Origin of the sequence: Rhizobium leucaenae USDA 9039 (assembly GCF_000426285.1) — a bacterium.
GTDB classification, from domain to species: domain Bacteria; phylum Pseudomonadota; class Alphaproteobacteria; order Rhizobiales; family Rhizobiaceae; genus Rhizobium; species Rhizobium leucaenae.
Genome location: NZ_AUFB01000017.1, coordinates 1 through 115,343 on the forward strand (window position 1 = coordinate 1; position 115,343 = coordinate 115,343).

Annotated in this window: 106 protein-coding genes, 5 tRNA genes and 1 pseudogene (1 of these 112 running past the window's edge); 64 read left to right on the forward strand and 48 right to left on the reverse strand. The window is 59.4% G+C overall.

Going from position 1 to position 115,343, the window contains the following annotated elements:
- On the forward strand, positions 1-329 hold a 329-nt coding region (locus K290_RS34770; RefSeq protein WP_037136037.1), incomplete at its 5' end, for an ISAs1 family transposase.
- Positions 330-821: 492 nt separating this feature from the next.
- On the opposite strand, the gene rpsI is transcribed toward K290_RS34770, so the two are convergent.
- The 4 genes from rpsI to K290_RS0122675 all read right to left on the reverse strand — a co-directional run bounded on the left by rpsI (position 822) and on the right by K290_RS0122675 (position 3,632).
- A complete protein-coding gene (gene rpsI / locus K290_RS0122655) occupies positions 822-1,289 on the reverse strand; it encodes a 30S ribosomal protein S9 (protein ID WP_028753976.1) in 468 nt (155 codons plus the stop codon).
- Positions 1,290-1,291: 2 nt separating this feature from the next.
- Positions 1,292-1,756: a 50S ribosomal protein L13 gene (rplM, locus tag K290_RS0122660; RefSeq protein WP_028753977.1), complete on the reverse strand. Its 465-nt coding sequence runs from the start codon at positions 1,754-1,756 to the stop codon at positions 1,292-1,294.
- A 238-nt stretch (positions 1,757-1,994) separates the two neighbouring features.
- A complete protein-coding gene (locus tag K290_RS0122670) occupies positions 1,995-2,831 on the reverse strand; it encodes an EamA family transporter (protein WP_028753978.1) in 837 nt (278 codons plus the stop codon).
- 471 nt (positions 2,832-3,302) lie between these two features.
- The gene (locus tag K290_RS0122675) at positions 3,303-3,632 is read right to left on the reverse strand and encodes a hypothetical protein (RefSeq protein ID WP_028753979.1); all 330 of its coding nucleotides are present in this window, start codon (positions 3,630-3,632) and stop codon (positions 3,303-3,305) included.
- A 111-nt stretch (positions 3,633-3,743) separates the two neighbouring features.
- On the opposite strand from K290_RS0122675, the gene K290_RS0122680 reads away from it, so the two are divergent.
- The 7 genes from K290_RS0122680 (at position 3,744) to pstB (ending at position 10,074) form a co-directional block, all read left to right on the forward strand.
- Positions 3,744-4,172, forward strand: coding sequence for a CoA-binding protein (locus K290_RS0122680; RefSeq protein WP_028753980.1), 429 nt, complete (start codon positions 3,744-3,746; stop codon positions 4,170-4,172).
- A 160-nt stretch (positions 4,173-4,332) separates the two neighbouring features.
- The gene (locus K290_RS0122685; protein ID WP_028753981.1) at positions 4,333-5,616 is read left to right on the forward strand and encodes an O-acetylhomoserine aminocarboxypropyltransferase; all 1,284 of its coding nucleotides are present in this window, start codon (positions 4,333-4,335) and stop codon (positions 5,614-5,616) included.
- A 34-nt stretch (positions 5,617-5,650) separates the two neighbouring features.
- Complete coding sequence (locus tag K290_RS0122690) at positions 5,651-5,995, forward strand: cupin domain-containing protein (protein WP_028753982.1); 345 nt, start codon at positions 5,651-5,653, stop codon at positions 5,993-5,995.
- Between the two features lie 334 nt (positions 5,996-6,329).
- A complete protein-coding gene (gene pstS, locus K290_RS0122695) occupies positions 6,330-7,301 on the forward strand; it encodes a phosphate ABC transporter substrate-binding protein PstS (RefSeq protein WP_245276627.1) in 972 nt (323 codons plus the stop codon).
- A 75-nt stretch (positions 7,302-7,376) separates the two neighbouring features.
- A complete protein-coding gene (gene pstC, locus K290_RS0122700; RefSeq protein WP_028753984.1) occupies positions 7,377-8,348 on the forward strand; it encodes a phosphate ABC transporter permease subunit PstC in 972 nt (323 codons plus the stop codon).
- Positions 8,349-8,359: 11 nt separating this feature from the next.
- Positions 8,360-9,211, forward strand: coding sequence for a phosphate ABC transporter permease PstA (pstA, locus tag K290_RS0122705; RefSeq protein ID WP_051264182.1), 852 nt, complete (start codon positions 8,360-8,362; stop codon positions 9,209-9,211).
- A gap of 29 nt (positions 9,212-9,240) precedes the next feature.
- The gene (gene pstB / locus K290_RS0122710) at positions 9,241-10,074 is read left to right on the forward strand and encodes a phosphate ABC transporter ATP-binding protein PstB (RefSeq protein ID WP_028753986.1); all 834 of its coding nucleotides are present in this window, start codon (positions 9,241-9,243) and stop codon (positions 10,072-10,074) included.
- 118 nt (positions 10,075-10,192) lie between these two features.
- Here the strand turns inward: pstB and K290_RS0122715 are convergent, their stop codons facing one another.
- On the reverse strand, positions 10,193-11,437 hold the full coding sequence (locus K290_RS0122715; protein ID WP_028753987.1) for a cytochrome P450: 1,245 nt from the start codon (positions 11,435-11,437) through the stop codon (positions 10,193-10,195).
- Between the two features lie 41 nt (positions 11,438-11,478).
- Positions 11,479-12,732, reverse strand: a complete 1,254-nt coding sequence (locus tag K290_RS0122720; protein ID WP_028753988.1) for a GGDEF domain-containing protein — start codon at positions 12,730-12,732, stop codon at positions 11,479-11,481.
- Positions 12,733-13,143: 411 nt separating this feature from the next.
- On the opposite strand from K290_RS0122720, the gene clpP reads away from it, so the two are divergent.
- From clpP to hupB, 4 genes are all read left to right on the forward strand, one after another.
- On the forward strand, positions 13,144-13,776 hold the full coding sequence (gene clpP / locus K290_RS0122725; RefSeq protein WP_028753989.1) for an ATP-dependent Clp endopeptidase proteolytic subunit ClpP: 633 nt from the start codon (positions 13,144-13,146) through the stop codon (positions 13,774-13,776).
- Positions 13,777-14,078: 302 nt separating this feature from the next.
- Positions 14,079-15,356, forward strand: a complete 1,278-nt coding sequence (gene clpX, locus K290_RS0122730; protein ID WP_028753990.1) for an ATP-dependent Clp protease ATP-binding subunit ClpX — start codon at positions 14,079-14,081, stop codon at positions 15,354-15,356.
- Between the two features lie 419 nt (positions 15,357-15,775).
- Positions 15,776-18,196 (forward strand): endopeptidase La, encoded by a 2,421-nt coding sequence (lon, locus tag K290_RS0122735; protein WP_028753991.1) that lies wholly within the window; start codon positions 15,776-15,778, stop codon positions 18,194-18,196.
- 205 nt (positions 18,197-18,401) lie between these two features.
- Positions 18,402-18,677, forward strand: a complete 276-nt coding sequence (hupB, locus tag K290_RS0122745; RefSeq protein ID WP_028753992.1) for a DNA-binding protein HupB — start codon at positions 18,402-18,404, stop codon at positions 18,675-18,677.
- A gap of 105 nt (positions 18,678-18,782) precedes the next feature.
- Here hupB and K290_RS0122750 read toward each other — a convergent pair whose 3' ends face one another.
- Complete coding sequence (locus K290_RS0122750; protein ID WP_028753993.1) at positions 18,783-19,520, reverse strand: SDR family oxidoreductase; 738 nt, start codon at positions 19,518-19,520, stop codon at positions 18,783-18,785.
- A gap of 130 nt (positions 19,521-19,650) precedes the next feature.
- Entirely contained in the window at positions 19,651-20,637 is a 987-nt protein-coding gene (locus K290_RS0122755; protein WP_028753994.1) for an aldo/keto reductase, read from the reverse strand.
- 322 nt (positions 20,638-20,959) lie between these two features.
- On the opposite strand from K290_RS0122755, the gene K290_RS0122760 reads away from it, so the two are divergent.
- The 3 genes from K290_RS0122760 to K290_RS0122770 all read left to right on the forward strand — a co-directional run bounded on the left by K290_RS0122760 (position 20,960) and on the right by K290_RS0122770 (position 26,161).
- Positions 20,960-22,195 (forward strand): metallophosphoesterase family protein, encoded by a 1,236-nt coding sequence (locus K290_RS0122760; RefSeq protein WP_028753995.1) that lies wholly within the window; start codon positions 20,960-20,962, stop codon positions 22,193-22,195.
- 3 nt (positions 22,196-22,198) lie between these two features.
- The gene (locus K290_RS0122765; RefSeq protein ID WP_028753996.1) at positions 22,199-25,657 is read left to right on the forward strand and encodes an ATP-binding protein; all 3,459 of its coding nucleotides are present in this window, start codon (positions 22,199-22,201) and stop codon (positions 25,655-25,657) included.
- Positions 25,658-25,765: 108 nt separating this feature from the next.
- Positions 25,766-26,161 (forward strand): (R)-mandelonitrile lyase, encoded by a 396-nt coding sequence (locus K290_RS0122770; protein ID WP_028753997.1) that lies wholly within the window; start codon positions 25,766-25,768, stop codon positions 26,159-26,161.
- A gap of 41 nt (positions 26,162-26,202) precedes the next feature.
- On the opposite strand, the gene K290_RS0122775 is transcribed toward K290_RS0122770, so the two are convergent.
- The 7 genes from K290_RS0122775 to K290_RS0122805 all read right to left on the reverse strand — a co-directional run bounded on the left by K290_RS0122775 (position 26,203) and on the right by K290_RS0122805 (position 33,523).
- Positions 26,203-28,389, reverse strand: coding sequence for a glycosyltransferase family 2 protein (locus K290_RS0122775; protein WP_028753998.1), 2,187 nt, complete (start codon positions 28,387-28,389; stop codon positions 26,203-26,205).
- Between the two features lie 53 nt (positions 28,390-28,442).
- Positions 28,443-29,567, reverse strand: coding sequence for a hypothetical protein (locus K290_RS0122780; RefSeq protein ID WP_245276628.1), 1,125 nt, complete (start codon positions 29,565-29,567; stop codon positions 28,443-28,445).
- Between the two features lie 2 nt (positions 29,568-29,569).
- A complete protein-coding gene (locus K290_RS0122785; protein ID WP_028754000.1) occupies positions 29,570-30,835 on the reverse strand; it encodes a KpsE/RkpR family capsule polysaccharide export protein in 1,266 nt (421 codons plus the stop codon).
- 28 nt (positions 30,836-30,863) lie between these two features.
- Entirely contained in the window at positions 30,864-31,517 is a 654-nt protein-coding gene (locus K290_RS0122790) for an ABC transporter ATP-binding protein (protein ID WP_028754001.1), read from the reverse strand.
- Between the two features lie 14 nt (positions 31,518-31,531).
- Positions 31,532-32,827 carry a KpsE/RkpR family capsule polysaccharide export protein gene (locus tag K290_RS0122795; protein WP_028754002.1) on the reverse strand — a complete coding sequence of 432 codons (1,296 nt, stop codon included), beginning with the start codon at positions 32,825-32,827 and terminating at the stop codon, positions 31,532-31,534.
- Complete coding sequence (locus K290_RS36455; RefSeq protein WP_245276623.1) at positions 32,808-33,485, reverse strand: hypothetical protein; 678 nt, start codon at positions 33,483-33,485, stop codon at positions 32,808-32,810. The genes K290_RS0122795 and K290_RS36455 overlap by 20 nt, the downstream gene beginning before the upstream one ends.
- Positions 33,452-33,523: transfer RNA gene (locus K290_RS0122805), tRNA-Val, on the reverse strand. Before K290_RS0122805 ends, K290_RS36455 begins: the two co-directional genes overlap by 34 nt.
- 396 nt (positions 33,524-33,919) lie before the next feature.
- Here K290_RS0122805 and K290_RS0122810 point away from each other — a divergent pair.
- The 25 genes and pseudogenes from K290_RS0122810 to K290_RS0122935 all read left to right on the forward strand — a co-directional run bounded on the left by K290_RS0122810 (position 33,920) and on the right by K290_RS0122935 (position 57,691).
- A tRNA-Asp gene (locus K290_RS0122810) sits at positions 33,920-33,996 on the forward strand.
- A gap of 50 nt (positions 33,997-34,046) precedes the next feature.
- A tRNA-Asp gene (locus tag K290_RS0122815) sits at positions 34,047-34,123 on the forward strand.
- A 260-nt stretch (positions 34,124-34,383) separates the two neighbouring features.
- Positions 34,384-34,749, forward strand: a complete 366-nt coding sequence (locus K290_RS0122820) for an NADH-quinone oxidoreductase subunit A (RefSeq protein WP_028754004.1) — start codon at positions 34,384-34,386, stop codon at positions 34,747-34,749.
- Positions 34,740-35,321: a NuoB/complex I 20 kDa subunit family protein gene (locus K290_RS0122825; RefSeq protein WP_028754005.1), complete on the forward strand. Its 582-nt coding sequence runs from the start codon at positions 34,740-34,742 to the stop codon at positions 35,319-35,321. Before K290_RS0122820 ends, K290_RS0122825 begins: the two co-directional genes overlap by 10 nt.
- A gap of 17 nt (positions 35,322-35,338) precedes the next feature.
- Complete coding sequence (locus K290_RS0122830) at positions 35,339-35,941, forward strand: NADH-quinone oxidoreductase subunit C (protein WP_028754006.1); 603 nt, start codon at positions 35,339-35,341, stop codon at positions 35,939-35,941.
- Between the two features lie 67 nt (positions 35,942-36,008).
- Positions 36,009-37,199, forward strand: a complete 1,191-nt coding sequence (locus tag K290_RS0122835; RefSeq protein WP_028754007.1) for an NADH-quinone oxidoreductase subunit D — start codon at positions 36,009-36,011, stop codon at positions 37,197-37,199.
- Positions 37,199-37,516 carry a hypothetical protein gene (locus K290_RS0122840; RefSeq protein ID WP_028754008.1) on the forward strand — a complete coding sequence of 106 codons (318 nt, stop codon included), beginning with the start codon at positions 37,199-37,201 and terminating at the stop codon, positions 37,514-37,516. Before K290_RS0122835 ends, K290_RS0122840 begins: the two co-directional genes overlap by 1 nt.
- Positions 37,517-37,530: 14 nt before the next feature.
- Positions 37,531-38,310: pseudogene (gene nuoE, locus K290_RS34775) on the forward strand (NADH-quinone oxidoreductase subunit NuoE); the annotation flags it as partial.
- A gap of 55 nt (positions 38,311-38,365) precedes the next feature.
- Positions 38,366-39,670 carry an NADH-quinone oxidoreductase subunit NuoF gene (gene nuoF, locus K290_RS0122850; protein WP_028754009.1) on the forward strand — a complete coding sequence of 435 codons (1,305 nt, stop codon included), beginning with the start codon at positions 38,366-38,368 and terminating at the stop codon, positions 39,668-39,670.
- Between the two features lie 5 nt (positions 39,671-39,675).
- A complete protein-coding gene (locus K290_RS0122855; protein ID WP_028754010.1) occupies positions 39,676-40,413 on the forward strand; it encodes an NADH-quinone oxidoreductase subunit E in 738 nt (245 codons plus the stop codon).
- 244 nt (positions 40,414-40,657) lie between these two features.
- Positions 40,658-42,739, forward strand: coding sequence for an NADH-quinone oxidoreductase subunit NuoG (gene nuoG / locus K290_RS0122860; RefSeq protein ID WP_028754011.1), 2,082 nt, complete (start codon positions 40,658-40,660; stop codon positions 42,737-42,739).
- Positions 42,740-42,751: 12 nt separating this feature from the next.
- Positions 42,752-43,795 carry an NADH-quinone oxidoreductase subunit NuoH gene (nuoH, locus tag K290_RS0122865; protein WP_028754012.1) on the forward strand — a complete coding sequence of 348 codons (1,044 nt, stop codon included), beginning with the start codon at positions 42,752-42,754 and terminating at the stop codon, positions 43,793-43,795.
- Between the two features lie 40 nt (positions 43,796-43,835).
- The gene (gene nuoI, locus K290_RS0122870) at positions 43,836-44,327 is read left to right on the forward strand and encodes an NADH-quinone oxidoreductase subunit NuoI (RefSeq protein ID WP_028754013.1); all 492 of its coding nucleotides are present in this window, start codon (positions 43,836-43,838) and stop codon (positions 44,325-44,327) included.
- A 150-nt stretch (positions 44,328-44,477) separates the two neighbouring features.
- The gene (locus tag K290_RS0122875; protein ID WP_028754014.1) at positions 44,478-45,092 is read left to right on the forward strand and encodes an NADH-quinone oxidoreductase subunit J; all 615 of its coding nucleotides are present in this window, start codon (positions 44,478-44,480) and stop codon (positions 45,090-45,092) included.
- Positions 45,093-45,123: 31 nt separating this feature from the next.
- Entirely contained in the window at positions 45,124-45,432 is a 309-nt protein-coding gene (gene nuoK, locus K290_RS0122880) for an NADH-quinone oxidoreductase subunit NuoK (protein WP_004122490.1), read from the forward strand.
- Positions 45,433-45,439: 7 nt separating this feature from the next.
- Positions 45,440-47,434, forward strand: coding sequence for an NADH-quinone oxidoreductase subunit L (gene nuoL, locus K290_RS0122885; protein ID WP_028754015.1), 1,995 nt, complete (start codon positions 45,440-45,442; stop codon positions 47,432-47,434).
- Positions 47,434-48,945, forward strand: coding sequence for an NADH-quinone oxidoreductase subunit M (locus tag K290_RS0122890; protein ID WP_028754016.1), 1,512 nt, complete (start codon positions 47,434-47,436; stop codon positions 48,943-48,945). Before nuoL ends, K290_RS0122890 begins: the two co-directional genes overlap by 1 nt.
- Before the next feature lie 18 nt (positions 48,946-48,963).
- On the forward strand, positions 48,964-50,406 hold the full coding sequence (gene nuoN / locus K290_RS0122895; protein ID WP_028754017.1) for an NADH-quinone oxidoreductase subunit NuoN: 1,443 nt from the start codon (positions 48,964-48,966) through the stop codon (positions 50,404-50,406).
- On the forward strand, positions 50,406-51,170 hold the full coding sequence (locus K290_RS0122900; protein ID WP_028754018.1) for a biotin--[acetyl-CoA-carboxylase] ligase: 765 nt from the start codon (positions 50,406-50,408) through the stop codon (positions 51,168-51,170). The genes nuoN and K290_RS0122900 overlap by 1 nt, the downstream gene beginning before the upstream one ends.
- A 13-nt stretch (positions 51,171-51,183) precedes the next feature.
- On the forward strand, positions 51,184-52,857 hold the full coding sequence (locus K290_RS0122905) for a ribonuclease J (RefSeq protein WP_028754019.1): 1,674 nt from the start codon (positions 51,184-51,186) through the stop codon (positions 52,855-52,857).
- A 30-nt stretch (positions 52,858-52,887) separates the two neighbouring features.
- Entirely contained in the window at positions 52,888-53,313 is a 426-nt protein-coding gene (gene mce / locus K290_RS0122910; protein ID WP_028754020.1) for a methylmalonyl-CoA epimerase, read from the forward strand.
- A gap of 106 nt (positions 53,314-53,419) precedes the next feature.
- Positions 53,420-53,698: a DUF1467 family protein gene (locus tag K290_RS0122915; RefSeq protein WP_028754021.1), complete on the forward strand. Its 279-nt coding sequence runs from the start codon at positions 53,420-53,422 to the stop codon at positions 53,696-53,698.
- Between the two features lie 638 nt (positions 53,699-54,336).
- Positions 54,337-55,659 carry a proline--tRNA ligase gene (gene proS, locus K290_RS0122925; RefSeq protein WP_028754022.1) on the forward strand — a complete coding sequence of 441 codons (1,323 nt, stop codon included), beginning with the start codon at positions 54,337-54,339 and terminating at the stop codon, positions 55,657-55,659.
- 22 nt (positions 55,660-55,681) lie between these two features.
- Positions 55,682-56,992: a lipoprotein-releasing ABC transporter permease subunit gene (locus tag K290_RS0122930; protein WP_028754023.1), complete on the forward strand. Its 1,311-nt coding sequence runs from the start codon at positions 55,682-55,684 to the stop codon at positions 56,990-56,992.
- Positions 56,993-57,007: 15 nt separating this feature from the next.
- Positions 57,008-57,691, forward strand: coding sequence for an ABC transporter ATP-binding protein (locus K290_RS0122935; RefSeq protein ID WP_028754024.1), 684 nt, complete (start codon positions 57,008-57,010; stop codon positions 57,689-57,691).
- A gap of 7 nt (positions 57,692-57,698) precedes the next feature.
- Here the strand turns inward: K290_RS0122935 and K290_RS0122940 are convergent, their stop codons facing one another.
- The gene (locus K290_RS0122940; protein WP_028754025.1) at positions 57,699-58,166 is read right to left on the reverse strand and encodes a DUF5680 domain-containing protein; all 468 of its coding nucleotides are present in this window, start codon (positions 58,164-58,166) and stop codon (positions 57,699-57,701) included.
- 84 nt (positions 58,167-58,250) lie between these two features.
- A complete protein-coding gene (locus tag K290_RS0122945) occupies positions 58,251-58,838 on the reverse strand; it encodes a hypothetical protein (RefSeq protein ID WP_028754026.1) in 588 nt (195 codons plus the stop codon).
- A 358-nt stretch (positions 58,839-59,196) separates the two neighbouring features.
- Between K290_RS0122945 and dnaE the strand changes: the two genes are divergently transcribed.
- Entirely contained in the window at positions 59,197-62,697 is a 3,501-nt protein-coding gene (gene dnaE, locus K290_RS0122955) for a DNA polymerase III subunit alpha (protein ID WP_028754027.1), read from the forward strand.
- 95 nt (positions 62,698-62,792) lie between these two features.
- On the opposite strand, the gene K290_RS0122960 is transcribed toward dnaE, so the two are convergent.
- Positions 62,793-64,058 (reverse strand): L,D-transpeptidase family protein, encoded by a 1,266-nt coding sequence (locus tag K290_RS0122960; RefSeq protein WP_028754028.1) that lies wholly within the window; start codon positions 64,056-64,058, stop codon positions 62,793-62,795.
- Between the two features lie 180 nt (positions 64,059-64,238).
- On the opposite strand from K290_RS0122960, the gene K290_RS0122965 reads away from it, so the two are divergent.
- Entirely contained in the window at positions 64,239-66,017 is a 1,779-nt protein-coding gene (locus K290_RS0122965) for a GNAT family N-acetyltransferase (protein WP_245276624.1), read from the forward strand.
- Here the strand turns inward: K290_RS0122965 and K290_RS0122970 are convergent.
- A complete protein-coding gene (locus K290_RS0122970) occupies positions 65,987-67,279 on the reverse strand; it encodes a DNA polymerase IV (RefSeq protein WP_028754030.1) in 1,293 nt (430 codons plus the stop codon). The genes K290_RS0122965 and K290_RS0122970 overlap by 31 nt on opposite strands.
- Before the next feature lie 79 nt (positions 67,280-67,358).
- Between K290_RS0122970 and K290_RS0122975 the strand changes: the two genes are divergently transcribed.
- Positions 67,359-67,940 carry a hypothetical protein gene (locus K290_RS0122975; protein WP_028754031.1) on the forward strand — a complete coding sequence of 194 codons (582 nt, stop codon included), beginning with the start codon at positions 67,359-67,361 and terminating at the stop codon, positions 67,938-67,940.
- Between the two features lie 11 nt (positions 67,941-67,951).
- Here K290_RS0122975 and K290_RS0122980 read toward each other — a convergent pair whose 3' ends face one another.
- Positions 67,952-68,599 (reverse strand): hypothetical protein, encoded by a 648-nt coding sequence (locus K290_RS0122980; protein ID WP_028754032.1) that lies wholly within the window; start codon positions 68,597-68,599, stop codon positions 67,952-67,954.
- Between the two features lie 2 nt (positions 68,600-68,601).
- Positions 68,602-68,910: a DUF3572 domain-containing protein gene (locus K290_RS0122985; protein WP_028754033.1), complete on the reverse strand. Its 309-nt coding sequence runs from the start codon at positions 68,908-68,910 to the stop codon at positions 68,602-68,604.
- Positions 68,911-69,041: 131 nt separating this feature from the next.
- Here K290_RS0122985 and K290_RS0122990 point away from each other — a divergent pair, with 131 nt between their 5' ends.
- Together K290_RS0122990 and K290_RS0122995 are read left to right on the forward strand one after the other, a co-directional pair.
- Entirely contained in the window at positions 69,042-69,413 is a 372-nt protein-coding gene (locus K290_RS0122990) for a response regulator (RefSeq protein ID WP_028754034.1), read from the forward strand.
- A gap of 16 nt (positions 69,414-69,429) precedes the next feature.
- Positions 69,430-70,803, forward strand: coding sequence for a PleD family two-component system response regulator (locus K290_RS0122995; RefSeq protein ID WP_028754035.1), 1,374 nt, complete (start codon positions 69,430-69,432; stop codon positions 70,801-70,803).
- Between the two features lie 812 nt (positions 70,804-71,615).
- On the opposite strand, the gene rpmG is transcribed toward K290_RS0122995, so the two are convergent.
- The 10 genes from rpmG to K290_RS0123045 all read right to left on the reverse strand — a co-directional run bounded on the left by rpmG (position 71,616) and on the right by K290_RS0123045 (position 83,186).
- Positions 71,616-71,783, reverse strand: coding sequence for a 50S ribosomal protein L33 (gene rpmG, locus K290_RS0123000; RefSeq protein WP_003587245.1), 168 nt, complete (start codon positions 71,781-71,783; stop codon positions 71,616-71,618).
- A gap of 96 nt (positions 71,784-71,879) precedes the next feature.
- The gene (locus K290_RS0123005) at positions 71,880-73,064 is read right to left on the reverse strand and encodes an MFS transporter (RefSeq protein ID WP_028754036.1); all 1,185 of its coding nucleotides are present in this window, start codon (positions 73,062-73,064) and stop codon (positions 71,880-71,882) included.
- 10 nt (positions 73,065-73,074) lie between these two features.
- Positions 73,075-73,374, reverse strand: coding sequence for a hypothetical protein (locus K290_RS0123010; RefSeq protein ID WP_154668652.1), 300 nt, complete (start codon positions 73,372-73,374; stop codon positions 73,075-73,077).
- Positions 73,371-73,826 carry a DUF983 domain-containing protein gene (locus K290_RS0123015; RefSeq protein ID WP_028754038.1) on the reverse strand — a complete coding sequence of 152 codons (456 nt, stop codon included), beginning with the start codon at positions 73,824-73,826 and terminating at the stop codon, positions 73,371-73,373. The genes K290_RS0123010 and K290_RS0123015 overlap by 4 nt, the downstream gene beginning before the upstream one ends.
- 31 nt (positions 73,827-73,857) lie before the next feature.
- Positions 73,858-76,236 (reverse strand): ribonuclease R, encoded by a 2,379-nt coding sequence (rnr, locus tag K290_RS0123020; RefSeq protein WP_028754039.1) that lies wholly within the window; start codon positions 76,234-76,236, stop codon positions 73,858-73,860.
- Positions 76,233-78,902, reverse strand: a complete 2,670-nt coding sequence (gene topA, locus K290_RS0123025; protein ID WP_037136048.1) for a type I DNA topoisomerase — start codon at positions 78,900-78,902, stop codon at positions 76,233-76,235. Before topA ends, rnr begins: the two co-directional genes overlap by 4 nt.
- A gap of 240 nt (positions 78,903-79,142) precedes the next feature.
- Entirely contained in the window at positions 79,143-80,294 is a 1,152-nt protein-coding gene (gene dprA, locus K290_RS0123030; protein ID WP_028754041.1) for a DNA-processing protein DprA, read from the reverse strand.
- A complete protein-coding gene (gene plsY / locus K290_RS0123035; RefSeq protein ID WP_037136050.1) occupies positions 80,294-80,911 on the reverse strand; it encodes a glycerol-3-phosphate 1-O-acyltransferase PlsY in 618 nt (205 codons plus the stop codon). Before plsY ends, dprA begins: the two co-directional genes overlap by 1 nt.
- Positions 80,912-80,943: 32 nt before the next feature.
- Positions 80,944-82,233 carry a dihydroorotase gene (locus K290_RS0123040; protein ID WP_028754043.1) on the reverse strand — a complete coding sequence of 430 codons (1,290 nt, stop codon included), beginning with the start codon at positions 82,231-82,233 and terminating at the stop codon, positions 80,944-80,946.
- The gene (locus K290_RS0123045) at positions 82,230-83,186 is read right to left on the reverse strand and encodes an aspartate carbamoyltransferase catalytic subunit (RefSeq protein ID WP_028754044.1); all 957 of its coding nucleotides are present in this window, start codon (positions 83,184-83,186) and stop codon (positions 82,230-82,232) included. The genes K290_RS0123040 and K290_RS0123045 overlap by 4 nt, the downstream gene beginning before the upstream one ends.
- 184 nt (positions 83,187-83,370) lie before the next feature.
- Between K290_RS0123045 and K290_RS0123050 the strand changes: the two genes are divergently transcribed.
- A complete protein-coding gene (locus K290_RS0123050; protein WP_028754045.1) occupies positions 83,371-85,029 on the forward strand; it encodes an acyl-CoA dehydrogenase family protein in 1,659 nt (552 codons plus the stop codon).
- 17 nt (positions 85,030-85,046) lie between these two features.
- Here K290_RS0123050 and vapC read toward each other — a convergent pair whose 3' ends face one another.
- Together vapC and K290_RS0123060 are read right to left on the reverse strand one after the other, a co-directional pair.
- A complete protein-coding gene (gene vapC, locus K290_RS0123055) occupies positions 85,047-85,445 on the reverse strand; it encodes a type II toxin-antitoxin system VapC family toxin (protein ID WP_028754046.1) in 399 nt (132 codons plus the stop codon).
- Entirely contained in the window at positions 85,442-85,642 is a 201-nt protein-coding gene (locus K290_RS0123060; RefSeq protein ID WP_028754047.1) for a type II toxin-antitoxin system VapB family antitoxin, read from the reverse strand. Before K290_RS0123060 ends, vapC begins: the two co-directional genes overlap by 4 nt.
- Before the next feature lie 83 nt (positions 85,643-85,725).
- Here K290_RS0123060 and K290_RS0123065 point away from each other — a divergent pair, with 83 nt between their 5' ends.
- The 3 genes from K290_RS0123065 to K290_RS0123080 all read left to right on the forward strand — a co-directional run bounded on the left by K290_RS0123065 (position 85,726) and on the right by K290_RS0123080 (position 87,739).
- Complete coding sequence (locus K290_RS0123065; RefSeq protein WP_028754048.1) at positions 85,726-86,343, forward strand: GNAT family N-acetyltransferase; 618 nt, start codon at positions 85,726-85,728, stop codon at positions 86,341-86,343.
- A gap of 104 nt (positions 86,344-86,447) precedes the next feature.
- On the forward strand, positions 86,448-87,107 hold the full coding sequence (locus K290_RS0123070; RefSeq protein ID WP_028754049.1) for a TetR/AcrR family transcriptional regulator: 660 nt from the start codon (positions 86,448-86,450) through the stop codon (positions 87,105-87,107).
- Between the two features lie 299 nt (positions 87,108-87,406).
- Entirely contained in the window at positions 87,407-87,739 is a 333-nt protein-coding gene (locus K290_RS0123080; protein WP_028754050.1) for a DUF6105 family protein, read from the forward strand.
- On the opposite strand, the gene ruvX is transcribed toward K290_RS0123080, so the two are convergent.
- Positions 87,676-88,170, reverse strand: a complete 495-nt coding sequence (gene ruvX / locus K290_RS0123085; RefSeq protein ID WP_028754051.1) for a Holliday junction resolvase RuvX — start codon at positions 88,168-88,170, stop codon at positions 87,676-87,678. The two genes, K290_RS0123080 and ruvX, sit on opposite strands and share 64 nt — an antisense overlap.
- Positions 88,171-88,288: 118 nt before the next feature.
- Between ruvX and K290_RS0123090 the strand changes: the two genes are divergently transcribed.
- The 3 genes from K290_RS0123090 to gatA all read left to right on the forward strand — a co-directional run bounded on the left by K290_RS0123090 (position 88,289) and on the right by gatA (position 90,913).
- Complete coding sequence (locus K290_RS0123090; protein ID WP_028754052.1) at positions 88,289-88,999, forward strand: metal-dependent hydrolase; 711 nt, start codon at positions 88,289-88,291, stop codon at positions 88,997-88,999.
- Between the two features lie 87 nt (positions 89,000-89,086).
- Positions 89,087-89,374 carry an Asp-tRNA(Asn)/Glu-tRNA(Gln) amidotransferase subunit GatC gene (gene gatC / locus K290_RS0123095; RefSeq protein ID WP_028754053.1) on the forward strand — a complete coding sequence of 96 codons (288 nt, stop codon included), beginning with the start codon at positions 89,087-89,089 and terminating at the stop codon, positions 89,372-89,374.
- A 57-nt stretch (positions 89,375-89,431) separates the two neighbouring features.
- A complete protein-coding gene (gene gatA / locus K290_RS0123100; protein WP_028754054.1) occupies positions 89,432-90,913 on the forward strand; it encodes an Asp-tRNA(Asn)/Glu-tRNA(Gln) amidotransferase subunit GatA in 1,482 nt (493 codons plus the stop codon).
- 228 nt (positions 90,914-91,141) lie between these two features.
- On the opposite strand, the gene K290_RS0123105 is transcribed toward gatA, so the two are convergent.
- Positions 91,142-91,399 carry a YjhX family toxin gene (locus K290_RS0123105; protein ID WP_028754055.1) on the reverse strand — a complete coding sequence of 86 codons (258 nt, stop codon included), beginning with the start codon at positions 91,397-91,399 and terminating at the stop codon, positions 91,142-91,144.
- Positions 91,400-91,678: 279 nt separating this feature from the next.
- Between K290_RS0123105 and K290_RS0123110 the strand changes: the two genes are divergently transcribed.
- From K290_RS0123110 to K290_RS0123135, 6 genes are all read left to right on the forward strand, one after another.
- Positions 91,679-92,188, forward strand: a complete 510-nt coding sequence (locus K290_RS0123110; protein ID WP_028754056.1) for a GNAT family N-acetyltransferase — start codon at positions 91,679-91,681, stop codon at positions 92,186-92,188.
- Between the two features lie 87 nt (positions 92,189-92,275).
- A complete protein-coding gene (gene gatB, locus K290_RS0123115; RefSeq protein ID WP_028754057.1) occupies positions 92,276-93,781 on the forward strand; it encodes an Asp-tRNA(Asn)/Glu-tRNA(Gln) amidotransferase subunit GatB in 1,506 nt (501 codons plus the stop codon).
- Positions 93,782-93,786: 5 nt separating this feature from the next.
- A complete protein-coding gene (locus K290_RS0123120) occupies positions 93,787-94,290 on the forward strand; it encodes a GNAT family N-acetyltransferase (protein ID WP_028754058.1) in 504 nt (167 codons plus the stop codon).
- Positions 94,291-94,779 carry a GNAT family N-acetyltransferase gene (locus K290_RS0123125; RefSeq protein WP_245276625.1) on the forward strand — a complete coding sequence of 163 codons (489 nt, stop codon included), beginning with the start codon at positions 94,291-94,293 and terminating at the stop codon, positions 94,777-94,779.
- A 104-nt stretch (positions 94,780-94,883) separates the two neighbouring features.
- Positions 94,884-95,282, forward strand: a complete 399-nt coding sequence (locus K290_RS0123130) for an NADH:ubiquinone oxidoreductase subunit NDUFA12 (RefSeq protein WP_028754060.1) — start codon at positions 94,884-94,886, stop codon at positions 95,280-95,282.
- A 209-nt stretch (positions 95,283-95,491) separates the two neighbouring features.
- Positions 95,492-95,932, forward strand: coding sequence for a DUF2155 domain-containing protein (locus K290_RS0123135; protein WP_028754061.1), 441 nt, complete (start codon positions 95,492-95,494; stop codon positions 95,930-95,932).
- A gap of 83 nt (positions 95,933-96,015) precedes the next feature.
- On the opposite strand, the gene K290_RS0123140 is transcribed toward K290_RS0123135, so the two are convergent.
- The 7 genes from K290_RS0123140 to K290_RS0123170 form a co-directional block, all read right to left on the reverse strand.
- On the reverse strand, positions 96,016-96,654 hold the full coding sequence (locus K290_RS0123140; protein ID WP_028754062.1) for a DUF1062 domain-containing protein: 639 nt from the start codon (positions 96,652-96,654) through the stop codon (positions 96,016-96,018).
- Positions 96,655-97,026: 372 nt separating this feature from the next.
- Complete coding sequence (locus tag K290_RS0123145) at positions 97,027-97,983, reverse strand: DUF2167 domain-containing protein (protein WP_028754063.1); 957 nt, start codon at positions 97,981-97,983, stop codon at positions 97,027-97,029.
- Positions 97,984-98,053: 70 nt separating this feature from the next.
- On the reverse strand, positions 98,054-98,677 hold the full coding sequence (gene aat, locus K290_RS0123150; RefSeq protein ID WP_028754064.1) for a leucyl/phenylalanyl-tRNA--protein transferase: 624 nt from the start codon (positions 98,675-98,677) through the stop codon (positions 98,054-98,056).
- A gap of 3 nt (positions 98,678-98,680) precedes the next feature.
- Positions 98,681-100,033, reverse strand: coding sequence for an acetyl-CoA carboxylase biotin carboxylase subunit (gene accC, locus K290_RS0123155; protein WP_028754065.1), 1,353 nt, complete (start codon positions 100,031-100,033; stop codon positions 98,681-98,683).
- 5 nt (positions 100,034-100,038) lie between these two features.
- Complete coding sequence (accB, locus tag K290_RS0123160) at positions 100,039-100,509, reverse strand: acetyl-CoA carboxylase biotin carboxyl carrier protein (RefSeq protein ID WP_028754066.1); 471 nt, start codon at positions 100,507-100,509, stop codon at positions 100,039-100,041.
- A gap of 23 nt (positions 100,510-100,532) precedes the next feature.
- The gene (gene aroQ / locus K290_RS0123165; protein WP_028754067.1) at positions 100,533-100,970 is read right to left on the reverse strand and encodes a type II 3-dehydroquinate dehydratase; all 438 of its coding nucleotides are present in this window, start codon (positions 100,968-100,970) and stop codon (positions 100,533-100,535) included.
- A gap of 225 nt (positions 100,971-101,195) precedes the next feature.
- Positions 101,196-101,963, reverse strand: a complete 768-nt coding sequence (locus K290_RS0123170; protein ID WP_028754068.1) for a DsbA family protein — start codon at positions 101,961-101,963, stop codon at positions 101,196-101,198.
- Between the two features lie 211 nt (positions 101,964-102,174).
- On the opposite strand from K290_RS0123170, the gene K290_RS0123175 reads away from it, so the two are divergent.
- A complete protein-coding gene (locus K290_RS0123175; protein ID WP_028754069.1) occupies positions 102,175-103,332 on the forward strand; it encodes a pyridoxal phosphate-dependent aminotransferase in 1,158 nt (385 codons plus the stop codon).
- 396 nt (positions 103,333-103,728) lie between these two features.
- Here K290_RS0123175 and K290_RS0123180 read toward each other — a convergent pair whose 3' ends face one another.
- Complete coding sequence (locus tag K290_RS0123180) at positions 103,729-106,617, reverse strand: Rne/Rng family ribonuclease (RefSeq protein ID WP_028754070.1); 2,889 nt, start codon at positions 106,615-106,617, stop codon at positions 103,729-103,731.
- 656 nt (positions 106,618-107,273) lie between these two features.
- Between K290_RS0123180 and K290_RS0123185 the strand changes: the two genes are divergently transcribed.
- The 3 genes from K290_RS0123185 to prfB all read left to right on the forward strand — a co-directional run bounded on the left by K290_RS0123185 (position 107,274) and on the right by prfB (position 112,507).
- Positions 107,274-108,524, forward strand: a complete 1,251-nt coding sequence (locus K290_RS0123185; RefSeq protein WP_425337602.1) for an N-acetylmuramoyl-L-alanine amidase — start codon at positions 107,274-107,276, stop codon at positions 108,522-108,524.
- 259 nt (positions 108,525-108,783) lie between these two features.
- Positions 108,784-111,249, forward strand: a complete 2,466-nt coding sequence (locus K290_RS0123195; protein ID WP_028754072.1) for a penicillin-binding protein 1A — start codon at positions 108,784-108,786, stop codon at positions 111,247-111,249.
- A 126-nt stretch (positions 111,250-111,375) separates the two neighbouring features.
- A protein-coding gene (prfB, locus tag K290_RS0123200; RefSeq protein ID WP_161631247.1) for a peptide chain release factor 2 occupies positions 111,376-112,507 on the forward strand; the annotation gives its coding sequence in 2 pieces (ribosomal slippage) (positions 111,376-111,444 and positions 111,446-112,507; 1,131 coding nt in all).
- Between the two features lie 120 nt (positions 112,508-112,627).
- Here prfB and K290_RS0123205 read toward each other — a convergent pair.
- The 3 genes from K290_RS0123205 to K290_RS0123215 are packed head-to-tail and all read right to left on the reverse strand — an operon-like array spanning position 112,628 to position 114,110.
- Positions 112,628-113,032: a type II toxin-antitoxin system VapC family toxin gene (locus tag K290_RS0123205; RefSeq protein ID WP_028754074.1), complete on the reverse strand. Its 405-nt coding sequence runs from the start codon at positions 113,030-113,032 to the stop codon at positions 112,628-112,630.
- Positions 113,032-113,286 carry a type II toxin-antitoxin system VapB family antitoxin gene (locus K290_RS34785; RefSeq protein ID WP_037136060.1) on the reverse strand — a complete coding sequence of 85 codons (255 nt, stop codon included), beginning with the start codon at positions 113,284-113,286 and terminating at the stop codon, positions 113,032-113,034. Before K290_RS34785 ends, K290_RS0123205 begins: the two co-directional genes overlap by 1 nt.
- Positions 113,287-113,336: 50 nt before the next feature.
- Complete coding sequence (locus K290_RS0123215; protein ID WP_028754075.1) at positions 113,337-114,110, reverse strand: NAD kinase; 774 nt, start codon at positions 114,108-114,110, stop codon at positions 113,337-113,339.
- Positions 114,111-114,276: 166 nt separating this feature from the next.
- Between K290_RS0123215 and K290_RS0123220 the strand changes: the two genes are divergently transcribed.
- Positions 114,277-114,352 (forward strand) — tRNA-Thr (locus tag K290_RS0123220).
- 245 nt (positions 114,353-114,597) lie between these two features.
- The gene (locus K290_RS34790; RefSeq protein WP_037136062.1) at positions 114,598-114,804 is read left to right on the forward strand and encodes a hypothetical protein; all 207 of its coding nucleotides are present in this window, start codon (positions 114,598-114,600) and stop codon (positions 114,802-114,804) included.
- A gap of 183 nt (positions 114,805-114,987) precedes the next feature.
- Here the strand turns inward: K290_RS34790 and K290_RS0123230 are convergent.
- Positions 114,988-115,064: transfer RNA gene (locus K290_RS0123230), tRNA-Arg, on the reverse strand.
- A gap of 7 nt (positions 115,065-115,071) precedes the next feature.
- Positions 115,072-115,343 carry the 3' portion of a hypothetical protein gene (locus K290_RS0123235; protein WP_028754076.1) on the reverse strand. The gene runs 118 nt beyond the window's last position, so 272 of the gene's 390 nt are visible here — the last part of the coding sequence; the start codon falls outside the window, past its right edge; the stop codon is at positions 115,072-115,074.

Below are 115,343 nucleotides of genomic sequence, written 5' to 3' on the forward strand. Positions count from 1 at the left end.
AGTCCCGCACCGAGTTGAAGGATCGCTGCCGGTTCGATACCCGCTACTTCATCTCCTCGGCCAGTCTCGACGCAAAGACCGCCGCCCAGGCCGTCCGCGGTCACTGGCTCATCGAAAATGCGCTGCACTGGACGCTCGACGTCGTCTTCCGCGACGACCAATCCCGACTGCGCAAGGGCCATGGTGCCCACAACATGGCCATCGTCAGACACTTCGCCATCAATCTCGTGCGTGCCGTCGCCGACAAGAAATCCATCAAGCTCCGCAGAAAACGCGCCGGATGGAATACCGAATATCTACAAACAATCCTCGGAGCGCTCACCCGTTAACCCGGATTCGGTGCCCTGGCTACAAACGTCTATTTGCTTGCTGGCACCGTGCATCGATACGCTTGCTTTATGCAGGCGATTTGCGGCGTCGAACATTGCGCTTTGCCGTCGGCAACAGCACAGATCGAACATTGATCGGTAAATTGCTGACAGTGTGGATTGGCTTGCAGGAACTCCCGCATGCTTTCCATGGGGACCGGTGCCGCCTCGATCCTCGTTACGGCATCCGCTGAAAGAGCCGCGGTTGCGCAGAAGGCTGAGAATGCCAGCGAAGAGACCAAACCCAATCCCGTAGATCTCATGTCTGCCCCTGTAGGTTCCCTGTCTCACTAATTGACCATACGATAACAGAGAAAAAAGCGCTGACACATCTCGATATCGAAGATACGCAAAAGGAGAGCTGACCCAAGCGAGTGCAGTTCTGAAAACTGCCCACAAACAGAAAAAGGCCGGGCGAACCCGGCCTTCCAAAATCCGATCTCGGATAAGCGATTAACGCTTGGAGAACTGGAACGAACGACGTGCCTTTGCACGGCCGTACTTCTTACGTTCGACAACGCGGCTGTCGCGGGTCAGGAAGCCGCCCTTCTTCAGGACCGAGCGCAGGCCCGGCTCGAAGTAGGTCAACGCCTTGGACAGGCCGTGGCGAACGGCACCGGCCTGGCCGGAAAGACCGCCGCCAGCGACGGTAGCAACGATGTCGAACTGGCCGTCACGGGCAGCAGCGACGATCGGCTGACGGAGGATCATCTGCAGAACCGGACGGGCGAAGTATGCCGTGTAGTCCTTGCCGTTGACGATGATCTTGCCGGAGCCGGCCTTGACCCAAACGCGGGCGACGGCGTCCTTACGCTTACCGGTCGCGTAGGAACGGCCAAGCGAGTCGACCTTGCGGACGTGAACCGGAGCAGCAGCTTCCGATGCCGTGCCGAGATCCTTCAGGGAAGAGAGATCAGCCATTATCAGGCGCTCCTTACGTTCTTCTTGTTCAGCTTGGCCACGTCGAGAACGACCGGCTGCTGGGCTTCATGGGGATGGTTGGAGCCGGCGTAGACGCGCAGGTTCTTCATCTGGCGACGGCCGAGCGGGCCGCGCGGAACCATGCGTTCGACAGCCTTCTCGAGAACGCGCTCCGGGAAGCGGCCTTCGATGATCTGGCGAGCGGTGCGCTCCTTGATGCCGCCGGCATAACCGGTGTGCCAGTAGTAAACCTTGTCTTCGTACTTCTTGCCGGTGAAGACGACCTTGTCGGCATTGATGACGATGACGTTGTCACCGTCGTCGACGTGCGGCGTGAAGGTAGCCTTATGCTTGCCGCGCAGACGCATTGCGATGATAGAAGCGAGACGGCCAACGACGAGCCCTTCGGCGTCGATGAGAACCCACTTCTTCTCCACCTCTGCAGGCTTCTGGGAGAAGGTAGCCATGTTGAATACTCTCTTTTGGATCCCCGAGCCCGAAGGCATCAGGGCGTTTCTTGTTGCTTGGTTTGGCGAGCGAAACGCCCACCAAAAAGAAAGCAGCCCAGAAAGGCTGCGATCTGGGGCGGCTTATAAAGGGAATGGGTGAGGAGGTCAATAAGAGCAGATTTTGCAGTCTGAAAAATTCATAATGAAAATCAATAGGTTAAATATGCGGTATTCTGATACCCCATATTTCTTGTCCCTAAGCCAGTCTCAGAACCAATACGCCCCCTGCAATAATGGCACCGGCCACATAGCGCCAGATGCTCGATCGCTCCTTCAGGATGACCACCGAAATCACCAGTGCGAACAGGATCGATGTTTCGCGCAACGCCGCCACCATGGCGACGGGTGCCTTCGTCATCGCCCACAATGCCAGGCCGTAGGATGTCAGCGAACCGCCGCCGCCGATCAGGCCACGCCACCAATTGTAGCGCACGTGGGCGGCGACAACGGAGACGCCGCGCCGCGAGATCGCCCAGGCAAACAACAGGACCGGCGGCAGGAGCGACATCCACAGCGTATAGGATATGGAATTGCCGGAAAGGCGGGCACCGATGCCATCGACATAGGTATAGGTGGCGATGACCACCGCATTCGACAAAGCAAGCATGATGGCCTGCCGGCCACCTTTTCGGGCTTCGAAGGCAAGCGTCAATATTCCGGCGCAGATCGTCATCGTGCCGAGCAGCGCGCCACCGGACAGCTCCTCCCGGAGGATGAAACCGCTGGTCGCCACGATGATCAGCGGCGCCACCCCGCGCATCAGCGGATAGACGAGACCGATGTCGCCGGCACGATAGGCCGCGGCCACCAATTGAAAATAAGCGAACTGCAGGATTGCCGACGCGCCGATGAACGGCCACGCGGCCGAAGCCGGCAATGGAAGAAACGACAAAAAGGGCAGGGCAGTTACCGCGCCCCCGGCCGCAACCATGGCAGCGTCCAGCGACTTGTCCTTTCCGGCCTTGATGATGGCGTTCCACGTTGCGTGCAACAGCGCGCCGAAGAGAACGAGAACGATAACGTCAGCGGACAAAGAGAACCTCGAGATTGCGCGGCAACCAGCAAAGATTTGACGATTTGTCGGTATGCAGGTGTCATTTGATCCTCAATGCATCAAAAAGCAACAAAATGTGTGGGTTTCTATGCTTCTGGCGGTCCTTTCCCTCAATAAATCCCATGGAAAAGCGCGGTTGTGCGTTCTTTGTTTGTTCTATTTATTCGCGCAACCATGAGATGTTTCTAATTTATAGGGGAATGAAGCGAGAACAAAAATTGCATGCCGGGTGAACGCATGCCTAAGGTTATTTCGATAACATCCAAAGCGCTGTGAGGGTGTTATCATAGTATCATTGACCAAGATGGAGATTGTCGCTGAAAGAATAGCGGATTTCCATTCGCCCAAAGCAGTTGCGGGCGCAAAAATTACTCTGTGTCGCAAATGGAGGGTTCTGACGGGCTGAGCCACATCTCGCTTGAAGGAAGGATAACTTGGCTTGCCGCGCTGCTATCGATGCGGGATAAGCAAATCGTCGTCATCGAAATCGGTCGATGGCCGGCAGGTATAGACGGGACAGTTGGGTCTGTCCTTGGTCGGCATATAATCCTGATAGGCATAATAGCCGGGATCGCAGGCATTGCTGTCGGAGACAACGCGATCGTAAAGTGTCATATTGCGCACCCTGGCGGACGGATAGCGCATGATGACAGCCCGCTCGCGGTCAATGATCGCCCTGGCCTGGCCACAGGTGAAGGACATGGAATTGTAGCGCGAGATCGCCAGCGCCGGGGTAGCGGCGGAGGCGATCAGCAGGCTCAGCAGGACGATTTTTTTCACCGGAGCAATCCTCGCTGAAATTGTTATAATGCTTATATATACGCGAAAGCCGCGGCCGTGGTTTCCGGATTTGTGGCAAAACGCAAGTGTGATCCAAGGGGAGGCTCCGTGATGAACCATGACCGTTATGAGGATTCTTATATCGCCGATATCCTTTTATCCGTGCGGACCATCGCGCTTGTCGGCGCATCGCCCAATCCCGCGCGTCCAAGCAACGGCGTCATGGCTTATCTGATGGCGCGAGGCTATCGCGTCATTCCCGTCAATCCCGGACAGGCCGGCAAGGAGATCCTCGGACAGTGGGTTTTTGGTCATCTGGCCGATATTCCCGAGCCGGTAGACATGGTCGACGTCTTCCGTGCGCCGGAATATCTGCGGTCGGTGGTCGAGGAGACGATCATGATCGAGCCGCGGCCCCCGGTGATCTGGGGCCAGCTCGGCGTGCGGGACGATGCCGCCGCTGCGAGAGCGGAAGCAGCCGGCGTCAAGGTCGTCATGGATCGCTGCCCGGCCATCGAATATCCGCGGCTGGTCGCCTGACGCCGGCAGGCGCCGTCGACTGCGAAAAACTTGACATGCGATATCGCTGAACGATGGCAGGTTTTTCCCTCCGGCGGAAAAGCTCGGCAAAGTTCGCGGTTAACTTTCAAGCCTGAGACGTTATGATCCTCCCGTTACAACAGGGGCGGGAGAAGAGAGTATGGCGACGAACAATCCGGGTTTCGACACGCTGGCGATCCATGCAGGCGCGCAGCCGGACCCGACGACGGGCGCCCGTGCGACGCCGATCTATCAGACGACCTCCTTCGTCTTTCAGGATGCGGACCACGCCGCCGCGCTCTTCGGGCTGCAGCAGTTCGGCAATATCTACACGCGCATCATGAACCCGACCCAGGCCGTCCTCGAGGAGCGGGTGGCCGCACTCGAAGGCGGCACGGCGGGCCTTGCCGTCGCTTCCGGCCACGCCGCCCAGATGATCGTTTTTCACACCATCATGCAGCCCGGCGACAATTTCGTCGCCGCCAGGCGGCTCTACGGCGGCTCGATCAACCAGTTCGGTCATTCCTTCCAGAATTTCGACTGGCATGTGCGCTGGGCCGATCCCGCCGATCCGGCTTCGTTCGAGGCTGAGATCGACAGCCGTACCCGCGGCATCTTCATCGAAAGCCTCGCCAATCCCGGCGGCACCTTCGTCGACATCGAGGCGATCGCCGCCGTTGCCCGCAGGCATGGCCTGCCGCTAATCGTCGATAACACCATGGCCACTCCCTATCTCATCCGGCCGCTCGAACATGGCGCTGACATCGTCGTGCATTCGCTGACCAAATTCATCGGCGGCCACGGCAATTCCATGGGCGGCATGATCGTCGACGGCGGCACCTTCGACTGGTCTGCTTCAGGCAATTATCCGATGCTGTCGACGCCGAGGCCGGAATATAACGGCATCGTGCTGCACGCGAGCTTCGGCAATTTCGCCTTCGCCATAGCCTGCCGTGTCCTCGGCCTGCGCGATCTCGGTCCCGCCATTTCCCCTTTCAATGCCTTCCTGCTTCTCACAGGCATCGAGACCCTGCCGCTGCGCATGCAGCGCCATTGCGACAATGCAATCGCCGTCGCCCGCTGGCTGAAACAGCAGGATAAAGTGGCCTGGGTGAACTATGCCGGTCTTGAGGACGACCCGAACCATGCGCTGCAACAGCGCTATTCGCCCAAAGGTGCGGGGTCCGTCTTCACATTCGGTTTGAAGGGCGGCTATGAAGCGGGCAAGGGCTTGGTGGAAGGCCTCGAGCTCTTTTCCCATCTTGCTAATATCGGCGATACGCGCTCGCTTGTCATCCACCCCGCCTCGACGACGCACAAACAGCTCAGCGACGAGCAGAAAATCGCCGCCGGCGCCGGTCCCGATGTCGTGCGCCTGTCGATCGGCATCGAGGATGTCAAGGACATCATCGCCGACCTAGAACAGGCGCTGGCGAAGGTATGACACGAGGGCGTTTCCGGATGGGGACGGGGGAATTATGACAATGTATTTACGATTGGACACCGAGGGGATCGAGCCGGAAGCCGGCGCTCCCGCTGACGATCGCATCCTTTCCGGCGCGCCGGAGTTCCGGACCTGGAATGTCGAGGAAGCCGATGGCGGCCTCTATGCCGGCATATGGGAGGCGACGCCTGGCAAATGGCAAATCGTCTATGACGAGTGGGAGTATTTCCATATCCTTTCGGGCTATTCGGTGGTAACCGCCGAAAACGGCGAGACTTTTCATCTGCGTGCCGGCGATCGGATGATTCTGAGACCCGGCTTCAAAGGGACGTGGGAAGTCATTGAAACGACTCGAAAGGATTATGTGATCCGCCTTTGAAGGCCGTGCGGATTCCACCGCAAAACCGATCGGTTCAAACCCGAAAGGTCGGCGCCATTGGATCCAGACAGGCATTCGCGGCAGAGCCAGCGCAATCAGCCATTCCCATTGCTGTAAGTTGTGTCACTGGCCTTTCACCAAACTGTCATCAAACTGAAACACTGCGAGATTAGAGCCATCACTGTCGCCAGGGGACTGAAGTGGGGTTGTGAACCGATGGGGCGCTCCACGCAATCTCCTGCTCGCCATTCATTCATCACTTGAGGAAGTGAGTTCAATCATGTTGAATCAGAAATTTCGTTCGCTTTGCCTGACTGCAGGCTTCATCGCGGCTATGGCCGTTTCGGCCTCGGCTGCCGACATCACGGGCGCCGGCTCGAGCTTCATCGCTCCGGTTCTGTCCAAGTGGGCCGAAGGCTACAAGGCTGCGACGAACAATGTCGTCAACTACCAGTCGGTTGGTTCGGGCGCTGGCATCAAGCAGCTCCTCGACAAGACCATCGTATTCGGCGCTTCGGACAAGCCGATGAGCGACGCTGACCTCGAGAAGAACGGCATTGCCCAGTTCCCGATGATCTCCGGCGGCATCGTCGTTTCCTATAACATTGAAGGCGTAAAGCCGGGCGAACTCGTTCTCGACGGCAAGACGCTGGCTGACATCTTCCTCGGCAAGGTCGCCAAGTGGGACGACGCGGCCATCAAGGCCCTCAATCCCGAACTGAAGCTGCCTTCCACGGCAATCTCCGTCGTTTATCGCGCCGATAGCTCGGGCACGACCTTCAACTTCACCGATTACCTGTCGAAGGTTTCGCCGGAGTGGAAGGAAAAGGTTGGTTCGAACACGGCAGTTGAATGGCCGGTCGGCTTCGGCGCCAAGGGTTCCGAAGGCGTTTCCACCACCGTCAACCAGACCGCTGGTTCGATCTCCTACGTTGAATATTCCTACGTCGTCGCCAACCACATCGGTTTCGCGAAGATGAAGAATGCTGCCGGCAAGGTTATCGAGCCGAGCCTCGACACCTTCAAGGCTGCTGCTTCCAACGCCGATTGGGCCCATGCCAAGAACTTCAACCTGATCATCACCAATCAGCCGGGCGAAAAGAGCTGGCCGATTGCAGCTTCGACCTGGGTTATGCTCTACAAGAAGCCGGCCGATGCTGCTAAGAACGAAGAAGCTCTGAAGTTCTTCAAGTGGGCCTATCAGAACGGTCAGAAGGACGCGACCGCTCTGTCCTATCTGGCGGTTCCGGAGACTGTTGCCGCTGTTGTCGAAGAGTCCTGGAAGAAGGACTTCGGCACGAAGTAATTTGTGCTGGCTGAGAAGTTGCGGCGGACAGGGTATGGCCCTGTCCGCCTTTCGTCACAGGACAAGGGGAAATCGATGGCTGACGCGACTCAGACGGCTGCCTTCCAGGCTATAGATACCACTGCCAGCACCAGAAAATTCCGAATCCAGGATCGGATTTTCTATTTTATGACGCTTGGCTCGGCTACGCTTGTCGTGCTTCTGCTGCTGGCAATCCTTGTGGTTCTTGTCATCGATGCCTTGCCAACCTTCCAGACCTTCGGATTTTCGTTCCTCTGGGGCACGAAGTGGAGCGCTCCCGTCGATATCTATGGTGCTGTTCCTGCCGTAGTCGGTACGCTGGTGAGTTCGCTCATCGCCATGCTGATTGCCATTCCGCTGGGCATCGGCATCGCCATCTTCCTCACGGAACTTTGCCCCGGCAGCCTGCGACGTCCGATCAGTACGGCCATCGAGCTTCTGGCCGGTGTTCCCTCCATTATCTACGGCATCGTCGGTCTGTTCATTCTCGTGCCGCTGATGCAGAACTATATCCTGCCCTTCCTTATGATGACGATCGGCCAGGTGCCGTTGATCGGCCTGCTGTTCCAGCCGCCGGCGCCGGGTGTCGGCCTGTTGACCGCAAGCCTCGTGCTGGCCGTCATGATCCTGCCGTTCATCACCGCGATCGCCCGCGACGTGTTCAGCACCGTGCCGCCGATGCTGCGCGAATCCGCTTACGGCATGGGCATGACCACATGGGAAGTGGCTCGCCACATCCTGATCCCCTATACGCGTCGCGGCCTCGTCGGTGGCATCATGCTCGGCCTCGGCCGCGCACTTGGCGAAACCATGGCCGTCACCTTCGTTGTCGGCTCGGTGAGCCGCCTGCAAACCTCGATCATCTCGCCGTCCACCACCATCTCCGCCCAGATCGCGAACAACTTCGGCGATGCCGACGGTCTGCAATTGTCAAGCCTGATAGCGCTGGGTCTGCTCCTGTTCATCCTTTCCTTCTGCGTGCTTGCAGTGGCGAGGTGGATGATCGGCCGCGGCGACTCGCTTTGAGGAAAAAACCCATGGAAAATGCAATTCGTCAGAATCTCGTGTCGAGGCGCTATGGGAAGAACCGGGTGATGATGGTCTTGTGCTTCATCGCGGCCATCCTCGGCATATTCTTTCTCAGCGTGATCCTTGCGACCCTGCTTTATCGCGGTATATCGGCGCTCAGCCTCGACGTGTTCACCATGTCGATTCCGGCCCAGGGCTCGCGCGGTGGCCTGATCAACGCAATCTACGGCACTGTGCTGGTCACGGGCTGCGCCATCCTGATCGCCGCGCCGATCGGCATTCTCGCCGGCACCTACCTGGTGGAATATGCCAACGGCACCAAGCTTGCCGAAGCTGCCAAGTTCATCAACGACATCCTGCTGTCCGCACCCTCGATCATTATCGGCGTGTTCGTCTATGGCCTCGTGGTCGTGCCCATGCACGGCAACTCTGCCATCGCCGGCATCCTCGCGCTGGCGCTGATCGCCCTTCCGGTCGTCAACCGCACGACGCAGGACATGCTGTTGCTGGTGCCAAATGCGCTTCGGGAGGCGACCGCCGCGCTCGGCGCGCCGCGCTGGAAGTCCATGATGATGGTGATTTACCGTTCCGCCTGGACGGGCATTCTCACCGGCATCCTACTGGCTGTCGCCCGCATCAGCGGCGAAACCGCGCCGCTTCTTTTCACGGCCGGCTACAGTAAATTCATGAATGCGGGCCTGACCGGTCCAATCGCCACGCTGCCGGTTGCCATCAACACGCTCGCGGCGGATGCAGGCGAGGATCTCAAACAATTGGCCTGGGCCGGCGCGCTGATCATCACCGTTGCCATCCTTGCCCTCAACATCCTTGCCCGTGTCTTGAGTGGGCGCCGCCAGTGACGCAGCCGCCGAACGATAGGAATGAAACCATGAACATGAGCGATAACAATTTCCAGAGCGTCAACACACAGCCGGGGAAGGACGCCGTTTCTCAGTCGGGTCTCGGCGTTTCGAAACTTGAGGTGAAGAACCTCGATTTCACCTATCAGAACGGCCATCGCGTTCTGAAGGGTGTGAATATGAACATCCGCAAGAATGCGGTCACCGCCTTCATCGGCCCTTCGGGTTGTGGTAAGTCCACGCTGCTGCGCACCTTCAACCGGATGTATGATCTCTATCCGGGCCAGACGGTTGGGGGCGAGATCCTGCTGGACGGCCGCAATATTCTTGCCAAGGACGTCGATCTGAACGATTTGCGTGCCAAGGTCGGCATGGTGTTCCAGAAGCCCACGCCATTCCCGATGTCGATCTATGAAAACGTCGCTTTCGGCATCCGGCTCTATGAGAAGATTTCCAAGGCGGAAATGGACGCCCGCGTCGAAGCGGCGCTGACGGAAACAGCGTTGTGGAGCGAAGTGAAGGAAAAGCTGCACCAGAGCGGACTTGGGCTTTCCGGCGGTCAGCAGCAGCGTCTCTGCATCGCTCGCGCCATCGCAGTCAAGCCGTCCGTGCTGCTGCTCGACGAGCCGACCTCGGCCCTCGATCCGATCTCGACCGCCAAGGTCGAGGAATTGGTATCGCAGTTGAAGAGCGAATTCACGGTCGTTATCGTGACGCACAACATGCAACAGGCAAGCCGCATCTCCGACAACACCGCCTTCATGTATCTTGGTGACCTGATCGAATACGGCCCGACCGAGCAGATTTTCCAGGCGCCGAAGGTCAAGCGCACGGAAGACTACATCACCGGCCGTTACGGCTGATATGATACGGCATAGGCGGGCGCCGTCCCGCATCCGTCGATTTTGCAATGGCGCGCCTGCCGGCGCGCCATTTTGCATTTGGAGCAATCCAGACGGCTGCGAAGAGGTCGAACTTAACTCACCAGCTTAGTTCAAGCTTGTCGAGGCCGTGGAATTGATAGAGGTCCTTGACCTCCGGCGTCTTCTTGAGTCTTAGGCCGCCCAGGCGCTCGAACAGGATCGGCAGCACCGCATTCAATTCCAGCCGCGCCAACGGCGCGCCGATGCAGAAATGGATGCCGGCTCCGAAGGAGAGGTTGGGCGCTTCATTGCGGTCGGGCTTGAAGGTGAGGGGATCGGAGAACTTCGTGGGGTCGAGATTGGCGGCGGCAAGAATCATCGCCACCTTGTCGCCGCGCTGGAAGGAAACGCCGTCGATCTCGGCCGGCTCCAGGCACCAGCGCTGGAACACATGCACGGGGGCGCAAATGCGCAGCGTTTCTTCCACCGTACGCTCCGTCGTCGCCTCATCCTTGAAAAGCTCGGCCGGCGCATAACCGCTCTCCAGGATGACGCGGACGGAATTGCCGATCTGGTGCACTGTCGCCTCGTGGCCGGCATTGAGCAGCACAATCGTCGTCGAGACCAGTTCGTCTTCCGTCAGATACTGGCCCTTGTGTTCGGTCGTAATCATGTGCGTGAGGAGGTCGTCGCGCGGCTGGGCGCGGCGCTCGCGAATGACCGTTTTTACGTAGTCGGCAAATTCCTCGGCTGCCTGATCGGCGGCAAGCTCATCTTCCGGCGTCCGGCCGAAAATGTACATGCGTACATAGGCATGCGACCACTTCAGCAATTGCGGCCCCATTTCTTCCGGAATGCCGATCATCCGCGCAATCATCGTGACCGGAATGATGTCGGCAAAGGCCGATAGCAATTCGACTTCACCTTTTTCCGCGAATGCATCGATCAGCCGGTTAGCGAGCTCGGCCAATTCCGGCTTCATCTTTTCGACGTGCCGGGAGACGAAGGCACGGTTGACGAGAGTTCTGAGCCGCGTGTGCTCCGGCGGCTCGATTTCCAGAAGTGAATGCCGCTCGGCAAGATCGAAGTTTTTCAGATGCGGCTGCGGTGCGGGCAGGCCGAGCTCTTCGCGGCTGGCGACATGCAGGATCTGCCGGCCGAAGCGGCGGTCGCGCAGCAGGCCGTTCACATGATCATAGCCGGTGAAATACCATTGCTGCTGCTGTTCCCAATAGAAGGTGGGACATTCGGCATGCAAGGCGGCGTAGACGGCGTTTGGATTGTTGTAGAAGGCGGGATCGCGGGCATTGAGGGACACGCGACGCGCCACGGGATCGATCGAGAAAAAGGAGGATGTGGTCATGACGAAAGGATTATCGGAATAAATCGGATGGGAAAAGGCCGTTACATCCGCGACAGCGTGCCGAGGCGGCGCAGCGCATGGATCTGATCGTCGAGCGTCGGCACAAGTTCACCGCCGTTCGGATCGGGCGGCGTATCCGCGGCCGTCGCCGCTTCCGCTTCACTGAAGACGATCGTGCAATTGCGGCCGGCACGCTTGGCGGCATAAAGCGCGCGATCGGCAGCGGAAACCAGCCGGTCCCAATTGGCGGTATCGCACGGCATGATCGCCAGACCGACACTGACGGTCGCCGGCACCAGTGAACGGCCGGCAAGCAGCGGCACCCTGCAGAAATTCGAGCGGATCGTCTCGGCGATCGCCTCGGCCTCCGCCTGGTCGTCGACGAGGACGAAGGCTGTGAATTCCTCGCCACCCATGCGGCCGAATGCCCCGCTGCGCGGCACGAACTGTCGTCCGATGCGCGCGAATTCGGCAAGGACGATGTCGCCCGTCTGGTGGCCGTAACGGTCGTTGATCGCCTTGAAGTGGTCGAGATCGAACAGCAGCGTGGCGATCTTCTGCGCGTCCTTGGTAGTCTTTCCGGCGACAAGCTCGAAATAATCCTGGAGGCCTCGCCGGTTCAGCACCCCCGTCAGCGTGTCGGTGATCGAGATCGCCCGCCAGCGTCGTTCGGATCGTTCCATCATCAGCCTGCCGCTGAGTGCGATCGTGGTGGTGATCAGCAGCGCGCTGCCAAGGGCAGAGTAGCTGCGATAGGTCAGCGCTTCCTCAAGGCTGGGCCGCAGGAGCGTCATCGACATGGCGGACGCAAAGCAAAGGCAGGCGAGCGCCATGAAAACGAAGCCGAGCTGACCGCGCACACCCTCGCGTCGGCCTTCCGCGGGACGAACCGCAGAGGCGAGCAGCGTCGCGCCGACAGCACCGGCGAGATCGTAAAGGATGACGCGATTGACGTAGCTCTCGTGAATCCAAGGTAGTTCGACGCCGGCAAACCAGATGAGCGGCGGGAACAGTGCCCGCCAGTCCAGCCTGCGATTGTCCAGCCAGTAAAAGCCGGCGATCCAGGCGCTTTCGCCGAGCAGGGCAATGCCGTTGCCGACCTCGATCGACAGGAAATCCGGAATGAAACCGCGCGCCGCCACAAGCGCGAACCCGACGCCGCTGACGGTGAAGCCCATCGCCCACATCAAATAGGCGGGCGTCTGGCGATCATGCCGCCAGGCAAAGAAAAGCACGGTTGCGAGCGTAAACGCTTCGGAACACCAGATGGTGAGGCCCGTGGTAATATTGAGCACGATATGCGTTTCTCCTTTACCGTGGCGCAGATATCATCGGCGCAAAGGACACGGTAACGCTGGCAATGGAGGCATCATCGCCGAATAAGATGGTGAGTTCCTTAAGTCGCTTGGTAAATTTTACCTGCGCATGCGATTGACGCTGTGCCAACCTCGTTAGCGCTTCATTCTTCCTTCACCCTGCGCTCGGGAAAAGCAGTGGACCGCGCACAGCGCGTCACCAGATCTATTGGCATCAGGAAATCAGCGGTTAGAAACGCTTCCTCAATATCCTCCGAGCCATTAGGCCTTTTTGACGTTATGCTTTCGCGCGTCTTGAAGTGCAGGGCAGTGACACTCTATGTAGGGTAAAAGGATCTTATTCGATTCCCGGCATTTTCGGTGGCGGGGCAAGCTTGGTAAAGGACGCACATGAGAAATCCAGTCGATACAGCTATGGCTCTGGTGCCGATGGTTGTTGAGCAGACCAACCGCGGGGAACGGTCTTACGACATCTATTCTCGCCTGCTGAAAGAGCGCATCATCTTCCTGACGGGCCCGGTCGAAGATCACATGGCGACGCTGGTCTGCGCCCAGCTTCTCTTCCTCGAGGCGGAAAACCCGAAGAAAGAGATCGCGCTTTACATCAATTCGCCTGGCGGCGTCGTGACGGCAGGCATGGCAATCTACGACACGATGCAGTTCATCAAGCCCGCGGTGTCGACGCTTTGCATTGGCCAGGCTGCGTCCATGGGCTCGCTGCTGCTGGCTGCAGGCGACAAGGACATGCGTTTCGCCACGCCGAATTCGCGCATCATGGTTCACCAGCCCTCAGGCGGTTTCCAGGGTCAGGCTTCGGACATCGAGCGTCACGCCCGCGACATCATCAAGATGAAGCGCCGCCTGAACGAAGTCTACGTCAAGCATTGCGGCCGCACCTACGAAGAAGTCGAGCAGACGCTCGATCGTGACCATTTCATGTCCTCCGACGAGGCCAAGGAGTGGGGTCTGATCGACAAGGTGCTGACGTCCCGTACTGAAATGGAAGGTGAAACTCCCGCCTGAGTTATCCAAGGGCGGTGTCTTCTACGCCACAGTTCTATCCCATTTGTGATCGAATAGGGGTTTAATGTGGTGTAGAACACGGTAATAGTAAGCGTTAATGCTATGTAGCGATTTTATGACATAGCATTCGGCATTCGAAGGGGGATTCGTTGCCACCGCAGTCCGGGCATGTTGTCTGGACTACGTTCAGTACCCCGAAGAGCGCGCGATCTGCTGATGTAACGAGGGGCAGGTCCGGCGGGCGCATTGAGTGGACCGCGATTTCAATCTGGAAATCAGCGGCGTGCTGGAAGGAAAATGATATGAGCAAAGTCAGCGGCAGCAACGGCGGCGACTCCAAGAATACCCTGTATTGTTCATTCTGCGGCAAGAGCCAGCATGAAGTCCGGAAGCTGATTGCCGGCCCGACCGTCTTCATCTGCGATGAATGCGTCGAGCTGTGCATGGACATCATCCGCGAGGAGAACAAATCCTCGATGGTGAAGTCCCGTGACGGCGTGCCGACACCGCAGGATATCATCAAGGTTCTTGACGAATACGTCATTGGTCAGAGGCAGGCGAAGAAAATCCTGTCGGTGGCGGTTCATAACCACTACAAGCGTCTCGCGCATGCCTCCAAGAACGGCGATGTCGAATTGGCGAAGTCGAACATCATGCTCGTCGGCCCGACTGGTTGCGGCAAGACCTATCTCGCCCAGACGCTGGCCCGCATCATCGACGTGCCCTTCACTATGGCCGACGCAACGACGCTGACCGAAGCCGGCTACGTCGGCGAAGACGTCGAAAATATCATCCTGAAGCTGCTGCAGGCCGCCGACTACAACGTCGAGCGCGCCCAGCGCGGCATCGTCTACATCGATGAAGTCGACAAGATCTCGCGCAAGTCGGACAATCCGTCGATCACCCGCGACGTTTCGGGCGAAGGCGTGCAGCAGGCGCTGCTGAAGATCATGGAAGGCACGGTTGCTTCGGTTCCTCCCCAGGGCGGCCGCAAGCATCCGCAGCAGGAATTCCTGCAGGTCGATACGACGAACATCCTGTTCATCTGCGGCGGTGCTTTCGCTGGTCTCGACAAGATCATCTCCGCCCGCGGCGAAAAGACCTCGATCGGCTTCAGTGCGGCTGTCAAGGCGCCTGATGACCGCCGCGTCGGCGAGGTGCTGCGCGAACTGGAGCCGGAAGACCTGGTCAAGTTCGGTCTGATCCCGGAATTCATTGGCCGTCTGCCTGTTCTGGCGACGCTGGAAGACTTGGACGAGGATGCATTGATCCAGATCCTGTCGGAGCCGAAGAACGCGCTCGTCAAGCAGTATCAGCGCCTGTTCGAGATGGAAGACGTCGAGCTGACCTTCCACGAGGATGCGCTGCGCGAAATCGCCCGCAAGGCGATCGTGCGCAAGACCGGCGCTCGTGGCCTGCGCTCGATCATGGAAAAGATCCTGCTGGACACCATGTTCGATCTGCCGGCGCTGGAAGGTGTTCGCGAAGTGGTTATTTCCGAAGAGGTCGTTCGCGGCTCCGCCCGTCCCCTATACATCTATGCCGACCGGCAGGAAGAAAAGGCCAACGCGACCGCGTGATCTTCAGATTCGCGGCTTAAATCAGGGGCTCGTCTTTGACGGGCCCCTTTCTATTTGAAAAACCGCATAGTTTCCTGATAAAGTCCGGGATAAGCTTATTGGAATGCCGATAAAATCGGTTGTGAAGAGCGCTCGCCGCGGCCATGATGGCGTGATTCTGGGGATCTCGGCGGATAAATGGATTTAGTTTGGCTTCGGTCCTTCGGGAACCGTATCGCCGGTAACGTTTGAGTAGCCGGGGCCCGGTGTTTGTTGTTGCGTTCCTCCTCGTGACATGCGCGTTTCGCGACCCTGCGGTGCGCCTTGCGCGACTTGAAATGAAAGATGTGAAGCTCCACTTCTAACCCAAGTGAGAGAGCCGGCTAATTCCCCCCATGCCGGCAGAGAGCCCGGGAACGGGACGACGGAAAGGAAATGACATGACTAAGAAAACGTCTGCGGCAACTGAGAGCATTGCCTATCCGGTATTGCCATTGCGCGACATCGTGGTTTTTCCCCACATGATCGTGCCGCTGTTCGTCGGACGGGAAAAGTCCATCCGCGCGCTGGAAGAGGTCATGGGGTCCGACAAGCAGATCATGCTCGTCACCCAGATCAACGCCAGCGACGATGATCCCGCCCCGGACGCAATCCACAAGGTCGGCACGGTAGCCAATGTGCTGCAGCTCCTGAAGCTCCCCGACGGCACGGTCAAGGTGCTGGTCGAAGGCAGGGCACGCGCAGAGATCGATTCCTACACGGCCCGCGAGGATTTTTACGAAGCGCTCGGCCATGTCTTGAGCGAGCCGAGTGAAGATCCGGTCGAATTGGAAGCGCTGAGCCGCTCGGTCGTTTCGGAATTCGAAAGCTACGTAAAGCTCAATAAGAAGATTTCGCCGGAAGTGGTTGGTGCGGCTAGCCAGATCGACGACTATTCGAAGCTCGCCGATACCGTCGCTTCGCATCTATCAATCAAGATCACCGAGAAGCAGGAGATGCTGGAAACCACCAGCGTCAAGGGCCGCCTCGAAAAGGCGCTCGGCTTCATGGAAGGCGAGATTTCGGTTCTTCAGGTTGAAAAGCGTATCCGCTCGCGCGTCAAGCGCCAGATGGAGAAGACCCAGCGCGAATACTACCTGAATGAGCAGATGAAGGCGATCCAGAAGGAACTCGGCGACGGCGAAGAAGGCCGCGACGAGATGGCCGAACTGGAAGAGCGCATCTCCAAGACGAAGCTCTCCAAGGAAGCCAAGGAAAAGGCCGATGCGGAACTGAAGAAGCTGCGTCAGATGAGCCCGATGTCGGCGGAAGCCACCGTCGTGCGCAACTATCTCGACTGGCTGCTGGGCATCCCCTGGCACAAGAAGTCGAAGATCAAGACCGATCTGAACAATGCCGAGAAGATCCTCGAAGCCGATCATTTCGGCTTGGATAAGGTCAAGGAGCGCATCGTCGAATATCTGGCCGTCCAGGCGCGCGCAACCAAGATCAAAGGCCCGATCCTGTGCCTCGTCGGCCCTCCGGGCGTCGGCAAGACCTCGCTCGCCCAGTCGATCGCCAAGGCGACCGGCCGTGAGTATGTCCGCATGGCGCTTGGCGGCGTTCGTGACGAAGCCGAAATACGCGGTCATCGCCGCACCTATATCGGCTCGATGCCTGGCAAGGTCATCCAGTCGATGAAGAAGGCCAAGAAGTCCAACCCGCTCTTCCTGCTCGACGAGATCGACAAGCTCGGCCAGGACTATCGCGGCGATCCGTCTTCGGCTTTGCTTGAGGTGCTGGACCCGGCGCAGAACTCGACTTTCATGGATCACTACCTGGAAGTCGAATACGATCTGTCCGACGTGATGTTCATCACGACGGCAAATACGCTGAACATCCCTGCGCCGCTGATGGACCGCATGGAGATCATCCGTATTGCCGGCTACACCGAAGACGAGAAGCGCGAAATCGCCAAGCGGCACCTGCTGCCGAAGGCCATCAAGGAACATGCGCTGCAGCCGAATGAGTTTTCGGTCAGCGACGACGCTCTGATGGCGATCAGCCAGCAATACACCCGCGAGGCCGGCGTACGTAACTTCGAGCGCGAATTGATGAAGCTCGCCCGCAAGGCGGTCACCGAGATCATCAAGGGCAAGACCAAGTCGGTTGCGATCACCGCTGCGAATATCGACGAATATCTCGGTGTTCCGCGCTTCCGCCATGGCGAAGCCGAACGCGACGATCAGGTCGGTGTCGTGACCGGTCTCGCCTGGACGGAAGTCGGCGGCGAGCTGCTGACGATCGAAGGCGTGATGATGCCCGGCAAGGGCCGCATGACGGTCACCGGCAACCTGAAGGAAGTCATGAAGGAATCGATTTCCGCAGCGGCCTCCTATGTCCGCTCGCGCGCCGTCGATTTCGGCGTCCAACCGCCGCTCTTCGACAAGAGCGACATCCACGTGCACGTGCCGGAAGGTGCGACGCCGAAGGATGGCCCCTCGGCCGGTGTTGCCATGGCGACCGCCATCGTCTCGATCATGACCGGCATCCCGGTTTCCAAGGATGTGGCCATGACCGGTGAAATCACCCTGCGCGGCCGCGTACTGCCGATCGGCGGCCTGAAGGAAAAGCTACTTGCAGCGCTTCGCGGCGGCATCAAGAAGGTGCTGATTCCGGAGGAAAACGCCAAGGATCTGGCGGAGATTCCAGACAACGTGAAGAACAGCATGGAGATCGTCCCGGTATCCCGCATGGGCGAGGTCATCAAGCATGCGCTGGTGCGCAGGCCCGAGCCGATCGAGTGGGACGGCACCGTCGAAACACCGGTGATCGCAACGGTTGAAGGTGTCGACGATGTTGGAGCAACTATCGCACACTAAGCGTGGTTGCGCCTCATTTGCGCCGAATTGACATAAAACCAGAAAAGACCGGCATTTTTGCCGGTCTTTTTTTGTGAAAAGCTTTTGACAGCGCTTGCTTTTCCTTGATTTGCAGGGCTTTTGGGGTTTGCGGCGGGCTGGAGCATTCGTATTCTACGCCCCGCTTACAAGATGAGTCGTTTCATACCAAGAAAGGGGTGGAAACATGAATAAGAATGAGCTCGTGTCGGCAGTGGCCGAGAAGGCCGGTATTACGAAGGCTGACGCTGCTTCCGCTGTTGACGCTGTTTTCGATACCGTCCAGACTGAACTGAAGAAGGGCGGCGACATTCGTCTCGCAGGTTTCGGCAGCTTCACCGTTTCTCACCGTGCAGCCACGAAGGGTCGTAACCCGTCCACGGGCGCTGAGGTTGATATTGCGGCTCGCAACGTGCCGAAGTTCACGCCCGGCAAGGGCCTGAAGGACGCCGTCAACGGCTGATTCGTTTTTCACCCGCCTATCGGGCTTTTGCCCCATGGTGGAGGATATGAGGGGGTTCGAAGCATTTCGAACCCCTTTTTGTTGGCAGTCGGCGGTACAGGGCGATTAGAGAAGCGTCCGCCCACCATTGACCGCAAATTTCTGGCCCGTGAGGAAGTCCGCCTTGTTCGAGGCGAGGAATACCACCATGTGGGCCACGTCCTCCGGTGTTCCGAAATGTCTGAGCGGGGTTTGAGCGAGATATCCATCGATCGCCTGCTGTGACGCGCCGGCGTGGCGTTCAACGGGAATCCAGCCGGGTGCTATGAGATTGACGGTAATTCCCTCCCGCGCCAGTTCTCGCGCCCAGGAACGGGTCATGGAAAGCATGGCGCCCTTGGCGGAGGCATAGTTTCCGAAATAGGGATTGCCGAGTTCCGCGATTTCCGAGCCGATATTGATAATTCGGCCGGACTTGCGTACGCGCCAGTCCGGCAATACGGCTTGCAGCAGCTCGAGCGGCGCTTTGACGAAAAACTCGAGCTGGTCGAGATAGGTCTGCCAGGATTGCTCCATCAGCGGCATTTCCGGTTGCGGTCCCGTCGCATTGTTGACGATGAGGTCGACAGGCCCTAAGGCGTCCCTGATGGCGCCAAGGCCGTCGGTAAGCTGAACCTTGTCGATGACGCTGAATTTCGCGGCATAGGCTTGGCCGCCCCGCTGCCGGATCGAGTCGACCACGGTATCCGCCCCACCGGTATCATGCGCATAGTTGACCGCGACGGCCCAACCAGCGTCTGCAAGTTCCCGCGCGATCACCGCCCCAAGTCCGCGCGAAGCGCCGGTCACGAGAGCCACTTTCATTGAACGTCCTCCTTGAACCCATCGTTTCAAGACAGATAGGAAGTATGTCCAGTTTTCGCATGCCGATGGGCGCAAAAAATTCATGGCCGGATACGCACCCGGCCACGGATTTTCCCAGAAGCTCCCGCGGTTACCAGCGGTGGTGAACGTGTGGGGCGATCAGGCGTTCGTAGATTTCGCGCGTTGCCGACATGATATCGGCCGAAAGCGGAGCGAGATCGGCCGCGGCCGCGTTGGCCTTGGCCTGCTCGGCATTGCGGGCGCCGGGGATGACGACCGTGACAGCGTCGCTCATGAGGATCCAGCGTAGGGCAAAGGCCGCCATGCTGGCACCGGCCGGAACCAGCTTGCGCACTTCTTCCACGGCCTGGAGACCAACCTCGAAAGGCACGCCGGCAAAGGTCTCACCGACATCGAAGGCTTCGCCATGGCGGTTGAAGTTGCGATGGTCGTCGCTCGCGAACTGGGTATCACGGGTGATCTTGCCGGAAAGCAGGCCGGAGGCCAGCGGCACGCGGGCGATGACCGCAACATTCTTGCGTCTGGCTTCCTTGAAGAACAGATGGTCGGGACGCTGGCGGAAGATGTTGTAGATGATCTGGATACTGAGTACGCCCGGATATTCGATCGCTTTTAGCGCCTCCTCGACCAGCGCGACACTGACGCCGTATCCCTTGATCTTTCCGGCCTTCTGCAGCTCGTCGAGGCCGGCGAAGACTTCGGGGCGGTAGAGCACCTCGGTCGGCGGGCAATGCAACTGCACCAGGTCGAGGCTGTCGACGCCGAGGTTTTTCAGGCTACGGTCGATGAAGCCTTCGAGATTGGCCTTGGTGTAACCGTCAGCGACATGCGGGTTGAGCCGGCGACCGGCCTTGGTCGCGACCATCGGGCGCGTGCCGCTGCGAGCCTTCAGCACGTCCGCGATGATCTTCTCGGAGCGGCCGTCGCCATAAACGTCGGCCGTGTCGATGAACGTCATGCCGGCATCGAGCGCAGCATTCAAGGCGGCGCGGCCGTCGGCCTCGCTGACATCGCCCCAGGCGCCGCCGATCTGCCAGGCGCCGAAGCCGACATTCGTAACGATAAAGGATGTGCGGCCGAAAGCATCGTGTTTCATGGAATTGTCTCCGTTGGTAATGAAATGCTAAGGCGCTACCAGTCGCTCAGAGTGCGGATTAGCCTACAGCATGTCGCGCAAAACTGCGTATCGGTTTTGCGATAACGATATGCGCAAAATCAAGAGCCTAAAGCGCAAGTAGCGAATCCCACAGATCGCGATGCGCTTTACGACGAAGTTGCAGGATCGCAATCGCGTGACATAGGAGGATGTCAGGCCTCGACAATAGATGAAAGCGTTGGATGACCTCTCCCACATGGTGTTCATCGGCTCCGTATTTCCTTAAAAGAATAAGCCAGATATCTGACGATGACCGGAGCTTATGCCCTCTTTCAGTTTCATCCACGCCGCTGATCTGCATCTCGGCAGTCCCTTTCAGGGGCTGGCGTTGAAGGATGCTGCTATCGCCTCCATCTTCGTGGAAGCGAGCCGCAAGGCCTTTTCGACGCTGGTAGGCCTGGCGATCGAGAAAGCAGTCGATTTCTTCCTCATCGCCGGCGATGTCTATGACGGCGATTGGAAGGACAACAAGATCGGTCTGTTCTTCAATCGGGAAATGGCGCGGCTGGAGCGGGCCGGTATTCGGGTCTATCTGCTGCGCGGCAATCACGATGCGGCGAGCGTCATCACCAAAACCATTACGCTGCCGGCCAACGTCCACGAATTCCCGACCAACAAGCCCGGCTCCGTCAAGCTGGATGCGTTGCAGGTGGCGCTGCACGGGCAGGGCTTTGCCGAGCGCTCAGCCAACGACAATCTGGCGCTTGCCTATCCCGCGCCCGTATCCGGCTGGTTCAATATCGGCGTTCTCCATACCTCGCTGACCGGCCGCGAGCCGCATGCACCCTATGCGCCATGTTCGGTCGACGATTTGCGGTCCCGGGGTTACGATTATTGGGCGCTCGGGCATGTGCACGACTATGAGGTGGTGGCGAGCGACCCGCTGGTGGTTTTCCCCGGCAACCTGCAGGGCCGCAGCATTCGCGAGCGTGGAGCAAAGGGCGCCGTGCTGGTCACGGTCGACGAGGGCCGCGTCAGCCACGAGCGCTTGATTGTCGACGAGGCGCGATTCGCACAGGCCGATATCGTCGTTGATCCCGAGGATGATCAGGCCGCGATCCTGCGCCGCGTCGAGCAGGCGGTCCAGCCGCTTGCCGATGACATGGCCGGGCGCATGACGGCGCTGCGCGTCCGGCTTTCGGGCATCACGCCCTTGCAGGGCACTATTGCGGCCAATCGCCAGCAATGGCGCGACGAGGTCGAGGCGGCGTGTCATCGCGCGCATGAGGATATCTGGCTTGAGAAGCTGGAGCTGCGGCTGGAGCCGCTTGTCGAAAGGACTGTCGAAGCGAACGGCACGCTCGATCTCGGCCAATTGCTGACCAAACATGCCGGCGATGCGGATATCGTCGCAGAAGCGGAAAGGCTTGTCGGTGAGATCGCGATGCGCTTGCCGTCCGGTCTGGGCGCGGCGGAGTTACCGCTTGACGATAGCATCGACATGTTGATCGAGGAGGCGCGGCAATTGCTGCTGGCGCGCGGGCAGGGGGCAGGCTGACCCATGCGCTTCGATCGGCTTGACATTCTCCGCTACGGCGCGCTGACGGAGCGCACGCTCGATTTTCGCGCCGGCGCGAAGCTGCACGTCATTTATGGGCCGAACGAGGCGGGCAAATCGTCGGCGCTCAGCGCCATTTCCGATCTGCTGTTCGGCTTTCCTGTTGCGGCCGAACAAAGCTTCCTGCATGAGCCGACGAGCCTGCGTGTTGGCGCGGCGATCCGCACGCGGGACGGCGCGACGCTCGCCTTCCGCCGCCGCCGCGGGCGCAAGAACACGCTGCTCGCTCCCGACGACAAGGAGGCGCCGCTTGCGGAAGATGCCTTGGCGCCGTTCCTCGGCAATTTGAGCCGCGACGTCTTCGAGCGTGCTTTCGGCCTCGATTCTCTTCGGTTGCGGCAAGGCGCGACTGAGATGCTGCGCACCGGCGGCGAGATCGGCAGCCTGTTGTTTTCCGCCGCTTCCGGCCTCACGGGCCTCTCGCGGCTGCGGCAGGCGCTGGAAGGCGAGGCTGATGGCATCTATGCGCCGCGTCGTTCGAAGGATCGCGGTTTCTACCGGGCGCTGGACCGCCATGACGAAGCCCGCAGGGCGGAACGTGACAATGAGCTCAAATCCGGCGACTGGAAGAAACTGCTGGCGGAAGCTCTGGAACTGGAAACCGAACTGGAGCGCCTGCAGGAGCAACGCCGCGAGACGCGGCAGGCGCTCGACCGGCTGCAGAGATTGAAGACGTTGCAGCCGCTGCTCGCCGAGATCGATGGCGAGATCGCGGCTCTTGACCGCCTCGCCGATCTCTCGGCGACACCGGATAGTTTTGCGGATAGGCTGGAGCAGAGCCTGAACGACAAGCGCGCCGCCGAAGACGAGCTGCGCCGTGCCCAGCAACTGGCCGCGCGTACCGTTGAAGAGCTGTCGTCGATCGAGATAGACGAAACTCTGCTGCAGCTATCGAGCGACATTACGCAGCTCTTTGGCGATACCGGCAACTATCGCAGCCAGCGCCAGGATCTGCCGCGCGTCGATCAGGAATTGGCCAGCTATGACGCGGAGCTTGCACAGCTTGCCCGCCGCCTCGGTTTTTCCGATGTTGCGCAATTGGAAAAGCAACAGCCAAGCGATGCCGACTGCGCGCGCCTCTCCGAACTGGTGGAAGAGGGCAGGCGGTCGTTGCTCCTGGCCCAGGCAATCGCAGAGCAATTGGATAGCGAGCGCGGGCAGCTCACGGCGCTGGAGAAGGACGGCTCTGCGGGCCGTTTGGTCGACCCCCGGCCTCATATTGACCAACTGGAGTCACTGGTCGGTGATTTGGCCGCTCTTGCCCGTCTCGATGCGTTGGAGACACAGATCCGCCGTGCCGAGACGAACCTCTGCGAAGCCGCTGCTCGCCTGCGTCCTCCGGTTGCCGATGTCGAGGCGCTATTCACCGCGCCGCTGCCGGACCCCACTGAGATCGCTACCCATCGCGAGATCATCGACACCGCCCGCGGCAGTCTGCGCGAGGCATCCGACAAGGTGCGCGTCTACGATGAGCAGTTGGCCGAGATCGAGCGAGCGCTGGAGGATGCCGAGCGTAGAGGTCCAATCGTCACGCATGAACAGATCGCCAATGCGCGGAACGCTCGTGATGTCCTATGGCACTCGATCTGCGATGGATTTACGGACGGCCGGGTTCCTGAGGGCAAATCGATCACCAGTTTCAAGGCGAACCTTGCAGAGGCGGATCGCCTGGCTGATGCGGCGCTGAGCGATGCAGACCAGGTTTCGCGCCATGCGGACAACCTGTCGCGTCACGCACAGCTGCGGCAGGAACGCGAAGCCGCCGCAAGGCGATTGCAACAGCATGAAGAAACATCGGCCAAGGCGCTCGCCGCCTTTGCGGCGCTTTTCGAGCCCTGCGGCGTCGGAGCGCTCGATCCGGCTGCCATGCTGGAATGGCGGCGCGCGGTCGAAGGGCTGTTGCGGGAGCGGCGAGCCCTGCACGATCTGGTGGACGAGCGGGATGAAGCTGCTCTCGCCGAAGCGCGTGTTGCTCCGGCACTGAAAGATATCGCCGACGCCACCGGCTATAAAAGCGGCCGGCTGCCGCCAGGCGCCATGGCGGAAGGGTTGCGAAAACATCTTCGCCTGCTCTCGGAGCGCTGGAACGAAAGCCGGACGCGCGAAGGCGAGGTCGCCTCGGCACGTGACCGGCTGACGCGACTTGCTGAGCAGAGCCAAGATATCGAGCGGCGGCAGGTCGGTTGGCGTGACGCGTTCGCCAAATCCGTCCTGCCGTTTGGTCTCCCCGCCGATGCGACGCTGGAGATGGCTGCCGCTGCCCTGAGGGCATGGACGGAGCTGCCGGATGTCTTGACGGAACGTGACAACCGTCAGCGCCGTGTCAGTGGCATGCGTCGCGACATGGCCGATTTCGAGCGGCGGCTCGCGACACTTGCTGCGACTGCCGGCTACGAACTCGATCACCTGCCGCCGGACGCCGCAGCCGAAGCGTTGCACGCTCGCGCCAATGCGGCGCGCGGTGAACAGAAGAAGCGCGATCAGCTCGACGAGGAGCGCCGGCGCGCCGAGGCGCAGACCATCCGCTGCGGTGATGCGCTTGCGACGGTGATGGCGGATCTTGCAAGTCTGACCGCCGATTTGCCAGAGAATGGCGATCTGCCGGCATTGCTGTCGCGCCTGCGCGACCGTGCCCGGCTGAACACGAGGCTGATGGAAAGCCGCGACCGTTTCCGTCAGCAGGCAGACGGCGACGGCGAGAGAGAAACCCGGGCCCAGCTTGCCGGCTTCGAGCGAGTCGCCGCGGAACTGGAGATCGAACGCTTAACCGCCGAAGATCTCCGGCAATTCACCGCGCATGGCGAACTGATGGCGCGTTTATCGGAAAACCAGCGCCAGCGGCGCGCGCTGGAGACCGGTGCCAGCGCCGAACACGCCGTGTTCGAAAAGCTCTCCGCCGAACAGGAGGCCAAGGAGCTGGCGCGGCAATGGGTAGTGCTGAAACTCGCGGCACGGATGCTGGCAAGCTCAATGGAGGCCTATCGCGAGCAGCAGGCTGATCCCGTCATCAAGCGGGCAGGGGACTTGTTCTCATTGCTGACCGGCCAGCGCTTTGCGCGCCTCGTCGAGGAACATGACGAGAGGGATGCTCTGCAACTGATGGCGGAACGCTCAGGCGGCGAGCGAGTGCCGCTCGATGGCTTGAGCGAGGGTACCGGCGATCAGCTTTATCTCGCGCTGCGGCTCGCCTTCCTCGAAGATTATTCGTCCCGCAACGAGCCCGCGCCGTTGATCGTCGACGATATCTTCCAGACGTTCGACGATGACCGCGCCAGCGCTGGCCTGAAGGCGCTCGCCGGCACGGCGGAGCGTTTCCAGACCATTCTCTTCACTCATGAAAGAAGCCTCGTCGAGATTGCCAAACGGGAGATCGGCACGGACTTGGATCTGATCCAGTTGTAAAGCGCTGACATCGCTGTTGTCGCTTGGATGATGTCATCGAATGGCATAGGCTGACGGCAGAGAATGAGGCGCGGCAAGCGTTGCGCCGGCAGAAGCAGGAGAAACGCCGTGGAGATCAAGCCCAACGGATCGCGCCCGTCCTTCAATGCGCCGGCGGAATATTTCACCGGCGGCGTACGCCAGGAACCATTGATGCAGGCGCAGGCGCCGGCACGTGTCCAAGTGGTCAATGTCAGCTTCGATCCGGGCGCCCGCACGGCCTGGCACACGCATCCCTTCGGCCAGACATTGGTGGTGACCTCCGGCAAAGGACTTGCGCAAAGCTGGGGCGGCGAAATCCGGCAGATCAATACCGGCGATGTCCTCTGGTTTGCACCGGGCGAAAAGCATTGGCACGGCGCCGGGCCGGACACTCCATTGACGCATATCGCCATTCAGGAAATGCAGGACGGCAAGGCCGCCGACTGGATGGAATATGTAACCGACGAGCAGTATCGCGGATAAAGCAGCGCGGCGTTCCTTGAGGTGGGATAGCCGCCGAGATATCACATCAATGGAATCCGCAGCTTCGTTGGCATCACGATCTTCGGGTCCGATTTATCCCGGCTGTATGCGGGATTGATCGCACGGTCCTCAAAGGTCTGAGTCGCGTGCAGCCGGCGCAGATTGTCCTTTTCCTGCTCAAATCGCTTTTTCCGTTCTCCCGATTTGTCCGATCCCCGTGAAAGCGATTCATGGTGATAGAGGCAGGCAAATGGCGTCCATATGATGCGAAAGCCGGCCATGTGGGCGCGCAGGCAATAGTCGACGTCATTGTAGGCGACAGCGAAATTTTCCTCGTCGAACGTGCCGATCGCTCCGGCGCAGCCGCCGGAAATCAGCATGACCGCCCCCGTCACGCAGGTCACCGCATTGCGGACATGCAGCCTATTCATCGGACCGCCGAAATCCTTGGGCTTGTTCATATACCAATGCCCTGCCAATCCGCCGAAACCGACGATGACGCCGGCATGCTGGATCTTGTCGTTCGGATAGAGAAGCTTGGCGCCGACAATGCCGGTCCCCTCATAGGCGAGACAAGCCACCATCTCCTTCAGCCAGTCGGGCTCGATAATCTCGACGTCGTTATTGAGGATCAGATAGTGCTCACCTTTGGCGGCGCGCAGGCCGCGATTGATCGACCGGGAGAAGTTGAAGGGTTCGGGCGTGATCGAGGCCGAAAACGCTGGCCGCGTTTCGCGATAATGCTCGTAGAGATCCAACACGGCCTGGTCCGAAGAGCCGTTGTCGATGACAAGCACTTCGAAATTGGGATAATCCGTTCGCTCGAAGATATCCTTCAGCACCCGGGAGATCAGGTCGAAGCTATCCTTGCTGGGAATAATGATGGATATCTTCGGCCATGGCGTCTCCCGACGCTCGAATATCACGCGGTGCAAGGTATCCGTCAGCGCCCCCTCGATGCGGACAGGTTGCCGTTGGCGCTCAAATCGTTCGACCAGCGCCTTCCTGGCATTGGCGGTCGCGGCGTCCACGAATTTCCGCGAATATGTGCGGCCGTTGCGGCGCCACCAATAGGCGGGGTAGGGCAGGTGAAGGATGGTATTGTCGGGCAGTCCTTCCAGATAACGCAGCAGCAGATCATAGTCCTGCGATCCGTCATATCCGGTACGGATATAGCCGATCTCCTGAAGCCGGCTGCGGCGGTAGATGGAGAAATGGTTGATGTAGTTGACGCCCGTCAGAAGAACGGGGTCATAGGCCGGTTTCAACATCAGCCCTGTGGGCTTCAGCGTGTCGTCGACAACCAGTTCGTCGGTGTAAAGGAAGTTGGCATTGGCATTCTGCTCTAACGCATGTCGCACGACTTTGAAGGCATGAGGGGCGATTACGTCGTCGTGGTCCAGAAAAGCGATCCACAGGCCGCGCGCATGTAAAAGTCCGGCATTGGTGGCAGTCGCTATGCCGCCGTTCTTGTCGTTTAGAACGAAACGGATATTGTCTTTCGAGCCCTGCGTCTCAAACCATCGCCGTGTTTCCTGGAAGGTCGATCCGTCGTCGCTCAGAATGAGCTCCGTACCCTCTTCGTTTTGTGTTTCGAACGATCTTACGAGATCGGCGAGATAGCGCGCCGGAGCATTATAAACCGGAACGACAACGCTGAGCCACAGTCCCGCCGTTGATGAGACAGGGGAGGCCGCGAGATCGGCGGCAAGCCGATAGCTCGTCTCCGCATATTGTATCGCAGCGCTCTTCGAACGTTTTCCGAGGGGCAGCCTTGGAAACTTCGTCCAGTATTGTGCCAGTTTGCCGAGATCGACGCGTTCAGACTGCCCATGGGCGTCGAGCAGGGTTGAAATGTGCTTCTCGGCCGCTTCTGCAGAGGAAAATGCCGCCACATCGAAGCTGAACCTGGTCGGGAAACTTGCCGGGTCGGCGCGGAGCGAGCAGATCGTACCGACCGCTCCCACGTCCGCCGTAATAATGAACCTACGTCCCGCCAACAGCGTGACCGCATCCTTTTCCCGGAAACCGCGACCGCGATTGACATAGAATTTCGGATCGATCGGTTCGTCGGTCCCCGCAATGTGAACAACGACAAGCCTCTTTCTGACGGGCGCAAAACGGATTTCGAAAGCAGGATCGTCGCCAAGGGATTTCCACAAATTGGCGCCCGCGCCGGGGGGAATCTCGCGTTGAACATCGTTGTTAGGTAAAATCTTGAGTGTCATTGATTTCTTAATATCCAAATCCCAGCAATGGCGAGCGTCTCCACGGCTGGTTATCAAGCCATATCATCAAGCCCATCAAAACGTATGCCCGGAAATGCCAGCATCGCGCTCTGCCGCATTTTTTCTATGGATTGTAGTGTCGCATCGCGTGCGGCAAGTCGGCGGGCTTCATCTTCCGCAAGCTGATCGATCGCCATCAGCCATTCCTGCGGCCTGTTGCCGATGTGAAGCTCTCCATCGACGGCACAGCGTGCGAATGTCGTGCATCGGGAAAATATGGCGGCGGCGCCCATGCGGCTTATATCGATCCGCTTGGTGTCGGCGCGGCTGTCGTTGGTTCGTCCAGCAAGGAGCGGCACCAAGGCAATGTCGGCACCCTGATCCGTGGTTCTCGCGAGATACGACGACCACGGTAGTTGTGGGCTTATCGTTATCCGCCCCGGTTCGATACGCTGACGGCGCCACTGATCGGCAAGGCTACGGTCGGCAAAGACCTCGAAATGCAAATTCTCATGCTTGTTCATGGCAGATCTGACGATCGGCATCAGGAACTCGTGCTCACGACGGTGAATACCGGTCGCATGATAGATCATCTTCAGCGGTGCAGTCGTTTTGTCGGCGTTCTTGGCTGATTTCCAAGCCGATTTCGCCGGCATCGGCGCTAGGATGTCGATCTTATGAGCCGAGTTCGCCAATGTCCCCGCCAGGTGCTCCGTCGATGCCCATAGGTGGGTGAGCAATCGGCTGAGGCGCGGAAGCGGCCGGATGGCGGAATTGATCAGCCTGAATTTATAGAGCCAAGGGGCCTCGTCGCCGGCGATAATGGCGGGAATATCGTCGTCGACGAAATAGGCTACACCCGCCAGACTTTCACGCCTGCGCTCCAGCCAGCGTAGCTGCGGCTCCTTGATATAGCGGCAGATGATGACAAAAAGCCCTTCGCAATCGACGTCGCCCAATCCGTCATCGAGCCCCTTGAAGATGACGGGAATATCGGCAAGTGCTTTGATCCGCTCATCCAGATAGTAGCTGACGCTCGGATTGGGATATCGCGACAGGATGAGCAATCGTTTTGCGAGCGGGCGAATACTGTCAACAGACGTTGCGGAAGGCTGCGGCCTGGGTATCGATCCATAGATGACGTCGCGCAGACTTTGCATGGGTGACGGACGAAGCATGATCACGCTAAGCGATTTCGTAGGGTTGTCAGCAGACCGACAGCAATGCCCCAAATTGCCAAGGTCGCGGCCAGAATGCCACCGATCCAGAGCCCTCGTTTGGGATATTCTGCTTCGTCCGGCAGATCCGGCGCAAGAAACGTATCGAGATAAAGGAGCTGTTGTTTGCTGACAAACTGCACTTGCTCCAGCGTTCTCATGGCTGTGGCGAATTGCTGTTCGGCGAGGTTTTGTTCCAATTGTCGCTGAGACATGTCGACTGATACGTCGGCAAGGTTCTGCTCGGATTTATTCTGTCCGGCCACCTGGCTGTTCAGATCGTCCAGTTGCTTCTGCTTGCTGTCGATCTCGCGCTTCAGAACCTTCATCTGCGGCGCATTGGGCGCCACCGTCCCCAGCAAGGCATCGTATTTCTGCTGAAGATTGATCTTGTCTTTCTGAACGCTGGTTATCAGGTCCGTGAGAATTGCCGAGGATCCTTCGACACTCAGGACGCCCGTCTGGTTGCGGGCAAGCTGAAGCTGCTCCCGCGCTTTCTGCAGTTGATTCTTTGCATTGTCCAAATTGGTTTGGGCTGTCGTGATGACATCGCGCCAAATGCGGTTGTTGACGTCGTTGACCACGGCTTCGGAAGCGGCAACGACCCCCTGCAATATCTTCTGCGCATCGGCGGCCGAAAAAGCACGGACCTTGACCGTTACGATACCGCTGTTGGCATCGATTTTGACCGAGACCATGTCCTTCCAGTAATCGAGCATCTTCTCCGATGTCGCATCCTGCTTGAGCCTCGCCAACGGATCGATGGCCGGATTTCCATAAAGTGCTTGGAAGTCGACCTTGGTCTGGAGAGCAGCCACCATGTCCTTGCTCGAAATGAAATTGGTAACGATCAGTGTATTCTGGACGATTTGCGCCGAAGGCAGGCCGGTTACCTTGGCCAGTTGGTCTTTCCCGAGCGCCGGCGTCGACGAGCGGACGGTAAAGCGCGTTTCGGACTGATATTGATCCGAAGCCATACGGGTGAAGTAATAGATCGAAGCGGCATTCGGAATAACCAGAAACAACAGGGTGACGGCCAATATCGCCTTTCCGAGAATTTGCTCCAGCGGACGGGGACGCAAGCCAACGGCTTTGTAGAACTGGCTTCGCTTCGATGTCGAAAAGCGCAACTTGCGCGCGGTTACCGAGAGTTTTGCGGCAACATCGCGGCTGTGCTGGATCGCACTGAGCTGAACAGTTTCAGATGTCTTTCCGGTATCGTGAGCCATATGGGACCTTGTTGACACTCTGTCGCATCTATCTGTTCAATCTGTAGTAGGCTTCGATGGCCTGTTCGACCTGGTCGAAAAACATAAGTCTGCCGTCGACGAGCACCATTCCTTTGTCGCAATGCGATTTGATCATGCTCATGCTGTGCGAGATCATGATGATGTCGGAATATTTTCGCCGGCTGTCAAATGCGACGCGACAGCGTTCCTGGAAGCGAGCATCGCCCACGGCCAGAACCTCGTCGACGAGATAGCATTCGAATTCTATCGCCATGGAAAGCCCGAAGGCCAGCCGGGCGGCCATGCCGGAAGAATAGGTACGCACCGGCGCATTTATGTAGTCACCAAGTTCGGCGAACTCTTCGACAAAACGGGAGACGCGTCTGACATCCTCCCCATAGGCGCGGGCGACAAAATGAAGATTCGCGCGGCCGGTCATATAAGGGTTGAAACCGCTGGCAAGGCCCAGCGGCCACGATACCCGGACGTCCTTGGAGATCTTGCCTGAATTTGGCAGCATGGTGCCGGCGATCATCCGCATGGTCGTGGACTTTCCGGCGCCGTTCACGCCAAGCAGTCCGTAGGAATAGCCGGACATGAATTCGCAGGTTACGCGATCCAGGATTACCTTTTTGCTGTTCTGCGTCTTGAAGTGTTTCGATACGTTCTTGAAGCGGATCATCGCGCGTCTTTCGCCTATATCTGATGATCCTCAACCGACGCCCAGATCAACGACAGGGTTGTCCAGAGAACGGCCAAGCCAAGCAATATGATCAGCGGCGTGGTGATCCGGTGAGGAAATTCGGCTTCGTCCGGAAGCGCCGGCTTTACGAAAACGGCCAAATAAAGCGTCTTTCGAAGCGCTTCCGCCAGCACCGCGTCGTAATTCTTCTGGGAGGCCTCATAGAGCTTCTCCGCAATCATCCGGTCTGTGTCGAGCTTTGAATATTCCAGCAGCGCTTTGGCAAGGCTGGCGTTTTCAGGTCCGGTCAGCTCCGCCTTTTTCTTGTCGATCTGAGCCTCAAGGCTTTGCAGGGCGAGCGTGAGCTGCTGATAGGTCGGAGAACCCTCGGCATGTGACTGCTTCATCACGAAGAGGCGCGTTTCGAATTCGAGCTTCTGCGCGAGGAGTCCCGTCAGCAGGGCACTGCTATCCTTGGCTTGCGCCACCGGGCTAAGAAGTCCGGATTGATGTTGAAACTGATTGAGTGCCGCCAGGGTGTCGCTGTAGGCCTTGCCGCTTTTCTCGACATCCGCCCGCATGCTCTGCACGATATCGTTGCGGGCGCGTTGCGAGAGCTCGTTGATCAGTGCTTCGCTCTCTTGAATGATGGCGTCGGAGAGCTTTACGGACTCATCGGGCGTGAAAGCGCGCACCTTCAAAGTGATGATGCCGGAAGAGACGTCGATATACGCGCTGACGTGGTTTTCCCAATAGGTCAGAAATTCCTCATCGGATTGCGAGGAGCGGAATCGCGACAGGAAATCCGCGTCTTGCCGCGCAAACATCGACCGATAGTCGAGTTTCTCGCCGATCCGTTTGAGAATTTCGGTGGAGTGAATGAAGCTTGTGACGACATAAGCATCCTGTGACGCAGAACGCATGTTGAGAAGGCCTGCCGCGCCACCACCCTCGGAGCCGCCGCTGCCGTCGCCCTTGTCATCCGAACTGGTACCGGACAGCGCGCGGACGGCGAAGCGGGCTTCGGCAACATATTGATCCGAGGCAATGAAGACGTAGTAGATCAAGCTTGCCAGAAACGGCACGATGACGATCAACAGAAAACCGAGGAGCCGGAGCGGCGGTTTGCCGCCGGCCTGGGGTGCGGGTTCCTGCGCGCCAGGTGCCGGCAAATATTCGATATCTTCCAGATCATTATGCCGATGCCGTTCTGGCATCCTTCGCCGAAACAATGACGGCAAGATATGCCGTTCCGGTTTTACCCGCGGATATTGCTGATCGACCGGTTCTTCAGTGGCTGTTTTGGGCATGTCGGCTTGCATTCGCTTTGTGCAATTCCGGCGCGGTGGGTTTCATCGCCTCACGCACATAATGATCAAAAATCAAATCTTCTTCGAGTATGAGTTCGGCAATATGCAACGAGCGCAATCTCGCCGCAACGTCTTCCAGAGCGGAATGCCGCGAAGGCAGTGGAAGATCGCCGATGGAAATGCCGAGTAGCTCACCGATCGCGTCCTGAAAATGAAGGCCATCCGCATCGTGCCCGACAATGGTGAACCGTGACAGCAGGTCGATCGCCGCGGCGACGTCACTGCGCTTGACGAGTTGCTCCGGAGTGGTGGCGACCAGTTGACGGGTAACGGGGGACAGCAGAACGTTTCTGACATTCTCCGATGCTTTCTTGAGCGCCGATTTAAGCGACGCCTCGCTTTCGAGATCGATGTCAGCAAAGTGTTCGGCCGCCGGCGCCAGGATGATCTTGTCGCGGTCGCCAAAGAAGGAGATTTGCGTCTTTGCCATTCGTTTCAACAGGAATATGCGCAGCGCCAATTCGTAATAGGGGTCCGTGAGCAGAACGATGGCTTTGAATCCCTTATCGAGAAACTCCTCATAGTTCCGCAATAGCAGCCGCCCGCTGATGTAGATCGACTGGATGGCATTGAGATGAAAGGCCTGAACTCCCGACATCCTCGGTGTAAACGAGGCGCTCTACCAACTGAGCTAATCGCCCTTGCAGCAAGCGGTGCATTGGACCGCTGCGTTCGGTGGCCGTGATCTATGCGGAACGACAAAAAACCGCAAGAGTGTTTGTGAAGATTTTTTGATTTTTTTGATTGCGCGACATCGTTAGTGAACATCGGCCCCGTGCGCCTGCTGCCAAAGCGGGCTTGGCAAGGCCGGGCTTATGAGCCGTTTTTGAAATGCGTGAGGCGCGAAGCTGCCATGCCAAATCGATGGAGCCGAAACGTGTCGATGGCGGCCGCGAAAACAATTCGTACTCTGTCATGGATTTGTATTTAAACCTGCTTGACACCCAAACGCGAACCCCGTAGTTAGCCGCTCATCGAACGGCGAGGCCGCTTTGATGGATGCGAAAGCATCCGGTATGCTTGAAATGAAGTGCGGGTGTAGCTCAGTCGGTTAGAGTGCCGGCCTGTCACGCCGGAGGTCGCGGGTTCGAGCCCCGTCACTCGCGCCATTTTAAAGCATAATGCCGGATTTTCGCGTGACCGAAAGGTCAAACGATGCGCGGGTGTAGCTCAGTCGGTTAGAGTGCCGGCCTGTCACGCCGGAGGTCGCGGGTTCGAGCCCCGTCACTCGCGCCATTTCTTTCAAGTCATTACAATCAATCACCAATTTGCTGCGACTGCGAAAAAGCCGTTTTGCCTTTGCGCGGATTTGTCGCGATATCGTTACAGCCTGTTGGTAAGTCCGGTTCCGTAGTGCTTGAAACGACATATTCAAAAGGCTTGCGCCCGCGCTCCGGCTGCGCTAACCACGGCTCTGTTGCAACGCTCTTTCGCTTGGCTTGGGCATTTGCTCAGAGGCGCCGCCCCGGCGCACATGGCAAGCAGGGATGGACATGATGACTGGACTGCTCAGTTCCTATATTCCGATAGCTATTTTCATTGGTATTGCCGTGGTGATCGGCCTGGCGTTGTTGATTACGCCGTTTGCCGTCGCCTTCAAGGCGCCTGATTCGGAAAAGCTGTCGGCCTACGAGTGCGGCTTCAACGCATTCGACGACGCCCGCATGAAGTTCGACATCCGCTTCTATCTCGTGTCGATTCTCTTTATCATCTTTGACCTGGAAGTCGCCTTCCTTTTCCCCTGGGCCGTGTCCTTCGGTGCGATCGGCTGGTTCGGGTTCTGGTCGATGATGGTGTTCCTGGCGGTGCTGACCATCGGCTTCATTTATGAATGGAAGAAGGGAGCGCTCGAATGGGAGTAGCTCAAGGCAACACGACGCTCGTCGCGCCGCAGCCGAAGGGGATCATCGATCCCGCAACCGGCAAGCCCGTCGGCAGCAACGATCCGTTCTTTGGCGAGATCAACAATGAACTCGCCGACAAGGGTTTCCTCGTCACCTCGACCGACGAGCTGATCAACTGGGCCCGCACCGGCTCGCTGATGTGGATGACCTTCGGTCTTGCCTGCTGCGCCGTCGAAATGATGCAGGTTTCCATGCCGCGCTACGACGTCGAGCGCTTCGGTTTCGCACCGCGCGCCTCGCCGCGTCAGTCCGACGTCATGATCGTCGCCGGTACGCTGACCAACAAGATGGCTCCGGCTCTGCGCAAGGTCTACGACCAGATGCCGGAACCGCGTTACGTCATCTCGATGGGTTCCTGCGCCAACGGCGGCGGCTACTATCACTATTCCTATTCCGTCGTGCGCGGCTGCGACCGCATCGTGCCGATCGACATCTATATACCGGGCTGTCCTCCCACGGCCGAGGCGCTGCTTTATGGCGTGCTTCTGCTGCAGAAGAAGATCCGGCGCACCGGCACGATCGAACGGTAAGGCAGGGGACAAGCAATATGAGTGAAGCCCTGAACGAGCTCGCCACCTATCTCACCGAAGTTCGCGGCGCGCTGATTTCGTCGTTCGAGATCAAGTACGGCGAGCTGAACGTGACGACGACGGCTGCAAATATCGTCCCGCTGCTGACGTTCCTGCGTGATGATGCCCGTTGCGGCTTCGTCAACTTGATCGATATTTGCGGCGTGGACTGGCCGCAGCGTCCCGATCGTTTCGATGTCGTCTACCATCTGCTGTCGCCGAAGAAGAACCTGCGCATCCGCATCAAGGTTCCGGTCGCCGAAGATCAGCCTGTTCCGTCGGCCTGCAGCGTCTATCCCGGCGCCGATTGGTTCGAGCGCGAGACCTGGGACATGTACGGCGTTCTCTTCACCGGTCACCCGGATCTGCGCCGCCTTTTGACCGACTACGGCTTCGAAGGCCATCCGCTGCGCAAGGACTTTCCGACAACCGGTTTCGTCGAAGTTCGCTATGACGACGCCGCCAAGCGCGTCGTCTACGAACCCGTCGAGCTGAAGCAGGAATTCCGTAACTTTGACTTCTTGTCCCCATGGGAAGGCACGGATTACGTGCTGCCGGGTGACGAGAAGGCGAAGGCATAATTTGATGGCGTGTGGCGGGCGGAAGCCTGCCATTCTCTGAATATCTGAAAACGCGAGCATCGCCGCCATGACAGAACACAACGTTCGCAACTTCAACATCAATTTCGGTCCGCAGCATCCGGCTGCGCACGGCGTTTTGCGTCTTGTCCTCGAGTTGGACGGCGAAATTGTGGAACGCGTCGATCCGCATATCGGCCTGCTGCATCGCGGCACGGAAAAGCTGATCGAGACGAAGACCTACCTGCAGGCCGTTCCTTATTTCGACCGCCTCGATTACGTGGCGCCGATGAATCAGGAACACGCCTATGCGCTGGCCGTCGAAAAGCTGCTCGGCATCGACATTCCGATCCGTGGTCAGTTGATCCGAGTCCTCTATTCCGAAATTGGCCGTATCCTTTCGCATCTGCTGAACGTTACGACGCAGGCCATGGACGTCGGTGCGCTGACGCCGCCGCTCTGGGGCTTCGAAGAGCGCGAAAAGCTGATGGTTTTCTATGAGCGCGCCTCCGGCTCGCGCATGCATGCCGCCTATTTCCGTCCGGGCGGCGTTCATCAGGACCTGCCGGAAAAGCTGGTGCAGGACATTGGCGACTGGTGTGATCCTTTCCTGAAGGCACTCGACGATATCGACGAGCTGCTCACCGGCAACCGCATCTTCAAGCAGCGTAACGTTGATATCGGCGTCGTGTCGCTGGAAGACTGTTGGGCCTGGGGCTTCTCGGGCGTTATGGTCCGCGGCTCGGGTGCTGCCTGGGACCTGCGCCGCGCGCAGCCCTATGAATGCTATTCCGATCTCGAGTTCGATATTCCGATCGGCAAGAACGGCGACTGCTACGACCGTTACCTGATCCGCATGATTGAGATGCGCCAGTCCGTCCGCATCATGAAGCAGTGCATCAATCGCCTGCTCGGCGATGCCAAGACCGGTCCGGTCTCTTCGCTCGACGGCAAGGTCGTGCCGCCGAAGCGTGGTGAGATGAAGCGTTCGATGGAAGCGTTGATTCACCACTTCAAGCTCTACACCGAAGGTTACCACGTGCCGGCCGGTGAGGTTTATGCCGCCGTCGAAGCGCCGAAGGGCGAGTTCGGCGTCTATCTCGTCTCCGACGGTTCGAACAAGCCCTATCGCTGCAAGATCCGCGCTCCGGGCTATGCGCATCTGCAGGCCATGGATTTCATGTGCCGCGGCCACCTGCTTGCCGACGTCGCGGCCGTGCTCGGCTCGCTCGACATCGTGTTCGGTGAGGTGGATCGCTGATGCAGTTTTGGCCGGTCATCGCTACTGCGCTTCTCGTTGCTTCCGGAGCTTCGGCTCAGCAGGTCGGCAAGGCGCAGACGTTGCCCAGCATCTCCGTGCAAGGTTCGAATGCGAAAAGCTCGAACACTGCAAAGAGCGGAAATACGGCTTCGCAGAGCGCGGTATCGACCATGGGCGATCTGGTGTCGCGTGGCTATGAAATAAAGGCCGCCGTGCCGAACGGCGGCAAATTCGTTGTGTTTATGCAGAAAGACCAGTCGGCCTATGCCTGCGAATTTTCGTCTCTGACGGATACGCGGTGTGGGTCCTTAAACTGAGATAGGCGTGAAAGATGTCCGTTCGTCGACTAGCCGAAGATCAATTCCAGCCTGCCGCTTTCGCCTTTAACCAGGAGAACGCGGTCTGGGCTGAAAAGACGATCAAGAAATATCCCGAGGGCCGTCAGCAATCCGCGATCATCCCTTTGATGATGCGCGCGCAGGAGCAGGACGGCTGGGTCACCAAGGCGGCCATCGAAAAGATCGCCGATATGCTTGATATGGCTTATATCCGGGCGCTCGAAGTCGCCACCTTCTACACGCAGTTCCAACTGCATCCGGTCGGCAGCCGCGCCCATATTCAGGTCTGCGGCACGACCCCTTGCATGTTGCGCGGCGCCGAAGGTCTGGTGAAGGTCTGCAAGAGCAAGATCGCCGACTACGCGCTGGAACGGAATGCCGAAGGCACGCTTTCCTGGGAAGAGGTCGAATGTCAGGGCGCCTGCGTCAACGCACCGATGGTCGTTATCGGCAAGGATACCTATGAGGATCTGACGCCGGAACGTCTCGAAGAGATCATCGATGCATTTGTCGCAGGCAAGGGCAGCGAAGTCCCGACCGGCCCGCAGATTGATCGCATTTTCTCCGCACCGGAAGGTGGTTTGACATCGCTTCTGGATTCGCCGGCAACGAAGACGAAAAAGAAGACCGGCGCCAAGGCTGCCGCCGAAACGGTTGCTCTGCCGCCATCCGAGGCAGCCAAGCCCGTCAGCAGCGATGCTGAGACCAATCCGGCGCTGAAGAGCCCGGCCGACGGCAAGACCGCACTGCCCACCGAGCACCCGAAGGCGGCTCCGGCCAAAAAAGACAATACGGTTGTCGGCGACAAGGCTGAGTAAGAGGTAAGGTATGTTACAGGATCAGGATCGCATCTTTACCAATATCTACGGTCTCAAGGACAAGTCCCTGAAAGGCGCGATGAGCCGCGGCCACTGGGACGGCACCAAGCAGATCCTCGAAAAGGGCCGGGACTGGATCGTCAACGAGATGAAGGCATCGGGCCTGCGCGGCCGTGGCGGCGCAGGCTTCCCGACGGGCCTCAAGTGGTCCTTCATGCCGAAGGAAAGCGACGGCCGTCCGCATTACCTCGTCGTCAATGCCGACGAGTCCGAGCCTGGCACCTGCAAGGACCGCGACATCATGCGTCACGATCCGCATACGCTGATCGAAGGTTGCGTCATTGCCGGTTTCGCGATGGGTGCGAATACGGCCTATATCTACGTGCGCGGCGAATACATGCGCGAGCGCGAAGCCCTGCAGGCCGCGATCGACGAATGCTACGATGCCGGACTTCTCGGCAAAAACAACAAGCTCGGCTGGGATTTTGATGTTTTTGTTCATCATGGCGCCGGCGCCTATATCTGCGGCGAAGAAACCGCGCTGCTCGAAAGCCTGGAAGGCAAGAAGGGCCAACCGCGCCTGAAGCCGCCATTCCCGGCTAACATGGGTCTCTACGGCTGCCCGACCACCGTCAACAATGTCGAGTCGATCGCCGTTGCCCCGACGATCCTGCGCCGCGGTGCCGGCTGGTTCTCCTCCTTCGGCCGCCCGAACAATGTCGGCACCAAGCTGTTCATGCTTTCCGGCCACGTCAATCGTCCGTGCACGGTCGAAGAAACGATGGGCATTACCTTCCGCGAACTGGTCGAGAAGCACGGCGGCGGCATTCGTGGCGGCTGGGACAATCTGCTCGCCGTTATCCCCGGCGGCGCGTCGTGCCCGGTCGTCCCGGCGGCCGACATCATCGATTGTCCGATGGATTTTGACGGTCTGCGCGAAGTCAAGTCGTCCTTCGGTACGGCGGCTGCGATCGTCATGGACAAGTCGACCGACATCATCAAGGCGATCGCCCGGATCTCGGCCTTCTTCAAGCATGAAAGCTGCGGCCAGTGCACGCCGTGCCGTGAAGGCACCGGCTGGATGTGGCGCGTGCTGGAGCGCATGGCTCGCGGCAATGCGCAGAAGCGCGAAATCGACATGCTGTTCCAGGTGACGAAGCAGATCGAAGGCCATACCATCTGTGCGCTCGGCGACGCCGCCGCGTGGCCGGTACAGGGCCTCATCCGCAACTTCCGCCCGGAAATTGAAAAGCGCATTGACCAATATACGGCCAATGCAACGAGTCATGGAGCGGTGCTGGAAGCGGCCGAGTAAGGACGATGATGGCGAAGACCACGGATACCACGCAGAACAGCAGAGCCGCCGACGCATCGGCCGATCTCGGCCGTATTGCAGCGGATATGCTGCGGAATTCGCCCGTTTTGCCGATCCACCCATTGATGGGGCATCCGGCGGCTGCATTTGCCGCCGCGACCGCGATCGGGTTCGGCTTCTCGTCGCAGATGGCCGGCCCGTTCTTCGGCGCGCTGCAGGGCGCGGTCGAGGCGACCAATAAGCTCGCTGTCGCGTTTGGTGACAAAAACGATGCGGCTGTCGAGGAGAAGCCGGCGGCAAAGAGTGACGGGGCAGGGGAAGCGAAGCCGCTGAAGGCATCGCCCGCTGCCAAGCCGGTCGAAGCAACGCCGGTTAAGACCGCGCCGGCTGAGGTAAAGAAGGTCGAGCCGAAGCCGGTTGCGGCGAAGGCGGAGCCGGTAAAGACGCCTGCCCAAACCCGCGCCAAGGCCAAGATCGTCGTTGTCGAGCCGGTCGCGGCAAAGGCGCCTGCGCGCAGCCGCAAGGCCGCCGTGAAGACGGATGATCTGAAGCGGATTTCGGGTATCGGTCCGAAGCTGGAACAGGTTTTGAACGGACGCGGCATTCTGCGCTTTGCCGATATCGCCGCTTGGAACCAGACGGATGTCGAGCGGATCGATGCTGAACTCGGTTTCGACGGCCGCATCAGGCGCGACGATTGGGTTGGTCAGGCAAAAGGGCTCCTGCCGAAAGGCCGGAGTTGAGGTTTTCTTCGGGGGCGCCCAAGCGGCCGAAGAGTATGAATGAGGCGGTAGGCATGTTGCGGGCGAGGCCTGCGATGTTTCAGCCGGCATGCTGATCTTGTGGGGGCAAGTTTCGGCAAAGGTGATTGTGAGCAAACCGGTGCCATGCGGCTTAAATGCCGTGCAGGTGGCGAGACGGCGTTGCGATCATGAAATTGTCTGCGGCCAGGTTCGGCGGCAGACGTGACATAGGACTGAGTGGACGATGGCTAAACTGAAGATTGACGGTAAAGAGATCGAAGTTCCGGATCACTACACGCTTATCCAGGCGTGCGAGGAAGCCGGCGCCGAAGTCCCGCGCTTCTGCTTCCATGAACGACTGTCGGTGGCGGGCAATTGCCGCATGTGCCTCGTTGAGGTGAAGGGCGGTCCGCCGAAGCCGCAGGCTTCTTGCGCCATGGGCGTGCGCGATATTCGCGGCGGCCCGAACGGCGAGCTTCCGGAAGTCTTCACCAACACGCCGATGGTCAAGAAGGCCCGCGAAGGCGTGATGGAATTCCTGCTGATCAACCACCCGCTGGATTGCCCGATCTGCGACCAGGGCGGCGAATGCGACCTGCAGGACCAGGCGATGGCCTTCGGCATCGACTCGTCGCGCTATCAGGAAGACAAGCGCGCCGTCGAAGACAAATATATCGGCCCGCTCGTAAAGACCGTGATGAACCGCTGCATCCACTGCACGCGCTGCGTCCGCTTCACGACGGAAGTCGCCGGTATTTCCGAACTCGGCCTCATCGGCCGCGGTGAAGATGCCGAAATCACCACCTATCTCGAGCAGGCGATGACCTCCGAGTTGCAGGGCAATGTCGTTGATCTCTGCCCGGTCGGTGCGCTGACCTCGAAGCCCTTCGCCTTCACGGCCCGTCCATGGGAACTGAACAAGACCGAATCGATCGACGTCATGGACGCGCTCGGCTCGGCCATCCGCGTTGACACCCGCGGCCGCGAAGTCATGCGCGTTCTGCCGCGCGTCAACGAGCAGATCAACGAAGAGTGGATCTCCGACAAGACCCGCTTCATCTGGGACGGCCTGAAGACGCAGCGCCTGGACAAGCCTTATGTGCGCAAGGATGGCCGCCTGCAGGCTGCCACTTGGAGCGATGCCTTCGCCGCCATCAAGTCCGCGGTCGCCGCCACCAGCGGCGACAAGATCGGTGCGATCGCCGGCGATCTTGCGTCCGTCGAGGAAATGTATGCGCTCTCCGAGCTGCTGAAGTCGCTGGGATCGGAAAATCTCGATTGTCGCCAGGACGGGACGGCGCTTGATCCGTCGCTTGGCCGCGCCAGCTACATCTTCAATCCGACCATCGAGGGTATCGAAGCTGCCGATGCGTTGCTGATCATCGGCGCCACGCCGCGTTTCGAAGCGGCTGTGTTGAACTCGCGCATCCGCAAGCGCTGGCGTAGGGGCAAGTTCCCGATCGGCGTCATCGGCGAACATGCCGACCTGCGTTACTCCTACGACTATCTCGGCGCTGGTCCGGATACGCTGGCCGATGTCGTCAGCGGTTCGCACGCCTTCGCCGACGTTCTGAAGAACGCGCAAAAGCCGATGATCATCATCGGCCAGGGCGCGCTCATTCGCGAAGACGGTGCCGAAGTGCTGGCGAACGCCGCCAAGCTCGCCGCCGCTTTTGGCGTCGTGAAGGACGGCTGGAACGGCTTTGCCGTGCTGCATACGGCAGCTTCCCGCGTCGGCGGCCTGGATCTCGGCTTCGTGCCGGGCGCAAAGGGTGTCAACGCGGCAGCGATGCTGTCCTCGATGGACGTCCTCTTCCTGCTGGGCGCTGACGAACTCGATTTCACCCGCAAGGGTGCGAAGTTCACCGTCTACATCGGCTCGCACGGCGACAACGGCGCGCACAATGCCGACGTCATTCTGCCGGCTGCCACCTACACCGAAAAGTCGGGCACCTGGGTCAATACCGAGGGCCGTGTCCAGATGGGCAACCGCGCCGGCTTCGCACCGGGCGATGCCCGCGAGGACTGGGCTGTCATCCGCGCCCTTTCCGATGTACTCGGCAAGAAGCTTCCCTTTGATTCGCTGAGGGAATTGCGCTCCAAGCTCTATGCTGCGTTCCCGCATTTCGCAGGCATCGACGAGATCGCCGAAGCCGATAGCGCCCAAATTGTCGCACTTGCGAAAAAAGCCGGCGCGATGGGCAAATCCGGGTTTGCTTCGCCGATCAAAGACTTCTATTTGACGAACCCGATAGCGCGTGCCTCGGCCGTCATGGCCGAGTGCTCGGCATTGGCCCGCAACAATTTCCAGGCTGCGGCAGAGTAAGGGCAGAGGACTATGGATTCATTCGTTTCGACCTATCTTTGGCCGGCGCTGATTATCATCGGTCAGTCCCTGCTGCTCCTGGTCTGCCTGCTGATCTTCATCGCCTACATCCTTCTTGCCGACCGCAAGATCTGGGCGGCGGTTCAGTTGCGCCGTGGCCCGAACGTCGTCGGTCCCTTCGGTCTGTTCCAGTCCTTCGCCGACCTTCTGAAGTTCATGGTCAAGGAGCCGATCATTCCGGCCGGCGCCAACAAGACCGTCTTCCTTTTAGCGCCGCTCGTCTCAGTGGTCCTGGCGCTCTCCACCTGGGCCGTCGTGCCATTGGCGCATGGCTGGGTGATCGCCGATATCAATGTCGGCATCCTCTACATTCTGGCGATTTCGTCGCTCGAAGTGTACGGTATCATCATGGGCGGCTGGGCTTCCAACTCGAAGTATCCGTTCCTCGGCGCGCTGCGTTCCGCCGCGCAGATGGTGTCCTATGAAGTCTCGATCGGTTTCGTCATCGTTACCGTGCTGCTCTGCGTCGGCTCCCTGAACCTGACCGATATCGTCATGTCGCAGCAGACCGGCCTCGGCACCAAGTTCGGACTGCCTAACTCGTTCCTCGACTGGCACTGGCTGTCGCTGTTTCCGATGTTCATCGTGTTCTTCATTTCGGCGCTCGCTGAAACGAACCGTCCGCCATTCGACCTTCCGGAAGCGGAATCGGAGCTGGTCGCCGGCTTTATGGTCGAATATGGCTCCTCGCCTTACATGATGTTCATGCTCGGCGAATATGCTGCCGTCGTTCTGATGTGCTCGCTGACCACGATCCTTTTCCTCGGTGGCTGGTTGCCGCCGGTCGATATCTGGATCCTCAACTGGGTCCCGGGCATCATCTGGTTCCTGCTGAAGTCGTGCCTCGTCTTCTTCATGTTCGCGATGGTCAAGGCATTCGTGCCGCGCTACCGCTACGACCAGCTCATGCGCCTTGGCTGGAAGGTATTCCTGCCGCTGTCGCTTGCCATGGTCATTATCGTTGCATTCGTGCTGAAGCTGACGGGATGGGCATGATGATGTCGATCCTCGCTTCAAGCAGATTTGGAGGTTGAAGATGGCCGGAATTTCGAACGCCGTCAGCTCACTGTTCCTCAAGGAATTCGTCGGCGCATTCTTTTTGTCGATGCGGTATTTCTTCAAGCAGAAGGCGACGATCAATTATCCCTTCGAAAAGGGACCGGTCAGCCCGCGCTTCCGTGGAGAACATGCGCTGCGCCGTTATCCGAATGGTGAAGAGCGTTGCATCGCCTGCAAGCTTTGCGAAGCCATCTGTCCTGCTCAGGCGATCACCATCGAAGCCGGGCCGCGCCGCAATGACGGTACCCGCCGCACGGTGCGCTATGACATCGATATGGTGAAGTGCATCTATTGCGGCTTCTGCCAGGAGGCTTGCCCGGTCGACGCTATCGTCGAAGGGCCGAACTTCGAATTCGCCACCGAAACCCGCGAAGAGCTTTATTTCGATAAGGCGCGGCTTCTGGAAAATGGCGACCGCTGGGAACGTGAAATCGCGCGCAACATCGCAATGGATTCGCCGTACCGCTGAGCGGAATTTTGAATATGCCGTGACGGGCGGCTGAGATTGTCGCCGTCGCGGTGGAATAGAGACCGGGGCTTTGGCGGACGCATGTCCGGCCAAGTCCCATCGGGCAGGGGCACTCCCGGCTGCCCGGGGGAAGACGAAAAAGGCACCAACATGGGTCTGCAGGCTCTTTTTTTCTACATCTTCGCCTTTGTCGCGGTGGCGTCGGCGTTCATGGTTATCTCGGCGCGGAATCCGGTCCATTCGGTCCTGTTCCTCATCCTGGTCTTCTTTAATGCCGCCGGCCTCTTCCTCCTGATGGGGGCGGAATTCCTGGCGATGATCCTGCTGGTCGTCTATGTCGGCGCCGTCGCGGTTCTCTTCCTCTTCGTCGTCATGATGCTCGATATCGACTTCTCCGAGCTCAGGGCAGGCATTCTGGAATATGCACCGATCGGCGCGCTGATTGGCATCATCCTCGCCGCCGAATTGATCGTCGTCATCGGCGGCAGCGTGATTTCGCCTGTTATCGCCAAGTCGGTCGCCATGCCGATTCCGGCGGTAACGACCCGTACGAACACCGCCGCACTCGGCGACGTGCTCTATACCAACTACGTTTATTTCTTCGAGATCGCCGGTCTTGTGCTCCTGGTCGCGATGATCGGCGCGATCGTGCTGACGCTGAGGCATCGTACGCACGTCAGGCGCCAGAGCATTCCGCAACAGGTCGCCCGCACGCCCGCGACCGCCGTCGAGGTGGTCAAGGTCAAGCCGGGGCAGGGCGTCTAAGGCGCGGCACGAGGGTCAAAGGAACAAGAATATGGTCATCGGACTTTCCCACTACCTGACGGTCAGCGCCATCCTTTTCGTGCTCGGCGTTTTCGGTATCTTCCTGAACCGCAAGAACGTCATCATCATCCTGATGTCGATCGAGCTCATTCTGCTTGCGGTCAACATCAACATGGTCGCCTTCTCCTCGTTCCTCAACGATATCGTCGGCCAGGTCTTCGCTTTGTTCATTCTGACCGTTGCTGCTGCCGAAGCGGCCATCGGTCTTGCAATTCTCGTCGTCTTCTACCGTAACCGCGGTTCCATCGCGGTCGAAGACGTCAACGTGATGAAGGGCTGATACGGCTATGTTTTTATATAAGGCTATCGTCTTTCTTCCCCTGATTGGCGCGATCATTGCCGGCCTCTTCGGCCGTGGGATCGGTGCCAAGGCTTCGGAATACGTCACCACCGGCTTGATGATCATCGCCGCGGTTTTGTCCTGGATCGTCTTCTTCACCGTCGCGCTTGGTCACACCGATGGGCCGATCAAGGTCGAAGTGCTGCGCTGGATCCAGTCCGGCGGCATCGATGTCTCCTGGATGCTGCGCATCGATACGCTGACCTCGGTGATGCTGATCGTCGTGAACACGGTTTCGACCCTCGTTCACGTCTATTCGATCGGATATATGCATCACGATCCGCATCGTCCGCGTTTCTTCGCCTACCTTTCGCTCTTCACCTTCGCCATGCTGATGCTGGTGACATCAGACAACCTCGCCCAGATGTTCTTCGGCTGGGAAGGTGTCGGTCTGGCCTCCTATTTGCTCATCGGTTTCTGGTTCAAGAAGCCTTCGGCGTCCGCGGCTGCGATCAAAGCTTTCATCGTCAACCGTGTCGGCGACTTCGGTTTCGTGCTCGGCATTGCCGGTGTCTTCGTTCTCTTCGGCTCGATCAACTTCGACGTCATCTTCGGCAATGCCCAGAGCTTTGCCGCAGGGCAGGGCGGTCAGCCGGGCGATATCGTGCTCAATCTCTTCGGCATGCATCTTGACCGCGCGCACGCGCTGACCGGCGTCTGCCTGCTGCTCTTCATGGGCGCCATGGGTAAGTCGGCGCAGTTCCTGCTTCACACCTGGCTGCCGGACGCGATGGAAGGCCCGACCCCGGTGTCGGCGCTCATCCATGCCGCGACCATGGTCACCGCCGGCGTCTTCCTTGTTGCCCGCATGTCGCCGATCTTCGAACTTTCGCCCGATGCCCTGACCTTCGTCACCATCATCGGTGCGATCACCGCCTTCTTTGCGGCAACGGTCGGTCTGGTGCAGAACGATATCAAGCGTGTCATCGCCTATTCGACCTGTTCGCAGCTCGGCTACATGTTCGTCGCTCTCGGCGTCGGTGCTTACGGCGCGGCCATCTTCCACCTGTTCACGCACGCCTTCTTCAAGGCGCTGCTTTTCCTTGGTGCCGGTTCAGTAATCCACGCCGTCGACGGCGAGCAGGACATGCGCCACATGGGCGGTCTGCGTAAGCATATTCCGAACACTTTCTGGATGATGATCACCGGTACGGTGGCGATTACCGGCGTCGGCATTCCCTTCACGCATTTCGGCTTTGCCGGATTCATTTCGAAGGATGCGATCATCGAAGCTGCCTTTGCCGCGCAAGGTCCGGCCGCAGGCTTTGCCTTTACGCTGCTCGTTATCGCGGCCCTGTTCACGAGCTTCTACTCGTGGCGTCTGATTTTCATGACCTTCTACGGCAAGCCACGCGCTTCGCATGAGGTCATGCACCATGTGCATGAATCGCCGAACGTCATGCTGATCCCGCTCTATCTGCTGGGTCTCGGGGCTGTCGTCGCCGGTATGGTCTTCAGAAACGATTTCGTTGGCGAAGCCTATGGCGAGTTCTGGAAGACTGCGCTGTTCACACTGCCGACCAACCATATCTTCGAAGAAATGGAACATGTGCCGGCTTGGGTGAGCGTCAGCCCGTTCATCGCTATGTTGCTTGGCTTCGTGCTGGCCTGGTACATGTACATCAGGTCGCCGCAGACGCCGCGCATCCTCGCGCAGCAGCATCGCGTGCTCTACGAATTCCTGCTGAACAAATGGTACTTCGACGAGCTTTATGACTTTCTCTTCGTCCGTACCGCCAAGGCGCTTGGTCGCTTCCTTTGGCAGAAGGGCGATATCGGGGTCATCGATACGCTCGGCCCGAACGGTGTCGCTGCCCGTGTCGTCGATGTCACCAACCGCGTGGTTCGCCTGCAGACCGGTTACCTCTATCACTATGCCTTCGCAATGCTGCTCGGTATTGCAGCCCTCGTTACTTGGATGATGCTCGGGAGTTCCCTCTGATGACCGATTGGCCTATTCTTTCAACGGTCACCTTCCTGCCGCTGGTGGGCGTCCTTATCCTGCTGTTCATGCGGGATGACGGACCAAACGGCCGCCGCAACATCCTGAACGTATCGCTGCTGACCACGGTCTTCACGTTTGTCGTGTCGCTGTTCGTATGGATTGGCTTCGACAACGCCAATCCGGGCTTCCAGATGATCGAGAGGCATGACTGGCTGAGCTCCGGCATCAGCTATCACATGGGCGTCGACGGCATCTCCATGCTGTTCGTCATCCTGACGACCTTCCTGATGCCCTTCTGCGTGCTGGCAAGCTGGCTCTCGGTCGAGAAGCGCCTGAAGGACTACATGATTGCCTTCCTCGTCCTAGAGACGATGATGGTCGGCGTCTTCACGTCGCTGGATATCGTACTGTTTTACGTCTTCTTCGAAGCCGGTCTGATCCCGATGTTCCTGATCATCGGCGTCTGGGGCGGCAAGGATCGCGTCTACGCCAGCTACAAGTTCTTCCTTTATACGCTGCTTGGCTCGGTACTGATGCTGCTCGCTATCATGGCGATGTACTGGCAGGCCGGCACGACGGATATCCCGACGCTGCTCGCCTACAAGTTCCCGGCGCAGATGCAGACATGGCTATGGCTGGCTTTCTTCGCCTCCTTTGCGGTGAAGATGCCGATGTGGCCGGTGCATACCTGGTTGCCCGACGCGCACGTTCAGGCGCCGACGGCAGGTTCCGTCATCCTCGCCGGCATTCTTCTGAAGCTCGGCGGCTATGGTCTTATCCGCTTCTCGATCGGCATGTTCCCGAACGCGTCCGAATATTTCGCGCCGCTCGTCTATGCCCTGTCGGTGATCGCCATCATCTACACCTCGCTGGTGGCGATGATGCAGGAAGACATGAAGAAACTGATCGCCTACTCTTCGGTCGCCCATATGGGCTATGTCACCATGGGCATCTTCGCTGCCAACCAGCAGGGTGTTCAGGGTGCGATCTTCCAGATGCTGTCGCATGGCATTGTCTCCGGCGCGCTCTTCCTTTGCGTCGGCGTGATCTACGACCGCACCCATACCCGCGAGATCGCGGCATATGGCGGTCTGGTCAACAACATGCCGAAATATGCCGTCGCGATGATGGTCTTCACCATGGCCAATGTCGGTCTGCCCGGCACCTCCGGCTTCATCGGTGAATTCCTGACCCTGATCGGCGTCTTCCGCGCCAATACCTGGGTTGCGCTGTTTGCTGCCACCGGCGTCATTCTTTCAGCCGCTTACGCGCTTTGGCTCTACCGCCGCGTCATTTTCGGCGCGCTGGAAAAGGAAAACCTCAAGAAGCTGCTGGATCTGTCGCCTCGCGAACAGCTCATCCTTTATCCGCTGATCGCGCTGACCATCTTCTTCGGCGTCTATCCGGCTCCGATCTTCGATGCGACGGCCGCTTCGGTTGATCTGCTCGTGAACAACTACACCGCAGCCCTGCACGCCGCGCAGAATGTTGCGCTGTCGATGAATTGATGACGGGACTTATTCGACATGACTGCTGACACAATTCTTGCAAGCCTGCATCTTTCCATCCCGGAGCTCATCCTCGCGGTCGGTGCGCTTGTGCTGCTCATGATCGGCGTCTTTGCGGGCGAACGGTCGGGACCAACGGTCACCGGTCTCGCCATTGCGGTTCTCGCGGTGGCCGGTCTCTGGATCATCTTCGTGCCCGGCGAAGGCTTGGCTTATGGCGGCGCCTATCTCGCCGACGGCTTCTCGCGCTTCATGAAGATCGTCGCCCTGGTGGGCTCGATCGTCGCCATGTTCATGAGCATGGGACATGCGCGCGAGCAGCAGCTCGATCGTTTCGAATTCCCCGTGCTGCTGCTGCTGGCAACCCTCGGCATCCTGCTGATGATCTCGGCGCATGACCTGATCTCGCTCTACCTGTCGCTGGAACTGCAGTCCCTGGCGCTCTACGTCGTTGCTGCCATCAACCGTGACAGCGTCAAGTCGACGGAAGCCGGTCTGAAGTATTTCGTGCTCGGCGCACTGTCCTCAGGCATGCTGCTCTATGGCATGTCGCTGGTCTACGGCTTCACCGGTCACACGACCTTCGATGCCATCGCTACCGCGCTCAGCGCTGAGACCCGTTCGCTCGGTCTCGTCTTCGGCTTGGTCTTTGTTCTCGCGGGCCTGGCCTTCAAGATCTCCGCCGTGCCGTTCCACATGTGGACGCCGGACGTCTATGAAGGTGCGCCGACCCCGGTCACCGCCTTCTTTGCCGCTGCCCCGAAAGTCGCGGCCATGGCGATCCTGACCCGTATCGTCGTCACCGCTTTTCATCCGGTGCTTGCCGACTGGCAGCAGATCATCGTCTTCATCTCGATCGCTTCGATGCTGCTCGGCTCCTTCGCCGCAATCGGTCAGCGCAACTTCAAGCGACTGATGGCCTATTCCTCCATCGGTCACATGGGCTATGCGCTGGTTGGTCTTGCCGCCGGCAACAAGACCGGCGTCTCCGGTGTCATGCTGTACATGGTCATCTACATGGTCATGACGCTCGGCTCCTTCGCCATCATCATGGCGATGCGTCGCAAGGACGGCCGTCAGGTTGAGAACGTCGACGATCTCGCCGGCCTTTCCACGACCAATCCGTTCATGGCGGTCGTATTGACGGCGCTGATGTTCTCGCTTGCCGGTATCCCGCCGCTCGCCGGCTTCTTCGGAAAGTACTTCGTCTTCGTCGCGGCCATCCAGGCCCATCTCTATGCGCTCGCCATCATCGGCGTTCTCGCATCGGTCGTCGGCGCCTACTATTATCTGCGCGTCATCAAGGTGATGTGGTTCGATGAAGCCAAGGACGAGTTTACCCGTACGGCCGGTTCGCTGCGTCTGGTCTTTGGCCTGTCGGGTCTCTTCGTCGTCGCCTACGTCTTCTTCGGTGGTGCTATCGGCGGTGCGGCCGACCTCGCCGCCGCGACGCTGTTTTGATGGCGTCTGACATGAACAGCCGGAAGTCGCTCGCCGACTTCCGGCATGATGCCCTTCCAGAGGCTGCGTCCACCAACAGCGAATGCCTGGATCGGGCGCGAGCAGGCGATGCCGGCAATCTCTGGGTGACAGCGGACCGCCAGACGGGCGGTCGCGGACGTCGCGGGCGCACCTGGGTGTCCGAGCGCGGTAATCTTTATGCTTCCCTTCTTTTGATTGATCCCGCTCCCATGGACCGCCTCGGCTCCTTGCCGCTGGCTGTCGCGGTTGGCGTGCACCAGGCGGTGCGTAGCGTGCTGCCTCTGGCTGCGGAACCTGTCGAGGTCAAGTGGCCGAATGATATCCTGATCGGCCGCAAGAAGACCTGCGGCATTCTGATCGAGGGCGAGGCTCTTGCCGATGGACGCTATGCGCTGGTGATCGGCATCGGCATCAATGTCGCCGTCAAGCCCGAGAACCCGCTCTACCCCGTCACCTGCCTGCATGAGCACGGCTCGGCGATATCGCCCGAGGAACTGTTTGCACATCTCTATGCGTCCATGGCCGAAATGCTGGCTGTCTGGGATCGTGGCAAAGGCGTTCGCGAGGTGACGGCGCGCTGGCGCGAGGTCGCCTGCGGCATCGGCGAAAAGATCACCGTGAATCTGCCGGACCGTTCGATTTCCGGCCATTTCGCCGGAATCGATGATAATGGCTTATTGATGCTCGATATCGGCGGCAAGATTTTGCCGATCGCCGCGGGCGATGTTTTTTTCAGATCGTAGGTAAAAAATAGACATGGCAAACCAAGACGAACTGGTGTTTTTGCCACTCGGCGGCGTCGGCGAGATCGGCATGAATCTCGCGCTTTACGGCTATGGCGCGCCTGAGCATCGCCAGTGGATCATGGTCGATTGCGGCGTTACCTTTCCAGGCCCGGATCTCCCCGGCGTCGATCTCGTGCTCCCCGACATCCGCTTCCTTGCCAAGGAACGCAAGAACCTCAAGGGCATCATCATCACGCATGCGCATGAGGATCACTATGGTGCGCTGAACGATCTCTGGCCGGGCCTGAACGTCCCGGTCTATGCGTCCGCCTTCACTGCCGGCCTGCTGGAAGCCAAGCGCGACTACGAAAAATCGATGGGCGAGATCCCGATCACGCCGTTCAAGGCCGGCGATCGCATCAATGTCGGCCCGTTCAGCATCGAAGGCATCGGCGTCAATCACTCCATTCCCGAACCGATGTCGCTGATGATCCGCACCCCGGTCGGCAATGTCATCCACACTGGCGACTGGAAGATCGATCACGAACCGTCGCTCGGGCCGCTGACCGACGAGGCGCGTTTCCGCCAGCTTGGTGATGAAGGCGTGCTGGCGCTGATGTGCGATTCCACCAATGCTCTACGTGATGGTGTGTCGCCCTCGGAAAAGGATGTTTCCGAAAGCCTGCGCAGGATCATCGAGGATGCCGAAGGCCGGGTGGCGATTACCACTTTCTCCTCGAATGTCGGCCGTATCCGCACCATTGCCGAGGCCGCCGAGGCGGCGGGCCGCGAGATTTTGCTGCTCGGCAGTTCGCTGAAGCGTGTCGTCGACGTCGCCCGTGATATCGGCATCATGGAGGGCATTAAGCCGTTCATCGCCGAAGACGAATATGGCTATATCCCGCGCGACAAGGTCGTCGTCATCCTGACCGGTAGCCAGGGCGAACCCCGCGCTGCGCTTGCCAAACTTTCGCGTGACGAAATGCGCAATGTTGCGCTTGCCGCCGGCGATATCGTCGTTTTCTCCTCGCGCGCCATACCCGGCAATGAGAAGGCCATCCAGGATATCAAAAACGGTCTCACCGAACAGGGCGTGCATGTGGTGACGGATGCCGAAGCGCTGGTGCACGTCTCCGGCCATCCGCGCCGCAACGAGCTGCAGAGGATGTATGAATGGACGCGGCCAAAGATCGTGGTGCCGGTGCATGGCGAAGCGACACACCTGACCGCACATAAGGAGCTGGCTGAACAATCCGGTATTTCGATTGTGCCGCGGGTTCGCAATGGCGATATATTGCGGCTGGCTCCGGGGCCCGCCCAGGTGATCGGCGAGGCGCCGCACGGCCGCATCTTCAAGGATGGCACGCTTATCGGCGATTTCGACGAGATGGGCATTGGCGAGCGCAAGAAGCTCTCCTATGTCGGCCATGTCGCTGTGAATGTCGTGCTCGACGCCCGCTACGATATCGTCGGCGATCCGGATCTCGTTGCGATCGGCCTGCCGGCTTATGATGATGAAGGCGAGGATATGGAAGACACGCTCTTCGATGCCATCGTCAGCGCCATCGAAAGCATCCCGCGCGCCCGCCGCAAGGATATCGACATGGTGCAGGAGGCCGCCCGTCGCGCCGTGCGCGCCGCTGCCAACCACGGCTGGGGCAAGAAGCCGGTGGTGACGGTATTCGTCACGCGCGTGAGCGGGTAATAAGGTTACTATATGGTCGGAGGGATAGCCATGCTCGGGCGCATCAACCACGTAGCGATTGCCGTTCCTGATATCGCCGCCGCTTCCGCCACCTATCGTGAGACGCTCGGCGCCAAAATATCGGCGCCGCAGCCCTTGCCGGAACATGGTGTTACCGTCGTTTTCATCGAATTGCCGAACGCCAAGGTCGAGCTATTGGAACCGCTCGGAGACGCCTCGCCGATCTCTGCCTTCCTCGCGAAGAACCCCGACGGCGGCATGCACCATATCTGCTATGAGGTGGACAATCTTCTGGCTGCGCGTGACCGGCTTCTCGATGCCGGCGCCCGCGTGCTCGGCAATGGCGAGCCGAAGATCGGCGCCCATGGTAAGCCGGTGCTTTTCCTGCACCCGAAGGACTTCTTCGGGACTCTCATTGAACTTGAGCAGAGCGCTGATGTCAGCGCAGCAGTGTGACATTAGAGCGCTGAGCCGCGCTTTGAAACGCGGAGGCTTTGGCTCTATAAGCAGGTTAGTTCGAGGGAAGCGCAGGCCGATTTGAGGCCTGTCTTAAGGAAGCATAATGGTCCAGCAGATTTTTTCGACATGCGCCGTCTATTTCGTTGTCTGGTGGATCACGCTCTTCGCCATCCTGCCTTTCGGTATGCGCACCCAGGCTGAAGACAATCATGTGGTCCTCGGCACCGTCGAAAGCGCGCCGACGAAATTCCGCGGTTTGAGGGTAGTGCTGATCACGACCCTAGTATCCGCCGTCATCTACGGCGCGTGGTACATCAGCTCGCATTATTTGGGCTTCGGTTTCAACTCGATCCCGCCGATCATTCCGCGCTACGGCGGCTGACGTTTATTTCCAAAAATTCTTTACAACTTGCAGACGAAAATCATGCGCTATTGAATAGCCTGCAATCCGTCATACCTTTGTCATCTGTCTGAAGCATAGAGGCTGCGCAACGGCAACCGTTCCGTTACGTGAGCTTGGTCGGAATTGGAGGATGCTTGAAACCCTGCAGGCCAAAAGAGCTGCAAATTGAATGAGATAGAAAGCAAAAAAAAACAAGGCTATAAGCCTTGTTTTTAAGTATCGCGTGATCCTTATCCGTTGCCGGGGCTGCGAACGAGCGCGCCTAAGATCTGATCCTCCCAAGACTTGACCGCGAAACGACAAGAATTAACCTTCTTGCCTCTTTTGTGAGCTAAAATTAGCTCAAAGATTGAGCTTTGTCATCTGTTTTTTTGCATTTTTGCTACAGTCGCGCAGAATTTTTCTGTTGACAGATTTCCGCTTCAAATCCTTATAAATGCGCATTTTTTCGAATTCATAGAAACCTCTAAGGTTCGCCTGCGTTTGTGCGTGTTCACCCGGTTTGCTCGCGTTAAATGCGGGTTTCTTTCCTGCGCCGAAGCAGTTATGAACGCCTCCAGCAGTTAATTTCTAACGATTCCGCCGATGCGGAACGTCAAACCATCTGGAATCAGCTCATGCGTCTGTCTCGTTACTTCATGCCCATTCTGAAGGAAAATCCGAAAGAGGCTGAAATTGTTTCTCATCGGCTGATGCTGCGCTCCGGCATGATCCGCCAGCAGTCGCAGGGCATCTATTCCTGGCTGCCGCTGGGCAAGCGTGTTCTCGACAAGGTCAACAATATCATCCGTCAGGAACAGAACCGTGCCGGCGCCATCGAGCTCTTGATGCCGACGTTGCAGTCGGCCGAGCTCTGGCAGGAAAGCGGCCGGTATGACGCCTACGGCAAGGAGATGCTGCGTATCCAGGACCGTCAGGAGCGCCCGATGCTCTACGGCCCGACCAATGAGGAGATGATCACCGACATCTTCCGTTCCTACGTCAAGTCCTACAAGGACTTGCCGTTGAACCTCTATCATATCCAATTGAAGTTCCGCGACGAGATCCGCCCGCGCTTCGGCACCATGCGCTCGCGCGAGTTCATGATGAAGGATGCCTATTCCTTCGATTTGACGCTCGAGGGAGCCGTACACTCCTATAACAAGATGTTCGCCGCCTATCTGCGCACGTTCAATCGACTGGGTCTCAGAGCCATTCCGATGCGCGCCGACACCGGCCCCATCGGTGGCAATCTCAGCCACGAATTCATCATCCTCGCCGACACGGGTGAATCGGAGGTCTTCTGCCACAAGGACTTCGTCAATTTCGACATTCCTGCTGAAGACACGAACTTTGACGATGTCGCAGGCATGAAAGCCATCTTCGACAAATGGACGTCAGTTTATGCGGCGACCTCCGAGATGCACGACGAGGCGGCCTTCAACGCCATTCCGGACGATGCGCGCCTGTCGGCCCGCGGCATCGAAGTCGGCCATATCTTCTATTTTGGCACCAAATATTCCGAGCCGATGGGCGCGAAAGTGCAAGGGCCTGACGGCAAGGAACACGCCGTTCACATGGGATCCTACGGTATCGGGCCGACGCGCCTTGTTCCCGCCATCATCGAAGCATCGCATGACGAGAACGGAATCATTTGGCCGGCTTCGGTCGCACCCTTTGATGCTGTCGTGATCAACATGAAGGCTGGCGATCAGGCCTGCGACGCGGCGTGCGAGACGATCTATGCGGCGCTCTCGAAGGCTGGCAAGGACGTCCTGCTTGACGATACCGACGATCGCGCCGGAACGAAATTTGCGACTGCCGACCTGATCGGCGTGCCCATGCAGATTATCGTCGGGCCGCGTTCGGTCGCGAACGGCGAAGTGGAAGTCAAGGACCGCAAGACCGGCGCCCGCGAAACGATGACCGTCGAAGCAGCGATCAATCGGCTGGCTGGCTGACAAACGATAGGATGAGAAGCGAATGGCGGCAGACGCGGCAGTGAAGCAGCAGGATAAGGCTTTCAAAACCGGCCCTTCGTCGCGTCCGTTCTCCGGCTTCGAGCGGCTTGTCGCATGGCGCTATCTGCGCGCCCGGCGCAAGGAGGCGTCGATCTCGGTCATAGCCGGCTTCTCTTTGGTTGGCATCATGCTCGGCGTTGCGGCACTGATCATCGTCATGGCCGTCATGAACGGTTTTCGCGCCGAACTCTTCAAGCAGATTCTCGGCTTTAACGGCCATGTCGTTGTTCAGCCTGTGGATACGCCGCTCAATGATTATGCCGCGCTGGCGCAGAAACTCGCTGCCGTTCCTGGCGTTACCATGGCCTTGCCGTTGGTCGAAGGCGAGACGCTTGCCTCCGGTCGCGGCGGTTCCGGCACCGGCGCGCTTGTGCGCGGCATCCGGCCCGAAGATTTTACCAAGCTCAAGACCGTTTCGGACCATATTGTCGATGGCGACATGGTAGGCTTTGCCGCCGGGCAGGGCGTCATGGTCGGGTCGCGCCTGGCACGGCAACTAGGTCTGACGGTCGGCGATCAGATTACACTGACTGCGCCAGATGGCGACATAACGCCCTTCGGTGTCAATCCGCGTGTCAAAGCCTATACCATCTCAGGCATCTTCGAGGTCGGCATGTCGGAATACGATTCCTCGGTGGTCTTCATGCCACTGGAGGAGTCGCAGCTCTATTTCAACGTCGAAGGGATCGTCGAGAAGATTGAGCTCTTCGTCAGCAATCCGGATGATGTCGACGAGCTCAGGCCGAAGATCGAGGCGGCAGCAGGACGGCAGGTCTTCCTGACCGACTGGCGGCAGGTGAACGAAACCTTCTTCTCGGCGCTGCAGGTCGAGCGCAATACCATGTTCATGATCCTGACACTGATTGTCATCGTCGCAGCGCTCAACATCATTTCCGGCCTGATCATGCTGGTGAAGGACAAGGGAAGCGATATCGCCATTTTGCGCACCATGGGGGCGACGTCGGGGGCGATCATGCGCATCTTCTTCATGACGGGCGCGGCGATCGGCGTCGTCGGCACCGTCGCCGGCGTCGCGCTTGGGGTCCTCGTCTGCCTCAATATCGAATCGATACGCCAGTTTTTCTCCTGGATATCCGGCACCGTAATCTTCAATCCCGAGGTTTACTTCCTCAGCAAGTTGCCGGCGCAAATGAATCTCGGCGAGACCATCTCCGTGATCGTGATGGCGTTGTCGCTGTCCTTCCTCGCTACGATCTTTCCGGCCTGGCGTGCCTCGCGGCTCGATCCGGTGCAGGCGCTACGGTACGAATAAGGAATTCCACATTTGATGAAACGCAACGTCGTTCTCCAGCTTACGGGCGTGGAGCGTCATTACGGGCAGGGCGAAACGCGGCTGTCGATCCTGAAGGGTGCCGATTTTGCCTTGACCAGCGGCGAGATCGTTGCCCTGGTCGCGCCGTCGGGAACGGGCAAGTCGACGCTTCTGCACGTCGCCGGCCTGCTTGAGCATCCGGATGGCGGCGAGGTGACGATCAATGGCCACGCCTGCGAGGGCCTGTCCGATGAAAAGCGCACCGCCGTTCGGCGCAGTGAGATCGGCTTCGTCTATCAGTTCCACCATTTGCTGCCTGAGTTTTCCGCGCTGGAAAACATCATGATGCCGCAGTTGATTTCCGGCCTCTCCAAGAAAGAGGCGAGCGCCCGCGCTGCTCAGCTTCTCGACTATATGCGCATCGGTCACCGTGCCGAGCATCGCCCGGCCGAGCTTTCCGGCGGCGAGCAGCAGCGTGTCGCCATCGCGCGCGCCGTCGCCAACGCACCGCTGGTGCTTTTGGCCGACGAGCCGACCGGCAACCTCGATCCCGATACGGCGCATTATGTCTTCGACGCTCTTGAGGCGCTGGTGCGCCAGTCCGGGCTTGCGGCGCTGATCGCCACGCATAACCACGAACTGGCGGCACGCATGGACCGTCGTGTGACGATCCAAGACGGCAAGGTCGTGGAATTCTGAGTGCCCATCAGGGGATGATCAGTCCGCCGCGGTAATCAAGCTCATACGCCTTGCACCCGTTCACCAGAATGACCTCATGGCCAATAAAATGGTCGCAGCCACCGGTGCTGCGATCGACATAGTGGCCAAATGAATGAGTGAATTCGTAGCCGCCGAGAAAACGCTTCTCATCAAGGTAGAGCCGCATCAGCGCCGCCTTGATGACCATTCCAGCAGCCTTGGCGTCGATCAGATCAGGCTCGACGATCCGTCCGAAATAATTCATCGCCCAGACCGGTTCGTCATCGAGCCAGATCAGCTCCTGTCCGGCGAAATCCGTACCGCCGAAATAACTGTCGAGATAGCGCCAGCGGCCGCTGACGTAGCCGATATCATGCGAACCGCTGCGGCAGGACGGCAGTCTCTCGCCATCGCCGACATAGGTTTCCGCCTTCGCGGCAACAATAAAATCGTTCAGCTCGGCAAGATCCGGCATGGTCCGCTCCATTCGTGGTGAAGGGACACAATGCCACGCGTTTGACGGCAAGTAAAGAACAAACAGTGAACAAATGGAAAGCTGCTACGGGTTTTCCCCGCAGCCTTTGTGGCCGATATCGTCGTTCCAATCCTCGACCTTGATGGTTTTGGCTTCGGTCTGGAGGTCCTTGCCGCCCTTCGTCGCCTTGCCCGTCAGCACATTGTAACCGCAGTTATAGCTTCTATCGGCTTCGAGATTGTCCCGGTAATCAAAGGTGTAGCCGGCGACGAGGAAGGCGTTGTTGCGGAAGGCGAGGGTGAGCGTCTGATGCCAGCGGTCGCGTCCGATGGCGTCGTTCTGAGACATAACGGCGATCGAACCATTAGGCAGCGCCGAAATCGAGGGCTCCTGACCGAAGATACCGCCCGGCTCGCCGCGGCCCCATACCTTATCGGGTGCGGCAGCCGCCAGCTTGAGTAGCTGATGTTCTTTGTCGCGCAGATAAACATAGATGCCGATCGTGGTCTCGTCATCTGGCGGGCCCAACGCCAGCAATGCGAGGTCCGGCTTGCCGTCCTTGTTCCAGTCGCCGATCGCCGCGTCGATGATGCGGTCGGGCGCTATGGTATCTTCAGCACCGGCCGCGGATGTAACCGAAAGCAGAATGAGAGCGCAGGCAAGTGATTTCATGGATGATCTCTCCCTTCGCGTTCTCATAGCTTAGGGTTGTGCTGCCGTCCATCGATACTCTTCAAAATACTGATCATGAAATTTATTGATGCAGCTATTGACTCTCGAACATAAATAGAACAAATAAGAAACATAACGAGTAAGGAGCGCGTAAATGACCGATATCATTCGAGACGTTGCAGCATTCACCTCCATCGTCATGTTTGTCGCCAGCTTTTCCCTCATCATGATGGCGATGTGAAGCTTATCCCCACGGGCCTCGCGATGCGCCCGTGAATCATGAGGTCAACTTCTGGACTTTATCGCCCGCTATGCCGACAATGCAGCCGATTCATTTGGGCATGCGGAAGGGCATATGATGGCGGATATGGTGAGCAGCGGCGGCGCAACGGGTGCGCCGGTTGGAGATACGCCGGAATTCGTGCATCTTCGCGTCCATTCCGCCTATTCGCTGCTTGAAGGCGCATTGCCGCTGAAGAAGATCCTCGCCAAGGCGGCCGGCGACAATCAGCCGGCTATCGCCATCACCGATACGAACAACCTTTTCATCGCACTGGAGTTTTCCCAGAAGGCGATGGATGAGGGCCTGCAGCCGATCATCGGCTGCCAGGTGTCGATCGACATGGAAGATGGTGTCGAGGGCGAAAAGCGCGGGCCGCAACATGCGCTTGCCAAGCTGCCGTCCATCGTGTTGCTCGCCGCCACCGAGCGGGGCTATGAGCGGCTGGTCGATCTCGTCAGCCGCGCCTATCTCGGCGGCGAAGGCAATCAGGCTGTCCATATCACCGCCTCCTGGCTGAAGGAGATCGGCACGGAAGGCATGATCGCGCTCACCGGTTCGCTCGGCGGTCCGGTCGATATGGCGTTGAAGGAAGGCCACGCGCCGCAGGCGCTGTCGCGACTGCTGACACTGAAGAGCTTGTTCGGCGACCGCCTTTATGTCGAATTGCAGCGTCACGGCACCTACGATCGCCGCCACGAACAGAAGATGATCGCGCTCGCCTATGAGCACGAATTGCCGCTGGTCGCGACCAACGAGGCCTTCTTCCCGACGCGAGATGATTACGATGCCCATGATGCGCTCATGGCGGTTGCCCACAATGCCATCGTCTCGGACGATACCCGCTTTCGCCTGACGCCGGATCATTATTTGAAGAGCCGCGCCGACATGGCGAAGCTCTTCGCCAACCTGCCGGAAGCGTTGGAAAACACCGTTGAGATCGCCCGGCGCTGCTCCTTCGTGCTGAAGACACGCAAGCCGATCCTGCCGCGCTTCACCGGCGCCACCGACGATCCGGAGGAGGCCGAGCGCGCCGAGGCGGCTGAATTGCGCGCCCAGGCGGTCGAAGGTCTCGACCGGCGTCTCGCCTCGCTTGGCATGGCATCGGGCTATGCGGAGAACGACTATCGCGAGCGGCTGGAATTCGAGCTCAGCGTTATCGAGCGCATGAAATTCCCCGGCTACTTCCTGATCGTCGCGGACTTCATCAAATGGGCCAAGCAGCACGATATCCCTGTCGGGCCAGGCCGTGGCTCGGGTGCGGGCTCGCTCGTCGCCTATGCGCTGACGATTACCGACGTCGATCCGCTGCGTTTCTCGCTGCTGTTCGAGCGCTTCCTCAATCCGTCACGCGTCTCGATGCCGGACTTCGATATCGACTTCTGCCAGGATCGCCGCGAAGAGGTGATCCGCTATGTCCAGGCCAAATACGGTCGCGAGCAGGTGGCGCAGATCATCACTTTCGGTTCTCTTCAAGCGCGCGCCGCCCTTCGCGACGTCGGCCGCGTGCTGGAAATGCCCTATGGCCAGGTCGACAAGATCTGCAAGCTGGTGCCGAACAACCCCGCCAATCCGACACCGCTCAGCAAGGCGATCGAGGAGGAGCCGCGTCTGCAGGAGGAGGCCGACAAGGAACCGGTCGTTGCCCGTCTGCTCGATATCGCCCAAAAGATCGAAGGCCTCTATCGCCACGCGTCGACGCACGCCGCCGGGATCGTGATCGGTGATCGGCCGCTGTCGAAGCTGGTGCCGATGTATCGCGACCCGCGCTCCGACATGCCGGTCACCCAGTTCAACATGAAATGGGTGGAGCAGGCCGGTCTGGTGAAGTTCGACTTCCTCGGCCTGAAGACGCTGACAGTCCTGAAGACAGCCGTCGATTTCGTCGCCAAGCGCGGCATTACGCTTGATCTCGCCAGCATACCGCTCGACGACAAGACGACCTACGACATGCTCTCGCGCGGTGAAACGGTCGGCGTGTTCCAGGTGGAAAGTGCGGGCATGCGCAAGGCGCTGATCGGCATGCGTCCCGACTGCATCGAGGACATCATCGCGCTGGTGGCCCTCTATCGTCCGGGCCCGATGGAAAACATCCCGGTCTACAATGCCCGCAAGCATGGTGAAGAAGAGATCGAATCGATCCATCCGACGATCGACTATCTCCTGAAAGAGACGCAGGGCGTTATCGTCTATCAGGAGCAGGTGATGCAGATCGCCCAGGTCCTCTCAGGCTATTCGCTCGGCGAAGCCGATCTTCTGCGCCGCGCCATGGGCAAGAAGATCAAGGCCGAGATGGACCAGCAGCGCGAACGCTTCGTCGACGGCGCCATCAAGAATGGCGTATCGAAAGGCCAGGCGGACGTCATTTTCGACCTGCTCGCCAAGTTCGCCAACTACGGTTTCAACAAATCGCACGCCGCCGCCTACGCCATCGTCTCCTACCAGACCGCCTATATGAAGGCGCATTATCCGGTGGAATTCCTCGCGGCCTCGATGACCCTCGATATGGCGAATACCGAAAAGGTCAACGACTTCCGCCAGGATGCCAAGCGCCTCGGCATCGAAGTCATCGCGCCGTCAATCCAGACCTCGTTCCGCCATTTCGAAACGGGCGAGAATCGCATCTACTACGCGCTGGCCGCGATCAAAGGCGTCGGCGAATCCGCAGTCGACCACATTGTCGAGGTGCGCGGCGACCAGCCTTTTGCCGGCATCGAGGATTTCTGCCTGCGCATCGATCCGAAGCAGATCAATCGCCGCGTGCTGGAAAGCCTGATCTGCGCCGGCGCCTTCGACTGTTTCGATATCGACCGCGCGCAACTGATCGGCGGGCTGGACCGGGTCATGGGCTATGCGCAAGTCGCGCAGGAAAACAAGCGAAGCGGTCAGTCCGACATGTTCGGAAGCGCTGCCTCGGGACCTGAGAAGATCTCATTCCCGCCTTTCACCCCGTGGCTCGCCTCGGAGCGGCTGCTGCGCGAATTCCAGGTGCTGGGCTTCTACCTCACGGCCCATCCGCTTGACACCTATAAGACCGTGCTGAACAAGATGCGCGTGCAGACCTTTGCCGATTTCTCGGCGGCGGTGAAGCAGGGGGCGAGCAACGGCCGCCTGGCCGGCACGGTCATTTCCAAGCAGGAGCGCAAGACGCGCACCGGCAACAAGATGGGCATCTTCGTTTTCTCCGATGCCTCCGGCCAGTTCGAGACCGTGCTGTTCTCGGAAGTGCTCAATCAATATCGCGACGTGCTGGAAGTCGGCAAATCCTTCGTGATCACCGCGCAGGCGGACGAGCGGCCGGAAGGCATCAGTTTGCGCCTGCAAACAGCGCAGTCGCTGGAGGAAAAGTCGCTGCAGATGCAAAAGGCGCTGCGGGTCTATGTCCGAGATTCCGGTCCGCTGAAGGCGGTGGCCGCCCACCTCAATGCCAAGGGCGACGGCCTGGTCTCCTTCATCGTCATCAAGGAAGAGGGCAAGCGCGAGGTGGAGGTGGCGCTACCGGAGAAATACCGCATCACGCCGGAAATCGCAGCCGCGCTGCGCACCGCGCCCGGCGTGATCGACGTCGAGCTTGTCTAAAGCATGTCGCGCAAAAGTGCAGCGGTTTTGCGATAACGACATGCGCAATTTCAAAGACCTAAAGCGCGAGCGAATCCTAGAGATCGCGGTGCGCTTTAGCCGCTTTTTCCGAGCGCGCCGCGGTTGGTGATGGTGATGAAATCGGTGCCGTTGCCGGTTTCCGGACCGATGCCGGTGTCGGAAATCGTCAGCGAGGACCCTGCGGTTAGTAGGTCCCGGATCTTGCGCCTGACGTCATCGGGTATGGTGATGCGATCGAGCGCACGGTCGGCGGCGTCGAGGGATTCCGCCTGTTCCTCGCTGGTAATGCCGAAACGCTTTTTCGCATCCCTGGAAAGATCATCCTCCAGCGTCACGCCGAACCAATCCGCCTTGCCGTTCACCTTGTCGATCGTATGGGCGGTGAAGAAATGCGTCCCTAGAGCTTCCTGCGGCTCGGCGATGATGGCAGGCGCTTCGAACAGCGGCTTGAAATTCTGCCGTACCATGATTTCACCGTTCGGCGGCTCGCCCTTGCCGGCGAGGGCATAGACAGCCTTCATCAGTGCCGGGCTGACGAGCCCGCCCGATGCCGTGATGTTGTGAGCCTTTTTGAAATCCTCAATTGCCTGCACCGTCGCTGGTCCGAGCATGCCATCTGGCGTGCCGGTCGCAAAACCCATATCATTCAAAATGCCCTGCAGATCGCGGACATTTTCCCGCAGACCCCGGCGGGTGATGAGGATGCCGAGTGGAGCCTGATCGACTGATGGTGCCTGTATGGCCTGCGGCATGGGCAGGGAAGCGACATCGTTTGTGGCGACCTGCACCGGCTGCGCCTGCGGCAGGAAGGCTGCCGTCGACGGGCGCAGTTCGATATCGGAGAACAGGGCAGCGGCGGGCGCGACTTCGGGTTGGAACAGCATGGCATGTTCGAAAGGTTGCGGCACCAGCGGCTGGTCGGCGATGACGACATGCACGCCGCGTTCCGTCATCTGGTAGAGCATCTTGGCAAAGGCTTTGGGCATGCGAACGCAGCCGTGCGAGGCGGGATAGTTCGGCACAGAGTTGGATTCGTGCAGGGCAATGCCGGACCAGGTCAGCCGCTGCATGAAGGGCATCGGCGACGCCGAATAGAGATTGGACTCGTGATAGATCTCCTTCTCCAGAATGGAGAAGATGCCGCTCGGCGTCGTATGACCGCGCTTGCCGGTCGAAACCTTTGATGTCGCCACCACTTTGTCGCCGTCATAGACGGCGAGCGATTGCCGGTCCTTCGATACGACGATCTGCAATGTCCGGGCATCTTCCGCGCCGTAGGCAGGATGAACGAGAGCTGTGGCCGACAGCAGGCCAAGCCCGAAAAGGAAACGCGGCTTCATATACACATACCAAAACGCAATACTCGTATCGCCGCAGGTTAGACTTCGAAGTTTAAGGAAGACTTGCAGGCGAGCCGTCCCCCTGCCTACTTTTGTACCGTTGCATCAGCAACGGCCTGTCCGATAGGCGCAATTGCGACAGAAAATATTTTATGCAAATCTTAAATTGTAGGATGCGGAGTGGGGCGGGCATTCGACATGCATGTGGACGTGATCGAAAATCTGGAAGATCTGCGGGGGCTGCAAGACAACTGGGATCGGATCTATGAGATCGACCCGGAAGCGCATTGTTTCTTGTCCTGGACCTGGATGTCGAGCTGGTTTGCTTCTCGTTCCCTGCCTTGGCTCGTGCTGGCAGCAAGGGAAGGTGACGGTGGCGCCTATGTGGCCTTCTTCCCGATCCAGCTCGGCACGGGGCTCGACCGGGGCAAAGGCTTCTACAACACCATCGTCATGGGCGGCTCCTATTTTGCCCCCTGTACGGGTATTCTCTGCGATCCGGCCTATGCCGACGCTGCTGTCTCAGCTTTCGCTGATCACATTCGCACCCTTCATTGGAGCAGTCTGCATCTCGACGATATCGATCGATCATCCCTGCGTATCGAGTCCTTCCTGGCGCGCTTTCCGCCGGCGGATTTTGTCGGCGACAGGATAAAGCGCCCGGTGCAGATTTCGGATGCGGCCGAACGGATCGATCCGGAAATCCACGTCCATGTGACGCTGCCTGCGGATTTCGATTCGTTCCTTTTCGAGAAGTTGCATCGGCGGACCCGGCGCAATATTCGCCGCTGCCTGCGAACGATGGAGGGCCCGGTGGCACTGCGGATGACGCATGCCGACGCAACGACCATCGAAAAGGACTTGGCGACGCTGCTGAGCCTTTGGGAAAAGCAGTGGGGATCGCACAATACCGGCTATATGCGCTACATCCTCGACAATTCGCGGTCGGTTTTGCCGGATTGCTTTCGCAGCGGCGATCTTTTTTTGCCGGTTCTCTGGCAGGACGGGATAGCGATAGCCGCTTCCGCCGTCCTTCTCGATCGTCCTCGCAAGAGCCTGATCTGTTTCCTGAGTGCTCGTGATGTCTCGATCCGAGATCTGTCCCCGGGCTTGACACTGCATGCCTATACGATCCGCTGGGGGATAGAGAACGGTTTTCGGATCTACGATCTCGGTGCCGGCGACTATGAACACAAGTATATTTTCGGCTCCGTCAGCCGGCGCATCGAGCGCTACCGGATAGACACAAGGACGGGACGGAACCTGGGCGAGCGGCTGGACGCGCATTGCATCCCCTTCGTGCTTACCCGCATCAAGAACCTGTATGCTGCTGGCGATCTAGCGGATGCCGAAATCGGCTGCCGGCAGGTTCTTGCCAGCGACCCCGAGCAGGGTGAGGCCGTGTCGCTTTACCGCGAAGTCGTGGCATCACGGACGCTCTGGCAGGCGATTTCGCCCGATGTTGCCACGGATATCAGCTCGGACGACCAAGCAGTGGTCGATCGCGCCGAGGCGGAAAAGCAATGTCGCGTCACTATCGCCGAAAATCCGGGAGACTTCGATGCGGTGCATCGGCTGAGCATACTCCTGCTGCTGCGGCACGAGGCCAGGGAGGCGGAGGCCGAGATCGGGCGGGCGCTGGAGCTGCGTCCTGACTCTGCCGCTGCCCATTGCACTTATGGCAATATTCTCATCGCGGTCAGGGATTTCGAAGGCGCCGTCGTCCGCTATGACCGCGCGATCGCGCTGGAGCCAAGTCACTCGATTGCCTATAACAACAAAGGCAACGCATTGCGCCGTTTGGGGCGCACGGATGAGGCGCTGGCGAGCTATGAAAAAGCAATTGCGATCAGGCCGAACTACGAGCAGGCAATTGCCAATCGCGCGGCACTTTTTGACGAAGAGACGGACATGCTGCCGGCGGTAATTCAGCTTTCGCGCTTGCCACCGAATGTATAGCCGGTTTCGACCGTCTTGTTTCCAAACTTTTCCCTGAGCTTGTCCATGGCTGCTTCCACCGCGGCGCGGCGGGTCGCCTGTTCGTCGATGAGATCGGGCGGGTCGGCGCGGGCAGCGTCGCAGAGGTCGGTGACGCCGATGCCGATCAGGCGGAATTTCGTACCGTCGGTCTCGGGTTCGAGCAATCGCAAGCCGATTCGGAAAATACGGTCGGCGAGCTGGGTCGGGTCTTCCAGGCGACGGTTGCGGGTGCGGCTTTTGAAATCGGCCGATTTCAGTTTCAGCACGACGGTCTGCCCGGCAATGCCACTGCGCTTCAGGCGGCGCGATACCTTTTCCGAGAGATCGCGCAGGATCGGCACCAGATCGTCATGGCGGGAAATGTCGTCGAAGAAGGTCGTTTCCGACGATACGCTCTTTGCCGCTTCGTTCGGATGCACCGTCCGATCGTCGATGCCGCGCGACAGGCGGAAGAGCCGCTGGCCGATGACGCCGTAGCGGCGCATCAGGTCGCCTTCTTCCATGGTCTGCAATTGGCCGATGGTGCGGATACCGTCGCTTTCCAGCGTCGCCGCAAAGGCCTTGCCGACGCCCCAGATGGTGGTCACCGGACGCGGCTGCAGAAACGATAGCGCCTCCTGCCGCCCGATGACCGAAAAGCCGCGCGGCTTCTGCAGGTCGGACGCGACCTTGGCGAGGAACTTGCAATAGGAAAGGCCGACCGAGATGGTGATGCCGATCTCGCTTTCTATACGCTTGACGAATTTTGCCAGAATGCGGGCCGGCGGATCATGGTGCAGGCGCTGCGTGCCCTCAAGCTCCAGAAAGGCTTCGTCGATTGACAGCGGCTGTACCAGCGGCGTCAGCTCCTGCATGAGCGCGCGCACTTCGCGGCCGACGCGGACATATTTCTCCATATTCGGGCGGATGACGACCGCTTGCGGGCAGGCTTCCAGCGCCTTGAACATCGGCATGGCCGATCGGACGCCATGAATGCGGGCGATATAGCAGGCAGTGGAGACGACGCCGCGCTTGCCGCCGCCCACGATGACCGGCTTGTCGGCCAGATCCGGATTGTCGCGCTTTTCGATCGAGGCATAGAAGGCATCGCAATCGATATGGGCCAACGTCAGGCCATAGAGTTCGCGGTGATAGACGAGGCGGGGGCTGCCGCACGCCCGGCAACGCGCGCGCTCGGCCGATTGCTCGCTCAGGCAATCGCGGCAAAAACCGGAAACTTTGTCGGGCGGAGCGCTGGTCATAAAAATAGAACAAAAATTGAACATCGCTACCTTATGTTTTAAGCTCGTGAGTCTCAAGACGGAAAACAGCGGGGAGGAGATGTTGGAGGAATTGAAAGCGGTACCTTTGACCGCGGATCGCTGGGGCGATTTCGAAACGCTCTTCGGGCCAAGCGGCGCCTGTTACGGCTGCTGGTGCACCCATTTCCGCGTTCCGACATCCGACCGCAAAACGATGGATGGTGCGGCGAAGAAGGAATTCATGCAAGCGCGCGTCGCCGCTGGCCCGCCCCCCGGCCTTCTCGGTTATATCGGTGAGCGCCCGGTGGCCTGGACGCAGGTCGGACCGCGATCGGAGTTGCCGCAGTGGAATTCTCCGAAAACCGTGTCGCGGCCGCTCGATCCGGAAGACGCCGAAGACAGCTCGGTTTGGGCCGTCAGTTGCTTTTTCATGAATTCACGCGATCGCGGCAAGGGATATAGCCATCGTATGCTGTCGGAGGCGGTGAATTTCGCCAAGGCCTCCGGTGCACGTATTCTCGAGGGCTGTCCGATCGAACGGACGAAACAATCAAAATCCGTCGGCCTCTATGTCGGCTCGCTCAACATATTCGAGGCGGCTGGATTTTCCGAAGTCGCCAAAAGAAAGGACGGGCGCCCCTTGATGCGCCTTGTTCTCTGATGCGGACGCGCTTAGCGGACGATATGAGCGTGGATCAGTGGCGCCGCCTCTGCCCAATCGTTCGCCTGGGGAATATCGGCCGCGACAGCCGGCGCCATGCGATGAACGATCGAATCCGGCCTCAGGTTGATGAGAAGGCAGGTTGCGAGATGATTGCGGACCGAATGCAGATTGTGCGCCATATCGTCGACGAAGGCGACGGGCAGGGTGCGCTTGCCGTGCAATGCCTGCACGATCGGTCCCTTCGGCTGCAGCGAAGCGAGCAGCGGATAGGCGAGGCCAAGCCGATCAAGAAGGCGGCGGCGCTGCGCCGAGAACTGCGGCGGCATGGCGGTGAGAAAGACGATGTCGGCGTCCCTGGCGAAGCCGCCGAGAGTATCGATGACCCGATCGAGGGGGGTCTGCCAACGCTCCTGCGCTTCGAAAAAGGCATCGATCAGGCGATGGACCTCCTTTTCTTCCAGCACCGCGCCATTCGTCTTCGAAATGATATTGCCGGTCAGCCGAAACGAGCGCGGCAGGAACTCATGGCCTTCCCCGTCAAGAAAGATCAGGAAGGGCGCAAAGAAGTGCAGCACAACGTCATCGACGTCGCAGACGATCAGCGGCCGGTCTCCGAGGCGGACATGCGATGTGTCCAATTCGATCGGGGCATCCATGGTCAATATTCCCCCGAGGAAAGGCCGGGCGGAGAGAAGTGCGCCGAGGCGGAAGCAACCGTTTCCGGCGCGATGCCGCTCGCCTCACAGAACGCAAGCAATGTCGGCTCATGGTTCATCAGAAAATCCAGCATGCCTGCCAGGAAAGCGGGTTCGTTGATGGCGCTGCGCACCTGTGCCGGTTCGACACCGGTGAGCGCCAGGAAGCGGCCGAACATATCCGGCTCATTGATCAGCCAGCCAAGTACGGCGATCGCGGTTTCCTGCGGATCGGCGGCCGTCACCTTCGAGTTCTTGAAGTTACTTTGCATTTTGAGGGGTAAGTTACCTATTTTTCAACCAAATGCCGCTAGCGTCGGATTCAAGTGTTTCTGGAATCGATTTCACGCGACGTTATATTTTCATAGAATGGATGCAATACCGGATGCAGGGACAGCTCTCCATGCCTAAGCAGGTGATGATTGTAGAAGACAACGAGCTCAATATGAAGCTCTTTCGCGATCTTATCGAGGCGTCCGGCTACACGACGATCCAGACCCGGAATGGCATGGAAGCGCTTGATCTGGCCCGCAAACATCGCCCGGATCTGATCCTCATGGACATCCAGCTCCCGGAAGTTTCAGGGCTGGAGGTGACGAAGTGGCTGAAAGAGGACGACGATCTGCACGTCATTCCGGTAATCGCGGTCACCGCCTTCGCGATGAAGGGCGACGAGGAGCGAATCCGTCAGGGCGGCTGCGAAGCCTATGTCTCCAAGCCGATCTCGGTCCCGAAATTCATCGAGACCATCAAGACTTATTTGGGCGACGCCTGAGCGCGGGGAAAGACTGATGACCGCGCGTATTCTGGTGGTTGACGATATACCCGCAAACGTAAAGCTGCTTGAAGCAAGGCTGCTGGCCGAATATTTCGACGTGCTGACGGCAGAGGACGGCTTGCAAGCGCTCGCCATCTGCGACAGCACCCAGGTCGACCTTGTCCTGCTCGACATCATGATGCCGGGTATGGATGGTTTCGAAGTCTGCGAGCGGCTGAAGTCCGACCCGCGTACCTCGCATATTCCCGTGGTCATGGTCACGGCGCTGGATCAGCCGGCCGACCGCGTGCGCGGGCTCAAGGCCGGCGCCGACGATTTCCTGACCAAGCCGGTCAACGACCTGCAGCTCGTTTCGCGGGTCAAAAGCCTGCTGCGCCTGAAGACGCTCAGCGACGAGCTGCGCATGCGCAACGAGACAGCCCGCAACTTCGGCATTGACGATCTCCTGCGCATCGGCGAAGGCCGGGCCGACGAGAACGGCCATGTATTGCTGGTGGACGGCCGCGCCAATTCGCAGGAGCGTATCATCCGCGCTCTGAAGCCGATCGCCGAGGTGACGGTGACCTCCGATCCGCAGGCGGCTTTGTTCGAGGCTGCGGAAAAGCCGTTCGAACTCGTCGTCGTCAATTCGAACTTCGATGACTACGATCCTCTCAGGCTTTGCTCGCAGCTCCGCTCGCTGGAGCGCACCCGGTTCCTACCGGTGCTGCTGGTGACGGAGCAGGGGGCTGACGAGATGATCGTCCGCGCGCTCGATCTCGGCATCAACGACTATATTATCCGCCCGCTCGATCCGAACGAGCTGGTTGCCCGCTGCCTGACGCAGATCCGTCGCAAGCGCTACAACGACCGTCTGCGTGCAAGCGTGCAGCACACGATCGAGCTTGCCGTCACCGATGCGCTTACCGGACTCAACAATCGGCGCTATCTCGACAATCATCTGAAGATCCTCTTCAACCGTTCGCTGACACGCGGACGGCCGCTCTCGGTCCTGATTACCGATATCGACCGCTTCAAGCAGGTGAACGACACCTATGGCCATGACGCCGGCGATGAAGTGCTGAAGGAGTTTGCCGCCCGTATCCGCTCCACCGTACGCGGCGCGGATCTGGCCTGCCGCTATGGCGGCGAGGAATTCGTGGTGGTCATGCCGGACACGCCGCCGGAGGTTTCTGCTTCCGTTGCCGAGCGCCTGCGTGCTGCCGTAGAGACCATGCCCTTCACGCTGCGGGAGGCAGGGGTTGCGCTCAATGTCACCGCCTCCTTCGGTATTTCGTCTCGTTTGGAGACGGTTGAAACACCCGAGCAGTTGATGAAGCAGGCCGATCGCGCCCTTTATGAAGCCAAACACGGTGGTCGCAACCGGGTTGTCGCGGCGGCTGCCTGATCAAAATGACGCCGTAGTGGCCCATGAATATTCATGGGCTTTTCCAGGTTTTGAACAGTGATTACGAATTTGTAATCTTTGTTCTCAGTCGGACATGCCGATTTCCACAGGAGAATAGGCTGTATAGTCTACTCCAATAGTCTCAGAGAACTATACTTATTATAGTTAGTTAATGGCCAATGTATATCATGTATTTATTGTGATAAATTTGCCATAAATGAAGTGGATAGGGAGAAAAACTATAATCAGTCCAAGAAGAAAGAGGTCGTCATTCTAATATGCAAATACGCCCAAATATCTGTAGGCAGAATTTGCCCTGCTTACGATAGTTACCTCTTTGTTTTTGAGATCTACTCGCTTTCCGATTGTTGTTTTTTCAGGCCGACAGAGCGGAATGATGGCAGGAATTTTAACCATTCGGGAAGACAAGAATTTTTTATCATTAAGAATTTGTTGATTTTCTTTCGATTTCGCGCAAATTTAGTCTCGTACAAGGACAGGCCCGCAAGGGCGTGGGAATACCCCATGATGCTCAGGTCCGCCGCATCTCCTGGGTCGTGGGGTCGGTCGGCTGGCAAGCAAATTTAAGCGGTTCCTCGTGCCGTTTTGCAGGCTAGCCGACCCCCAAATCGAAACGCCGCCTTCCAAAGGAAGTGCGGCGTTTTTCTTTGTTAATATCAGAAAGTTGCGTTTTAGGCTTCTCTGTTTTTCGAATGCCTTCATGAGGTTTTGCACAGGAAAAGAAAGCCGCCAAAAGAAAAAAGGCGCTAACCTTACGGTTGCGCCCTTTTGTAATCAGAAGTTTAGGAAACTTACTTGATCTTGGTTTCCTTGAATTCGACGTGCTTTTTAGCAATCGGGTCGTACTTCGTCTTCGTCATCTTGTCCGTCATCGTACGGCTGTTCTTCGTCGTGACGTAGAAGAAACCGGTGTCGGCCGTCGACAGCAGCTTGATCTTGATGGTGGTAGCCTTGGCCATGGTCGTCCTGCCTTTAAGAAAAATGAAAGCCGTGGACGGCCGGTGCGGAGGTCCACGGCAAATTCTGGCGCGAAACTACAAATCGCGCCCGAAAAGTCAACCCCTGCTGCCCATGAAAAGCAGCCGCACCGCCGAAAGCAGGACATAAAGTCCAAAGAAAAAAGCGATTGCCCAGGCAAAACCACTGGGGTTGGCCAAATCCATGGCAGTACCGATCGTTGGTGGACCGAGGACCATGCCGACTGCATAACAGAAAACGAAGGCGGCATTGGCGGCGACAAGGTCAGCGCCCGTCAGCCGCGTCCCGAGATGACTGAGACCGACCGTGTACATGCCTGAGACGCAGCCGCCCCAGAACAGCAGGATAACCGCCAGAACTATCCAATTCGAGGCCAGCGAGGGCAACAGAAGCGCGCCGACCAGCCCGATGGCCGCCATGATCGATAGCAGCGGCCGCTTGTCGCGCAGGCGGTCGGCAAGCAGCCCCAGCGGGATCTGGAAGACGAAGTTGCCGACACCCATCACGGTGAGCAGCAGTGCGGCCTGTGATTCGTTGAAACCAAGCCGGGTCGCGTAGCTGGTGAACAACGACCCGCCGCCGACGGTCACGGCGCCGAATACGAAAACGGCGGCGGTCGCCGTGGGCACCAGGAAAACGTAACGAATGAAGTGCAACTCCGGCTTCTCGTCGACGATCGGGCTCTCGTTGCGGGCGATGAAGATCGGGATTGTCGCCGCCAGAATAATGCAGGCGCCGATGAGGAAGGGCATCAGCCCTTCGCTGCCGACCAGCGAGAAAAGCAGAGGGCCGGCCGCAAAGCCGAGCGAAAAGACGGTGGAGTAGAGGCCAAGCACGAAACCGCGTTTGGAAGGCGGGGAGGCGGCGTTGATCCAGAATTCCGACAGGATGAAGAGGGTGGTGGTGGACCCGTGGAAGATCAGACGCAGCGGGAACCAGAGCAGCAGGCTTTCCGCATAATAGAAGCCGAGCGAACTGAGTGCGGAGAGCACGACGGCCCAGATCATCGTCTGCACGACACCGAATCGGTGGGCAAGCTTCGTGGTGATCAGCGCCGCAATCATCGCGGCGATTCCCATCATGGCCGTGTTGAGCCCGATCAGGCTCGAGGGAATGCCGCGTTTTTCGAGGATGATGCTCAAAAGCGGAAGGCCGAGGCCGATGGCGATGCCGACGGCGGAAACGGACGAAATGGCGGCGACGAGCGAAGGCCAATGAATTTCTTCGACTTGACCGGCCTTGCCGTTCGTCGGTTCAAACATGAATTGATCCTTAGAGCATGTGGCGAACGAATCGTTCGCAACGCGGGAGATAGAAAGGCACGGCTCGGCCAAATCCAGGTGACGGGTCGGCTTTCATGGGATCGATCATATCCTCCACAATGCTCCTTTCGACGCCCGGCATGTTCAGACAAGAAATGCCGCCGATGTCAAGCCATTGGAGATCAAGCAATTCCCGCGAATCATGAATATATGGCGGATCGATACTGGTTCCATCCAAAGGGAGTAACTGCGCACGCCCGCTCCTGCCGGCCGGCAAGGCTGGTAATGTCAGCTCGAACATGTGGTTCACGACCGGCCGTTTCCCCGATCCCACTCTTCGGGACTATCGTCATGGCCGCCGAAGCCATGCATCCGCAGTGCCCATTGCAGGCCGATGACGCCGCCCTTGATCGGTTGGATGACTGCCAAGGCAGTTATCACCGTAATCGGCGCCCAGATGGCGAGATGCGCCCAGATCGGCAGATGATAAGCCATATCCGTCAGCATGTAGCCGCCGACCACGACGTGGCCGAGTACAAGGACCACCAGATAGGGCGGCAGGTCGTCGGCACGCTGATGGAACAGCGCCTCGTCACAGGCGGCACAATGGTCGACTGGTTTCAAGAAAGCCTTAAAGAGCTTTCCCGTACCGCAGCGCGGACAACGGTTCAGCAAACCGCGGGCAATCGAGCGCCCGAGCGGACGTTCAGCCTGGTCGGGGCCGCCAAAGCGGATGATTGGGTCGGACGGGCTGCTCGTCATGGTACTTTCCTTCCTGCCGGCAGCCGCCGTTTTATCGGCGTCCGCGCGGCGGTCTTGTTCCCGGCGCTTTGCGTGCCGGGGTCTTGTTGCGTCGCGTCGCCTTGTGGAAGGAGCGCACCGCCGTGGGCATGGCGCGGCCGTCGCTCAACATTTCGAAGCGCAAGGCACCGGCCAGCGGGATCGCTTCCGCAAGGCGCACCGTGACGCTGTCACCGAGGCGAAAGCCGAGCCCCGTCTTTTCACCCGTCAGCGCCTGATGGGCCTCGTCATAGATGAAATAGTCGGAGCCGAGCGTAGATATAGGGATGAAGCCGTCGGCACCATAGTCGGGCAGGGTGACAAAAAGTCCCGACTTGGTGACACCGCCGACGCGGGCCTCGAATTCCTCGCCGATGCGCCCGACGAGATGATGCGCGATCAGCCGGTCGACCGTCTCGCGTTCCGCAGCCATGGCACGGCGCTCGAACGTGGAAATTTCGGCGGCGATATCGTCGAGCGTGGCTTCCTCGTCCGGCGTGATGCCACCTTCACCGAAGCCGAGGGAGCCGACGAGGGCGCGATGCACAATCAAATCGGCATAGCGGCGGATTGGCGAGGTGAAATGCGCGTATTTCATCAGGTTCAGGCCGAAATGCCCGATATTGTCGGGGCTATAGATCGCCTGGCTCTGCGAGCGCAGCACCATCTCATTGACCATGGTCTGATGCGCCGTGCCTTCGGCCTTCGCCAGGATGCCGTTGAAGCTGTTGGCGCGGACATTACCGCCCTTGACGAGCGAGATGCCGAGCGTTGCGAGAAATTCGCGCAGCACTTCCTGCTTGGCAAGTGTCGGGCCGTCATGGATGCGATAGATCAGCACCTGCCGCTTCTTTTCCAGCGTTTCGGCGGCGGCGACATTCGCCTGGATCATCATTTCTTCGATGAGCTTGTGGGCATCGAGACGCGGCGGCACGAAGACCCGGTCGACCGTGCCATCCGGCTTCAGCAGGATCTTGCGTTCGGGCATGTCGAGTTCAAGCGGCTGGCGCCGGTCGCGGCCGCGCTTCATCACCTCATAGGCATGCCAAAGCGGCTTCAGGATCGGCTCCAGCATCGGTCCGGTCTTATCATCCGGCTTACCGTCGATCGCCGCCTGCGCCTGTTGATAGGAGAGCTTTGCGGCACTCTTCATCATGATGCGATGGAAGGTATGGCCCGCCTTCCGGCCTTCCTTGGAAAAGATCATCCGCACCGCAAGGGCAGGGCGATCAACGCCCTCCTTGAGGGAGCAGAGATCGTTGGAGATGCGCTCGGGCAGCATCGGCACGACGCGATCCGGAAAATAGACCGAATTGCCGCGCTTCAGCGCCTCGCGATCCAGCGCCGAGCCGGGGCGGACATACCAGGAGACATCGGCAATGGCGACAGTGACGATCACACCGCCGGGATTGTCCGGCGAGGGGTCCAGTTCGGCACAAACAGCATCGTCGTGGTCCTTGGCGTCGGCCGGATCGATGGTGATCAGCGGCAGGCTGCGCCAATCCTCGCGATGCGACATGGTCGCAGGCTTAGCGGCGTCCGCCTCGCCGATTGCGGCCGCCGGGAAGACATGCGGGATTCCATGCGCATGGATGGCGATCATCGAGATCGCCTTTTCGGACGCGACGGAACCGACGACCGACAGCACCTTGGCGCGCGGCAGGCCGAAACGGCCGAGGCGAGCCACTTCGACCTCGACCAGATCGCCGTCCTTGGCATCGCCGATATAATCCGGATCGATGACCATTTCCTCGCCACGCCGCTCGATCGGCATCAGCCGTCCACCGCCACCCGGCGTCTCGCGAAAGACGCCCATGGTTGCGGCCAGACGCTTGTCGATGACCCTGATGATGCGCGCGCTATAGGCCGGGCCGCCGCGATCGACAGCAGGAAATATCTTGGCGAGGATGCGGTCGCCCATGCCGGCAACCGGAGCCTTGCCCTTGCCGTTACGGCCGGCAGGCGAAGAGGACTGCTTGATCATCACGGCCGGCGCCACGCCGTTTTCCTCCGGCCATTCGGTCGGACGGCCGATCAGCTCGCCGTCCTTGTCGCGTGTGGTGATGTCGAGGACCGCGATCGGCGGCAGCGCTCCAGGGCGGATGAGCGACTTGCGGCTCTTCTGCACCATGCCCTCTTCTTCAAGCTCGCGCAGGAGGTTCTTAAGCTCGACACGGCTCTCGCCCTTCAATCCGAACGCCTTGGCAAGCTCGCGCTTGGAAGCCTGCTGCGGGTGATCGGCGATGAACCGCAGAAGGACTTCGCGCGGCGGCAACACACCGTGCACGATCGCCATCATAGGCTCCTGGTCGCCGCTGTTTTTCGCCGCACGTCCGGCCTTGCCGGGGCGTCGCTCCGACGATGAAATCCTGCCGCGCGGTTCTCTGCTCACTCTGCGCTCTTCTTTTTGGCTGTCGTCTTGGTCGCAGTCTTCTTTGTAGCAGCTTTTGGCTTGGCGGTCGTCTTCGTCGCCTTCGCGCCTGCGGCTGCAGTCTTCGCCTTGGCAGGCGCCTTCTTCGGCGCACTGCCGCTCTTGCCAGCCTTTGCCGCGATCAGAGCCAGAGCTTCCTCGACCGTAATTGCCTGCGGGTCAGTCCCCTTCGGCAGCGTGGCGTTGACCTTGCCCCAATTGACATAGGGACCGTATTTGCCGTCGCGAACGGTGATTGCACCGCCATCCGGGTGCTGCCCGAGATCCTTCAGCGCCGCTGGCGTGCCGCCGCGTGCTCCGCCGCCGGCCTTGCTTTGCTTTTCCGCGAGAACAGTGACGGCGCGGTTGAGGCCGACGGTGAAAACATCCTCGACCGTCTCGAGATTGGCGTAGCTGCCGTCATGCAGCAGGAACGGCCCGTAGCGGCCGATGCCGGACGAGATCATCTTGCCGCTTTCCGGATGCTTGCCGATATCGCGCGGAAGCGAGATCAGTGCCATGGCCTTTTCATAATCGATATCTTCGGGTTTCCAGCCCCTCGGCAGCGAGGCGCGCTTGGCCTCCTTGCCGTCGCCGCGCTGGATATAGGGCCCGAAGCGGCCGGAACGCAGCGTCAGCTCTTCGCCGGTGACCGGATCGGTGCCGAGCGCCTTCGGTTCGTTCATCCCGCTGGCTTCGGCCTCCGCGCCGCCTTCCGAGGAGAGCTGGCGCGTGTAGTTGCATTCCGGATAGTTCGAGCAGCCGATGAAGGCTCCGTATTTGCCGAGTTTCAGCGACAGATTGCCCGTGCCGCAGACCTGGCAGATACGCGGATCGCTGCCGTCCTCGCGCTTCGGGAAGACCAGCGGCGCGAGCGCCTCGTTCAGCGCGTCAAGCACATTGGTGACGCGCAGCTCCTTCGTATCCTCGATCTGGGCGAAGAAATCACGCCAGAAGTCGCGCAACACGTCCTTCCAGTTCAATTCGCCGGCGGAGATACGATCGAGCTTCTCTTCGAGGTCGGCGGTGAAGTCGTATTCGACGTATTTCGTGAAGAAGCTTTCGAGGAAAGCGGTGACGAGCCGGCCCTTGGCCTGCGGCAACAGCTTGCGTTTGTCGATCGTCACATAGTCGCGGTCTCGCAGCGTCGCCAGCGTCGCCGCATAGGTCGACGGGCGGCCGATGCCGAGTTCTTCCATCTTCTTGATCAGCGATGCTTCCGAATAGCGCGGCGGCGGCTCGGTGAAGTGCTGCGTCGAATTGATCTTCTGCTTGGCGAGATTTTCGCGCGCATTGATCTCCGGCAGGCGGCCATCCTCGTCGTCGGCATCGTCGCTCTGCTCGCCGTCTTCCTTCTGATCGGTATAGGCAGCGATAAAGCCGTCGAAGCGGATGACCGAACCGACGGCGCGGAGACCGGCCTTCTGGCCGGCATTATCAGCAAGGATTTCGACGGTCGTCCGCTCGATCTCGGCCGAGGCCATCTGGCTGGCAATGCCGCGCTTCCAGATGAGGTCATAGAGCCTGATCTGATCGGCATCGAGGAATTTGCGGACACGATCCGGCGAGCGATCGAAATCGGTCGGACGGATCGCCTCGTGCGCTTCTTGAGCGTTCTTCGCCTTGGTCGAATAGAAGCGTGCCTTTTCCGGCAGGTAGCGATTGCCGAACTGATCGGCGATGGAGCGCCGCGCCGCGTCGATCGCTTCCGGCGCCATCTGCACGCCGTCCGTACGCATATAGGTGATGAGACCGACGGTTTCGCCGCCAATATCGACGCCTTCATAGAGCTTCTGCGCAACCTGCATCGTGCGGGATGCCGAGAAGCCGAGCTTGGAGGAGGCGGCCTGCTGCAGGGTGGACGTGGTGAAAGGCGGGCTCGGATTGCGCTTGACCGGCTTTGCCTCGACCGTGTCGACGACATAGGCGGCGCCTTCCAGCAGCGCCTTCAGCTTGCCGGCCTCTTCGCCATTGCCGATCGAACGCGGCTGCAGGCGCTTGCCGTTGGCGGCGACGAGCCTCGCTTCGAATTCGTCACCGCGCGGTGTCTTCAGGATCGCCGACAGATTCCAATATTCTTCAGAGACGAAACGTTCGATCTCCGACTCGCGGTCGCAGACGAGTCGCAAGGCCACCGACTGCACGCGGCCGGCCGAACGGGCACCCGGCAGCTTGCGCCAGAGCACCGGCGAGAGATTGAAGCCGACGAGATAGTCGAGGGCGCGGCGGGCAAGATAGGCGTCGACCAGCGGCACGTCGATATCGCGCGGCTCGGCCATCGCGTCGAGCACCGCCTTCTTGGTGATAGCGTTGAAGACGACGCGCTTTACGGGCTTACCGTTGATGACGCGCTTCTTGTTCAAGAGGTCAAGCACGTGCCAGGATATCGCTTCACCTTCGCGATCCGGGTCGGTCGCGAGGATCAAGCCGTCGGAGGATTTCACCGCGTCGGCAATGTCCTTGATACGCTTTTGCGAAGCGCCATCGACTTCCCAGAGCATCTCGAAATCTTGATCGGGCAGGACTGAGCCGTCCTTGGCAGGCAGGTCACGCACATGGCCAAAGGAGGCAAGAACCTTATATCCGGGTCCCAGATATTTGTTGATTGTCTTGGCCTTGGCAGGCGATTCCACCACTACAACGTTCATCATAAATCTCTGAATGCGAGGTCGCGCCGGAAAAAGGCACGGGAGAGACGGGGTATTTTCGTTTCCCCGGCCTTCCGACATGGACAGGGAATTCGTTGTGGTCAAGAGGCTATATCGATTTTTGCGATCGGCGCGGCGATGCAATCCTTGCAAAATGGCATCTATGCTACAATCCTGATTAAGCGCCTCCGGGCGCTCCCGGCAGGTACGGTCATCATATCGGCACGGGCGGCGACACTTTCAATCCAGCATAGAGATCGACACCAATCCGCCGGGATGCCGATGCAGCCGGCCGGCCATGTCGAGTTCGAGAAGCACGGAATGAACGGCGGATACTGATAGGCCGGTATGCCGGATGATATCGTCGATTTCCACCGGCGTCGGTCCGAGCGCGTCGATGATCTCCCAGCGATCCGTATCGTCCGGTGGCAACGATATCGGTTTGTCGTTCTTTGCAGCGGGCGCTTCGGCAAGCTGCGGGCGGAACAGATCGGGCTCGGCCAGCGGCCTCAGCGCCTCGATGATGTCATCCGGACTGGTGACGATCATCGCGCCATCCTTCAGCAAACCATTGGTGCCTTCACAGCGCGGATCGAGCGGAGAGCCCGGCACGGCAAATACCAGCCGGCCGAATTCGCCCGCGAGCCGCGCGGTGATCAGCGAGCCGGAGCGCGTTGCCGCCTCGACCACGACGAGGCCCAGCGAGATGCCAGCTATCAGCCGGTTGCGACGGGGAAAATCGCGTGCGCGTGGCTCCCAACCGAATGGCATTTCGCTGACGGCAAGGCCGTTGCCGTCCCATATTTCATGAAGAAGGCCGACATTTTCGGGCGGGTAGGGCTGGTCAAGCCCGCCGGCCATGGCGGCGATCGTGCCGGTTTCCAGGCTGGCGCGGTGAGCCGCCGTGTCGATGCCGCGGGCAAGGCCGGAGACCACGGCATAGCCGGCTTGTCCGCAAGCGCGGGCGATCATCGCGGTGAATTTGGCGCCGCTGATCGAGGCGTTGCGCGAGCCGACGAGGCCAATCGCAGGTTGGGTTGCCGTCGGCAGATTGCCCTTGACGGCGAGAAGCGGCGGCGCGCCGTCGATCTCCCTCAGCGCCTGCGGATAGTCCGGTTCGCCGATACCCATGAAGCGCGCGCCGAAACGATGCGCGGCCTCCAGTTCGCGCAGTGCATCGTGCTCGCTGGCGATACGTATAGCCCGCGTCGAACCGCCGCGCTGCGAGAGTTCCGGCAGCGCGGCGAGTGCGGCTTCGGCTGAGCCATAGTGGCGGATGAGGTCGCGAAAGGTGGAGGGGCCGACATTGTCGGAACGGATCAGGCGGAGCCAGGCTATCCTTTGTTTTTCCGTCAGCGCAATTCCGATCCGTTCTGCGCTGCCTCTTCCCATTACCCCTTCGCTCCGATCTTCGTTTCCGTGCCGGTGGTCAGCCTGGCAATATTGGCTCTGTGCTTGTACCAGGCGATGATGGTCATCAGCGCCATGGCCGCGGCGATCTTATCGGCGCCTAATATCCATAGTGCAACCGGAATGACAAGGGTTGCAACCAATGCGGAGAGCGAGGAGTAGCGGGTCGTAAAGGCGATCGCCAGCCAGACGATGGAGAAGATCAGAGCCATCAATGGCGCGAGCCCCAGGAGAATACCAAGATAGGTCGCGACGCCCTTGCCGCCTTTGAATCCGATCCAGACCGGGAAGATGTGGCCGATGAAGGCGGCAAAGCCGGCGAGCACGCTCGCGTCCTCACCGAAGAAATGCGCGACGATCAACACGGCGGCCGTCCCCTTGAAGGCGTCGAGCAGTAGCGTTGCTATCGCCAGCGGCTTGTTGCCGGTGCGCAGCACATTAGTCGCGCCGATATTGCCGGAGCCGATCTTGCGGACATCGCCGAGGCCGGCCATGCGCGTCAGAACCAGGCCGAAGGGGATAGAGCCGAGCAGGTAGCCGATGACGATAGCTGCCAGCGCCGTTGGCAGGGTCAACTGCCATGTCCAGAAATCCGCCATCACTTTCTATTCCCCATAAGCCCGAGCTTTGCCTAGAGACTGTGAACCAGCTTGCCGGCGACATAGGTCGCGATCGCCCTGCCGGTCATTCGCGCGTCTTCGAACGGTGTATTCTTCGAGCGCGACAGAAGCATGTCTTTGGCAACAAGCCAAGGTTCGTCGAGATCGATCAAAGCGATATCTGCCTTCGCGCCCGGCTTCAGCGTGCCGGCATCAAGACCGAAGATCTGCGCGGGCCGCGTGGAAAGGGCATCGATCAGCCGCATCAGGCTTACCTCGCCACTGTGATGCAGCCGCAGCGCGGCGGCGAGCAGCGTCTCCAGACCGACCGCGCCGTCCTCGGCCTCGCCGAAAGGCAGGCGCTTGGTATCCACATCCTGCGGGTCGTGCGACGAGACGATGATGTCGATGGTGCCGTCCGCAAGCGCCTCGATCATGGCCGTGCGGTCATCCTCGGAGCGCAGCGGCGGATAGAGCTTGAAGAAAGTGCGGTATTCGCCGATGTCGTTTTCGTTGAGGGCGAGATTGTTGATCGAAATCCCGCAGGTGACCTTTGCGCCGCGCGTGCGGGCGAGGCGGATGGCCTCCGCCGATTCGGGCACGGAGATCATCGCCGCGTGATAGTGGCTGCGGGTCAACGCCGCGATCCTGAGATCGCGCTCGAGCGGAATGAGTTCGCTTTCCTTCGGAATACCGGATAGCCCCAGCCAGCTCGCGAGCAACCCCTCATGCATGACGCCGTTGGCGCCGAGATATTTGTCGCGGGTCTCGCAGGAGACCACGGCGCCGAATTCGCGCGCATAAGTCATGATGCGGCGTAGGACCTGCGTGTCGTAAACGCCGGAATGCGCGTCGGTGAAGACCACGGCGCCGGCTTCCCTGAGGAGACCGATTTCCGTCATTTCCTCTCCAGCGAGCCCCTTGGTAATCGCCGCTGCCGGATAAACATTGACGAGGGCCGTGTCGCGGGCCGTCTTCTTCACGAATTCGACCAAGGCGATGTCATCGATGACGGGATTCGTGTCCGGCATCATGATGAAAGACGTCACGCCGCCGGCCGCGGCCGCGCGGCTCGCCGATGCGATAGTCTCGCGATGTTCGCCGCCGGGCTCGCCTATATGGACGCGGGCATCGACCAGGCCCGGCACGGCGACGAGGCCGGTGCAATCACGTACTTCAGCTCCCTTCGGCGTGGCATGCCCGTGCGCATCCTTGCTGGCAGCGAGAATGACGCCGTTTTCGACGATGATCGTGCCGACCTCGTCGAGATTGCGCGAGGGATCGATGATGCGGACGTTCTGGAGGACGATCGAGTTGCTCATGCGCCAGCTCCCTCGGTGCGCGGCCCCTGGTTTTGTGAGATCAGCAGCGCCTCCATGACCGCCATGCGCACCGCGACACCCATCTCCACCTGCTCGGCGATGACGCTTTGCGGGCCGTCAGCCACCTCGGAGGCAATCTCGACGCCGCGGTTCATCGGACCTGGATGCATGACCAGCGCATCCTCCTTGGCCGCCTTCAGCGTCTCGGCATCGAGCCCATGGAAATGATAGTATTCGCGTACCGACGGCACGAAGGCACCGGACATGCGTTCGCGCTGCAGCCGCAGCATCATCACCACGTCGGCGTCCTTCAGCCCCTCCTTCATCGAATGGAAGACTTCGACGCCCATGTCGGCGATCCCGGCCGGCAGCAGCGTGGCAGGCGCAATGACGCGGACCCGGGCGCCCATGGCATTCAGCAGCAGGATGTTGGAGCGCGCGACGCGCGAATGCAGCACGTCGCCGCAGATCGCCACGATGATGCGCGAAAGCTTGCCCTTGGCGCGACGAATGGTCAGCGCATCGAGCAGCGCCTGTGTCGGATGCTCGTGCTGGCCGTCCCCGGCATTGACGACGGAGCAGGAGACTTTCTGCGCCAGCAGCGAGGCGGCACCCGCGCTGGAATGACGGATGACGAGGACATCGGGGCGCATGGCGTTCAGCGTCATCGCCGTATCGATCAGTGTTTCGCCCTTTTTCACTGAGGAATTGCCGACCGACATGTTCATGACGTCGGCGCCGAGCCGCTTGCCGGCCAGTTCGAAGGAGGCTTGTGTGCGGGTCGAGGCTTCGAAAAACAGGTTGATCTGCGTCAACCCGCGAAGCGTCGATGTCTTCTTTTCGCGTTGCCGGCTGATCTTCACCGCCTCGTCGGCCTTGTCGAGAAGATAGGCGATATCTTGTTCGGTGAGGCCCTTGATGCCGATGAGGTGGCGGTGGGGGAAGAAGACCATGACGTGCCCTCCGGATTTCGTCAGGGGGTCTATAAAGAGGGAGTGCCTCAGGGGCAAGCGCGGGCTTGCGTCACGCCTGTTTGTTCCCCATGCAATTTCGCCCGAATCCGGCTACAGCAGCTATGCTGGTGGGAGACGAAACTTCCAGTTTCCTTTTGCAACCCTCTTGCTCTACAAGCGATCCATGACCCAACCGACCCGGACTGACGATACATTTGCCGAACTGAACCAGCCGAGCCTCTGGTCCGGCATCAACGCCTATCGTTCCGATCCGTTGATCGTCGATTTGACGTCTGGCCTGCCGCGCTCGACACGTGAAGATCTGGAGCAGATGGGCCGTTATGTCACCTCGCATGAGGCGCAGGAATTGGCGCGCATGGCGAACCAGGGCGCGCCGCAACTGCGCACCCATGGCCCGCGGGGCGAACGGCTGGATGTGGTCGAGTTTCATCCGGCCTGGCATGCGCTCATGCGCCGCTCCATGTCGTCAGGTCTGCATTCCTCAATCTGGGATCCGCAGGCAGATCCGGAGGCCAAAGGCCAGTCGCACAAGGTCCGTGCCGCGCGCTTCTATCTGACGGCGCAATTGGAATGCGGCCACCTCTGCCCGCTGACCATGACCAGCGCCGCGGTCGCGGCAATGATGGCATCGCCGGCCGTACAGAAGGATTGGGCGCCGAAGATCCTTTCGCGCAAGTATGATTCGTCCAACAAGCCGGCCATGCAGAAGAGTGCCGTGACCATCGGCATGGGCATGACGGAAAAGCAGGGCGGCACGGATGTGCGCGCCAACAAGACGACCGCCGACAAGGTCAGCGATGGCATCTATCGGCTCTCGGGCCACAAATGGTTCATGTCGGCACCGATGAGCGATGCTTTCATCATGTTGGCGCAGACCAAGGACGGCATGGGCTGCTTCCTGGTGCCGCGGCTGCTCGAAGACGGCTCTGCCAACGGCCTGCAGTTCCAGCGGCTCAAGGACAAGCTCGGTAATCGCTCGAATGCGTCCTCCGAAGTGGAATTCAGCGATACATTCGGCTTCCTGCTCGGCGCGCCCGATGGCGGCATTCGCACTATTCTCGATATGGTAACGCTGACGCGCCTCGATTGCGCGCTGGCGTCCGCCGGCATCATGCGGGCTTCGCTCGCCGAAGCCGTGCACCATGCCCGTGGTCGCAGCGTGTTCGGCAAGATGCTGGTCCATCAGCCGATCATGACACGCGTGCTTGCCGACATGGCGCTCGATGTCGCTGCGGCGACTGCGCTCGCCTTTCGCCTTGCGGAAGCCTTCGACAGGGCCAGCAGCAGCAGCGAAGATGCCGCCTATGCCCGCGTCATGACGCCGGTCGCCAAATATTGGTGCTGCAAGATCGCGCCCGCGCTGATCTACGAGGCGATGGAGTGCATCGGCGGCAGCGGCTATATCGAGGAGCGCCCGATCGCCCGGCATTACCGCGAGGCGCCGGTCAATGCGATCTGGGAAGGTTCCGGTAACGTGATGGCGCTCGACGTGCTGCGCGTTCTGAACCGGGGTAGGGACCTGTTCGAAACCGTCTTCGCAGGTCTTGCCCGCGATCTCGGGCCGGCGGGCAAGAAGACCATCGACGTTCTGCGCGCCGCCATGGCGCTGTGCGAACAGGATGAAGGGGCAGCCCGCCTGCTGATCGAGCAGATGGCACTCGCCGCCGGCGCTGCCGAACTCTATCGCCTGGGCGCAGGCAAGATCGCCGATGCCTTCATCGAAACCCGCCTGGCGGGCGGCTGGCGTGCCACCTACGGCATGCTGGATGCCCGGTTCGATGCGAGCTACATCGTCGATCTGCTCTATCCGCCGGCGACTTGAATTGCTTCGGCTCGGATTTATGGAGTCCCTTGTAAACCGAGATGCTCGGACATCGGATCGAAATCCCGATCATCATGAAGAAGAACATGGCCTTCCTCGATGCAGAACGTGCCGATAATGACGTCTATGGTTTTTCGTACAGTAATTCCACGCTCTCGCAGAAAACGATAATTGCGTGCCGCTTTGACTGCCAACGCATCATTCAGCATCGGCCGGACGGTAAATTGGCGAAGATTTCTTTCGATCAGAGCCGCATGCCGATCGCTTCGGGCACCCTGAAGAACTTCGAGAAGTATAATATCTCCAACCAAAATATCCGGAGGTCCTGCCGCCATCATATTTCGGAGGCGACGCACGGCTTCTGTCTCTGCGTCGCGCAAAAGAGAAATCCAAACAGAGCTATCGACGACGATCACTGTTGTCGATCTCTGCGCATCTCTTCCAAGTCACCTTCCCATCCGAGCCCTGCAAGCTCTTCGAGCGCTCGTCTTTGGCGATACCAACGAACGACACTCCGCAGAGCTTCCTCAACGGTGGCTTTCTTTGTCGACTGTCCTGTTGCAGCCATTGCTTCTGCGATCAGCTCGTCGTCAATGTCTATATTTGTTCGCATTTGCAATCTCGTGTGTATGTCAATAGAAAATTATACACATCGATCCCTGGAACGCAAACGCGAAAGCACGTATTGGGGCCCCCATGATCAATCTCCGCTCCGTCCAACCCGATGACATCGATCAGCTCTATGTCATCTCCCTGGTTACCGGCGATGCCGGCAAGAACGCCACAGCGCTCCATCGCGATGGACGGATGATTGGGCATATTTACTCGGTGCCCTATGCGGTGCTCAGCCCGAAGACGGTCTTTGTCGCCGAAGATGGGGAGGGCGTCTGCGGCTATATTGCCGGCGTCTTCGACACCGTTACTTTCGAGGAAAGACTGGAGCGCGAGTGGTGGCCGGAGTTGCGTAAACGCTATGCGGAACCATCCGGTGATGCTTCGGCCTGGGATGCTGATCAGCAGAGAAGTTTCACGATCCATCATCCGAAGCGAGCGCCCGTCGCTCTCACCGATCCGTTCCCGGCGCACATTCATATGAATCTCCTGCCGCGCACGCAGGGGCAGGGCATCGGCAGTGCGCTTCTCGAGCGATGGCTCTCGAATGCTCGCGCCCACGGCGTCAAAGGCGTGCATCTGGGAGCAAATGTGGGCAACCACAAGGGGATACGCTTCTGGTCATCGCGCGGATTTTCCCGGCTGGAGCTGCCGCTCGGGCTGACATCAGGAAACACCGTCTGGTTCGGCCAATCTCTCTAATCTGTGGATTCCACAGTTTTAAATCTATCGAAGCGCATTGCCTCGTTGCCGCACTTGTATGCGGCTTGCTATTCACCGGCTGGTGACAGGTTGGAGCCGAGATGATGCCGAGCGCAAACGCCGTTCTGAGAAAACCAAAGGAAATACCGGCCGAGCCGGAAAAGCGGGTGCGCAATCGCGCTGCCACCGAGCAGGCGATCCTCGATGCCGCGAAACGGCTATTGGCGGAAGAGGGATTTCAGAATTTCGGCATCAACGCAGTCGCTCGCGGTGCCGGCTGCGACAAGCAATTGATCTATCGTTACTATGGTGGTCTCGACGGCCTCGTGGAGGCGATCGGCACCAATCTTGGAAGCTGGGTGCAGGATCGCATTCCAGACGATACCGGCGGCATGTTCCTGCTGACCTATGGCGACCTGATGGAACGGCTGGCCCTGCTTTTCCTCGATGCATTGCGCGCCGATCCGCTGATGCGTCGCATCGTCGCCTGGGAGGTATCCGAGAATACCGAGCAGGTGCGCCGGTTATCGGAGGCCCGCTCAAAGGCGCTTGCCGGCTGGATCGATCGCATGCGCGGCTCGCTGACGCCGTCGAAAGGAATCGATGCGGTCGCCGTGAACGCGATGATCTTTGCTGCCGTCCAGCATCTCGTTCTTTCGGCAGGCGTCAGCGGCCAATGCGCCGGTCTTGCTCTGAAAACGGCGAAGGACTGGGAGAAGGCCGCTACCGCGCTGAAGCGGATCGTCCGTGGCGTCTACGGCTGACATCGTCGCCATGCAGGAGATATCCACAGTCCCGCTTGGGCGTTAACCTTAACAATTGGTTTACGTTGCGCGGCAACGGTTAACTGGCCACTCTATGTGGACCGATTGTTAACTATTAAGCGTGCAGCCATGGGGTCCAGACCCGGAAAAATAGTGCTTCTTGTCGCGGCGATAATGTTCTTCGCCGTGCTGGCACTAGATATAACGGTACCGGCTCTGGTGCTGAGCGCCATGGCATTGTCGAACTGGCTGGTCCTTTCGACTGAAGCGACGCAATACCAGCGTCGAAGGGGAACCGCATGAAGTGGTTGCTGATATTCTGGGCCGCGCCCGTCTCGTTTCTGGGGGCTTGGTACTACCTGTCCTACTACGACATGAGTTTCGGTATCTTCATGTTGACGCGGCAAATGCACGATCTCGTTTTCCAGATCTACGGCAAGATCCTCGGCATCCCGCCGGAAACCATTCCGCCGCTGGTCGCCCGCGCCATCGCCTTCGACAGCCTGCTGGTCTTCGCCATCTTCGGCTTTCGCAAGCGTGCCGTCATTCTGGAGTGGTGGAGCCGCCGTCAAGTCTCGAGGTCAGGAAAGACCGGTCTGCCGAGCGCCGAAAGCCTGTCCAAAGCTCCCTGAAGAATGAAGCTTGCGGCGGCCGAGTCGATACGCTCGGCACGTTTGGCGCGTGAAACGTCCATTTCCAGCAGCGCCCGTTCGGCGGCGACCGTTGAGAGCCGCTCATCCCAGAAGACGAAGGGCAGGGTGGTCTTGTCGGCCATGCTGCGCACGAAGGCGCGCGTCGCCTGCACGCGAGGTCCTGCCGAACCGTCCATGTTCATCGGCAGACCGATGACGAAGGCCGCGATCTTTTCCTTTTCGGCGAAGGCGAGCAGCACCTGCGCATCCTGGGTGAACTTCACGCGCTTGATCACCGGTCGCGGTGTCGCGAACCGCCGACCGAGATCGGACATGGCAAGCCCGATCGTCTTGGTGCCGAGATCGAGCCCGGCGACCGGCTGACCGGGCAGGAGCATCACGGCGAGGTCTTCGATGGTCAGCGTCGTCATCAGCTCTCGTCCCCCGTCAAAACAAATTGAAGTCCGCGCCGCTTTTCTTTGTGGCGGTTTCGGATATGTCCTAAGACACCAGTCCTGCATTAGAAATCAAGTATTAAGGAGAAAATCCATGAAGATCACTTGGCTCGGCCATGCCGCCTTTCGCATCGAAACGGTCAGCGCCAAAATCCTTATCGACCCTTTTCTAAACTATAATGCATCCTTCGGGGGTGCCGGGCTCAACATCAAGGATGCAGCCGCCGGCGTCACCCACATTCTCTTGACTCACGGCCATGGCGACCATGTTGGCGACACCGTTCAGATCGCCAAGGACACGGGCGCCGTCGTTCTTGCCAATGCCGATCTTGCCGCCTGGCTGGGCAGCAAGGGTGTCGAGAAGCTGGAAATGGGCAATACCGGCGGCACCGTCGGTCTCGGCGGCTTTTCGGCCACTTTCACGAATGCGCTGCACTCCTCCGCCCAACTCACCGAGGACGGTGTTTCGCATTCTCTCGGCAACGCGAACGGCCTGATGCTGCACTTCGACGATGAGCCGACGCTGTTTCACATGGGCGATACGGACATCTTCTCCGACATGGGCCTGATCAACGAACTGCATCAGCCTGATATCGGAATCGTGCCGATCGGCGACCGCTTCACTATGGGCGGCGCCGTTGCCGCGCTCGCCTGCCAGCGCTTCTTCAATTTCAAGACCGCTATTCCCTGCCACTACGGCACTTTCCCGATCATCGACCAGACCCCGGAAAAGTTCATCGCCGGCCTGGAAGGCTCGAAGACGGCGGTCGCGGCACCGAAGCCCGGCGAGAGCATCTCGGCGTAACGTTACCCGTTGCGTATAGCGGACATGGCCTTTATAGCGTGATGAAAATCCACTTGCTGGTGGATCATCAATTATCCGGAGAATGCCATGTCCGTCGATCTCGCCACCGTCAAACGCGTCGCCCATCTTGCGCGTATCGCCGTCAATGAGGACGAAGCGCAGCGGATGATGGGTGAACTGAACGGCATCCTGGGCTTTGTCGAGCAGCTTTCCGAAGTGAATGTCGATGGTGTCGAGGCCATGACCTCCGTTACGCCCATGGCGATGAAGAAGCGGACGGATGGTGTCACCGATGGCAGCAAGGCCTCCGACATAGTCGCCAATGCGCCGATTACCGACCAGAATTTCTTCCTGGTTCCCAAAGTTGTTGAATAACGGCCGCACGAGCCTCTTCCGACCCCATTGCTCTCATTAGACCTGAAGCGAAACAAGATGACTGAACTGACCAGCCTGACCATTGCCGAAGCTCGCGACAAGCTGCGCGCCAAGGACATCACTGCCACCGAACTGACCGAAGCCTATCTTTCGGCGATCGAGGCGGCCAATGCTCAGTTCAATGCCTATGTGAAGGTGACGCCGCAAAAGGCGCTTGCAATGGCCAAGGTGTCGGACGCCCGCCTTGCGGAAGGCAAAGCCGGCGCGCTGGAGGGCATTCCGCTCGGGATCAAGGACCTCTTCGGCACGGAAGGCATTCATACCCAGGCCTGCAGCCACATCCTGGACGGTTTCGAGCCGCACTACGAATCGACCGTCACGCAGAACCTCTGGAACGACGGCGCCGTCATGCTGGGCAAGCTCAACATGGATGAGTTCGCCATGGGCTCCTCCAACGAGACCTCCTATTATGGTCCGGTGATCAATCCCTGGCGTGCAACTGGTTCCAACCAGCAGCTCGTTCCCGGCGGCTCCTCTGGCGGTTCGGCCGCTGCCGTCGCCGCGCATCTCTGCGCCGGCGCCACGGCCACCGACACCGGCGGCTCTATCCGCCAGCCCGCTGCCTTCACCGGCACTGTCGGTATCAAGCCGACCTATGGCCGCTGCTCGCGCTGGGGCATTGTCGCCTTCGCCTCGTCGCTCGACCAGGCCGGTCCGATCGCCCGCGACGTGCGCGATGCCGCCATCCTGCTGAAGTCAATGGCAAGCGTCGACGCCAAGGATACCACCTCGGTCGACCTGCCCGTGCCGGATTACGAAGCCTCGCTCGGCAAGTCGCTCAAGGGCATGAAGATCGGTATCCCGAACGAATACCGTGTCGACGGCATGCCGGAAGAGATCGAGACTCTTTGGCAGCAGGGCATTGCCTGGCTGAAGGATGCAGGCGCCGAGATTGTCAACATCTCGTTGCCGCACACGAAATATGCGCTGCCGGCCTATTACATCGTCGCGCCTGCCGAAGCCTCATCGAACCTCGCCCGTTACGACGGCGTGCGCTACGGCCTGCGCGTCGATGGCAAGGATATCGTCGACATGTATGAAAAGACACGCGCTGCCGGCTTCGGCCAGGAAGTCAAGCGCCGCATCATGATCGGCACCTACGTGCTTTCCGCCGGCTATTATGATGCCTATTACCTGCGCGCCCAGAAGGTTCGCACGCTGATCAAGCGCGACTTCGAACTCGCCTTCAACGCTGGCGTCGACGCCATCCTCACGCCCGCCACACCGTCCTCGGCCTTCGGCATCGCCGACGAAAACCTCGCTTCCGATCCGGTCAAGATGTACCTCAACGACATCTTCACGGTGACGGTCAACATGGCCGGTCTCCCCGGCATTGCCGTCCCCGCCGGCCTCGACCCGAAGGGCCTGCCGCTCGGCCTGCAGCTCATCGGCAAGCCATTCGACGAGGAAACCCTGTTCAAGACCGCCCACGTCATCGAACAGGCCGCCGGCAAGTTCACGCCGGCGAAGTGGTGGTAAGCAGCATATCCGGAAAGGTCGATAGCTGAGAACTGACGGGCCAGACCACGTGGTTCGAGGCACCTGTCACCTTCGCTATCGCTTCGGCGCCAGAGCACCTCACCACGAGGTCCGGAGCGGCCGAACATCTGACGGCAAGCGAGGGGAGTAGCCCTCATGGTGAGGTGTGAAGCCCTTTGAGCGCAGCGAAAGGGCGGAGCCTCGAACCACGAGGGCGGATGGTGCGGCCTATCTATTATCCAACTGCGCCCTCACCAGCCGCAATCCCTGCTCTGTAATCCGATAAGGATGACCGCCGGAGGATTTGATTGCCCTCAGGCGCTTAAGTTTGCGGAAGAGATCGAGGCCGAAACCAGGATAGAGCCAGCCGTCGCGCGTGAAGCAACGGACCATCTCGATCTTCTTGTTTTCGGAGCGGTTGATTTCGATGCGCCCGCCCTGGGCGAGCAGATGCAGAATGCGCTGTTCGGCGCGGGAAATATCCATAGTTTCAAGATCCGGAAAGCGCCGTAAGGCGCGACAAAACGATCCGACATTCCCTTGGGGAAGTCGGGGCTTCGTTTCGGGCCCAGCGCGCAAGAACGACTTGCGGGCGGGGCCTTTACCGGGTCTGAGAAAAGGTGGACATCAAGACTCCATTGATGCCTAATATCTAAAGCAGGTTGTATTCGCGGTCAAGTTCACCCTTGTTAAACACCCGTTCGCATTTGGCGGCTGGAAAAAGCCCTTTTCCGGTGTTCTACTGCTGAAAACGGCGGGGGCCCGATGATCCACATTCGCAATGCCCACGAGGGAGAGACGGAGATATTGGTCAATATCGGCCTGCGGTCGTGGCAGACGGCCATGCGGTCGATCGGTGGCACGGATGCGTTGCTCGATGGTGCCAGAGAAGCCTTCTCGAATTTTATCCGCAGGTCATGGCTGACGATTACGATCGTGGAGTTGAACGGACTGGTTGCCGGCTGGGCGGCCCGCGAAGCGCTCGATGAGAATATCTCCGATTTCTGGATCGATCCCGATCATCTGCGGCAGGGACTTGGTTCAGCACTGCTGGCGCAGATCGAGAAGGATGTTCTGGAGCAGGGGCTGGAGAAGGTCGCGGTGCAGACCCATGCCGGCAACAGCGACGCCATCGAATTCTTCAAGGCGCATGGCTATGCCATTCATTGGCTCTCCGTCGACTATTCTCCGAAGCTCGACCGCGACGTGCCGACGGTCGGCCTTTCGAAAGCGCTGCTCGACAGCGGCGACGGGACCTATGGCTCCGGCTTATAACGGCAGTGGGCTGCTGAAAGTCTTGCGCCGCACCGCCAATTGCTCTACCTCACAAAGTTCAGAAGAACAGCATTTCAAGAGCCTCTCATGACCATTGTCGACGTCCGCACGCCAGATCCGAAGCGCTTCATTCCCGGTGCCACCGGCGATTGGGAAGTTGTTGTCGGGATGGAAGTCCACGCCCAGGTGCTGAGCAAATCCAAGCTCTTCTCCGGCGCTTCGACGGAGTTTGGCAAGCCGCAGAATTCCAACGTCTCGCTGGTCGATGCCGCGATGCCCGGCATGCTGCCCGTCATCAACGAGGAATGCGTCAGGCAGGCGGTTCGCACCGGTCTTGGTCTAAAGGCTCAGATCAACAAGCGGTCGGTCTTCGACCGCAAGAACTATTTCTATCCCGACTTGCCGCAGGGCTATCAGATCTCGCAGTACAAGGATCCGATCGTCGGCGAAGGCAAGATCGTCATTTCGCTCGGTCCGGATCGCCAGGGCCAGTTCGAGGACATCGAAATCGGCATCGAGCGCCTGCACCTGGAGCAGGACGCCGGCAAGTCGATGCACGACCAGCACGCCACCATGTCCTATGTCGACCTCAACCGTTCCGGCGTGGCGCTGATGGAAATCGTCTCGAAGCCGGACATGCGCTCGTCGGACGAAGCCAAGGCCTATATGACCAAGCTGCGCTCGATCGTGCGTTACCTCGGCACGTGCGACGGCAACATGGATGAAGGCTCCATGCGCGCAGACGTTAACGTCTCCGTTCGCCGTCCGGGTGGAGAGTTCGGCACGCGCTGCGAGATCAAGAACGTCAACTCCATCCGCTTCATCGGCCAGGCGATCGAATACGAAGCCCGCCGCCAGATCGCGATCCTCGAGGACGGTGGCACGATCGACCAGGAAACCCGCCTGTTCGATCCGAACAAGGGCGAAACGCGGTCCATGCGCTCCAAGGAAGACGCGCATGACTACCGCTATTTCCCCGATCCGGACCTGCTGCCGCTCGAATTCGACGACGCTTTTATCGATGCCCTCAGAGCCAATCTGACGGAACTGCCCGACGACAAGAAGGAGCGTTTCGTTCGTGAAATGGGCTTGTCGGTCTATGACGCCTCGGTGCTCGTCTCGGAAAAGGCGATTGCCGACTATTTCGAAACGGTCGCCGCCGGCCGCGACGGCAAGATCGCGGCGAACTGGGTGATCAACGACCTCTTGGGCGCCTTGAATAAAACCGGCAAAACCATTGAGGAGACTCCGGTTTCGCCCGCCCAGCTCGGCGCCATCATCGACCTGATCAAGGCCGAAACCATCTCCGGCAAGATCGCCAAGGACCTGTTCGAGATTGTGCTCAACGAGGGCGGCGATCCCGCCGAGATCGTCGAAGCCCGCGGCATGAAGCAGGTCACCGACACCGGCGCCATCGAAAAAGCCGTCGACGAGATCATCGCCGCCAATCCGGATCAAGTTGCCAAAGTCAAGGCCAAGCCGACGCTTGCCGGCTGGTTCGTCGGTCAGGTGATGAAGTCGACCGGTGGCAAGGCCAATCCGCAGGCGGTACAAGCCCTCGTCAAGGCCAAGCTCGGCATCGAAGAGGAATAGGCTCCGTGTATTTCGTCCGCACGGCCGGCGAGCAGGATCTAGGGAAGGTCCGCGACCTTCTCGTGGAGACCTGGCATGCCGCCTATGATCGGCACTACGGCGCGGCGAAGGTCGATGAACTGATCGAGTTTCTGCTGTCACCGGCCAAGCTGAGGGCACGGTTGACGAAGCGGCATTCCGAGTTCCTGGTCGCCGACAATGGCGAGGATATAGCCGGCATGGGTTATGCCGTCATGTCCGAGCAGATGACCAAGACCGTTCTGCTGCATATGCTCTATGTCCGTCCGTCATTGCAGCGCAACGGCATCGGCCGCGATATCTTCGCCGAGCTGGAAATCTGCTTTCCGGACGCCGAAGTCATGCGGCTCGACGTCGAACCCGAGAACGCCGAAGCGATCGCCTTCTACAAAGCCCACGGTTTCGCCGAGGTCGGCCGCAACGAGAATGCGGGGCCGGGACAGTCGGGTATTCCGGCGCTGGTGTTTGAGAAGCGGCTGGCAAGCCATTAGGTGGATCAGAAGAATTTGGCGACGAACGGAACCGATCTGTTGATCCGCGAAGCCCGTGAGGGCGACCTTCCGGCTGTTATCGCCCTCTTCGCCGCCGATGCTCTCGGCGGTCATGGCGACACCACCGATCCCGCTGCTTATGAGGATTACCTCCGCGCGTTCCGTACCATCCAATCCTCGCCCGACCAGGCGCTCTACGTCGCCGAGTTCCGCTGCGACGTCGTCGGCACTTTCCAGACCATGATCACGACATCGCTGACTGGCCGCGGTTCTTCCTCGATGATTATCGAAGCGGTTCAGACGCGCTCGGATCTGCGCGGGCAGGGGATTGGTGCCGCAATGATCAATTTTTGCATCGCCGGGGCAAAAAGCCGCGGCATGCGGCTCGTGCAGTTGACATCGAACGCGGCACGCAAGGATGCCCATCGTTTCTATGAGAGATTGGGTTTCAAGCCGAGCCATCTCGGCTTCAAGATGGCTTTGAAATGACCGCTTTTCCCGCTGGAATCACTGGACAAGGCGGCATAGTGGCGGCATAAGCAAGCGATCGAATTCTGGTTTCGCCTGCTCCCAACGGGCACAAGGATAAAGACATGTGGAATTTACTCGTGCAAACCTTCACGTGGTGGAACAGTCAGACGATGGGCACGCGCTTTGCGACCTGGCGGCTCGGCAAGCGCGTCGGCGAGGATGAATTCGGGAATGTCTATTACGAAGGCGGCACTTCCTCCTACGGTCTTCCGAAGCGTTGGGTGATCTACAAGGGTTATGCCGAAGCCTCCGCCATTCCTCCGGGCTGGCACGGCTGGATGCACCACCGCACCGACGTTCCGCCGACCAAGGACAACTACGTTGCCAAGGAATGGCAGAAGCCGCACCGCGCCAATCCGACCGGTTCGCCGCAGGCCTACCGCCCGCCGGGCTCACTCGCCGTTGCCGGCGAACGTCCGCGCGTAACCGGCGATTACGACGCCTGGACGCCGGGCAACTGAGCACGCAAGGCCGGCCCGTCCTTTGGACACAATTGGCCTTTAGAGCAGTTCCAGGAAAAGTGCGAAGCGGTTTTCCGTCCGGAATGCGAAAAAAAACAAATAGATAGAGCGGGGAAAGCGATTCCATGAAACGCTTGAACCGCTCTAGGCGCAGAGCATGCCGGCTCGTGCTCGGCGCTTTGACCGAGACCAAGCGGAGATTGGCGGATATGACGTTTTTCACGCGGAGCGCTTCTTTGCGTGTGATATCGGGAGTGGCGCTTGCCCTTGCCGCGGGCGCTGTCTTGCCGCCCTCCGCCGAGGCCGCCCGCATTTCCAACCCCGTCGCCGTCTTCTCCGGCCTCGACAAGATCACTGGCCGCATCACCACGTTTGATGTCTACATCAATGAGACCGTGCAGTTCGGCGCGCTGCAGGTGACGCCGAAGGCTTGCTATTCGCGCGACGATACCGAGCTGCAGAAGGTGGACGGCTTTGTCGAAGTGGACGAGATCACCCTCGACCGCCGCATCCGCCGCATCTTCACCGGCTGGATGTTCGCCGACAGCCCGGGCCTCAACGCCGTCGAACATCCGATCTATGACGTCTGGCTGAAAGAGTGCAAGCAGAAGTCGGATATCCCGCCACCGGACAGCGCCGGCGCCAAGTAAAGCGCTTCTCTTCAAACATCGGCAGTGCCGCACGATTGGCTTGCGAAGGCGAGACCGCCGTAAGCAATCCTGCGGCAAGCCGCTCAGCCGTCCTTCCTTCCCGAACCAGCGACCTTCCAAATGGAATGCCGGTCGGTTTCGTCGGAGAGATCGATAATGACGCGCGAGCCGTCTTTGATCCTTCGCCGCATGACATCAGCACGATCCGGATGGACCCGCAGTTTTGCGCCATTATACATAGCCTGAAGCCGGGAGCGTGAAATGCTGAGTTCAGACGCAAGCAAGCGATCGAGGCGGGAGTTGAACGGGAACTCGACCGCCAGATCGATCTCCAGCATCGTCCAGCTATCCGGTTCGCTCAGCGCCTCTTTCTCGACATCTGCATCGGCAAATTCGTCGATGTGTTGGGCCTTGCGGCGTAGCCCGTCGAGATCGAACTCTCTGGCCCGTATCCACTGGGGATCGTTGCCTTGAAGTGCTTCCAAAGCAAGAGGATTGAGATCGCGAATGGCCTGACGCTCAAAGAGCGTCCGGTTCCATGTCTTGTCGCAGTCGATGCATTTATAGACGAGCCATGCATCGAGTTTCTTGCCGTTGGCGTTGAGCCTGATCTTGCCGCTCGACTTGAAAGGCTTGAGGCATCCGCATCCGCTGCAGACGATCCATGGCTGAGGGGCAGTTCGAGGATTGATGGTCCATCGGACCTTGAGAATATTGCACATACCGTCTTGGTCTTCCGTTCGGAAGTTCACCAAGTTGGCGGTAAGACATGCCCATTACGGGCGCGGCGTGGCAATGTTTCGAACGGCTGAAGAGCTGAGACAGCAATGGCTGCGCATGGCACATGTCAACAATGCCAAACCGGTCTCAGGCCACCACCCGATGAACATAATCATACGTCCGGCAGCGATGAAGCTGCCCTGACATACAGGGTGAAATTGAATGAGACCGGTGTTTACGACGGCAAAGTGGAACCTCGATGCGCCAATGCTCTTCAAGCGAGCGTTAGCAGATAAAAACGCAGATTTGAAGCCGTTGGCGCCTCGGAAAGGCCTATGGCGCTTTCAGCGCGCGCCAGACGGCCGGAGCCGTTCTCAGGCGTCAGTACTTTTATCCCGGCGAAACGCACCAAGGATCTTTCGCCCCACGGCAGCAATCCCGGCCACAACGACGATCAGCCCTTTTTTCAACGCCAGCAGCGCTACGCCGAAGCTCTTGAAGAAGCCGAGGACGACCGCCAGGAAGCCGAGCTTTGCGGCGATCTTCACGCCGGCACCGGCAGCGATCATACCCGCCATGCTGTAGGCGGCGATCTTGTCGCCGTTGACAAAGTCGGCATAGCGCTTGCCACTGTCATATTGAACGGCGTTGATGACGCTCGGGATAGCATTGTTGATGTCCTGCAACTGGTTGAGGCCGGCCACGAAATCGAGTTCCATGACGCCTTCGCGACCGAGCACGCGCACCGAATAGTTCAGCGTATGCAGACCATTGGCGTCCTTGCCGAAGACAAGGTCGCGGGCCCAGTGAAGCGCGTGGGTCGCCTTGTCGTAGTGCGGTGGCTCGGCCCAGCCGACCAAAGTGATCGGAGCGTAACCTTGCCGCTCGCGTTCGGAATTTTGTTCCTTAATCCCATCCTGAATTTGCTTCAGCAGGGCGTTATAGTCTGTCGACGCGGCGTCATCGTCGGAGACATGGCCGCCGCCGTCATATTCAACGACCGCACCCCAGGTGCGCGGATCAGTCGGCGCATATTTTGCTGGGAAGATCATGCCGAGCGTACCTTCGGCGGCGCTGGCCGGATTACCCCAGAGCTGAACCAGCACTTTTCGCGTATCGTCCGGATTGAGATAGTAGAACTGGTCAGAGACATTCAGCGTCGCGTCGGCGCCGGGCAATTTGATCGGTCCCTGCTGAAAATCGATGGTCTTTAGCACGGCTCCTCCGTCGCTCTCCGGAGCGTCGGTGCCGAACATGTCGTGAAAGGATTTGGCGTTGGCCTGCGTTGCGGCCACTGCGGCAAGAAATACGATTGCAAGATATCTTTTCAAGATACTACCCCCGGCTGTTGTGCCGAACGTAGCGGATTCTTGATTTAAATCAACGTATGTACGTGGGTTCTCAACTGCCGGTGAAGCTCAGATTGGGCGATTCCATCGCTTTCTCAAGCATCCGGGCATATTGATCCTTCGGCACGTCGATTGCGCCGAATGTCCTCAAATGCTCGGTGGTGAATTGCGTATCGAGGAGGGTGAAGCCGCGCTGCTTAAGGCGCTCGACGAGGTAGACGAGACAGATCTTCGAGGCGTCCGTGCGGCGCGAAAACATGCTCTCGCCGAAGAAGGCCGATCCTAACGAGACGCCGTAAAGCCCGCCGACCAATTTGCTGCCCTCCCACGCCTCGACCGAGTGGGCGTGGCCGATATGGTTCAGGGTCGAATAGAGCGACTTGATGGTTTTGTTGATCCAGGTGCTCGGCCGGCCGCTGGTCTGCTCGGCGCAGGCGGCGATGACGCCGTCGAAATCGGTGTTGAACCTGATATCGAAGGGCTTGCGGCGGATGGTCTTCGCCAGGCTTTTCGAAACATGGAAGGTGTCGAGCGGCAGCACGCCGCGCAGTTCCGGTTCGACCCAGAAGATTTCCGGATCATCAGCCGATTCCGCCATTGGGAAGAGGCCAATGGAATAGGCGCGCAGCAGAATCTCAGGGGTAATTCCGGGATTTCTGCCGCGCGGCCCTGCCATAGGTTAAGCCGAGCCTTTCGCCAGGTACTCTTCCAGCCAATGGATATCGTAATCGCCATTGGCGATATCCTGGTTGGAAACCAGATCCTGGAACAGAGGCAGAGTGGTCTTGATGCCATCGACCACGAATTCATCGAGCGCACGGCGCAGGCGCATCATGCATTCGACGCGTGTACGGCCATGCACGATCAGCTTGCCGATAAGACTGTCGTAATAGGGCGGAATCCTGTAGCCCTGATAGGCGCCCGAATCGATGCGCACGCCAAGGCCGCCCGGTGCATGGAAATGCGTGATCGTGCCGGGGGAGGGCACGAAGGTCCGCGCGTCCTCGGCATTGATGCGGCATTCGATGGCATGGCCATGGAAATGCACGTCCTCCTGCGTCACGGAAAGACCGCCGCCCGATGCGACGCGGATCTGCTCGTGCACGAGATCGATGCCGGTGATCGCTTCGGTGACCGGATGTTCGACCTGCAGGCGGGTGTTCATTTCGATGAAATAGAACTCGCCGTTTTCATAGAGGAACTCGATCGTGCCAGCACCGCGATATTTGAGCTTCTTCATGGCGTCGGCACAGATCTGGCCGATCTTCATGCGCTGCTCGACGTTGAGCGCCGGTGAATTGGCTTCTTCCCAGACCTTCTGGTGGCGGCGTTGCAGCGAACAGTCGCGCTCTCCGAGATGCACGGCATTGCCTTCGCCATCGCCGAATACCTGGATTTCGATGTGGCGCGGCTTGCCGAGATATTTTTCCATATAGACGGATTCATTGCCGAAAGCGGCTGCCGCCTCGGTACGCGCCGTCGACCAGGCTTCGAGGACGTCCGCTTCCGTGCGCGCCACTTTCATGCCGCGTCCACCGCCGCCGGCGGTCGCCTTGATCAGCACCGGATAGCCGATTTCCTTCGCGGTCCTCAGAGCGTCCGTCTCGGTCTTCACCTCGCCGTCCGAGCCGGGAACGACGGGAATGCCGAGCTGCTGTGCGGTCGTCTTGGCGGTAATCTTGTCGCCCATGATGCGGATGTGCTCCGCCGTCGGGCCGATGAAGGTAATGCCATGTGCTTCGAGAATATCGGCGAACTTGGCATTCTCCGACAGGAACCCATAGCCCGGATGAACGGCGTCGGCACCGGTGATCTCGCAAGCCGCGACGATCTGGTGGATGTTGAGATAGCTTTCGCGCGACGGCGGCGGGCCGATGCACACGCTTTCATCCGCCAGGCGCACATGCATCGCGTCGGCGTCGGCGGTCGAATGCACGGCGACGCTCGCAATGCCGAGCTCCTTGCAGGCGCGCAGCACACGAAGGGCGATCTCTCCACGATTGGCTATGAGAATCTTCGAAATCATGGGCATAGGGTTTACTCGATGACGACCAGGGCTTCGCCGTATTCGACCGGGCGTCCGTCCTGAATGAGGATTTCGGTCACAGTGCCCGATTTGGGCGCGGGGATCTGGTTCATCGTCTTCATCGCTTCGATGATCAGCAGCGTCTGGCCTTCCTTGACGGAAGCGCCGACCTCGATGAAAGCGGCAGCGCCCGGAGCGGGCGCCATATAGACCGTGCCCACCATCGGCGCGCTGACGACGTTATCCGGATTGCGCGACTTGCCGGCAGGTACGGCAGCCACGGCGGGAGCGGCGGCGGCAGCCGCTGCGGCATAGGCAGGTGCTGCGATCGGTGCCTGAACATATTGAGTCGTGCCGGCGCGCGATACACGGATGCGCAGATCTTCCTGCTCGACCTCGATCTCGGTCAGATCGGTCTCATTGAGAATATTGGCGAGGTCGCGGATGAGCGCCTGGTCGATACCCAATTTCTTGTCAGCCATGGATGTTTAGCCCTGTATTCTTGTTATTGCGTGATGGATTTCAGCGCGTGCAGCGCCAGGATGTAACTGTAGGGTCCAAAACCGCAGATCATACCCTTGGCGGCGGGCGCGATCATCGATTTGTGCCGGAATTCTTCGCGTGCATGGATATTAGAGATATGAACCTCCACCACGGGAACGGAAATGGCGCGGATCGCATCATGAAGCGCGATCGACGTGTGGCCATACGCGCCCGGATTGATAGCGACGCCGGCCGCGACATCTCCGGCTTCATGCAGCCAGTCGACCAGCACGCCTTCATGGTTGCTCTGGCGAAAGTCGATGACAAAGCCAAGGCTTTCGGCCGCCGATTTGCAGTCGGCTTCGATATCCTTGAGTGTCTTGCCGCCATAGATGCCCGGCTCGCGCTTGCCGAGGGCATTCAAATTGGGTCCGTTCAGGACGAAAATGGTTTGCGCCATCAGAGGTTCCGTCAAAGTGCAGCGCAACCTATAGACTCCCGAGGGCCCATAGGAAAGCCCCCAGAACGTAGGTTGCGCGTGTCTAGGTGTGGAAACGCCCTGATTTTGGCGATTTTACGCATAGCCTCGAAATCGGTTCGACTTCGAAAGGGCTCACGCCTATTCCGAAGCGCCCTGTGTCCTTTATGCATCCTGAAAAACACAGGGCGCAGTCGTTGCCATGGTTTAGCAGGTGGTCTTGCCGCAACTGCGGACATTGGCGATCTTCTGCTGGATGGCATCGAGGCCGATTGCCCCGGAGATCGCTTCATTTCCGATAACATAGGCTGGCGTGCCGGTTACATTGAGATCGGAGGCGAGTTGGTACGTGGCCTTGACCGAATCAGTATTCGGGCTCTTTGCCATTTCGGCCCGAATTGCCGCTTCGCTGACGCCGAGCGAGGTCGCGACTTCGATGGCGCTGTCTTCCGAGGCGCGGCCGTCACTGCTAAGCAGCGTATGATGGAATTCGGCATATTTTTCCGGCGCCAGCTTGCGGAAAGCGTCGGAAACCCTTGCGGCGGCAACCGAATCCGGCCCGAGGATCGGGAATTCCTTCAGCACGAAACGCACGTTCGGGTCTTGCTTCAGCAGCGCGTCCATATCGGGAAGCGCGTGCCGGCAATAGGTGCAATTATAATCGAAGAACTCGACAACGGTGACGTTGCCCTTTGGGTTGCCGATCGTCACGTCATTCTTGGAATTGAAGATGGCATCCTTGTTTTCTGAGACAGCCTGGGCGGATTGGGCAAGGCGCTGCTCGTCCTGTTTCTTCTCAAGCGCCGATTGTGCGTCCAAGAGAACTTCCGGATGCTCGACGAGATATTCCTTGATGAACTCCCCGAATTCCTTTTTCTGCTGGTCATCCAGCGCGGCGGCGGGCTGGACCATGGCGAGCGACGCGGCAATGGCGATCGCTGAAGCCGCCAGCAAAGTTTTGGAAAAAAGGGTCATCGGGTCCTCGTTTGAGTAGGTGCTGAGACTCATCGTCCGGTTCGGGATATCACCGCGAGGTTAAGATCCACAAATGTGTATCGGCAATTTACGGTGCATGTGTATTTCCAGAAACAGGAATTTTCACGACAAAGCCGCAATCGCGGGATTGTGAACACGCTAATATTACGGCAATTGTCTGGCTCCAATCCGATCCGAGAAAGAATTGACTTTGTTTTCCCTATCCAAACGCAGCGATGTCGAACCCTTCCATGCCATGGACGTTCTGGCGGAGGCAACGCGTCGGCGTCAGGCGGGACATGCTGTCATCTCGATGGCCATTGGCCAGCCGTCGCATCCCGCGCCGCAGGCAGCACTTGAAGCGGCACGCACAGCACTCGGTCACGGTCGCATCGGCTACACGGAGGCACTTGGCACGCTGGCGCTGAGGCAAGCACTTGCCGGTCATTACCTTGCTCGCCATGGGCTGACCATCGATCCCACGCGGATCGCGATCACCACCGGTTCGTCCGCCGGCTTCAATCTTGCCTTTCTGACGCTGTTCGATCCCGGCGACAGCGTCGCCATCGCAAGGCCCGGCTATCCGGCCTATCGCAATATTCTCGCCGCCCTCGGGCTCGATGTCGTCGAAGTGCCTGTGACCGCCGAGACGCAATTCACGCTGACCCCGGAAAGCCTGGAGGCGGCGCAAGCGGCGAGTGGCAAGCGGCTGAAGGGCGTATTGCTTGCAAGCCCTGCCAATCCGACCGGCACAGTGACGGGCAGGGCGGCGCTGAAGGCGCTCGCCGACTATTGCGCCGACCGTTCGATCGTCTTCATCTCCGACGAAATCTATCACGGACTGACTTTCGTCGGCGAGGAGACGAGCGCGCTGGAGCTAACCGACGAGGCGATCGTCATCAATTCCTTCTCGAAATATTATTGCATGACTGGCTGGCGCATCGGCTGGATGGTGCTGCCGGACCGTCTGGTGCGCCCCATCGAGCGCGTCGCCCAGAGCCTCTATATTTCGGCGCCGGAACTCTCGCAGATCGCCGCTGCCGCAGCGCTCGGGGCAGGGGCTGAACTGGACGTCTACCGCGAAAGCTATCGCCACAACCGCGATTTCCTGATGCGCCGTCTGCCCGAAATCGGCTTCTCCATCGCTTCGCCGATGGACGGCGCTTTCTACGCCTATGTCGATGTCGGCCGTTTTACCAACGACAGCATGGCTTTCGCCCGCAAGATGCTGGCCGAAATCAACGTCGCCGCTACGCCGGGCCTCGATTTCGATCCGATCGAGGGACACCGCGTGATGCGCATCTCCTATGCCGGTTCGAACGCGGAGATCGAGGACGCAGTGGAACGCATGGCGGCGTGGTTGAAATAGACTCTTAGATCAGAGGTTTGCGGCGGGTTTTGAAAGTATTTTAGGAAGTGCTTCAATGGTGTCGGGGTATTGGTCGCCAACGGGGCCGCCCCGTCCTTCGAGGGGCGCTTCGCTCCCGCCTCAGGATAAGGCGGAGCCGGCTTCACGACTTGCTGCAAAGCACCGCAAAGCAAAGGATAACTCGCGGTCGGATGCGAAAGGTTAGCCCTCACCTGGGGCGGGAGCAACGCGACCCTCGAAGGACGAGGGCGGGTGTGAGCACCGAAACTCGCGAGAAGGATAAACGACGAAAGAGAAATACCGGTCGTCGACCATACCAGCCTGAGGTCCTCCCAAACAAAAATCCGGCCGCGTCGCCACGGCCGGATTTTGTTATTTCGTTCCAAACAGCAGCGTTCAGAAGAAACCGCGGCGCTGCCACCAACCGGCCTTCTTCGGCTTGGTCGGCTCGCCATCGCCTTCGCCGCCCTCGTTGGCGCGGCTGGACTTGACCACCGGCTCGGAGGAGGAGACGTTCGACTCGCGGTTGGCGCGCGCCGGCTTGGCCGCAGCCTCCGTCACCGCGGGTTCTTCAGCCGCTACCGGTTCGGCGACCTTGTCGAGATCGCCGGCGACCTCGGCTACTGTTTCGGCTTCGGTGTCAACCACGGGCCTCTCTTCGGCGATCGGCGCTTCGACAGGCGATGCTTCCGCCTTCGGCTTGCGGCGGCTGCGGCTCTTGGCGGGCTTCACCTCTTCAGCGACGACGGGCGCGGTTTCGACAGCCGCCATAGCCGGCTGGCTTTCGACGGCCGCTTCGCCTTCAGCGACTGCGATATCGGCGACGGTCACTACGACATCGTTTTCGCCGTCATCCTCATCGTCAGCGCCTTCCTCGGAACCGGCTTCACTGCCGGCGGCCAATTCATTGCCGTCGCCGTCGCGATTGCGGCGTCCGCCACGCTTGCCGCGCCGACGGCGCTTGCGCTTCTGCTGGCCATCGTCGCTGGACGCGGCCACAGCTTCGCTGCTGCCGCTTGCCTCGTCCTCTTCGCCTTCATCCGCCTCTTCGTCATCATCTTCGCTGGACGTATCGGCTGACTCGGAAGCGGCCTGGGCGTCACCGCCACGGCCACGACGGCGACGGCGACGCTTGCGCTTGCGGCCACCCTCATTGTTCTCGGAGCGGGCAGCAGGCTGCTGTTCGACGGCAGCGGCCTTTTCCTCCAGTTCCTCGTCTTCGTCCTCGTCGGCCTCGATGACGATATCATCGTCCTCGTCCTCGGGAATGGCGGCGAAGTTGAACAGGGATTCGATCTTCACCGGATTTTCCACCGGCTCGCCGCGGTCGATCGCGAAATGTTGCGTGCCGACGGCATTGTCCGCGCCGATGACGATGGCGACGCCGAAACGGTTTTCGTAATCGACGATCGTCTGGCGCTTGTGGTTGAGCAGATAGAGCGCGATGTCCGGCGTCGTACGCACGGTGATGTCGTGTGTCGTGTTCTTCAGCAGATATTCCTCGATGCCGCGCAGAACATGCAGCGCAACGGAGGACTGCGAACGGACATGGCCGGTGCCGCCGCAATGCGAGCAGATCTGCGTCGTGCTCTCGAGAACGGAGGCGCGGATGCGCTGACGCGACATTTCCAGAAGGCCGAAATGCGAGATGCGGCCGACCTGGATGCGAGCCCGGTCGTTCTTCAGGCACTCCTTCAGCTTCTTCTCGACAGCGCGGTTGTTGCGCTTTTCTTCCATGTCGATGAAGTCGATGACGATCAGGCCGGCAAGATCGCGCAGGCGAAGCTGGCGGGCAATTTCTTCCGCCGCTTCCAGATTGGTCTGCAGTGCGGTGTCTTCGATCGAATGTTCGCGCGTCGAACGGCCGGAGTTGACGTCGATCGAAACCAGAGCTTCCGTCTGGTTCATGATCAGATAGCCACCCGAGCGCAAAGTTACCTGCGGCTGCAGCATGCGGTCGAGCTGTGCCTCGATGCCGGAGCGGGAGAAGATCGGATGGATGTCGCGATAGGGCTGAACCACCTTGGCGTGGCTCGGCATCAGCATCTTCATGAAGTCTTTCGCTTCACGATAGCCTTCTTCGCCGGCAACGATGATCTCGCCGATATCCTTGTTGTAGAGGTCGCGGATCGAGCGCTTGATCAGGCTGCCTTCTTCGTAGACGAGGCAAGGCGCGGTCGAAGCGAGCGTCAGCGTGCGGACGTTTTCCCAAAGGCGCATCAGATATTCGAAATCGCGCTTGACCTCGACCTTGGTGCGGTTGGCGCCGGCGGTGCGAAGAATGACGCCCATGCCTTGCGGCACTTCGAGCATCTTGGCGATTTCCTTCAGGCGCTTGCGGTCCTGCGGATTGGTGATCTTGCGGGAAATGCCGCCACCGCGCGCCGTGTTCGGCATGAGAACCGAATAGCGGCCTGCGAGCGAGAGATAGGTGGTGAGTGCAGCACCCTTGTTGCCGCGCTCTTCCTTGGCGACCTGCACCAGCAGGATCTGCCGGCGCTTGATGACTTCCTGGATGCGATACTGCTTGCGCGGTTTACGCTGCGTGCGGTCCGGAACCTCTTCCATCGCATCTTCGGCGCCGACGGATTCGATCACTTCTTCTTCGTGGTCGTGATCATCATCGTCGTCGTCGTCATGACGGCGCTTGGAAACATCGACATTCTCGGAGATCGAATCGGTTTCGACCATCGCAGCCATTTCGCCGGATGGGCCGCTTTCTTCGTCTTCGCTTGGGGCGTCGATCGTCGCGACCGCCTCGGCGGCAGGGGCCTCGTCGGCGGAAGCTTCCGCGACCACCTTCTTGCGGCTGCGGCGCGGCTTGGCCTTCTTCGCCGGAGCTTCTTCGACGGGAGCTGTCGCTGCCTCAGGGGCAGGGGCCTCTTCCGCGACGGCGGCTTCCGCTTCGTCCTTCTGGACGATGCCGATGTCGGGCTGTTCCTGCTGGGAAAGATCCAGCGCCGTTTCGACATGCTCGACATCGTCGTCGCGGCGATGCTCTTCGGCTTCCGCCTTCAAGAGCGCCTGCCGGTCGGCGAGCGGGATCTGGTAGTAATCGGGATGGATTTCGGCAAAGGCCAGAAAGCCGTGCCGGTTGCCGCCGTAATCCACAAAGGCCGCCTGCAGCGAAGGCTCGACCCTCGTCACCTTGGCGAGATAGATGTTGCCGCGGATTTGCTTCTTATGCTGCGACTCGAAGTCAAATTCTTCTATGCGGTTCCCGCGAACGACAACGACACGCGTCTCTTCCTCGTGAGACGCATCGATAAGCATTTTGTCTGCCATGTAAGCTGTGCTCCTCGGCGCTGGCATGCGGAAAGGCGCCGGCCGGTCGGTAGGACAGGCTGGTTGCACTCCATCATTGCTGCACCGGATAATGAAAGTCGCGATTGGTTGTTTTGCGATGACAGCAACTGCAGCCAGACGACAGCCGGGACATTAGCTTCCCGGGGTCTGTTCACTTCTTGAAAAAGCTGCTGCGGTACCATCCGTAACCAAGCGAGATCGACAATGCCTTAGACCCAACGAACGGGTCCGATGAATGTGCTCTCTAAAGAGCGTTTGGTGGCTATCCACCGATGAATTTCCCGCGCAAAACCGGAAATTCAGATATCCAGTATGGGAGCAGAAGCACTGGAGACGGCGGATGACGGCCGCTTATGGCGCCTGGTACTCGAGGCGGCTGCCTTTGCGGCGACTCTATCCCGTCAACACTTCTACCCTAATATGCGTTGTATGTTTTATCTGTCACAATAGCAAGGGGAAAGCCAAGTATGCCATAATATTGATGGATTCGTCCTATGAGGAAGGTGCGGGGACGGCGTCTCCGATTCTTCTCCCGGTACGCCATCACATCGGCACTATCGCATCATTCCTGGTTTTCCCGTTATTTTTTGGACTTCAAAAACAACGTTGAAATCAATATGGGGCGCGCTGGGCAATTGTTAAAGGGATTCCGACATGCGACGGAGAATGGCGTGAGGGCTTTGCGGATTATAGCGGTAGCCCTCGCAATGATGGCTCTTCCAATTCTTTCGCCGCTTGCGCCGGCCGTGGCGGCCGCCGATCCATTGCTCGCCTATGGTGCGCGCATCGCCGGCGACGACGCCCGCACCCGTATCGTCATCGATATGGATCGCGAGCCGACGTTCTCGGTTCATTATCTCGACAACCCTGTGCGCATCATTGTCGATCTCCCGGCAACCGCCTTCGGCTTCCCGGCTGGCGATCTGAAGCCGATCGGCCTCTTCAAGGATATCCGCTACGGCACCATGAACGAGGACAGCGCCCGCATCGTGCTGACGGCGACCAAGCCGGCGAAGCTCGTGATGACCAAGGTGCAGCTGGATGAAAGCGGCAAGGGGCATCGCCTCGTGCTAGATGCCGAGATGATGCCTGCCGGACAATTTGCGGAGCTTATCAAGCAACAGAGCTGGACCAACGATGACACCGCAAAGGATGTCGGATCGGTGGCGCCGATCGAAAAGGCTGATCCGAGCAAATTCCTCGTCGCCGTCGACGCCGGTCACGGCGGTATCGACGCCGGCGCGACAGCCAGCGATGGCGTCACGCAGGAAAAGGACATCACGCTTGCTTTCGCCAAGCTCCTAGCCGACAAGCTGAACGCACAGCCAGGCATCAAAGCCTTCCTGACACGTGACAACGATGAATATCTGTCGCTGTCGCAGCGGGTGACCATCGCCAGGCAGAACCATGCCTCCCTGTTCATCTCGCTGCATGCCGACACGCTGAAGCAGAAGGATATCCGAGGCGCCACGGTATATACGATTTCCGACAAGGCCTCCGACAAGCTTGCCGGTGAAGTTGCAGACCGGGAGAACAATTCCGACCAGATCGCCGGTGCCGAGACGCAGGCCCAGCCCGCCGCCGTCGCGGATATTCTGATGGACCTGACCCGGCGTGAGACGCAGGCTTTTTCCATTTCGCTGGCGCAGGATGTGCTGACCTCGTTCAACGGCCAGATCTCCATGATCAACAATCCGCATCGCCATGCCGGCTTCCGCGTGCTGCAGGCGCCGGATGTGCCCTCCATTCTCCTCGAACTCGGCTTCCTCTCGAACAAGGATGATGAGAAACTTCTGCTCGATCCCGATTGGCGGCAGAAATTGGCGGATCGCCTGACCGATGCTGTCCAGCAATATCGCGTTTCAACCATTGCGAATGGCGGCTGAGACGGTGGACAGTGCCGCCATTCGTGTCTTCCATGTAACAGCCGTTGCTAATGGGCGGGGATGAAGTGAGGAATACCGGCGATGAGCCCTATTTTGCTCACATTCCCGTCTTTACACCAAACTATTGTTTGCGGCGGTCGGCATGCACGGCTTTGTGCTGCTGCCGTCTTGCATTAACGCCGTCAGCGTGCAAAACGCCCGTGAATGTGCGATGGTCTCGCGCATGCGCCGCATGAAGAAGAAGCACCGGTAGCATCATATGGTCAGACTGATTGGATATTTCTTTGGGCTGGGCTGCATCCTGTTCCTGGGTGCGGCGGCTGCGGCGGCTATTTATCTGAGCGTCGTTTCCAAGGATCTGCCGGACTATGAGGTGCTCGCCAAATACGCGCCGCCGGTGACGACCCGCATTCACGCCGGCAACGGTGCGTTGATGAAGGAATATTCGCGCGAGAACCGGCTGTTTCTGCCGATCCAGGCCATTCCCGATCGCGTCAAGGCCGCTTTCCTCTCGGCCGAAGACAAGAACTTTTACAATCATCCGGGCGTCGATGTCGGCGGCCTGATGCGCGCCGTCGCCGTCAACCTGCAGAATATCGGTTCCGGCCGCCGTTTCGTCGGCGCCTCGACCATCACCCAGCAGGTCGCGAAGAACTTCCTGCTTTCGGCCGACCAGACCTTCGACCGCAAGATCAAGGAAGCGATCCTCTCCTTCCGCATTGAACAGGCCTACAGCAAGGACAAGATTCTCGAACTCTACCTGAACGAGATCTATTTCGGTCTCAATTCCTATGGCATCGCCGGTGCCGCACTCACCTATTTCGACAAGTCGGTCAACGAACTGACCATTGCCGAATCGGCCTATCTCGCTTCGCTGCCGAAGGGTCCGTCCAATTACAATCCGTTCCGTCATGCCGACGCGGCGATAACCCGCCGCAACTGGGTCATCGACCGCATGGTCGAGAATGGCTATGTCAGCCAGAGCGACGGCGAAGAGGCCAAGAAGCAGCCGCTCGGCGTTGTGCCGCCGAAGAACGGCCCGTCGCTCTTTGCCTCCGATTATTTTTCGGAAGAAGTCCGCCGCCAGTTGATCGACCAATACGGCGAGAAGATGCTTTATGAGGGCGGGCTTTCGGTTCGCACCTCGCTCGATCCGCAAATGCAACTGGAAGCGCGCAAAGCACTGCAGGACGGTCTTGTCGACTATGACGAGCGCCGCGGCTTCCATGGCCCGATCAAACAGATCGCGACATCGCAGGACTGGGGTTCGGAACTCGCCAAGATCCCGGCCTTGAGTGACGTGCCGGAATGGCAGTTGGCGGTCGTGCTGTCCGTGTCCGACCAGGCGGTGGATATCGGCCTGCAGCCGAGTGTCGATGCTGCCGGCAGGGTTGCGAACGACCGCAAGCGCGGTACGATTGCCGCAGCCGACATGCGCTGGGCTTACCGCGCGGCCGGCGGCGGCAAGACGGCGAAATCGCCGAGCGGCGTGCTGAGCCCCGGTGACGTGATCTACGTCCAGAAGACCGGCGATGCCGATTCCAGCGCCTATCGCCTGCGCCAGCCTCCGAAGGTGCAGGGCGGTCTCGTCGTCATGGATCCGCATACCGGCCGCGTCCTCGCCATGGTCGGCGGCTTCTCCTATGCGCAATCGGAGTTCAACCGCGCCACCCAGGCAAAGCGCCAGCCGGGCTCGTCCTTCAAGCCCTTCGTTTACGCGGCGGCCATGGACAATGGCTATACGCCTGCTTCGGTCATTCTGGACGATCCACTCGAGATCACGCTCAGCAACGGGCAGGTGTGGAAGCCTGAAAACTACGAAGGCGAGGGCGGCGGTGCCCATACGCTGCGCTTTGCCATCGAGCATTCGCGCAACCTGATGACGGTGCGTCTCGCCGCCGATATGGGCATGCCGCTCGTCGCCGAATATGCCGACCGCTTCGGCATTTACGACCATATGAATCCGGTTCTTGCCATGGCGCTCGGTGCCGGCGAGACGACGGTGCTGCGCATGGTTTCCGCCTATTCGGTCATCGCCAATGGCGGCAAGCAGATCAAGCCGACATTGATCGACCGCATTCAGGACCGCTACGGAGCGACCATCTTCAAGCATGAGGAACGTGTCTGCGGCACCTGCAATGTCAGCGACTGGCAGAATCAGGATGAACCCGTCATCGCCGACAATCGCGAGCAGGTGCTCGATCCGATGACGGCCTATCAGGTGACATCGATGATGCAGGGTGTGGTCATCCGCGGCACGGCGGCGGGCAAGATCAAGCTCAATACGGATGTGGCCGGCAAGACCGGTACGACCAATGACGAGAAGGACGCCTGGTTCGTCGGCTTTACACCGAGCCTCGTCGCCGGTCTTTATGTCGGTTACGACACGCCGAGCACACTTGGCCGCGGCGCGACCGGCGGCTCGATCGCCGCGCCGATCTTCAACGAGTTCATGCAGGCCGCTACCAAGGATGAGCAGCCGGAGAAATTCCAGGTTCCGGCTGGCATGAATATGATGGCCGTCAACCGCGCGACCGGCATGGCCGCGCAGCCCGGCGATCCCGACGCCATCATGGAAGCCTTCAAGCCCGGCACCGGCCCGGCGACCACCTATACGGTCATCGGCGGCGGCGATGCGTCGGCTCAGGTCGCGCCCGAGGAAATTCTGAAGACCTCGCCGCAGGCCAACCAGGCGGTCACGTCAGGTGCCGGCGGTCTCTTCTGATCCCATCGGATTTGTCCAATGATCATGCCGCGGGGCTTTACAGTCGCGGCATGTATATCTATGTCACCAGCACTCTTTGAATTGAACAGCAGTTCACATCGAACGGCCGAATAAAGAAGCAGGAATATGCGAGCGGAAATCGAGAATGTAGTCGACGAAACCAAGCAGGCCATAAGCCTGCTGAGGAGGCATCTTTGACTGGGATCAGGCGATAAGACGACTGGACTGGTTGAACAATAAGGCAGAGGATCCGACCCTTTGGAACGATGCCACCGAGGCGCAGAAGCTGATGCGCGAGCGCCAGCAGCTCGATGACGGCATCAGCGGCGTGCGCGGGCTTGAGCAGCAGCTTGCCGACAATGTCGAACTGATCGAGCTTGGCGAGGAAGAGGGCGATGCCGACGTCGTCCGCGAGGCCGAAGAGGCCCTCAAGAGCTTGAAGACGGAAGCTGCACGCCGGCAGGTGGAGGCCATGCTGTCGGGCGAGGCGGATTCCAACGACACCTACCTCGAAGTCCATTCCGGCGCCGGCGGCACCGAGAGCCAGGACTGGGCGAACATGCTGCTGCGCATGTACACCCGCTGGGCCGAGCGTCAACGCTTCAAGGTGGAACTGCTCGAAGTCCATGACGGTGAAGAAGCCGGCATCAAATCGGCGACCCTTCTGGTCAAGGGCCACAATGCCTATGGCTGGCTGAAGACCGAATCCGGCGTTCACCGCCTCGTGCGCATCTCGCCCTATGACAGCAACGCCCGCCGTCATACCTCCTTCTCGTCGATCTGGGTCTATCCGGTCGTCGACGACTCGATCCAGATCGAGATCAACGAGAGCGATTGCCGCATCGATACCTACCGCTCGTCCGGCGCCGGCGGCCAGCACGTCAATACGACCGACTCGGCGGTGCGCATTACGCACATCCCGACCGGCATTGTCGTGCAGTGCCAGCAGGAACGCTCACAGCACAAGAACCGCGCCAAGGCCTGGGACATGCTGCGCGCCCGCATGTACGAAGCGGAGTTGATGAAGCGGGAAGAAGCTGCGAATGCCGAAGCCGCTTCGAAGACCGATATCGGCTGGGGCCACCAGATCCGCTCTTACGTGCTGCAGCCTTATCAGCTCGTAAAAGACCTGCGCACCGGCGTTGCCAGCACCGCACCAAGCGATGTTCTCGACGGCGATCTCAACGAGTTCATGGAAGCCGCCCTTGCGCACCGCATCAGCGGCGCGGCCGATGCGGTCGTGGACGACGTGGACTGAGAAGAGAATCGGATAGAGTGTCGAAAAGCCCCGGAGACGGGGCTTTTTGCGGCGTGTAACGCGGCAGTCACGCGATGTTTTAGAGAGCTGGCCGATCAATGATATCTGGGGCGACTGTGCTCAAGGCGCAGTGTCGGCATCCGTCTCGCGCAACAATTGGTCCAATGTCAGCAGCGGTGTGTTCATCGCTTTCGCATAGGCATAATGAAAACAATCGAAGTTGCTCAGGTGACGACGACCGAGGCCATGTTTTTCAGCGACTGCAACGGCGAAGGATAGCACGCGGCGTGGTGAAACCGGCTCCTGAAGGCGAATGTTGCGCGCGTCCAGCCATTCGAGGACGGCGCCCTCGGCTTCGCTGTATTTGCAATTGAGCTGGTCCGGCCGCGAGAGCACGATGATAGCTTCCCATGCGGCCAAAGCTGACGTTAAGGGGGAGGTGGCATCCAACAGTGCTGCCTCGTAGGCTTCGGCGCTGTCTTCGCCCGCCATCATGGACACGATCGCGCACGCATCAACAAACATTAGTCGTTGCCGTTGAGATCGTGATCAAGCTGATGATAAGCCTCAGGCGGCACCGGTTTCCGGTTTGGCGCAAAGGACAAGCCACGTTTAGCGAGAATTTTGCGAGCAGTCTCGCTTGGTGCTTCCCGACGCAGGCGCATGTTGATTGCCTCTCTCAAGGCAACAATAACGGCGTCCGTCACGGTCGTTTGGTCGATCCTAGCCAGTTCTCTGGCAAGCGTATCCGCTTCTTCATTTCGGATGCTGAGCACCATCTGTATAGCTCCCTGCGTCTGGCTTACTATACAGGTCTGTGTGGCAATTCTCAATCCGAAAACTGCTCCGCCAATATTCTCTCCGACCATGATCGGTCCGGATCGGAGAGAATGCGGGCCGTCGTGTCTTCGGTCTGGGCGATCCTGACGCTCATGACCGATTTGACTTCGGTGTTGTCGGCTACCGCGTTGACGGGGCGTTTTTCCGGCTCCAGCACAGTGATATCGATCGTCACCTTGTTGGGTAGCAATGCACCGCGCCAGCGGCGAGGGCGGAAGGCGCTGACGGGGGTCATTGCGAGAAGGGGCGCCTCCAGCGGCAGGATGGGGCCGTGAGCGGAGAGGTTATAGGCAGTGGAACCAGCGGGCGTCGTCACCATCAGGCCATCGCAGATCAGTTCCGGCAGACGGACATGGCCGTCAATCTCCACCTTCAGCTTGGCCGCCTGATAGGACTGACGAAACAGTGATACCTCGTTGATGGCAAGCGCGATGGATGTGCTGCCGTCAGCATTGCGTGTGCTCATCTGCAGCGGGTGAAAAGCATTTTCGACAGCCGCTTCGATGCGTTCGGCCAGGCATTCCGTACGATAATCGTTCATCAGGAAGCCGACTGAGCCGCGGTTCATGCCATAGACGCGTTTGCCGGAATTCATCGTATTGTGCAGCGTCTGCAGCATGAAGCCGTCGCCGCCGAGCGCAACGACGATATCCGCATCTTCCTGCGGCGTCTGGCCGTAGAGGCGAATCAACTCCTCGCGCGCGGTCTGGGCTTCCGGCGCAGTCGATGCAAGAAAACAGACAGATTGAAAAGCGCGTGACATGCAATGTCCTTTGAATGATCGTACTAGGTAATGATATTCCCGCTATGCGACAAGACGTTTTGCAACGACTGGTGAATCCGCTGGGCACTTCAGTCCGCGGCATCGACGCAAACTGCCGATTTTCCCTTTACAGGAAATCAAAATCTGCTACTTGGCATGCCGATGTGCCCTTGTAGCTCAGTTGGTAGAGCACCTGATTTGTAATCAGGGGGTCGCGGGTTCGAACCCTGCCGGGGGCACCATTTTTTCACATTATATTCAAGTGGTTACGAGCAAAGTGGAACAAATTGTTTCACTTTGCTATGCGCCATGAATTTACTAGGATTTCCGGGCTTTTCCAAGGATTCCCAGGCTTTGGCGGGGATTCCGTGGAACATGAATGGCGCATGAAATCGATCCTTGGCGCACGACGACGGCGACAATTAAGACGCCGATGTCTTTTAAGCGTATAGTGTGTTTTCACATTGCTGCGGGGTAGGAGGCTGGCATGGTCTACACGACGGCCGACTTGGAGCTGGCCAACAGGCATGTCTTGCTAGGCGAAAAACACATCATCGACCAGGAGATGCTGATCACGAAGCTTATGGCCAAGGGATTAGATACCGCAGTGGCCGAGAGTCTGCTGAGTTTGTTCGTCGACATGCTGAATATTCACCGCGACCGGCGCGATCGAATTGCCGCCACCCTACATTAGGCGATAAAAACCGCCGCCCTTTCGAGCGACGGCCCGAGCGGTGGGCGCAACCCAAGGCTCGTAACGTGCCGTTACTACGCGGCACGGTCTCCTAATGTACCATCGCTAGAACGGGCAGCAAAGAAGGGCCAGCGCGCCGCAAGCGTGTAGGGGCGGTGGTGTCGCGCCGGCCTCGAGGTGTTGTGGTGGACCGCCATGGATTCGAACCATGGACCTGCGAATTAGAAGTTCGCCGCTCTATCCGGCTGAGCTAGCGGTCCTTGTTAACTAGGACTGCTGTCGCGGGAAATAGAAATCGAGCCGAGTGCTACGCATGTCTACATCGCACGCCTCAGCAAAGCCCCTGGCAGCGCCAGTCAGCAGCGTGTCAATCTTCTGGATGACATCCTCAATCTCGAGCCCTTTGAATGCTCTGTCGTAGACTACATCCAGCAAGTAACGGGCACATCCAAGCCGGTGCAAAACATTCTCTGCATCACGCGGAACAACATCAACGGCCGCGTCCAGAATGGCGTCGACGGTGGCGCAGTGTATCTCGC

Bases quoted from the DNA above. Each gene is read 5' to 3' on its own strand.
- rpsI (WP_028753976.1), bottom strand. From the start codon at position 1,289: ATGGCTGATCTCTCTTCCCTGAAGGATCTCGGCACGGCATCGGAAGCT.
- rplM (WP_028753977.1), bottom strand. From the start codon at position 1,756: ATGGCTACCTTCTCCCAGAAGCCTGCAGAGGTGGAGAAGAAGTGGGTT.
- K290_RS0122680 (WP_028753980.1), top strand. From the start codon at position 3,744: ATGAACCATGACCGTTATGAGGATTCTTATATCGCCGATATCCTTTTA.
- K290_RS0122685 (WP_028753981.1), top strand. From the start codon at position 4,333: ATGGCGACGAACAATCCGGGTTTCGACACGCTGGCGATCCATGCAGGC.
- K290_RS0122690 (WP_028753982.1), top strand. From the start codon at position 5,651: ATGACAATGTATTTACGATTGGACACCGAGGGGATCGAGCCGGAAGCC.
- pstS (WP_245276627.1), top strand. From the start codon at position 6,330: ATGGCCGTTTCGGCCTCGGCTGCCGACATCACGGGCGCCGGCTCGAGC.
- pstC (WP_028753984.1), top strand. From the start codon at position 7,377: ATGGCTGACGCGACTCAGACGGCTGCCTTCCAGGCTATAGATACCACT.
- pstA (WP_051264182.1), top strand. From the start codon at position 8,360: ATGGAAAATGCAATTCGTCAGAATCTCGTGTCGAGGCGCTATGGGAAG.
- pstB (WP_028753986.1), top strand. From the start codon at position 9,241: ATGAACATGAGCGATAACAATTTCCAGAGCGTCAACACACAGCCGGGG.
- K290_RS0122715 (WP_028753987.1), bottom strand. From the start codon at position 11,437: ATGACCACATCCTCCTTTTTCTCGATCGATCCCGTGGCGCGTCGCGTG.
- clpP (WP_028753989.1), top strand. From the start codon at position 13,144: ATGAGAAATCCAGTCGATACAGCTATGGCTCTGGTGCCGATGGTTGTT.
- clpX (WP_028753990.1), top strand. From the start codon at position 14,079: ATGAGCAAAGTCAGCGGCAGCAACGGCGGCGACTCCAAGAATACCCTG.
- lon (WP_028753991.1), top strand. From the start codon at position 15,776: ATGACTAAGAAAACGTCTGCGGCAACTGAGAGCATTGCCTATCCGGTA.
- hupB (WP_028753992.1), top strand. From the start codon at position 18,402: ATGAATAAGAATGAGCTCGTGTCGGCAGTGGCCGAGAAGGCCGGTATT.
- K290_RS0122750 (WP_028753993.1), bottom strand. From the start codon at position 19,520: ATGAAAGTGGCTCTCGTGACCGGCGCTTCGCGCGGACTTGGGGCGGTG.
- K290_RS0122755 (WP_028753994.1), bottom strand. From the start codon at position 20,637: ATGAAACACGATGCTTTCGGCCGCACATCCTTTATCGTTACGAATGTC.
- K290_RS0122760 (WP_028753995.1), top strand. From the start codon at position 20,960: ATGCCCTCTTTCAGTTTCATCCACGCCGCTGATCTGCATCTCGGCAGT.
- K290_RS0122765 (WP_028753996.1), top strand. From the start codon at position 22,199: ATGCGCTTCGATCGGCTTGACATTCTCCGCTACGGCGCGCTGACGGAG.
- K290_RS0122775 (WP_028753998.1), bottom strand. From the start codon at position 28,389: ATGACACTCAAGATTTTACCTAACAACGATGTTCAACGCGAGATTCCC.
- K290_RS0122780 (WP_245276628.1), bottom strand. From the start codon at position 29,567: ATGCTTCGTCCGTCACCCATGCAAAGTCTGCGCGACGTCATCTATGGA.
- K290_RS0122785 (WP_028754000.1), bottom strand. From the start codon at position 30,835: ATGGCTCACGATACCGGAAAGACATCTGAAACTGTTCAGCTCAGTGCG.
- K290_RS0122790 (WP_028754001.1), bottom strand. From the start codon at position 31,517: ATGATCCGCTTCAAGAACGTATCGAAACACTTCAAGACGCAGAACAGC.
- K290_RS0122795 (WP_028754002.1), bottom strand. From the start codon at position 32,827: ATGCCCAAAACAGCCACTGAAGAACCGGTCGATCAGCAATATCCGCGG.
- K290_RS36455 (WP_245276623.1), bottom strand. From the start codon at position 33,485: ATGTCGGGAGTTCAGGCCTTTCATCTCAATGCCATCCAGTCGATCTAC.
- K290_RS0122820 (WP_028754004.1), top strand. From the start codon at position 34,384: ATGACTGGACTGCTCAGTTCCTATATTCCGATAGCTATTTTCATTGGT.
- K290_RS0122825 (WP_028754005.1), top strand. From the start codon at position 34,740: ATGGGAGTAGCTCAAGGCAACACGACGCTCGTCGCGCCGCAGCCGAAG.
- K290_RS0122830 (WP_028754006.1), top strand. From the start codon at position 35,339: ATGAGTGAAGCCCTGAACGAGCTCGCCACCTATCTCACCGAAGTTCGC.
- K290_RS0122835 (WP_028754007.1), top strand. From the start codon at position 36,009: ATGACAGAACACAACGTTCGCAACTTCAACATCAATTTCGGTCCGCAG.
- K290_RS0122840 (WP_028754008.1), top strand. From the start codon at position 37,199: ATGCAGTTTTGGCCGGTCATCGCTACTGCGCTTCTCGTTGCTTCCGGA.
- nuoF (WP_028754009.1), top strand. From the start codon at position 38,366: ATGTTACAGGATCAGGATCGCATCTTTACCAATATCTACGGTCTCAAG.
- K290_RS0122855 (WP_028754010.1), top strand. From the start codon at position 39,676: ATGATGGCGAAGACCACGGATACCACGCAGAACAGCAGAGCCGCCGAC.
- nuoG (WP_028754011.1), top strand. From the start codon at position 40,658: ATGGCTAAACTGAAGATTGACGGTAAAGAGATCGAAGTTCCGGATCAC.
- nuoH (WP_028754012.1), top strand. From the start codon at position 42,752: ATGGATTCATTCGTTTCGACCTATCTTTGGCCGGCGCTGATTATCATC.
- nuoI (WP_028754013.1), top strand. From the start codon at position 43,836: ATGGCCGGAATTTCGAACGCCGTCAGCTCACTGTTCCTCAAGGAATTC.
- K290_RS0122875 (WP_028754014.1), top strand. From the start codon at position 44,478: ATGGGTCTGCAGGCTCTTTTTTTCTACATCTTCGCCTTTGTCGCGGTG.
- nuoK (WP_004122490.1), top strand. From the start codon at position 45,124: ATGGTCATCGGACTTTCCCACTACCTGACGGTCAGCGCCATCCTTTTC.
- nuoL (WP_028754015.1), top strand. From the start codon at position 45,440: ATGTTTTTATATAAGGCTATCGTCTTTCTTCCCCTGATTGGCGCGATC.
- K290_RS0122890 (WP_028754016.1), top strand. From the start codon at position 47,434: ATGACCGATTGGCCTATTCTTTCAACGGTCACCTTCCTGCCGCTGGTG.
- nuoN (WP_028754017.1), top strand. From the start codon at position 48,964: ATGACTGCTGACACAATTCTTGCAAGCCTGCATCTTTCCATCCCGGAG.
- K290_RS0122900 (WP_028754018.1), top strand. From the start codon at position 50,406: ATGGCGTCTGACATGAACAGCCGGAAGTCGCTCGCCGACTTCCGGCAT.
- K290_RS0122905 (WP_028754019.1), top strand. From the start codon at position 51,184: ATGGCAAACCAAGACGAACTGGTGTTTTTGCCACTCGGCGGCGTCGGC.
- mce (WP_028754020.1), top strand. From the start codon at position 52,888: ATGCTCGGGCGCATCAACCACGTAGCGATTGCCGTTCCTGATATCGCC.
- K290_RS0122915 (WP_028754021.1), top strand. From the start codon at position 53,420: ATGGTCCAGCAGATTTTTTCGACATGCGCCGTCTATTTCGTTGTCTGG.
- proS (WP_028754022.1), top strand. From the start codon at position 54,337: ATGCGTCTGTCTCGTTACTTCATGCCCATTCTGAAGGAAAATCCGAAA.
- K290_RS0122930 (WP_028754023.1), top strand. From the start codon at position 55,682: ATGGCGGCAGACGCGGCAGTGAAGCAGCAGGATAAGGCTTTCAAAACC.
- K290_RS0122935 (WP_028754024.1), top strand. From the start codon at position 57,008: ATGAAACGCAACGTCGTTCTCCAGCTTACGGGCGTGGAGCGTCATTAC.
- K290_RS0122940 (WP_028754025.1), bottom strand. From the start codon at position 58,166: ATGCCGGATCTTGCCGAGCTGAACGATTTTATTGTTGCCGCGAAGGCG.
- K290_RS0122945 (WP_028754026.1), bottom strand. From the start codon at position 58,838: ATGAAATCACTTGCCTGCGCTCTCATTCTGCTTTCGGTTACATCCGCG.
- dnaE (WP_028754027.1), top strand. From the start codon at position 59,197: ATGGCGGATATGGTGAGCAGCGGCGGCGCAACGGGTGCGCCGGTTGGA.
- K290_RS0122960 (WP_028754028.1), bottom strand. From the start codon at position 64,058: ATGAAGCCGCGTTTCCTTTTCGGGCTTGGCCTGCTGTCGGCCACAGCT.
- K290_RS0122970 (WP_028754030.1), bottom strand. From the start codon at position 67,279: ATGACCAGCGCTCCGCCCGACAAAGTTTCCGGTTTTTGCCGCGATTGC.
- K290_RS0122975 (WP_028754031.1), top strand. From the start codon at position 67,359: ATGTTGGAGGAATTGAAAGCGGTACCTTTGACCGCGGATCGCTGGGGC.
- K290_RS0122980 (WP_028754032.1), bottom strand. From the start codon at position 68,599: ATGGATGCCCCGATCGAATTGGACACATCGCATGTCCGCCTCGGAGAC.
- K290_RS0122985 (WP_028754033.1), bottom strand. From the start codon at position 68,910: ATGCAAAGTAACTTCAAGAACTCGAAGGTGACGGCCGCCGATCCGCAG.
- K290_RS0122990 (WP_028754034.1), top strand. From the start codon at position 69,042: ATGCCTAAGCAGGTGATGATTGTAGAAGACAACGAGCTCAATATGAAG.
- K290_RS0122995 (WP_028754035.1), top strand. From the start codon at position 69,430: ATGACCGCGCGTATTCTGGTGGTTGACGATATACCCGCAAACGTAAAG.
- rpmG (WP_003587245.1), bottom strand. From the start codon at position 71,783: ATGGCCAAGGCTACCACCATCAAGATCAAGCTGCTGTCGACGGCCGAC.
- K290_RS0123005 (WP_028754036.1), bottom strand. From the start codon at position 73,064: ATGTTTGAACCGACGAACGGCAAGGCCGGTCAAGTCGAAGAAATTCAT.
- K290_RS0123015 (WP_028754038.1), bottom strand. From the start codon at position 73,826: ATGACGAGCAGCCCGTCCGACCCAATCATCCGCTTTGGCGGCCCCGAC.
- topA (WP_037136048.1), bottom strand. From the start codon at position 78,902: ATGAACGTTGTAGTGGTGGAATCGCCTGCCAAGGCCAAGACAATCAAC.
- dprA (WP_028754041.1), bottom strand. From the start codon at position 80,294: ATGGGAAGAGGCAGCGCAGAACGGATCGGAATTGCGCTGACGGAAAAA.
- plsY (WP_037136050.1), bottom strand. From the start codon at position 80,911: ATGGCGGATTTCTGGACATGGCAGTTGACCCTGCCAACGGCGCTGGCA.
- K290_RS0123040 (WP_028754043.1), bottom strand. From the start codon at position 82,233: ATGAGCAACTCGATCGTCCTCCAGAACGTCCGCATCATCGATCCCTCG.
- K290_RS0123045 (WP_028754044.1), bottom strand. From the start codon at position 83,186: ATGGTCTTCTTCCCCCACCGCCACCTCATCGGCATCAAGGGCCTCACC.
- K290_RS0123050 (WP_028754045.1), top strand. From the start codon at position 83,371: ATGACCCAACCGACCCGGACTGACGATACATTTGCCGAACTGAACCAG.
- K290_RS0123060 (WP_028754047.1), bottom strand. From the start codon at position 85,642: ATGCGAACAAATATAGACATTGACGACGAGCTGATCGCAGAAGCAATG.
- K290_RS0123065 (WP_028754048.1), top strand. From the start codon at position 85,726: ATGATCAATCTCCGCTCCGTCCAACCCGATGACATCGATCAGCTCTAT.
- K290_RS0123070 (WP_028754049.1), top strand. From the start codon at position 86,448: ATGCCGAGCGCAAACGCCGTTCTGAGAAAACCAAAGGAAATACCGGCC.
- K290_RS0123080 (WP_028754050.1), top strand. From the start codon at position 87,407: ATGAAGTGGTTGCTGATATTCTGGGCCGCGCCCGTCTCGTTTCTGGGG.
- ruvX (WP_028754051.1), bottom strand. From the start codon at position 88,170: ATGACGACGCTGACCATCGAAGACCTCGCCGTGATGCTCCTGCCCGGT.
- K290_RS0123090 (WP_028754052.1), top strand. From the start codon at position 88,289: ATGAAGATCACTTGGCTCGGCCATGCCGCCTTTCGCATCGAAACGGTC.
- gatC (WP_028754053.1), top strand. From the start codon at position 89,087: ATGTCCGTCGATCTCGCCACCGTCAAACGCGTCGCCCATCTTGCGCGT.
- gatA (WP_028754054.1), top strand. From the start codon at position 89,432: ATGACTGAACTGACCAGCCTGACCATTGCCGAAGCTCGCGACAAGCTG.
- K290_RS0123105 (WP_028754055.1), bottom strand. From the start codon at position 91,399: ATGGATATTTCCCGCGCCGAACAGCGCATTCTGCATCTGCTCGCCCAG.
- K290_RS0123110 (WP_028754056.1), top strand. From the start codon at position 91,679: ATGATCCACATTCGCAATGCCCACGAGGGAGAGACGGAGATATTGGTC.
- gatB (WP_028754057.1), top strand. From the start codon at position 92,276: ATGACCATTGTCGACGTCCGCACGCCAGATCCGAAGCGCTTCATTCCC.
- K290_RS0123130 (WP_028754060.1), top strand. From the start codon at position 94,884: ATGTGGAATTTACTCGTGCAAACCTTCACGTGGTGGAACAGTCAGACG.
- K290_RS0123135 (WP_028754061.1), top strand. From the start codon at position 95,492: ATGACGTTTTTCACGCGGAGCGCTTCTTTGCGTGTGATATCGGGAGTG.
- K290_RS0123140 (WP_028754062.1), bottom strand. From the start codon at position 96,654: ATGTGCAATATTCTCAAGGTCCGATGGACCATCAATCCTCGAACTGCC.
- aat (WP_028754064.1), bottom strand. From the start codon at position 98,677: ATGGCAGGGCCGCGCGGCAGAAATCCCGGAATTACCCCTGAGATTCTG.
- accC (WP_028754065.1), bottom strand. From the start codon at position 100,033: ATGCCCATGATTTCGAAGATTCTCATAGCCAATCGTGGAGAGATCGCC.
- accB (WP_028754066.1), bottom strand. From the start codon at position 100,509: ATGGCTGACAAGAAATTGGGTATCGACCAGGCGCTCATCCGCGACCTC.
- aroQ (WP_028754067.1), bottom strand. From the start codon at position 100,970: ATGGCGCAAACCATTTTCGTCCTGAACGGACCCAATTTGAATGCCCTC.
- K290_RS0123170 (WP_028754068.1), bottom strand. From the start codon at position 101,963: ATGACCCTTTTTTCCAAAACTTTGCTGGCGGCTTCAGCGATCGCCATT.
- K290_RS0123180 (WP_028754070.1), bottom strand. From the start codon at position 106,617: ATGGCAGACAAAATGCTTATCGATGCGTCTCACGAGGAAGAGACGCGT.
- K290_RS0123195 (WP_028754072.1), top strand. From the start codon at position 108,784: ATGGTCAGACTGATTGGATATTTCTTTGGGCTGGGCTGCATCCTGTTC.
- K290_RS0123205 (WP_028754074.1), bottom strand. From the start codon at position 113,032: ATGTTTGTTGATGCGTGCGCGATCGTGTCCATGATGGCGGGCGAAGAC.
- K290_RS34785 (WP_037136060.1), bottom strand. From the start codon at position 113,286: ATGGTGCTCAGCATCCGAAATGAAGAAGCGGATACGCTTGCCAGAGAA.
- K290_RS0123215 (WP_028754075.1), bottom strand. From the start codon at position 114,110: ATGTCACGCGCTTTTCAATCTGTCTGTTTTCTTGCATCGACTGCGCCG.
- K290_RS34790 (WP_037136062.1), top strand. From the start codon at position 114,598: ATGGTCTACACGACGGCCGACTTGGAGCTGGCCAACAGGCATGTCTTG.